Origin of the sequence: Sulfitobacter aquimarinus (genome assembly GCF_040149565.1) — a bacterium.
GTDB lineage: Bacteria > Pseudomonadota > Alphaproteobacteria > Rhodobacterales > Rhodobacteraceae > Sulfitobacter > Sulfitobacter aquimarinus.
Map to the genome: position 1 here is coordinate 1 of NZ_JBEFLO010000012.1, position 88,500 is coordinate 88,500.

At 59.5% G+C, this 88,500-nt stretch carries 62 protein-coding genes; 27 read left to right on the plus strand and 35 right to left on the minus strand.

The features are described from left to right. Positions 1-263: 263 nt before the first annotated feature. A complete protein-coding gene (locus tag ABMC88_RS18570) occupies positions 264-461 on the plus strand; it encodes a hypothetical protein (protein ID WP_439655616.1) in 198 nt (65 codons plus the stop codon). Between the two features lie 204 nt (positions 462-665). Here the strand turns inward: ABMC88_RS18570 and ABMC88_RS16575 are convergent, their stop codons facing one another. The 4 genes from ABMC88_RS16575 to ABMC88_RS16590 all read right to left on the minus strand — a co-directional run bounded on the left by ABMC88_RS16575 (position 666) and on the right by ABMC88_RS16590 (position 5,520). Further along, entirely contained in the window at positions 666-1,307 is a 642-nt protein-coding gene (locus tag ABMC88_RS16575) for a response regulator (protein WP_349578005.1), read from the minus strand. Between the two features lie 10 nt (positions 1,308-1,317). Beyond that, positions 1,318-3,414: a sensor histidine kinase gene (locus tag ABMC88_RS16580; protein WP_349578006.1), complete on the minus strand. Its 2,097-nt coding sequence runs from the start codon at positions 3,412-3,414 to the stop codon at positions 1,318-1,320. 112 nt (positions 3,415-3,526) lie between these two features. Beyond that, positions 3,527-4,762 (minus strand): surface lipoprotein assembly modifier, encoded by a 1,236-nt coding sequence (locus ABMC88_RS16585; RefSeq protein ID WP_349578007.1) that lies wholly within the window; start codon positions 4,760-4,762, stop codon positions 3,527-3,529. Next, on the minus strand, positions 4,741-5,520 hold the full coding sequence (locus tag ABMC88_RS16590; RefSeq protein ID WP_349578008.1) for a hypothetical protein: 780 nt from the start codon (positions 5,518-5,520) through the stop codon (positions 4,741-4,743). Before ABMC88_RS16590 ends, ABMC88_RS16585 begins: the two co-directional genes overlap by 22 nt. A gap of 361 nt (positions 5,521-5,881) precedes the next feature. Here ABMC88_RS16590 and ABMC88_RS16595 point away from each other — a divergent pair, with 361 nt between their 5' ends. Next, positions 5,882-8,296: a radical SAM protein gene (locus tag ABMC88_RS16595; RefSeq protein WP_349578009.1), complete on the plus strand. Its 2,415-nt coding sequence runs from the start codon at positions 5,882-5,884 to the stop codon at positions 8,294-8,296. A gap of 4 nt (positions 8,297-8,300) precedes the next feature. Here ABMC88_RS16595 and ABMC88_RS16600 read toward each other — a convergent pair whose 3' ends face one another. The 3 genes from ABMC88_RS16600 to ABMC88_RS16610 all read right to left on the minus strand — a co-directional run bounded on the left by ABMC88_RS16600 (position 8,301) and on the right by ABMC88_RS16610 (position 12,385). Then, complete coding sequence (locus ABMC88_RS16600; RefSeq protein WP_349578010.1) at positions 8,301-9,080, minus strand: phytanoyl-CoA dioxygenase family protein; 780 nt, start codon at positions 9,078-9,080, stop codon at positions 8,301-8,303. Beyond that, positions 9,077-9,895, minus strand: a complete 819-nt coding sequence (locus ABMC88_RS16605) for a sulfotransferase family 2 domain-containing protein (RefSeq protein ID WP_349578011.1) — start codon at positions 9,893-9,895, stop codon at positions 9,077-9,079. The genes ABMC88_RS16600 and ABMC88_RS16605 overlap by 4 nt, the downstream gene beginning before the upstream one ends. A gap of 189 nt (positions 9,896-10,084) precedes the next feature. Continuing rightward, positions 10,085-12,385, minus strand: coding sequence for an ATP-binding protein (locus ABMC88_RS16610; protein ID WP_349578012.1), 2,301 nt, complete (start codon positions 12,383-12,385; stop codon positions 10,085-10,087). 753 nt (positions 12,386-13,138) lie between these two features. Between ABMC88_RS16610 and ABMC88_RS16615 the strand changes: the two genes are divergently transcribed. From ABMC88_RS16615 to ABMC88_RS16675, 13 genes are all read left to right on the plus strand, one after another. Beyond that, complete coding sequence (locus ABMC88_RS16615; RefSeq protein ID WP_349578013.1) at positions 13,139-13,300, plus strand: hypothetical protein; 162 nt, start codon at positions 13,139-13,141, stop codon at positions 13,298-13,300. Further along, on the plus strand, positions 13,297-13,506 hold the full coding sequence (locus tag ABMC88_RS16620; RefSeq protein ID WP_349578014.1) for a hypothetical protein: 210 nt from the start codon (positions 13,297-13,299) through the stop codon (positions 13,504-13,506). Before ABMC88_RS16615 ends, ABMC88_RS16620 begins: the two co-directional genes overlap by 4 nt. Before the next feature lie 210 nt (positions 13,507-13,716). Next, positions 13,717-14,559, plus strand: a complete 843-nt coding sequence (locus tag ABMC88_RS16625; RefSeq protein ID WP_349578015.1) for an SDR family NAD(P)-dependent oxidoreductase — start codon at positions 13,717-13,719, stop codon at positions 14,557-14,559. Positions 14,560-14,888: 329 nt separating this feature from the next. Beyond that, positions 14,889-17,276 carry a methyl-accepting chemotaxis protein gene (locus tag ABMC88_RS16630; RefSeq protein ID WP_349578016.1) on the plus strand — a complete coding sequence of 796 codons (2,388 nt, stop codon included), beginning with the start codon at positions 14,889-14,891 and terminating at the stop codon, positions 17,274-17,276. Positions 17,277-17,325: 49 nt separating this feature from the next. Further along, positions 17,326-18,324 carry a CheB methylesterase domain-containing protein gene (locus tag ABMC88_RS16635; protein WP_349578017.1) on the plus strand — a complete coding sequence of 333 codons (999 nt, stop codon included), beginning with the start codon at positions 17,326-17,328 and terminating at the stop codon, positions 18,322-18,324. Next, a complete protein-coding gene (locus tag ABMC88_RS16640) occupies positions 18,321-18,842 on the plus strand; it encodes a chemotaxis protein CheD (RefSeq protein WP_349578018.1) in 522 nt (173 codons plus the stop codon). Before ABMC88_RS16635 ends, ABMC88_RS16640 begins: the two co-directional genes overlap by 4 nt. Positions 18,843-19,026: 184 nt before the next feature. Continuing rightward, positions 19,027-19,305, plus strand: coding sequence for an STAS domain-containing protein (locus tag ABMC88_RS16645; RefSeq protein WP_349578019.1), 279 nt, complete (start codon positions 19,027-19,029; stop codon positions 19,303-19,305). 1 nt (position 19,306) lies between these two features. Then, on the plus strand, positions 19,307-19,678 hold the full coding sequence (locus ABMC88_RS16650; protein WP_349578020.1) for a response regulator: 372 nt from the start codon (positions 19,307-19,309) through the stop codon (positions 19,676-19,678). Further along, positions 19,671-21,800, plus strand: coding sequence for a chemotaxis protein CheA (locus ABMC88_RS16655; RefSeq protein WP_349578021.1), 2,130 nt, complete (start codon positions 19,671-19,673; stop codon positions 21,798-21,800). The genes ABMC88_RS16650 and ABMC88_RS16655 overlap by 8 nt, the downstream gene beginning before the upstream one ends. Further along, entirely contained in the window at positions 21,793-22,257 is a 465-nt protein-coding gene (locus ABMC88_RS16660; protein WP_349578022.1) for a chemotaxis protein CheW, read from the plus strand. Before ABMC88_RS16655 ends, ABMC88_RS16660 begins: the two co-directional genes overlap by 8 nt. Further along, on the plus strand, positions 22,254-23,117 hold the full coding sequence (locus tag ABMC88_RS16665) for a CheR family methyltransferase (protein WP_349578023.1): 864 nt from the start codon (positions 22,254-22,256) through the stop codon (positions 23,115-23,117). Before ABMC88_RS16660 ends, ABMC88_RS16665 begins: the two co-directional genes overlap by 4 nt. Before the next feature lie 34 nt (positions 23,118-23,151). Further along, positions 23,152-23,538, plus strand: coding sequence for a response regulator (locus tag ABMC88_RS16670; RefSeq protein WP_349578024.1), 387 nt, complete (start codon positions 23,152-23,154; stop codon positions 23,536-23,538). Continuing rightward, positions 23,535-23,879: a DUF8776 family protein gene (locus ABMC88_RS16675; RefSeq protein ID WP_349578025.1), complete on the plus strand. Its 345-nt coding sequence runs from the start codon at positions 23,535-23,537 to the stop codon at positions 23,877-23,879. Before ABMC88_RS16670 ends, ABMC88_RS16675 begins: the two co-directional genes overlap by 4 nt. A 324-nt stretch (positions 23,880-24,203) precedes the next feature. Here the strand turns inward: ABMC88_RS16675 and katG are convergent, their stop codons facing one another. Beyond that, complete coding sequence (gene katG / locus ABMC88_RS16680) at positions 24,204-26,408, minus strand: catalase/peroxidase HPI (protein ID WP_349578026.1); 2,205 nt, start codon at positions 26,406-26,408, stop codon at positions 24,204-24,206. Positions 26,409-26,524: 116 nt separating this feature from the next. Here katG and ABMC88_RS16685 point away from each other — a divergent pair, with 116 nt between their 5' ends. Next, the gene (locus ABMC88_RS16685) at positions 26,525-27,430 is read left to right on the plus strand and encodes a LysR substrate-binding domain-containing protein (protein ID WP_349578027.1); all 906 of its coding nucleotides are present in this window, start codon (positions 26,525-26,527) and stop codon (positions 27,428-27,430) included. Here ABMC88_RS16685 and ABMC88_RS16690 read toward each other — a convergent pair whose 3' ends face one another. The 4 genes from ABMC88_RS16690 to ABMC88_RS16705 all read right to left on the minus strand — a co-directional run bounded on the left by ABMC88_RS16690 (position 27,431) and on the right by ABMC88_RS16705 (position 32,104). Then, the gene (locus ABMC88_RS16690; RefSeq protein ID WP_349578028.1) at positions 27,431-28,204 is read right to left on the minus strand and encodes a helix-turn-helix transcriptional regulator; all 774 of its coding nucleotides are present in this window, start codon (positions 28,202-28,204) and stop codon (positions 27,431-27,433) included. 93 nt (positions 28,205-28,297) lie between these two features. Next, the gene (locus ABMC88_RS16695; protein ID WP_349578029.1) at positions 28,298-29,914 is read right to left on the minus strand and encodes a long-chain fatty acid--CoA ligase; all 1,617 of its coding nucleotides are present in this window, start codon (positions 29,912-29,914) and stop codon (positions 28,298-28,300) included. A gap of 28 nt (positions 29,915-29,942) precedes the next feature. Continuing rightward, positions 29,943-31,565 carry a GMC family oxidoreductase gene (locus tag ABMC88_RS16700; RefSeq protein ID WP_349578030.1) on the minus strand — a complete coding sequence of 541 codons (1,623 nt, stop codon included), beginning with the start codon at positions 31,563-31,565 and terminating at the stop codon, positions 29,943-29,945. Between the two features lie 110 nt (positions 31,566-31,675). Next, on the minus strand, positions 31,676-32,104 hold the full coding sequence (locus ABMC88_RS16705) for a YqaA family protein (protein ID WP_349578031.1): 429 nt from the start codon (positions 32,102-32,104) through the stop codon (positions 31,676-31,678). Between the two features lie 267 nt (positions 32,105-32,371). Between ABMC88_RS16705 and ABMC88_RS16710 the strand changes: the two genes are divergently transcribed. Both ABMC88_RS16710 and ABMC88_RS16715 read left to right on the plus strand, forming a co-directional pair. Beyond that, a complete protein-coding gene (locus ABMC88_RS16710) occupies positions 32,372-34,933 on the plus strand; it encodes a calcium-binding protein (RefSeq protein WP_349578032.1) in 2,562 nt (853 codons plus the stop codon). Between the two features lie 39 nt (positions 34,934-34,972). Then, entirely contained in the window at positions 34,973-37,522 is a 2,550-nt protein-coding gene (locus tag ABMC88_RS16715; RefSeq protein WP_349578033.1) for a calcium-binding protein, read from the plus strand. A gap of 82 nt (positions 37,523-37,604) precedes the next feature. Here the strand turns inward: ABMC88_RS16715 and ABMC88_RS16720 are convergent, their stop codons facing one another. Beyond that, positions 37,605-39,794 carry an NADP-dependent isocitrate dehydrogenase gene (locus tag ABMC88_RS16720; protein ID WP_349578034.1) on the minus strand — a complete coding sequence of 730 codons (2,190 nt, stop codon included), beginning with the start codon at positions 39,792-39,794 and terminating at the stop codon, positions 37,605-37,607. A gap of 138 nt (positions 39,795-39,932) precedes the next feature. Then, positions 39,933-45,347, minus strand: coding sequence for a beta strand repeat-containing protein (locus ABMC88_RS16725; protein ID WP_349578035.1), 5,415 nt, complete (start codon positions 45,345-45,347; stop codon positions 39,933-39,935). Between the two features lie 273 nt (positions 45,348-45,620). On the opposite strand from ABMC88_RS16725, the gene ABMC88_RS16730 reads away from it, so the two are divergent. Beyond that, complete coding sequence (locus ABMC88_RS16730; protein WP_349578036.1) at positions 45,621-46,670, plus strand: TIGR03032 family protein; 1,050 nt, start codon at positions 45,621-45,623, stop codon at positions 46,668-46,670. Positions 46,671-46,684: 14 nt separating this feature from the next. Here ABMC88_RS16730 and ABMC88_RS16735 read toward each other — a convergent pair whose 3' ends face one another. Both ABMC88_RS16735 and ABMC88_RS16740 read right to left on the minus strand, forming a co-directional pair. Then, a complete protein-coding gene (locus ABMC88_RS16735) occupies positions 46,685-47,890 on the minus strand; it encodes an MFS transporter (protein WP_349578037.1) in 1,206 nt (401 codons plus the stop codon). Positions 47,891-48,238: 348 nt separating this feature from the next. After that, entirely contained in the window at positions 48,239-52,993 is a 4,755-nt protein-coding gene (locus ABMC88_RS16740; protein WP_349578038.1) for a choice-of-anchor L domain-containing protein, read from the minus strand. A 450-nt stretch (positions 52,994-53,443) separates the two neighbouring features. Here ABMC88_RS16740 and ABMC88_RS16745 point away from each other — a divergent pair, with 450 nt between their 5' ends. Continuing rightward, positions 53,444-54,430, plus strand: a complete 987-nt coding sequence (locus ABMC88_RS16745) for a Gfo/Idh/MocA family protein (RefSeq protein WP_349578039.1) — start codon at positions 53,444-53,446, stop codon at positions 54,428-54,430. Beyond that, entirely contained in the window at positions 54,427-55,365 is a 939-nt protein-coding gene (locus ABMC88_RS16750) for an acetamidase/formamidase family protein (RefSeq protein WP_349578040.1), read from the plus strand. Before ABMC88_RS16745 ends, ABMC88_RS16750 begins: the two co-directional genes overlap by 4 nt. 162 nt (positions 55,366-55,527) lie before the next feature. On the opposite strand, the gene ABMC88_RS16755 is transcribed toward ABMC88_RS16750, so the two are convergent. After that, the gene (locus ABMC88_RS16755; protein WP_349578041.1) at positions 55,528-58,617 is read right to left on the minus strand and encodes a calcium-binding protein; all 3,090 of its coding nucleotides are present in this window, start codon (positions 58,615-58,617) and stop codon (positions 55,528-55,530) included. 258 nt (positions 58,618-58,875) lie between these two features. Between ABMC88_RS16755 and ABMC88_RS16760 the strand changes: the two genes are divergently transcribed. Beyond that, the gene (locus tag ABMC88_RS16760) at positions 58,876-59,019 is read left to right on the plus strand and encodes a hypothetical protein (protein WP_349578042.1); all 144 of its coding nucleotides are present in this window, start codon (positions 58,876-58,878) and stop codon (positions 59,017-59,019) included. Between the two features lie 3 nt (positions 59,020-59,022). On the opposite strand, the gene ABMC88_RS16765 is transcribed toward ABMC88_RS16760, so the two are convergent. The 3 genes from ABMC88_RS16765 to ABMC88_RS16775 all read right to left on the minus strand — a co-directional run bounded on the left by ABMC88_RS16765 (position 59,023) and on the right by ABMC88_RS16775 (position 65,881). After that, entirely contained in the window at positions 59,023-62,697 is a 3,675-nt protein-coding gene (locus ABMC88_RS16765; RefSeq protein WP_349578043.1) for a calcium-binding protein, read from the minus strand. A 290-nt stretch (positions 62,698-62,987) separates the two neighbouring features. After that, complete coding sequence (locus ABMC88_RS16770; protein ID WP_349578044.1) at positions 62,988-64,832, minus strand: tetratricopeptide repeat-containing sulfotransferase family protein; 1,845 nt, start codon at positions 64,830-64,832, stop codon at positions 62,988-62,990. Positions 64,833-64,858: 26 nt separating this feature from the next. Then, positions 64,859-65,881, minus strand: a complete 1,023-nt coding sequence (locus tag ABMC88_RS16775; RefSeq protein WP_349578045.1) for a Hint domain-containing protein — start codon at positions 65,879-65,881, stop codon at positions 64,859-64,861. Between the two features lie 212 nt (positions 65,882-66,093). Between ABMC88_RS16775 and ABMC88_RS16780 the strand changes: the two genes are divergently transcribed. Then, positions 66,094-66,408, plus strand: a complete 315-nt coding sequence (locus ABMC88_RS16780; protein WP_349578046.1) for a DUF6916 family protein — start codon at positions 66,094-66,096, stop codon at positions 66,406-66,408. A 35-nt stretch (positions 66,409-66,443) separates the two neighbouring features. Here ABMC88_RS16780 and ABMC88_RS16785 read toward each other — a convergent pair whose 3' ends face one another. The 7 genes from ABMC88_RS16785 to ABMC88_RS16815 form a co-directional block, all read right to left on the minus strand. Next, positions 66,444-66,947, minus strand: coding sequence for a GNAT family N-acetyltransferase (locus ABMC88_RS16785; RefSeq protein WP_349578047.1), 504 nt, complete (start codon positions 66,945-66,947; stop codon positions 66,444-66,446). 79 nt (positions 66,948-67,026) lie between these two features. Then, positions 67,027-67,488, minus strand: a complete 462-nt coding sequence (locus ABMC88_RS16790) for a DUF6916 family protein (RefSeq protein WP_349578048.1) — start codon at positions 67,486-67,488, stop codon at positions 67,027-67,029. Positions 67,489-67,512: 24 nt separating this feature from the next. Further along, positions 67,513-68,046 carry a phage tail protein gene (locus ABMC88_RS16795; RefSeq protein ID WP_349578049.1) on the minus strand — a complete coding sequence of 178 codons (534 nt, stop codon included), beginning with the start codon at positions 68,044-68,046 and terminating at the stop codon, positions 67,513-67,515. Between the two features lie 278 nt (positions 68,047-68,324). Then, positions 68,325-71,087: a tetratricopeptide repeat protein gene (locus ABMC88_RS16800; protein ID WP_349578050.1), complete on the minus strand. Its 2,763-nt coding sequence runs from the start codon at positions 71,085-71,087 to the stop codon at positions 68,325-68,327. A 301-nt stretch (positions 71,088-71,388) separates the two neighbouring features. Then, complete coding sequence (locus ABMC88_RS16805) at positions 71,389-72,168, minus strand: SDR family NAD(P)-dependent oxidoreductase (RefSeq protein ID WP_349578051.1); 780 nt, start codon at positions 72,166-72,168, stop codon at positions 71,389-71,391. Positions 72,169-72,178: 10 nt separating this feature from the next. Continuing rightward, entirely contained in the window at positions 72,179-73,141 is a 963-nt protein-coding gene (locus ABMC88_RS16810) for an LLM class oxidoreductase (protein WP_349578052.1), read from the minus strand. A 65-nt stretch (positions 73,142-73,206) separates the two neighbouring features. Beyond that, positions 73,207-74,217 carry a zinc-binding alcohol dehydrogenase family protein gene (locus tag ABMC88_RS16815; RefSeq protein WP_349578053.1) on the minus strand — a complete coding sequence of 337 codons (1,011 nt, stop codon included), beginning with the start codon at positions 74,215-74,217 and terminating at the stop codon, positions 73,207-73,209. 110 nt (positions 74,218-74,327) lie between these two features. Here ABMC88_RS16815 and ABMC88_RS16820 point away from each other — a divergent pair, with 110 nt between their 5' ends. Then, positions 74,328-75,218: a LysR family transcriptional regulator gene (locus tag ABMC88_RS16820; RefSeq protein WP_349578054.1), complete on the plus strand. Its 891-nt coding sequence runs from the start codon at positions 74,328-74,330 to the stop codon at positions 75,216-75,218. Here the strand turns inward: ABMC88_RS16820 and ABMC88_RS16825 are convergent. Further along, positions 75,211-75,735: a TetR/AcrR family transcriptional regulator gene (locus ABMC88_RS16825; RefSeq protein ID WP_349578055.1), complete on the minus strand. Its 525-nt coding sequence runs from the start codon at positions 75,733-75,735 to the stop codon at positions 75,211-75,213. The genes ABMC88_RS16820 and ABMC88_RS16825 overlap by 8 nt on opposite strands. A gap of 74 nt (positions 75,736-75,809) precedes the next feature. Between ABMC88_RS16825 and ABMC88_RS16830 the strand changes: the two genes are divergently transcribed. Continuing rightward, on the plus strand, positions 75,810-76,856 hold the full coding sequence (locus ABMC88_RS16830; protein ID WP_349578056.1) for an alcohol dehydrogenase family protein: 1,047 nt from the start codon (positions 75,810-75,812) through the stop codon (positions 76,854-76,856). 227 nt (positions 76,857-77,083) lie between these two features. Here ABMC88_RS16830 and ABMC88_RS16835 read toward each other — a convergent pair whose 3' ends face one another. The 5 genes from ABMC88_RS16835 to ABMC88_RS16855 form a co-directional block, all read right to left on the minus strand. Then, positions 77,084-77,632: a TetR/AcrR family transcriptional regulator gene (locus ABMC88_RS16835; protein WP_349578057.1), complete on the minus strand. Its 549-nt coding sequence runs from the start codon at positions 77,630-77,632 to the stop codon at positions 77,084-77,086. Between the two features lie 1,891 nt (positions 77,633-79,523). Continuing rightward, positions 79,524-80,285, minus strand: coding sequence for an SDR family oxidoreductase (locus ABMC88_RS16840; protein ID WP_349578058.1), 762 nt, complete (start codon positions 80,283-80,285; stop codon positions 79,524-79,526). A 418-nt stretch (positions 80,286-80,703) separates the two neighbouring features. Next, complete coding sequence (locus tag ABMC88_RS16845; protein WP_349578059.1) at positions 80,704-81,762, minus strand: phosphotransferase family protein; 1,059 nt, start codon at positions 81,760-81,762, stop codon at positions 80,704-80,706. Between the two features lie 10 nt (positions 81,763-81,772). Beyond that, on the minus strand, positions 81,773-82,576 hold the full coding sequence (locus ABMC88_RS16850) for an SDR family NAD(P)-dependent oxidoreductase (RefSeq protein ID WP_349578060.1): 804 nt from the start codon (positions 82,574-82,576) through the stop codon (positions 81,773-81,775). After that, positions 82,573-83,805, minus strand: coding sequence for an acyl-CoA dehydrogenase family protein (locus tag ABMC88_RS16855; protein WP_349578062.1), 1,233 nt, complete (start codon positions 83,803-83,805; stop codon positions 82,573-82,575). The genes ABMC88_RS16850 and ABMC88_RS16855 overlap by 4 nt, the downstream gene beginning before the upstream one ends. 156 nt (positions 83,806-83,961) lie before the next feature. On the opposite strand from ABMC88_RS16855, the gene ABMC88_RS16860 reads away from it, so the two are divergent. Then, on the plus strand, positions 83,962-84,960 hold the full coding sequence (locus ABMC88_RS16860; RefSeq protein WP_349578063.1) for a 2-dehydropantoate 2-reductase: 999 nt from the start codon (positions 83,962-83,964) through the stop codon (positions 84,958-84,960). Then, positions 84,957-85,595, plus strand: a complete 639-nt coding sequence (locus tag ABMC88_RS16865; RefSeq protein WP_349578064.1) for a TetR/AcrR family transcriptional regulator — start codon at positions 84,957-84,959, stop codon at positions 85,593-85,595. Before ABMC88_RS16860 ends, ABMC88_RS16865 begins: the two co-directional genes overlap by 4 nt. Before the next feature lie 4 nt (positions 85,596-85,599). On the opposite strand, the gene ABMC88_RS16870 is transcribed toward ABMC88_RS16865, so the two are convergent. Both ABMC88_RS16870 and ABMC88_RS16875 read right to left on the minus strand, forming a co-directional pair. Next, positions 85,600-87,255 carry an FAD-binding dehydrogenase gene (locus ABMC88_RS16870; RefSeq protein ID WP_349578065.1) on the minus strand — a complete coding sequence of 552 codons (1,656 nt, stop codon included), beginning with the start codon at positions 87,253-87,255 and terminating at the stop codon, positions 85,600-85,602. A gap of 10 nt (positions 87,256-87,265) precedes the next feature. Beyond that, positions 87,266-88,108 carry a bile acid:sodium symporter family protein gene (locus ABMC88_RS16875; RefSeq protein WP_349578066.1) on the minus strand — a complete coding sequence of 281 codons (843 nt, stop codon included), beginning with the start codon at positions 88,106-88,108 and terminating at the stop codon, positions 87,266-87,268. Positions 88,109-88,500: the final 392 nt, after the last annotated feature.

An 88,500-nucleotide genomic window follows, 5' to 3' on the forward strand; every position in this document is an offset into this window, starting at 1 on the left:
GTTCGCCCGATGCTGTTTTTCAACATCCAGCACCGCCCCCCTATTTGGGGGTACGATAGAATCGGGGAAAAATGCGTACCCCCACAATGCCTTAAAGTGACATCAAGGTTTGAAACCTCAAAGCCGCGGAAACCAGTACAAGATCAGCGATTTTGCAGGTCTGCTTATCCTGATTAAAACCAGTGGATCTAAGGCGTGGCGCTTTAAGAAATGGATGAGCGGCAAATTAATTTCTCGTCATTTGCGCTTCCCCTGCCCACGACTTGGCGCAAGCGCGTGAAACTCGTGACGCGGCAGAGGCCTTGGTAGCGCAGGGGATTGATCCCAACGAATCCAAGCAGGAAAAAAAACGAACAAAGGAAGCCGCCAAAGGCGAGACATTTGCGAAATCAGGGCAAGCGTTTTTAGCCAAGCAACGCCAAGAGGGAAAGACTAAAGCCACCTTGGACAAGACTGAATAGCATCTCAAGCCTGCCAACCAAGATCTCGGACACACCCGCATTGGCTGCGTCTTTCGCTACGCAGTGGTGAGCGGCGGTGCGCAGATCAATCCGACATATGCGCTACGAGACGCCCTTATCCGCCCCACCCGTGTCCACCGCAAAGCCATTACCGATCGGCCAGTTAGCGGCGGCAGGTAATCGTAGGAAGGAAGATTACGCCAGCTAATCCGAGAGATACCCCAGCCGTGCGGCTTGATACGCGGCTTCTGCGCGGCTCGAGATGTTGAGCTTGCGGTAGATGGATTTGATGTGGCTCGACACGGTGCTTGGCGCGAGGCTCAGCGCTTGGGCGACCTCCGCCACCCGCAAGCCGTGGCCGATGTTGGTCAAAACCTCTTTCTCACGCGGGGTGAGCGCGACCTCCTCGTCTATGTTTGGCCCTGTTGCGCGAAAATGGCTCAGCACGCGCCGTGCGATTGCAGGAGACAGCGGGATGATGCCGTCGGGTATCTTGCTGATCTGGCTTGCGATCAAATCGGGGGGATCGCTTTTCAGGACATAGCCGTTTGCCCCCGCAGAGAGCGCCGCGACAATGGCGCTGTCGCTGCCCATTGCGGTTGTGACAATAGAAATCACATTGCGCTGGGTCTGGCCCAGTTTGCGCAGCACGCCGTAGCCGTCCCCGTCGGGCAATTGCAGATCAACCAGCGCCAGATCGAATTGCTTTCTTTGGCAAAAATCCAGTGCGGCCCGCAGGTTGACCGCTTCGCTCACCTCGATGCCGTCAAACACCCCATGCAGGATGCCGATCAGAAAAGCGCGGGCTTCTGCAATGTCTTCGACGACGAGGACTTCTTTTATCATGCGCCCCGCCTCATGCCGGCTCCAGCGCGGGGGCCGCCATCTGAACGGTGAAGCGCAGGGTTTTTGTCGCGGGGTCGAAATGGGCCTGCCCGCCCATCGCTTCGACCCGCGCCGAAATATTATCAAGACCGGAGCCGCGTCTGACCGTTGCGGGATCAAAGGCCGTGCCGTCCTCGCCGATGGCGAGTTCAAGCGTCCCGTCCCGATATCCGAGCGAGACATCGACCGCCGTCGCACGGGCGTGTTTGATGACGTTGCTGGTAATCTCACGCAGGATCGAGCGCAGGTTGTTGGCCACAATATACGGCACCATGACGGGTTTTGCGCGGTGCGTGTCAATATCCGCGACCCACGTCAGGGCAATGCCATGCACGTCCAGCCTGTCTGCCATTTCACCGCGCAAGTCCGCGATTACCTCGGCCAGATTGAAGTCGGTCGAAAACCCGTCGCTGATGATCTGGCGCAGGTCTGTCAGCGACTCGCGCAGCAGCAGGTCTTTGGCCGATGGCTCGGCTGCGTGCAGCGCCGTAAGAAGTTGTGCGCCAATGTTGTCATGCACATCGCGGCTGATGCGATCACGCTCTTCGGTAATGCCGCGCTCGTAGGCCAGATGGCTGTCCCGGGCGACACCGTACATCTGGCACAAGACGTCAGCCGCGTTCATGTCCCTCGTCGTGAACAGCCGCCTGCCGCCATCGGGGTAGAGCAATTCGCGCCCTTGCAGTCCTGCCACTGCAGGCAGCCGCAACGCCAGCCCGTTTTGCGCAATCTGCGTCTGGTCTGGCGCATCCGCGATGTGCTTTACCTCACCTGCCAGCGCAAAGGTCTCTTTTAACAATCCGTCCCAACGGCTGTCCTGTAACCGCTTGGTCGGCGCAAAGGCAACTTCGAACACGCCTGTAATCTTCTCGGAGGGGCGCGGCGCCTTTGACACAAACAGACGCGACAACAAAAATTGCCGCAGCGGGAAATACAAGAAACTGGCAATAAGGAACGAGAACGTCAGCGAAGTCAGCGGTTGCGCACGCATCCACAGCAGCAACACCAGATCGGTCGCGAAAATTAGCGCAACACCGGCAAGCCATAGCCAGATGTAATAGGCATAACGGTCCAGATCAAAGACGCGCCAGCGCATCACCCCCAAGGCCAGACCGATGTGCATCAGGTTGAAAAACCCGAAGGCATAGGCCTGCGAGATAAACCCATGCTCGGACAGGCCAAGGATCGGAGGCAAGGCGGACAGGCCAATGAACAGGCTGCACCCGATCAGCGAGAACAGCAAAAACCAGCGCAGGCCGGCACGCTCGACCGGATGGCCGCGCGTCTTGCGCCACTGCACAACGCCCAGCACGATCGCGACCAACAGCTGTGTGGTGATGATCGGCACAATCCACAGCGTTTCGCCGACATACCCCAGCTCAAGCAGCAGGCCGATCCCGAAGAAAACCGCAGGCACCAGCATCCACACGGGCCTGACCAATTGGCGCGGGTACATCATGAACAGCCCCACCAGCGCGATGCCAAACATAGCAGAGCCGGTATGGTTCAACCCCGACAATATGCGAAACTGATCCCCCGGCAGGGCAATCTGGCGCGTGGAATAGATCGAGGCGGCCATGGCCGAGACAGCAAGGAAAAGCCCCGTCAGCGCGAACATCCGCGCCCCCCAATCCCCACGCCGCAACGAAATGACCCAGCCAGAGACGATAATGGCAAGAATACCAACCGCTTGCTGGAACCAGAAGGGGGCGGGCAAGTCCACGATACCGCGTGGCCGCGGGCTGATCGTGCGGGTTAGGGTCGCCCCTGCCACAGTAGCATAGCCGACCTCGACCCTCTCCGCCTGCAACTGCGCGGCAAGCATGGATTGGCGCTCGAAAAACGCACGCAGGGCTGAATAGCTGCCTAACTTGTCAGGCTCGGGCATTGTATCGGTCGGCACCAGCGCGACCCCGTTCAGCGACACAGGCACCGCCCCTTGCGGAAGGTCAATAAAGGGGCGGTCAATCGCCGCAAACACAGAGAGAACAAACAACGCGGCGGCCAAGCCGATGGACAATAATGCGACGGTCAGCGGCGATTGGCGCGATGAAATTACATTCAGCATAGGTTCGTCTTTCGGATAAAAAGCTTCCGACGGGTTGAAAACAAAAATAGCAAAACACAAAAAAATACCTCAAAAGCCTACGCTGAGCGGCATATAAAGCAAGGTTTTTATCTCAGAACTTCTTTGTGAGGGAGAAAGACACGCTCCGGTTGGTAAAGTCAGCGAGCGGGATGTTAGAGCGGTTACGCTCGATCCCGAATTGGATTTGCGGCGCAAAAGAGCCGATGCGGAAGTCGCGGTGATGCACGGTCAGTTCTGCGGCAAGTTTGCGATCCTGACGGGCGACGCCAAAGACCTGATTGACCCCTGTGCGGTTGTCCATCTCGCCGCGCAGGGTCAGGCTGGTCGACAGCCCTCCTTTGAACACATAGGTCCCTGACAGGGAAATCCCCCTGCGCTGCCCGTCAAGATGGCGCCGCATGGAGGCGTTATCCTCATAAAAACCGCCCGCCGTCACAGAGGCATTCCCGCCAATCGCATAGGTATAGCTGGCATGTACAAAGCTGCGGTCGATGTCTGCCGCCCCGTTGCGCCCCCACGCCCGCGTCACTTGCGCCCCAAAGCGCAACGTGCCCGCAGCGCCGATGCGGCGTGCGTGATTTCCGTAAAACCCGAAGGTATCCGAATAATGTGCGCCCCCTGCGTGCCGCGTCGCCACCGAAATGCCTCCGTCCCAATAGCGCAGGGGATCGGGCACAAAAGACAGTCCCGCACGCGCCGTAAGCTGGTAGTCGCGCAAGCGTTCCTCGCTTGCGTGTTTCAGGTAGGCGCCCAGCGTCAGCTGCGCTTTGACGCGGTCGGTGATTTTCGGCGCGTAGGTGACGCCTGTCGTGACAATCGCGCTGGTCGTGGCTTTGCCAATCGCTTCGTCATCCAGCGTCAACGCATAGCCCCCCAACACCAGCTCGGACCCTTGGGTTTGTTTCGTGCCATTCGTCTCGGGCTTTAGGTTGAAGCTGAAATAGACAGACCACAGCCGACGCGCATCAATCGTGGCGATAACGCGCAGCACCATGCCCCGTTCTGCCGCCGTCAGCTTGGCCCCCAGTAGCCGCTCCAGATGAAACCGTGCGCGGATGTCCTTTTCCAACCGGAACAACGCCAACGCCAGCTCGAACCGGAAATAGTTGTTCCCTGGCTCCTGCGAGACAAGCTTTTCCAGCAGGGGCAATGCTTGGGCATTTGCGCCCGATTGCGACAGCTCAAGCGCGGTGCGCCATGTGGTGGCCTGTTGCTCCTGTGCATATAGCGGGGTCGAAAGAAGCGTCAGGCAGAGGCTCAGGAGGGCCCCCGCCTGCCGCATCAGCCCCTTCGCGTGGCCCATGCCTAGTCGCGGTCCGCGTACCATGTGCCGCCCGTGATGATGGACGCACCGCCGCCCGTAGGCTCGATCGAGACGCCGTTGGCCCCCGCGACGGCTGCGCCGTTTGTGCCGCGCATATCACCTTGCAGCGTCATGATGACAGCACCGCTCAGGTTATCTGTCGGTTCTGACAATGTGCCGCGCAATTCGGTCGAAAGGCCCGTGAATGTCGTGGCCCCCGCCCCGGGGATGTTGAGGTTTGTCGTGCTGACCGCGTTCACGCCATTGGGCGCGTTCGCAGTCGAGAGCGTTCCTGTCGCGGTCACTGCGGTGCCGTCGATTTCGCCTGCGAAATTGGTCGCGCTGGCTGTGATGGGCCGTGTGGCCCCCGCGTTGAAGTTCACGTTCATATCCAGATCGCCGATCAGAGCCTCGTCTGCATCCGCCGCGTTTGCGTTGGTGCGCACGCTGATCTCGCCCGTGTAATCCGCACTGCCGGACAGGGCCGTTTGCGTGGGAGGCTGCAAATTCGCGGCGTCAAAGCTGGACTGGAAGGTGCTGCCACCGCCCGCACTGCCGCCGCTGCCTGCGCCACCGCTGCCACTGCCTGAACCGCCACTGCCGCCGCCTGAACCGCCGCTGCCCGAGCCGCCTGAACCACTGCCGCCACTGCCGGCACCACCCGTGCCAGCCCCACCGCTTGCGCCGCCTGTGCCGCTACCGGACGAGCTGCCGAAACACGCTGAAAGGCTTAGGCAGGCGAGAAGTACAAAAGAGAATTTTGCTGTTTTTGGGTAGTCCATGAATTTTTTCCTAAAATGCCGAAAGCCGCAGGCTTCCAAAGTGTAAAATCGCCCCGAAAATGGTGCCGCATTACTGTCGGTCAGCTTTTTACAAAAGACCCTCCCCTAAAGAGGGGAGAAACGACCATGCGCAAAAGCGCTTTGAAGCATCGCGGATGCAGCGCACCGCATGGCGCCCCATTCCACAGCTAAGATCGGCTTTTGCCCGCGCCCTCCGCCCTGCTGAAAACAACAGGCGCGGCTACATCTTTTGGGTGCTGGACCGCTCTGCATGTAAGCGGTAGCGTATTTGCAGCACCTTCTCCTTTTTAAATTTTATAAGCCATTGCAACGGCACCACCCGATTTAAGGACACTATGTTTTGACACTTTTTACTTCGCGTGCAGATTTGACACCGAATACAGCTGTAGCTCCGCTAGATATGGCGGCCCGTTTCACAAGTCTGTCGCTGGTGTATCTACGCCATGACCCCGCCCAGATGGCCCGCTATGAACGCGTGCAGCTCTTTGCGGATTGGGCCGAGCAAACAGGCTGCAATCTGCCCATTCACGATGTCCAACTGGTCGCGACGCTTCGCGGGAATGACGGCTTTGTCGCGATCCAGTGTCGCCTACACGCGCCTGCACACTGCGTTACCCACACAGACCTAGGCGGCTTTTTGACTGCGCCCCACATCTACCCGTTCAAGTCGCTTTTGATCCTCGCGCTGACGGATGTGCCGTGGGACGATGATGCCACAGACGCAGTGTCAGCCGCGCCCGTGCCGGTTGAGTGTCTCGGCCGCCACGATCTGGAGGATAGCGCGGTCAACTGGCCCTATTTTGCAAGATCGGGCGAGGTCGTGTTGGTCGAAAACGACCCGTCGCAAACTGCCGCAATCAGCGCGATGCAGACAACATATGTCGAGACTCTGGCAGCGTGTCCGATCATAAAACGCGGGATGCGGGGCCTTGTCTCGAAAACGCGATTTGGCAAGTATCTGCCAGACGATCAGGCCAATCCCGCGCGCCCGCAAATATCCACGCCCAACGTGGAACGCGGCCCTTTTACGGTGTCTGCAAAAAAGGTCTATGCCGATCTGGAGATCTTGCTGAGCCTCACTTGGGCGCAAAGCCAAAGCTATGCCTATAGCAAGCTCTATTACCGGATGGCGGATCAAGAGTTCAGCGAAGACAGGACAGTTTGCTTCAAGCCCAAGCGGCGTAACCACACCGAAACACTGCGGCTTGCGTTGCCTGAATTTCCCATTGGCGCAACTGTGTTTTTCCGCATCGACGCCTCTGCCCACGGTATCGGGACGCTTGTTGTAGACGGGTTCGACGTGGCACCGCACAGCGCCGACAGCGGGCAAACCGTGCTGGCCGATTACAACGCCGCAAAAGAGCAGACCCGCGCGATGGTGATACAAAGCGAGGCGGGGCAAAAGGCCACCTTGGCCCACTATCCCGAATCCCTGTCGATCGAGCTTACGGCGGGCTGCAATCTGACCTGCAGCCATTGCAGCTCTCATGGTACAGGTGAGGTGCACGACTTCCACAACCGTCTTCAGCGGTTTACCCCCGAAGGTTTCACCGCAATGGCGGATGAGGTTTTCCCATATCTCACCTCCATCTGCCTTGTCGGACGCGGAGAGCCCACATTCGTCTCCCATCAGCTTTGGGAATGCGTTTTCGAGAAAGCCAAACAATACAACGTCCTCGTGTCGATCGTCACAAACGGTCTGTTGCTGACAAAACGGTTGCGCCCCGAACATATGCCGTGGGTCGACACGATGATGTTTTCGATTGACGGGTATCTGTCAGAAACGATGGCCGCAAACCGCGGGAATGTCTCACTAACCACCGTGGTCGAGGCCTTGCGCCATTACGACAAATTGCGCCGCTCGACCGAGCTGGCGCGCCGCCCCAAGCTGTCGGTTTCTTTCACGCTCAAACGCAACAACATTGCGGAGTTTGCAGCTTTCATCGAAGCGGTTGCGCAGTTCCAGCCCGATCTGGTCTACTCCCGCCATTTGCTGATCTTTTTTGAGAAACAGGCAAATGAGACGCTGTTGACCAACCCTGAAATCGCCAACCACTATCTGGCGCAGGCCTATGCCGCGATGGCCCGCCACAACATCCCCGGCGACTGTCCACCGATTGTGGCCGAAACGGCAGACACCGCCCCTGCCCCTGATGTCATCGACGCGATGGACCGCGCCTTTACCTCGCGGCGGGCGCAAAGCGCCCCGATCTGGAAAGAGCAGCCAAACGCATCGGTCCCGTGCCTGTCGGACGGGGTAGTAGACCCCATTGGCGACGCATTACTGAAATCGAAACAGATAGAACGTGCGCCCCTGAACCTGAGCCAGCTTGCCGCAACCATCGAGGCAAAACCCGACCTGTCGCAGATGGACACGCTGCCGCCAGACCGCTGTATCTATTTTCACAGAACGGGCGTGTTGATGGCCGATCAAAGCGTTGTCACCTGCGCACGCCCCTATGCGGCCGCCGTGGGGAGCGTCGGCGAGGGTAAAAGCTTTGCGCAGGCTTGGAACTCTCGGGATATGGTCCAGTGCCGTGGTGATTTTGGCACCGACAAAGAATGGTCGCAGTGCAAGGAATGCTGGTACCGCGAGTCGCGCTATGCCGGCCAACGCGACAAACGAAGCGAGCAGCAGGCATACGACATGGACAAATCTGAATCGTCGTATGACCTGAAGTCGTGGGATTTTCGCGCCGAACTTGATAATGAAGTCAGGGATACTGCGTCTGTGCGCAAACCCGGCGCACGCTGACGGTCTAGCCCTCGCCTTGCATTCCCTGCCAGTTCTTCCACGGCGTATCCAACGCGTCACGGCCACCGCGATGCATGGCGGATTTATGCGCCAGACGGAAATAAAGCTTGTCCGCAAAGCGGGCGCTGTTGTTACGAGCGACCCCGTGCGGGATAAGGGAGTGTGCCAAAATCACGTCCCCCGGCCCGGCGAGTAGCTGCTGCGGCGTGCCCCACGGCACCCGTGATGCGATGCCCTGGCTGATCGCTTCGAGGGGTGCGCGCAGGGTGGGCGATTGCCGGAACGTCTCGCAAATCTTGCTGTGTTGGCCGGGCGAGACAAACAAATTGCCACGGTCTTCTTGTTGGGTGGCCGTTAAGGGAAAGCCCACCAGCAACTGGAAACCGGGAAACTGGTCTTCGGTCTCGAACTTGAGATGCTTGTTGACCCAGTCGATGTGCCAGCTGGGCTGCCATGCAGGGCCAGACGGAGCCCAACCGATCAGCTGCGCGTCAACCTCATGCACGTTATCTGCGCCCAAAACAGCAGCCCCCAAAGAGTGGGCCAGTTGGCGCAATGGCCTGATCTCTTCTCCCTCGGTCACATCCATCGCGTGACGTGCCCGCGCAATATCACCGCGGGTTTTGTCATCAGCACCCTGCGTGATCACCGTGTTCCGCCAGATGTTATATTGCCGCAAAACCGAGATGACGGCGCGCTTTGGCGCATAGTCTTTGAGCAGCAAAACGCCGTCTTTGCGAAACATTTCGCGCTGCTGTGCGTCCAGATCGACCGCTTTGTTCATGACATCGACTTTCTTTTTGCACAGACCGCATCCCAGATTTTGCGGTCGTGTTCGGCATAGGAATACAGCAGATCAATCACCGCTTGGGACGCACCGCGTGCGCGCAATTTGTCCAGCCGGTCGGCAGGCACGCTCAGGCCGTTTTTGTTGACGTGATAGGCGCCTTTCAGCGGCGTCTCCGAGGTCTTTGCGATATATTGCTGGATCAGCGGCAATTCGTCCAACGTATAGACGCCGTCCAAAGCATCAATATTGGACAGCGCCGCATCGACCACACGGTCAATGTCATGCAGGCCACGCTGCATCAGGTTATTGAGCCTGCGGCGGCCATCCATACGTCTGGTGCCAAAGTAGTAGGCGTAAAAGTTATCGTAATTATCGGCGATGAAGGCCCGCAAATGGGGCGGCCCCTCAAAGAAGTACTCATCGGGGCTCATTGAGTGAACGGCGTTCAGCCCTTGGTGATGCGGCAGGGCCAGCTCTTGGGCGCTCATCTTTTCGGCCTTGTCGGCCACATAAAAATAATACGACAGGATGCGGTCCAATGGGTCACGCAGGACGGTAAACACCTTCTTGGGCCCGGACACCGCGTCCAATGTCGACCAATCGCCATGCGGCGCATGCACGCGGTATTCGCTCAATTGCGCCATTGAATAGGTGCACAGCTCCTCGGTTGAGCGTGCAGGGCAAATCGCCGCTTCACCGTAAGCATCGTGCAACATCTGGCGCACGGATTGCCCGCCTGTTTTCGGCACATGGAGAAACACCAGTTTCTCGTCGGTGGGTGTGCTGCCATTTTTGACGTAGCTTTCCATATGCTTGGCCTTAACTTCAGAGCGCAGCATCCGTCCAAAGCCCTGCAGCGTGCCCCGCCACAGACCTTGGACATCATTTCTACGCTTGTTTCATATCACTATTGCGGCAGGTCGCCGCGACGATACCCAGAGCTTATCAGACACGATGACGAGCGCCACGCTTCGCGCCTGTTTTTTTCCATGGTCGGCCTAAGCGTGCAGGGCTTCGTCGATGGCTTTTGACAGGTCCAGACGGCTGAAGGGTTTCGCCAGAAAAGTAAACTGGAAGGATTGGGCGGTGTCGCGTGCAAACTCGTCTTGCGGATAGCCTGACATCACGATGAGCTTGGCCTCGGGTCTGAATTTCACAAGTTCCGAGGCGAAGTCGATACCACTTTGACCGCCGGGCAGTATCACATCAATCATGAACACATCGATCGACGGGTCTTGCCGCGCCGCAACCAGCGCGTCTTTGACGGTGGCAGAGGACGTGACGAGGTAATTGAGCGACGCGCTCATCCGCGCTACCGTGGCCGCCACGTCGGCATTGTCTTCGAGAATGTGAACACGCTCTCCCCTGCCGATCTTTGGGGCGCTGGCGAGCGCGTGATCTTTTGCCGCGCAGTCCTCTTGCGCGCGGGGCAGGTAAACAGAGATGGTTGTGCCCGCCTGTGCTGCGCTTTCGATCTGCACCCCGCCGCCGGACTGGCGCGAAAAGCCCATAACCATGGACAAGCCCAAGCCGCTGCCTTCGCCAATACCTTTGGTGGTAAAGAACGGCTCGAACGCTTTTTCGATCACCTCGGCTGTCATGCCTTTTCCGGTGTCCGTGACAGAGATCCTGACGTAGTCGCCGGGCTTCAGGTCCGCGTGCAAAGGCACGGCGGCGGGGCCGACTGTGAAATTTCGCGCCGTGATCCGGAGTGCCCCCCCTTTCGTCATGGCATCGCGTGCGTTCAACGCGAGGTTCAGCAGGGCGGCTTCGGTCTGGGCCTGATCCGCAAAAGCGGCCCACAGATCGTCGCTGGTCGTGATCGAAGTCGCGATCGTCTCGGAGAGAACCCGCAACAAGGTGCTGCGCATATCGCCCAAAAGCCGTGCCACATCCAGCGGCCTCGGCTCAAGGCTTTGTTTGCCTGCAAAAGCCAGCATATGACGGGTCAGGTCTGCGCCGCGCTGCACCGCGTTCACGATCTCTGATGTCAGTTCTTCTTCGGCCTGCCCCAGCTCTTGCAGCAATTGCGCGTTGCCCTGAATAACGGTCAGCAGGTTGTTGAAGTCATGGGCAATTCCGCCCGTCAGCTTCCCGATCGCCTCAAGCTTTTGTGCCGCCCTCAGCTTCTTTTCCAGCTCTTTTCGGTGGGTGATGTTGGTCAGCAAACCCGCTGTGCGCACTGGAATACCCTGCGCGTCGCAATAGCATTTGCCCTCAATCTGAATCCAAAGGTTTTTACCCGACTTCGTGACAAAGCGCAGATCAAAGGAAACAGGGCTCTCGGGGTCTGCAAGGCTCGCCTCCAAAGCCGCGGGATAGCTGGCATAGTCATCAGGATTGATGAGCGATTTGAACCCTTCGGTGCGCATCTTTTTGTAAAGTTCTGCTTTTTCGTATTCGAGCAGGGCAATGAAGTTGGCCGAAAAGTACAGCCTGTTCTTGGCAATATCCCAATCCCATGTCGCGGCCAGTTCCAGCCCGCGTTTCATCCGCTCTTGGGTCACGCGCAAACGGTCGGTCCTGTCCTCGACAATGTGTTCCAACTCTGCCGCGCGTTTGATTTGCTGGGCGTAGAGCCCCGAAATATCCGAGATGTCTTCCTCGGTTATTGCGATTGTCGGATCGCCCGTCACAGGGTCGCGCCCCCGTTTTATCCAGATATAATGCACTCTGGCGCCCGTGCGGGTCTGAACTTCGGTTTCGAACCGCAAGATCTTGTTCTCATGTGCGCCGGATAAAATCCGCGTCGAAAGCTCCGAATTCGGGTAGCGGAAGTTGATGTCGAGGGTGTCGCCATCGCTGGGCAACGCAGGCCCATAGCATTTGAGAGCGGCGGCGTTTTGCACCAGTACACGCCCCTCAAGGCCCATCACCGTTATCAAAGACGGCGTGGTCTGGAACACATCCGCCATCCGTGCGGCATCCCCCATTCTGTCCGTGAAGGTCTCTGCGACCTCCACCAACAGGCCGCCCCGCCCCTGCTCCAACAGCACATGCCGGAACGTCAGGACCACCATCTGCGGCACGCCCGCCGGATAGAGCGTCCATGTCTCTTGCACGGTTCCGTCGGATGCGGTGGTTTCCAGTATGGTCGTCAGACGGTCCATGACGCTGGCGCTGTCTGATGAGAACTCGCGCTGGGTCAATTCGGTAGCAGACCCTGCGCACCAGAATGCCAGACCTTCGGCATTCGCATACCGGATGCGTTGGTTTTCCACGTCAAACACCCACGCAGGCGCGGTCAGATGATCCAGTAGACCCTCTGCGTCCTGCTGTTCAAAGCTTTGGTGTTCCATTTGCGTCTTCTTCTCTGGGCCAGGACGGGCGCGTCGTTGGCAAATAATAAAATCAACGCGCCGTGCGGAGTATCGGGCGCGGGAGAATTATGCCGAACCCGTGTCGGGCCAACATATCCCGCAATCCACCATTACACCCTACCGTTCGTAGGTCTTTCGGACAAGCAATCCCCAGTAGATGGGGTAATTTCACCATCCTGCCCGAAAGGGTCAATCAAAATCTTCCCAAACACACAAGAAGGTCGGAACGGCCACCTGTACCATTTGCCATTTTAAAAAATCGCCTGAGTTTGCACAGACCGGACCGGAAGGCATCGCCGCGGCACAAAGCGCCCACGGCCCCCTCGCCCACCGTCAATGCACGCATAGGCCTTGTCCTCATAGGGTCGCCACATGTTTCGCGCAGCGCAAAAATGCGGCAAGCCCCAGTATCGGGGTCGAATGCCCATATTATTCGCGGCTTTTCCACCGTCAGCCACGGTGACAGCCACAAAGCGCGCCATGATACTCAAGTTGGTCTAAGCGGCACCGCATATACCAACCTGCGGCACCCGTGCCATCCACAGACGGCTATTTCTTCCGACAGAACTCTACAGCCTTCGCAGTGCATCGCACCCTATGCAAAACGAATTTCAAAGCGACCGATTTCATCAAAAATCTCACCGATGGCCATTTTCAACCACGTAAACACTGACGCCTGCTTTGGCAATTTCGGCAATATCTTCCGTTTTCTCGGTGCCGAAACAGTCGAGAATGGTGTCACGTTCTCTTACCTCAACCACAACGGTTTTCGAGCTTTCGGACTTTGGCCTTGGGTTTTCCGGCGGGACCAACCGCTACACCCGCATCATTACAAACAAGCAGATTGCATTGGAAAATACCGATGAGACAAACCCGAATGTTGTCATTTCGTGACTGTTACTGAATGCGACATCGTCACCGACTGGGACGGCACCGAAGACACCGTTAGCTTCTTTCGGTCATCCGCCATCGAAAGCCATGCTGACTGGACAGCCAATACCGCCCAAATCGGCGCAGATAAAGCGCTGAGCACTAGCGCCAATACGATCACGTTCTGCAAAAACTGTGCTGGCTTCGCCGTGACTGACTTCGTCGTCTAGTCCCTTTGTGAATGGTGTTCGGGCCGCATCATGGGGCCCAAGCATCCAAGCAGGGCTTTAAGCGGGGTGCTGCTGCCCCCGTCATTGACAGCCGTGGCCCGAAGCGCGGCCTGCGCCGCATGCCGCAATCACACCTTGTTTGGAAATGGCTATGCGCACAGAATATTCGTGATTGCAGGACAACCTGCCTTTGGCGATGGGAGAGAGACGATGATGTACAATGATGCGCTCAGACACGGTGGCCTTGCGGTTGTGACAGGTGCCGCCAGCGGTGTCGGACTGGTTGCGGCCCTGCGGTTTGCAAAAGCGGGCTTTGGCGTGGTGCTGGCCGATCTTAGATCGGACGCGCTGGAGAGTGCCGCAGCGCAGGTTCGCGCAGTTGCAGGTGCGGATGCGACTGTCCTTGCCGTGCCCACGGATGTCAGCAACGCAGATGACGTAAACGCATTGGCAGATCAGGCATTCGCTGCGGGCGAGGTTGCGGTTTTGATGAACAACGCGGGCATCGGTCTGTCCACGGGCAGTTGGGAGAACGCCGACAACTGGCGCAAAAACATCGAGGTCAACCTGTTTGGCGTGATGAACGGCATCCACGCGTTTTTGCCACGTATGGTGGCCGCGGCGCGACCTGCTGTGGTGATCAGCACCGGCTCAAAACAAGGCATCACCACACCGCCGGGCAATCCGGGCTATAACGTCAGCAAGGCGGGCGTGAAGGTGATGATGGAAATGCTGGCGCATGACCTGCGACAGGCGGGCGCGCCGATTTCTGCGCATCTGTTTGTTCCGGGCTTCACCTATACCGGCATGATCCAGCGTTTCATGCCGGAAAAGCCGGATTCGGCATGGACCAGCGAAGAAGCCATCGACCATTTTATCGCGCGTATGGCGGCGGGTGATTTCTATATTCTATGCCCCGACAATGATGTCACCCCCCAGATAGACCGCAAACGCGTTGCTTGGGCTGTGGGGGACATCGTCGAGAACCGCCCCGCCCTGTCGCGCTGGCATCCCGACTTTGCGCAGGCTTTTGCAGCTTTTGAAAAAGGGTAAAACCGCCGCATAGCTCCAACGCGCAACCGCCTTTTGCACCGCGCAAATGCGGCCCGTCGCCGTGTTCTGCGGCCCCATGAACGCGCCATATCCCTAATGCGTAAAATTAGCGACAGTTTGCGCAGCGCGTGCCGATACACGCGTCCCTAGCCCCCTTTTTCATACGTAGAAGGCGTTTGCCCTTTTGGGGTCCGGCGCCTGATTTGGTGTATCCCTTCCGTCCAATGATTTCTGACGCAACCCGCAAGGAGCAAGGAAGGAAATATTAATCTCTGACACCGAGTTTCAGGCCAAGAGAATCCACACTGAAGCTCCACAAAGGGTTGATAATGTCACTTTCAAAACTGAACCAGCTGTCTTTCAAGCTGCCTGCCTTTGTCGCCATTGTGATTGCGATCGTGGCCAGCGTCCTGTCGACCTTCACGTATCTCTCCGGTCAGGCCGCCACAGCAAAAGGCGCGGAGAACCGGCTGTCCCTTATTCTGGAGAATAGGGAAAACGCGTTGACCGAGTGGTATACCCAGTTAACGATCCTTTCCCAGTCCCTTGCGCGCAATCCTTCTACCATCGAAGCGGCCACCAACCTCAATGCGTTGTGGTCCATTCTGGAACCTGCTGATCGCGCCGCCGTGCGCGCCGACTTTACCGAAAACAACCCTTTTGAGCACGCAAAACGGGCCGAACTGCTCAGCGCGAATGACATGCGCGGCTATGACCGCCTGCACGCAAAATACCACGAGTTTTTCAAATACTACAACAACAGCAACAACTTCTACGATCTTTTCCTGATCAACCCGGAAGGCGAAATCATCTATTCTGTCGCGAAAGAAGCGGATTTTGCGCAAAACGTTGTGACAGGTGATCTGGCGCAAACAGGCATCGGCGAAAGCTATCGTCAGGCGGTCGACAACCCGTCTGAAGCAACCCACTTGTCCCATTTCAGACCCTATGCCGTCAGTGCTGGCGCGATCGCGGCATTCGCTTCGACCCGTATTGAAAACGAGGCGGGCGAATTGAAAGGCGTGTTGGTTTTGCAGACCAACCAGGCGGAATTCACCGCGCTGATCAACAAGGCAAACGGGATGGGCGAAACAGGTGAAACATTTCTGGTCGGCCCCGATGGACGCCTGATTGTCTCCAGCCGGTTCGAAAGCGGTCCTCAGGCGATGGACATCGTTGAGATGACCCCAAAAGTAAGCGCAGGCATAGACGGCGATACCTTTTCCTCGCTTGATACCATCGGGCTGAACAACGCCTCTGTCCTTGCCCAAACGGTGCCGATCACATTTGATGACCAACGCTATGCGTTGATCGCCGAGATTTCGCGCGACGAGGTTTTTCACAACCTTAACGAGCAACTCAATACCCTGCTCTTGATTTCGTTCATTGCCGCCGCAGTGATGAGCCTGCTTGCCTGGCTTTATATCAACCGCGTGACAAGCGCGCTGAAGACGCTCGGCGGGGAGATGGGCGAAATCGCCAATGGCGACTTCGAGGTCGAGGTATCGGCCACAAAACGTGGGGACGAGATCGGCAAGATCGGCCAGACACTGGTAGATTTCCGCGAAAAGCTGGAAATCGCATCACAGGAACGCGCCCAGCAGGAGACCGCTCAACAAGAGCAGAAAAGAACGCTGGACGTCTTGAGCTCGGGTCTGGTGCAACTGGCCGATGGCGATCTGTCGTCCACCATAGACCAGCAGTTTGCCCCCCAATACGAAAGCTTGCGTTCAGACTTCAACGCCGCATTGCGCGTCCTGAGCGAGGCCATTTCAAGCGTGACAGAGGCGTCGGGCAGTATCCAGCATGGCGCACAAGAAATCAGTCAGGCCTCTGATGATCTGTCCAACCGCACCGAAAATCAGGCAGCTACGCTGGAACAAACGGCCGCTGCATTGGACGAGCTGACAGCCAGCGTCAAATCCGCCGCCGACGGGGCCAAATCGGTCGAGACCATCGTGGTCGAGGCGCAGTCAGAGGCAGAAGCCAGCGGCAAGATCGTCTCGGACGCGATTTCGGCCATGAACCAGATCGAGGAATCCTCAAAACACATCTCGCAGATTATCAGCGTGATCGACGACATTGCGTTCCAGACCAATCTGCTGGCCCTGAACGCGGGCGTCGAAGCGGCCCGTGCGGGGGATGCGGGTAAGGGCTTTGCTGTGGTCGCCTCCGAAGTGCGCGCCCTTGCGCAGCGCTCTTCCGAGGCCGCCAAAGAGATCAAGACCCTGATCAGCGGCAGCGCGACCGAAGTCGAGCGGGGTGTCGAACTGGTTGGCGGCGCGGGCGAAGCCCTGAGCAGCATCGTGCAGCGGGTCTCGCATATTTCTGATCTGGTGCGCACGATGGCCACAGGCACCTCTGAACAGGCCGTTGGTCTGGGCGAGATCAACATCGGTGTGAACCAGCTTGATCAGGTGACCCAGCAGAATGCCGCCATGGTCGAAGAGGCCACCGCAGCCAGCCATGTCCTCAAAGGCGATGCGGTTCGGCTGGAGGAATTGGTGCGCCGTTTCAAAACCGCAAATGGCGGCGGCGGTGCTGTGGGGCAAGCCGCTGCAACCTTCCACCGCTCCTCGGCGAATGTGGAACACGTCCAGTTCCAACCCGCGACCGAGGTCGAGTTCACGCCCACCCAAGGCGACATGCCGATCGAGCATAAGGCGACAGGCACCACCGACAAAGCGCCGGCTGACAACGACTGGATTGATTTCTAGCCTCCCGTTCTTCGCACCGCATGAAACCAGCACCGTCAGGAACGCTTGAATGAGCCATAAAACGATCATCGTCGCGACCCCCTATTCCAGCGATCTCGACCGCTGGCAGCAGGTCTTGTCCGACACAGGCGATTTGCGGATCGTTGCCCATGCTCCGGGGTTGATGGAGTTGTTCAACAAGGTCGAACACGGCCCGCCGAATATCGTGTTGGTCGCAGCCGAATTGTGCACAGCGGATGAATTTGAACTGATCGTGACCTTGTTTGACGCGCTTGACGTGCGCTGGATCAAGTTCACCAGTCTTGAGGGCAGTGCTTCGGGGTTAAACGCCCCCGCCAACAGATCAAACACATCGGGATTGTTTCATGCCAGCCTGAGCGACAACCCCAGCGCGCTTGTTGGGCAAGTGCGATCCTTGGCCAATGCGCAGCAACGCGCCGAACGCCCTGCCCCGCAAAAGATGGGGCGAACGGGACGACGGTTCAAACGGATGGTGTTGATCGGAGCCTCGACAGGCGGGGTTGATGCATTGAAAACGGTCCTGTCGCAGTTCGGACCCGATTGCCCTCCTACCGTCGTGCTACAGCATACCTCGCCGGGGTTTGGTGCTGGCTTGTGCCGTGTGCTGGACCGCGCCAGTGGCGCGCATGTGCGCCTGTACGAACCCGATGTCGCCCTGCAAAGCGGTACCATTTTTGTCGTCGCAGGCCTGCCAGAGCATGTCGTGTTGACTGCGGACAAACGCCCCCACCTGCAATCCAGCCCCGCAGGGCTGATCTCGGGCCACCGCCCCTCCATAGACAAGCTCTTTTCCTCCAGCCTGCCTTTTGCCAGCCGCATCGTCGCTTGTGTCCTGACGGGAATGGGGGCGGACGGGGCAAAGGGGCTGCTGGACCTGCGCGAAGCGGGCGCACGCACCCTGTCGCAAGACCGCGAAACATCTGTGGTCTACGGCATGCCGGGCGCGGCCTGGTCAAACGGCGGATCCATGCGGCAGGTCCCGCTACATGAAATGGGCGACAGCCTTTTGAAGGAGGCGACACTATGAACCAAGCAACACGCCCCCCAAAGAATATTACCGTCATTCAGGGTGAAGTTGAGATTTCGAATGATCCCAATGTAATTCTGTCTACCATTCTGGGATCCTGCGTCGCCGTGTGCCTTTGGGATGCGCGCACGGGCATCGGCGGGATGAACCACTTTTTGCTGGCGCAAGGGGCTGGTCAGGCGGATGTGAAATACGGTGCCTTCGCAATGGAGAGCCTGATCAACAAACTGCTGCGTGCAGGCGCACAGCGCAGCGCCTTTCAATGCAAACTGTTCGGCGGCGCATCCCTGTCGGGTTTCGGCAGCGACATCGGTCGCAAGAACGCGGCATTTGCCCGCAAATTCGTCGCGGATGAAGGGATTGTCTGCATCGCAGAAAGCCTGGAGGGCGACCAGCCGCGGCGCGTCCGGTTCAGCCCGACCACGGGCAAGGTGCAAATGCTGTTTGTCAAACCAACCGAAGTCGCACCTGAAAAAGCGGCCCCTGCCGCCGCCGCCCCCGAGATCGAGCTGTTCTGATGCACGACCCTCGCCCCCTGCCACGCCCCGTGCGCCAAGACTGCCGGACCGGCACCGTTGCTGTGCACAAATTTAGCAATCCAACGGCCACCGCTAAAGCCATTCTTAACGAAGCACTTGTTACGCTGTGCGCAAATAAATTGCGCGGGCCTGTACCCTTCGCAACCGGAAAGCACCTGATTTTATGACACAAGCCACCGCCTTTACGTTGGAGCCCGCTGCGGGAAAAGACGTGCCTGCCGATTTGCTGGCATTTCTGAACGACAACAAAACCAACAATGTCGAAATTGACCTGAGTGCGGTCAAATCCGTATCGGGCCGCCATATTGAGCTGCTGCTGTCTGCCCACCTGCAATGGCAGGCAGCGGGCCAGTCTTTGATGCTCTCTCAGGTCGATGGTGCATTGGCCGAACGGCTTCTCGGCTTCGGTTTGCCTGCTCAACTCTTCTCGGAAGGAACTTAAATTGACAACCAGTGTGCTCGCAATTGACGATTCTCGGACAATCCGAACCCTGCTGCGACAAGCGTTAGAGCAGGTCGGTTTTGACGTTCATGTGGCCGAAGACGGGGTTGAGGGGGTCGCCAAGTTCAACGAAGTGAAGCCCGATGTGGTGATTACCGACATCAACATGCCCAATCTGGACGGTTTCGGGGTCATCTCGCAGCTGCGCGGCACGCCAGTGCATACGGCGGTGCCGATCCTCGTGCTCACCACCGAAAGCTCGGCCGAGTTGAAGACACGGGCCCGCGATCTGGGGGCCACGGGCTGGATCGTGAAGCCATTTGATGACGCTGCACTGGTCAGTGTCCTGCGTAGGGTGACGGGCCATGTCTAACAATGATGACATCCGTGCGATGTTCTTTGACGAGTGCAGCGATCTTATGGAATCGCTGTTCGAGGGGCTGGCACTGCTTGAGGAAGACGCTGCCGAGGATGATACCGTCAACGCGGTCTTCCGTGCAGTGCATTCCATCAAGGGCGGTGCCGGCGCGTTCAAGCTCGATGATCTTGTGTCCTTTGCGCATAAATTCGAAACCGTTCTGGACGAATTGCGCGCCGGCCGGTTGGAGCAGGACGAAAAGCTGGTGCAAACCATGCTGCGGGCTGCCGACCATCTGACGCATCTGGTCGAGATGGCCCAAACCGAGGGCGAGACAAACCACGCGCGCGGCGAGACGCTGCTGGCCGAGCTTGACGCCTATGTCGCGGCTGATGACGGGCCGGAGACGGAGTTTGCGCCGATGGCGCTTGATTTCGACTCCATGTTCATGCCCGCCATCCCTGACGATGTGCTGGACATCGTCTTTCGTCCCCACGCCAAGCTGTATCACAACGGCCACGACCCGCTGTTGCTGATAGATGCCCTGCGCCCGCAGGGCGATTTGACGGTCGAGATTGACCTCGACGCGATTGCGGCATTCGACAGCTATGATCCCGATACGCCGACACTGACATTCCGAATGCGCTTTTCCGCCTCCGAAGCAGCGCGGATCGTAGAGGAGACTTTCGAGTTTGTGGACGGCATCTGTGATCTGACGGTGACCGAAATCACGCCAGAGCCAGACCCCGCTGATCCATTGCCAATAGAGACGACCGAAACCGCGGCCGAGCCAACAGAACCCGCGCAGAGCGCCCCTATGCCCGCCGCGCCGCCGCCGTCGCCCGCCGTACCAAAAGCGGAAAAAAAGGCTGCCAAATCAACAACGCGTGCCGACACCGCCAACACCACCTTGCGTGTGGACTTGGACAAGGTCGACCGGCTGATCAACACGGTGGGCGAATTGATCATCAATCAGGCGATGGTCAACCAGCGGATTGAGCAGTTGGAACTGCCCAACGACAGCGACCTGCGCTCGGATATGGCGGACTACAAAGTGCTGGCGCGTGACCTGCAAGAGGGGGTCATGTCGATCCGTGCGCAGCCTGTGAAACCTTTGTTCCAGCGTATGGCCCGCATCACGCGCGAGGCAGGCGATGCCAGCAAAAAATCCGTGCGTCTGGTGCAGGTGGGTGAAAACACCGAAGTCGACAAAACGGTAATTGAACGGCTGGCCGATCCGCTGACCCACATGATCCGCAACGCCGTTGATCACGGATTGGAAAGCGCCGAGGACCGCGCCGCCGCAGGCAAGCCCGAGGTCGGGACCATCACCCTGTCAGCGCGGCATATGTCGGGCAATCTGATGATCGAAGTGGGCGACGATGGCGGCGGTCTGAACCGCGACCGCATCCTCGAGATCGCGATGAGCAAAGACCTGGTCCCCCGCAATGCCGAACTCTCTGACGGAGAGATTGACAAGCTGCTGTTCTTGCCCGGTTTTTCCACCAACAAAGAAGTATCCGAACTCTCTGGCCGTGGCGTCGGGATGGACGTTGTCAAAACCGCAGTGCAAGCATTGGGCGGTCGCATCACCATCAACTCCACCCCCAAGAAGGGCACAACATTCGCCATCTACCTGCCGCTGACATTGGCTGTGGTTGAAGGGATCGTTATCTCGGTCGCACAAGAGACGATGATCATCCCGATCACCGCCGTGGTCGAGACATTCCGCCCGCAGAAAACCGATATTTTCCAGATCGCCTCGGGAGGGCGCGTGCTGTCGATCAGGGGCGAATATGTCCCCATTATTCCCGTCGCCGAATGTCTGGGCTTCCAAAGTGAAAAGGCCAGCAGCGGCAACGCCGTTCTGGTGCTGATCGAGAACATGGAAAACAGCCGCTTTGCGCTGGAGGTCGACGCGATCCATGACCAGCGACAAGTCGTGATTAAATCCGTCAGCGGGGATTACGGCGCCATTCCGGGCGTGTCTGCCGCAACCATCATGGGCAACGGTCAAATCGCGCTGATCCTCGATGTGGATTTCCTGTCCACCCAGAAAGACGTGATGGCCACGACGCCAATGCCAATACCAGCGCCCGAGCCACATCAACAAAGTGAAAGTATAGCAAATGAATGATCTCAGCCCAATCCTTCAAGACGCCTATCTTGAGTGTGTGGCCTTCTCCGTTTCGGGGCAGCTGTATTGTCTGGACATCATGAACGTGCGTGAAATCCGCCGCTGGGCCAAGGTGACAACCCTGCCCCATGCAGACAGCCATGTTTTGGGCGTGATGAACCTGCGCGGCAACGTTGTGCCCGTCTACGATCTGTCGGCGCATTTCGGTCTGGGCAAGACCGGCACCAGCCAGCGTAATGTCGTGATTATCGCGGACATCAACGACCAAACCTTTGGCCTGCTGGTTGAATCCGTTTCCGAAATCATGGCTGTCTCCCGCTCGGACGTGCAGGACACGCCTGCGGGCGCCAAAGGGACCCAAGGCAACCTGATCGAAGGGTTGATTTCGGTCGGGGATGATATGGCGCAACTGGTTGATCTAAAGCACCTTCTACGATCCACGGATATTGACCTATGAACATGCAAACAGGCGTTGCAAGCCCTGGCACGCTGCCAGAGATGGATGCGAGCGACTTTGACGCAATCGCTGCATTTGCGTTGCGCGAATTCGGCCTCAGCCTCCCCAGCTCCAAAACGCAATTGGTCAAATCGCGCCTTGCCCGCCGGCTGCGTGCCCTTGATCTGCCCAGTTTCGCCGCCTACCGCTCGTTGCTGGAAGGGGCGAACGGCGGCGCCGAGCGGATCGAGCTGTTGTCATCGCTGACCACCAATGTCACCAAATTCTTCCGTGAAATACACCACTTTGATGATCTGCAAAACGATGTGATGCCAAAGCTGGTTGAACGCGCCCGCACCGGAGAGCGTATTCGCATCTGGAGCGCGGGATGCTCGTCCGGACAAGAGCCGTTTTCGATTGCGATGACGGCGTTGAAATGCGAACCCAACATCGCACGCTACAACTTCAAAATCCTCGCCACAGATATTGACCCCACCATCGTTGCCAAAGCCCGTGAGGCCATCTACCGCAAAGATGAAATCGACGCGGTCGACCAGAAATACTATCGCGCTGCGGACATTGTGGCGCCCGTCCCTGCAAAAGAGGGGCATTTTTCGGTCTCCGACGATGTGCGCAATCTGGTCACCTTTGGCGTCATCAACCTGATCGAAGAGCTGCCGTTCAGCGGCGCATTCGATGTCATTTTTTGCCGCAACGTGGCGATCTACTTTAACCGCGAGACGCAGCAAGCGGTCTGGAAACGCTTTTCAAACCTGTTGCCGTCGGGGGGCAAGCTGTTCATCGGGCATTCGGAACGGATTTCGCGTGCCGACCAACCACAGTTAGAGCCCTGCGGCGTTACCGTTTACCAAAAATCCTGAATACCCAACCAAAACATCCGAGGAAGAGCAAAACATGGGCCTTAAACAATCACTACAAGTCATGGTTGTCGATGATATGTCGGTGAGCCGCGCGTTGATCACCAATGCATTGGACGAAATCGGCATTGCCAACTACCGCGTTGAAAACGATGGGCAAAGTGCGCTGGCAAAGCTGGTGGCGCAGCCCTGTCATCTGGTGATCTCGGACTATAACATGCCGAATTTGGATGGGCTGGGCCTGCTCAAAGGGTTGCGGGAAAACCGCATTACCCAGCGCATCGGCTTTATCCTGATTACAGGCAATGCGACCAATGAAATTGTCACCGTTGGTCAGAAACTGGGCATGAACAACCTCATCAAAAAACCCTTTAGCTCGGTCCAGATGAAGGATGCGATCCAGCGGGTTGTGGGCGTTCTATGATCTTTCTCGGCCCACAAGAGACCGAAGACGCAGAGCCGCTCGCTCAACTGCTTGAGTTGAGCGAGGTTCTTGTGCGCTCGGCCACCGAGATGGAGACCATACGCGACGCGGTGGCCGATCTGGAGTGGATGATCGTTTCGAACCCGACGTTGATGCAGGACCCTGAGTTGCGCACGGTCCTGCAATCCATTGATCCTATACAACAATCCCTGCAAGCCATGGCAGGATTCACGGGGGCAATCGCACAAGAAACAGATCATGGGGCGATCACGGTTGAGACCGCCTTGCAGGCCGTGCATCTGGAATCCCTGCGCAACAGGCTTGGCCGCATCGCAGATTAAACGGCCGGCTTCATTTCACGATACGCCCCCAAGGCGCCTCTCCCGAAGGGGTATCAGAGAACACACAGTCCTTTGTGCGGCTTCATCAAGCGCTGGGTCGGCAATGACAAAGGCCATAGACCGCACGCCAGAGCTCTGCTTTCAATTAAACCGCACGGTTGCGGGGGCAGCTGAGCCTCGATCCTCAGCGCCCCCCACCTAAACGGACATCACGGCCCTGTTGGACGCTATTCTGCTCGCCCAACATACGCTGCCGTATGGCACGGGGCATAAAAAACGCGGCCCATTTGACAGGGCCGCGTTTGGTGTTTCTATCAGGCGGCCTTAGGCCAGATCGAAGCGGTCCAGCTCCATCACTTTGACCCACGCGTCAACGAATTGCTGCACAAACAGCGCTTCGCCATCGTCCGCGGCATAGACCTCGGCCAGTGCGCGCAACTGACTGTTGGAGCCAAAGACCAGATCAACGCGGGTGCCTGTGCGCTTGACCTCACCTGTGGTGGTATCACGACCTTCAAAGACATCGCCTGTCTCGGTCGCGGCTTTCCATGTGACGCCCATTTCCATCAGTGCGCGGAAGAAATCGGTGCTGAGCGTGCCGACATTGTCGGTCCAGACACCGTGCGACAGGCCACCATAGGTCGCGCCCAGAACCCGCAGGCCGCCGACCAGAACGGTCATCTCGGGTGCGGTCAGGGTCAGCAGTTGGGCACGGTCCACCAGCAGCTCTTCGGCAGAGACGTTGAATTCACGCTCTTGATAGTTGCGGAACCCGTCAACGGCAGGCTTCAGCACGTCAACGCTTTCTACATCCGTCATCTCTTGGGTCGCGTCGCCACGGCCCGGCGTGAAGGGCACAGTCACGTCGTAACCGCCCGCTTTGGCCGCGGCCTCAACGGCGGCAGAGCCTGCCAGCACGATTATATCCGCCATGGAAACTGGCTTGCCGAAACCGCTGCGGATGGTTTCGAGCTTGTCCAGAACCTTGGCCAATTGCGCAGGTTGGTTGACCTCCCAATCCTTCATTGGCGCCAGACGGATGCGGGCACCGTTGGCGCCGCCGCGTTTATCCGACCCGCGGAACGTCGAGGCCGAGGCCCAAGCCGTTTCCACCAACTCGGACGTTGTCAGGCCAGAGCCGAGGATCTGTTTCTTCAGCTCGGCCACATCCGCGTCCCCGATCAGCTCGTGATCCGGAAGCGGCACAGGGTCCTGCCAGATCAGCACTTCGGAGGGGACTTCCTTGCCGAGGTAGCGGATGGACGGGCCCATGTCGCGGTGGCACAGTTTGAACCACGCGCGGGCAAAGGCATCTGCGAATTCGGCAGGGTTCGCGTGGAACCGCTCGGAGATGGCGCGGTAGGCAGGATCGACCTTCAGGGCCAGATCCGCTGTTGTCATCATTGGCGCGTGACGCTCGTCATCATGCGCGTCCGGCACGGCGTCGGACAGGGCACCGTTTGCAGGGCGCCACTGGTTGGCACCCGCGGGGGATTTCGTCAGCTCCCACTCGTTGTCCATCAGCATGTCGAAATAGGACATGTCCCATGTGATCGGCGTTGGCGTCCACGCTCCCTCGATTCCGCTCGTGATCGTGTGCTTGCCCTTGCCGCTCTCGAAGGTCGAGAGCCAGCCAAAGCCTTGCGCCTCGATCGGGGCACCTTCGGGTTCGGCCCCGACAAGACCCGCGTCCCCCGCACCGTGGGATTTGCCAAAGGTGTGGCCACCGGCGACCAAGGCCACAGTTTCTTCGTCGTTCATCGCCATACGGCCGAATGTTTCGCGAATATCATGCGCCGAGGCTTGCGGATCGGGGTTACCGTCCGGCCCTTCGGGGTTCACATAGATCAGGCCCATCTGCACAGCGGCCAACGGGTTCTCCAGATCCCGTTCGCCGGTGTAACGGCTGCCTGTGCCGCCACTTTCGGCCAGCCACTCGTTCTCGGACCCCCAATAGATATCTTCCTCGGGCTCCCAGATGTCGACACGACCGCCGGCAAAGCCGAATGTCTGAAACCCCATGTCCTCAAGCGCGCAGTTGCCCGCGAGGATCATCAGATCGGCCCATGAAATCTTGTTGCCGTATTTTTGTTTTACGGGCCACAACAGGCGGCGCGCCTTGTCCAGGTTGCCGTTGTCAGGCCATGAGTTCAGCGGCGCAAAGCGCTGTGTGCCGGAGGTAGAACCGCCGCGCCCGTCCGCCGTGCGGTATGTCCCCGCCGAGTGCCACGCCATGCGGATAAAGAACGGGCCATAGTGGCCGTAATCTGCGGGCCACCAGTCCTGGCTGTCTTTCATCAGGGCAAAGATGTCGGACTTCACCGCATCCAGATCAAGCTGCTTGAACGCTTCGGCATAGTCGAAATCCCTGCCCATCGGATCGGTCGCGGGCATATTCTGGTGCAGCATCTTGAGGTTCAGCTGGTTTGGCCACCAGTCGCGGTTGCTGCGCGCGCTGTTTTTCGCCGCGCCACCTGCGCCGAAACCCATGGGGCAGCCGCCCTGTGTACCGTTATCTGATCCGTCCATGTGCTCTCTCCATTGGTTTGATGATACGGGGATTCGCGGCCCCTCTGGAATCGTTCTAACAAAGCGCCGTCATATCTTTAAGTTTTATTTTCTGATTACTGTGATAGGCTTAGGTTATGATAAACTACACACTGAAACAGCTGCGCTATTTCGAGGCCGTCGCCCGCCAAGGGCACTTCGGCCGCGCTGCCGAAGTTTGCGCCATCTCGCAGCCCGCCCTGTCGGCGCAGATCGCCGCGTTAGAGACGGCACTGGGCCACCAACTGTTTGAACGCAGTGCGCGGCAGGTGCGTCTGACGGCCTTTGGTGAACAGCTCAAACCCCGTGCAGCGCAGATTTTGCGCGATGCCGAAGCCTTGTCGGATATGGCGCGCAGTACGGGCGGCGTGGCGCTGACGCGGTTGCGCATCGGGGTGATCCCGACAATTGCGCCCTATCTGCTGCCTTCGGTGATCGGGCAGATCACCGCCGCCCACCCCGACATCGACCTGCTGGTGCGCGAAACGATGACCCACAAATTGATCGAGGAACTGGGCGCGGGCAAGCTCGACTGTGCCATCGTCGCCCTGCCCGTGTCCGAGCCGTCTTTGACCGAGGTCGCCCTGTTCGACGAGGCGATGATGCTGGTGCGCCCTGCACATGACGCGGACCGCCCCGTGCCCGATATGGACACGCTCAGCCAGATGAAGTTGCTGCTGCTGGAGGAAGGCCATTGCTTTCGGGATCAGGCGCTGTCGTTCTGTGCCACGCGCAACGCTTTGCCGCGTGAGGGGCTGGATGGCTCGTCGCTTAGCACTTTGGTGCAGATGGTGGGGGCGGGTATTGGCGTGACGCTGATCCCCGAAATGGCCATTCCGGTCGAGACACGTTCGGCCAATGTGCATGTGGCGGCAATGGGTGCGCCGCACCCGAAACGAACCGTTGGCATGATCTGGCGCAACACCTCTGCTTTGGCGGCGCAACTGGAAGGCATTGCAGGGCTGGTCCGCGCGGCAGCCGCGGCGCATCCCGCGTTTGCTTAGCTAGGTTTGCGTTTCCACCAACAGGTTCAGCGATGTCGCCTTTTGCACCGCATGGGCAGTGGTTTGCGTGTCCAGCGCTTCGCGGGCAAGGCGCAGGTGTTTTTCCACCGTCGCCACGCTAAGCTGCATGATGGTCGCCACGTCTTGCATCGTCTTGCCCTGCGCACACCACGTCAGCGCCTCGCGTTGGCGACTGGTCAGCGGGCGGCGCTGCGAGATTTGCGGCAAAGAGGCAAAGCGCAGGTGCATCAGATTGCACAGCATCTGGATGTCCGGCCCGACCTTTTCCCAAAGCGCATCGGTTTGCGCCGGTGTCAGGTTACGCCCGGGGCTGATCCCCACAACGCCGCGCATCCCCGGCACCAGTTGGTTTAATCCGCCCACATACCCCGCAAGGCAGCCATACTCGACGTTCAGCTGCATAATCCGCATCTGTTCCTTTGTCGGCACGATTTTGCTTTGTTCGACGGCTTCGGCCCAGCTGGCATAGCCTGAATTGGTTTCGGCCCATTCATAGGTCGGCGAGTGGCGGTATAGCTCTTCGCCCAGATAAATGTCGGCGTAGGCTTGCGGCCCGCGGTACAGGACCAGCGCGTCCTTGCCATCGCCGATGATGCCCCAGGTCGGCACCCGCGTGGCGCCATAGACAATGTTCACCATTCCGCGTTGCTGCAACGCGTCGGCACAGATGTTCCACGCGCCAAGAACGTCCTTTGCCGCAATCAATGCATTTACAGTGCCGCGCAAGGATTGCGCAGTTTGGCCGTCACTCATCGTATCTCCCCAGATGCTGCGTTAGTTTGGCACAGCCCGCGCCAAACGCAACATCAATCGGGAGAGCGCGGCCCAAGGGCCGCGCAACCTGCCTTATTCAGCGTCAAGAAGGACGTTGCCGTAGGCTTCGCGCAGTTTGTTTTTCTGCACCTTCCCTGTCGAGCCGATGGGCAATTCATCGACAAAGATCACGCGGTCGGGCACCTGCCAGCTTTCGACCTTGCCCTTGTAATACGCCAGCAGATCGGCCTCTGACACCTCGTCGGCCTTGATGACCACCAGCACGGGACGCTCGTCCCATTTGGTATGCAGCGCGGCGATGGCGGCGGCATTGGTGACGGCAGGGTGCGAAATGGCAATGTTCTCCAGCGTCACGGTCGAAATCCATTCCCCCCCCGATTTGATGATGTCCTTGGAGCGGTCGCGGATCACCATGAACCCCTCCTCGTTGATGGTCGCCACATCGCCCGTGTCAAACCAGCCGTCGTCGGTGAGTGCGGGCGCGTCCTTGCCGAAATACGTATCCACAATCCACGGGCCGCGCACTTGCAGATCGCCCTGCGCTTCGCCGTCATGGGGCAGCACGGTGCCTGCATCGTCTATCACGCGCAGATCAACGCCGTAGGGTGGGCGCCCCTGCCCCAGACGAATTTCAGCCTGTTCTTCCACGCTCAGCTTGGTGTGGCGTTGCAGCAGCTGGTTCACCGAGCCCAAAGGCGAGGTTTCGGTCATCCCCCACGCGTGGATCAGATCAACGCCGTAAGCCGCGAATTTCGGGATCATCGACGGCGGCAGCGCAGAGCCGCCCACAACCGTGCGCGTCAGGCTCGGCATCTTGCTGCCCGTCGTCTCCAGCGCGCCCAGCAGGCCCATCCAGATCGTAGGCACGCCCAGCGCCAGCGTGGTTTCAGACTGGTCAATCAGGTTCACAAGGCTGACCCCGTCCAGATTTGGCCCCGGCAGCACCAGCTTGCAGCCCGTCATCGCGGCAATGTAGGGCACGCCCCACGCGTTGACGTGGAACATCGGCACCACAGGCAGCACCGTATCACGGGCCGAGATATTGAGCGCGTCAGGCTGGTTGCCCACAATTGTGTGCAGCACGGTTGAGCGGTGGGAATACAGCACGCCCTTGGGGTCGCCCGTGGTGCCGGAGGTATAGCACAGGCTCGAGGCGGCATTCTCGTCCAGTTCGGGCCACGGCTCTGACGCGTCACCTGTCTCCAACAGCTCGTCAAAGAACATAAGCCCCGGCACGGCTTCGGCGGCAGCTTCATCCCGTGGACCCATCAAGACGATGTGTTTGCAGTGTTTGAGCGCGGGGGCCAGTTGGCCCGCTGCGGCAACGAAGGTTGCGTCGATGAACAACACCTCGTCGCGGGCATGGTTGATGACATAGACCATCTGTTCAGGCCCCATGCGCGGGTTGATCGTGTGGCAGACAAACCCGCCGCCCGCGACGCCAAAGTAGATCTCGAGGTGGCGGCGGTTGTTCCACGCAATCGTGCCACAGCGTGCGCCCTCTTCCAGCCCCAGCTTGCGCAGCGCGCTGGCCAGACGGTGGGCATTGGCACCGACCTCACCCCATGTTGAATGCTCCATCCCGCCTGTCGTCTCGACCGAGACGATCTCACCTGCGGTGTGGAAACGGGCGGCGTGGTCGATCAGGCTGCCGATGGTCAACGGCATGTGCATCATTTGTCCGAACATGGGGTCTTTCTCCTGTTTTTCTGGTTACTTAGGCGGCGGCTGTTGCGTCCGCTTTTATCAAATCTGCCACCCTCTCGGCGATCATGATCGTGGGGGCGTTGGTGTTCCCGCTGGGAACGGTGGGCATAATAGAGGCATCGACAACGCGCAGCCCCTGCATCCCGTGGACGCGGCAGGCAAGGTCCACCACGGCCATGTCATCCACACCCATTTTGCAGGTGCCTACGGGGTGGTAAATCGTATCGGCGCGGGCGCGGATCTGCGCGGCCCACTCCGCATCGTCCATCCCGTCGCGGATGCCGAACAGCTCCTTATGCTCAAAGGCGGCAAGGGGCGGCGTTTTCATAATGTCACGCGCCATTTTGGTCCCCTTGATCAGGGTGCGCAAGTCCGCGTCTTCGGCCAGATAGTTGGGGTCGATGGCGGGTGCTGCCATCGGGTCCGCACTGGCCAGTGTCACAGTCCCCCGAGATGCAGGGCGCAACACGCAGATATGGCAGCTATAGCCATAGCCCGCGTGCAGTTTGCGCGCATGGTCATCCACCACCGAGATCACAAAATGCAGCTGGATGTCGGGCCGCGGCAGCGCCGTATCGGTTTTCAAAAAGGCCGCCCCTTCGGCAAACGGCGTGGCAATCATGCCCTTGCCCGTGCGGCGCCACTCAAGGATGTGCTTCACCAGATTGACCGTGCCGCGCAGGCCGATGCCGAAATTATCCGTGTCTTTGGATTTATAGGCCAGCGTCATGTCCAGATGATCCGACAGGTTTTGCCCGACACCTGCCAGTTCATGCACAACCTCGATCCCGTGGGGGGCGATGTCGTCGGGGCGCCCGATGCCCGACAATTGCAGCAACTGCGGCGAGTTAAACGCCCCGCCGCACAAGATCACCTCACGCGCCGCGCCCACGTGTTTATCGGCCTTGCCAACGCGGTAATGCACGCCTGTGGCGCGAGTGCCTTCCAGCGACAGGCGCGTGGCGTGGGCGCGGGTGATGACGGTCAGGTTGGGCCTGTCCATCACTGGGTGCAGATAGGCCGCCGCAGCCGAGCACCGCTCGCCATTGCGGGCAGCATCATGGAATTGCGTCACCTGATAGAGGCCCACGCCGTCGTTATCGCCGGTGTTAAAGTCTGTGACCTCGCGGTGCTGGTGCTGTTTGGCCGCCTCGATGAACGCGCGGGTGATCGGGCGCGGAGATTTCTGGTGGCTGACCTGAAGCGGCCCTGTGCCGCCGTGCATTGCGCTGTCGCCGTCCTCGTGGCCCTCGGACTTGCGGAAATAGGGCAGCACATCGTCCCAGCCCCAGCCCGTGCAGCCCATGTCTGCCCAGCCATCGTAATCCTCGCGCTGGCCGCGCACATAAAGCATCGCGTTGATCGCACTTGATCCGCCCAGCGCCTTGCCGCGTGGCTGATAGCCCTTGCGCCCGCCAAGCCCCGCTTGCGCCACCGTCTGATAAGCCCAGTTCGAGATTTTGCCATAGCCCGGCAGCATGGACACCACCGCAGCAGGGGCGCGGATGGCCCAATGCGTGCCCGTCCCGCCTGCCTCAAGCAAACAAACGCTTGTTTCGGGGTCCTCGGACAGGCGAGCAGCCAGCGTCGATCCCGCCGATCCCCCTCCAACAATCACGTAGTCAAAGCGCATCTCCGCCCTCCCCGCGTTACACACTGGAAAATAAGCCAGTCTTGGCCCGCGGTGTCTATGGGATTATGCGTGCAGGCGCGCCCGCTCACGCAGCGTCACACGCCGCCGGGCTACATCAACGCGAAGGTGGCCCATGCCAGCACGCCATAGCGCGTGGCCTTGGCCAGCGTCACCAGCACCAGAAACGTCACCAACGGCGTGCGCAGCGCCCCTGCGACCACCGTGATCGGGTCGCCGATGATGGGCACCCAAGACAGCAGCAACGAGAATTTACCATAGCGCAGATACCATGCCTGAGCCTGCGCAATCTGCGCGGGGCTGGCTGGAAACCACCGCCTGCCCTCGTACTTGCGCGCAAACCGCCCCAACACCCAATTGAGCGCAGAACCGGCGACATTGCCAACGGTTGCCACCACCAGAAGCAAGACCAGCGGGTGATCCCCTTGCAGCAATAACCCCACCAGCACGGCCTCGGACCCCATAGGCAATAGCGTGGCAGCAAGGAACGCCGATGCAAAAAGGCCCGCGTATCCAATCATCCCAAAGCCCCTGTTTTGCGTCTGATGCCTTTGTGCGGTGTCTGGCAGCGAATGCAAGCCCGCAAGGACCACTGCGCCCGACCCGCCCTGCGGGAAACGCCGCCATCAACGCATCTATGGTATATCGCGTGCAGAATTAACGTATTTTTCACGCACACCGCATTGACCAAGGCTGCGCCGAGAGGACACCCTCGCGAGGGGGCGCTACGTCCCTTGGTCTGTACCGTCTTTTTAAGCAAATTCACTTGGACACGTAAGGGGGGCATCATGGCCCAGTTCGACTTTAGCAATATTGATGAGCGCAACTTTAACGCAAACAGTGATTTTCGTTTCGCGGCGGCCGATCTTGTCCAGAATGGCGGGGATTTCGCCTATCTGAATACGGCAAACCCGACCGCCGATCACATCGAGATTACGGGCACGGGCCTTGCCTTTGTAGGGGGCAACGATCCCTACAAAGGGACGATCACCGATATCAAAATTAGCATCAATGGCACCGACCCGACCAACCCGGATATCGTGATCTCTGGGGTATCCGTCGACGCCAGCTTGCTGGCTGGACCTTCGGGCCTAACCTATGACGCTTTCTATGCGGCGCTAGCGGTTTCCAATGACACGTTTTTATTGGCCCCTGCCCCGGATTTTGTTGATGTTGCAGGAGATTTCCGAAACGTTTTGAGCGGCACAAACGCGATCGCTGGAAGCGATATGTTCCTAGGCGGCGGCAGAGATGTCGTGGTGGCTGGCGACGCTTACGGTATTCGAAGCAATGCTACACTGACCGGTGGGAATGATACCTTTGACGGCGTTTTTGCGATTGTTCATGGTGACGCAGAGCTGCTGGTCGGCAACGGCGTGCTGCACGGGGGCAATGATACCTTCATAGAAGGCCCTTCGGTCGGGCAGCAACCGGTTGTCTATTTTACCGGTGACGTAGGAAACATCACCCAAGGGGGGCCGTCCAGCGGTGGCGATGACACGTTCACTGGTGCAGTCGGCTCGACACGTCAGTATTTCATCCGAGGCGATGCAAACGAAATTGCCAATGTCGACTTCACATCGGGCGACGATACGATAACACTGACTGCCGGTGCGGGCACCTCCTTGGTCTTCGGTGATGTGGCACTGATGGAAAATGCTGCGGTAATGACGGCGGGCGATGACCTGATTACGGTGCGTGCAGACAGCACGGGTGCCGCTGCGATCTATGGTGATGCACAAGACGTTGATAATTCCACGGTGATGTTCGGCAACGATACGATCTCGGTAGGCGGCTCGGGCAGCCGCGTCATCTATGGCGACGCACAAGACCTCAACACAAACACCGCACCGATGATCGGGGGAGAGGATGTCATCACCATAAGTGCCGGGGAAACCGCAAGCGTAAGCGTGTATGGCGACTTCACACGTTTCATAGGCGCATCGACCAACGGCACATATACGGGCGGCAACGATATTATCCGGAACTTCGGCAACCTGAATTCAGCTGTCTTTTTCGGCGATGCAACCCAAGTGAGCATTGGAACAACCCTTTACGGCGGCAACGACCGGATCGAGACGATCAGCCAGACTGCCCTCGACACCACCTACTTCGGCGACGCCGTTGCGGTGCTGGTAAGCGCAAGTTTTGGCGGCGGGAGCGATTCAATCCGCGCAGGCCGTGGCGACGACACAATTTACGGTGATGCGCGTCAAATCGCCGCATCGGGCACGATTATCGCGGGTAACGACACCGCGTTCGGCGAAGTGGGCGATGACCTGATCATCGGCGACTTCAACTCGACCACCGTAGATGTGACAGGTGGGATGGACGTGCTGAACGGTGGCGCGGACAATGATGTGATTGCAGGCGACGTAGGCTCGGTTCTGGGTGCTACTGCGCTAACCGGCGGCGTCGACAGCATTCGCGGCGGCGGCGGCAACGACACGGTTTACGGCGATGCGACAATGGCAGACACAGCCAACGCCACTGTGGCAGGCGGCGACGATGTCCTGCACGGTGACGCGGGCGCGGACCTGATTGTGGGCGACGCGGGGGACGGGTTTATCATCGCGGGGGGCGATGATTTCATCTTTGGCGGCTCGGGCAACGACACCGTCTACGGCGAGAGCGCAGCAGGCGGCACGCTAATCGGTGGTAATGACGTTATCGCGGGCGGCAACTTCAGCGACAGCCTGATGGGGCAAAGCGGCAATGATACCCTCGACGGACAAAGCGGGACTGAGACGCTGTTTGGCGGGGCGGATAACGACGTGCTGCGGGGTGGTCAAGCTGTGGATTTGCTTGACGGAGGCACAGGCGATGACAGCCTTTACGGTGGCAATGGCGACGATACGCTTGCGGGCGCAGACGGCGCTGATCTGATCGCGGGCAACGCGGGGTCTGACATCATCAGCGGCGGCGCCTGCGTGGACCGGCTCGAGGGTGGCGCGGGTTTCGACAGCCTCAGCGGGGATGCAAGCGACGACCTGCTGCTGGGCGGTGCGGGTCTTGATACGCTGGAGGGTGGCACGGGCAGCGACCAGTTGTTCGGCAGCACCGGCAGCGATCACCTTCAAGGTGGCAGCGGCAATAACACGCTGTCTGGCGGGACTGGCGCGGATGTATTCATCTTTGCAGACGGGCACGGGCTTGACCGCGTGAACGACTGGAACGGCGCTGCAGACCGTGTCGACGTCAGCGCACTAACTCTGGTGAACAGCTTTGCCGACTGGACCGCAAACGCGGCACAGGCAGGCGGCACTGTTGTGCTGGGCAGCGGTGCAAACACTATAACTTTCGCCGCCAGCACACTGGCAGATTTCGACGCAACCGACTTTATTTTCTAGACCTTCACCCTGTTACTTTCAGAAAAGAGTATCTCTCCCATGGCCATTTTCGATCTCATCAACGCCGATGCGGTGTTCAACAATTTCACCAATGCCTTCCGCTTTAACGCAACCGAAACTGTCGAGAACGGCGGCGACTTTTCCTACACCAACTTTAACCTGTCGGTGAATGACGATATCGAAATCTCGGGCGTTGGCCTGTCGTTTGTGGGCGGGGCAAACCCCTATACTGGCACCATCAACTCGATCGAGATTGCCGTGGACAACGCGGATGCGACAAATCCCGATGTGATCATCACCGGCCTGTCTATCGACGCCGGCATGATTTCGATGACGTCTACCGCCGCAGCACAAGACGCGCTTTATGCCGCGATGGCGCAGGGCAATGACATCTTCCGCCTTGGCACACCCGTGGGCTTTACCGCCATCGGGGGAGACGCGATCCATGTTGCGACAGGCACAACTCTCAATGGCGGCGGCGACCAGTTTCAGGGTGGCATCGGGCAGCTACAACTTTATGGCGATGCGATATCAATGGCGGCAGGGGCCACATTGAACGGCGGCGACGACTTCTTCACCGGCACCTATTCAAACGTCTATGGCGATTTGGGGGGCAGCACGACGGGCGCGGCGCTGACGGGCGGCAATGACACGATGGTCGAGCTGACCTCGACCGGCGGTCTGCCAAGCGTGTCCTTCTATGGCGATGCGGACGATCTCACGTCTCTCAGCAGTGCCTCTTCTGGCGGGGACGACGTCTTTGTGGGTGCGACCGGCTCCACCCGGAATTACGCGCTGTATGGCGATATAGACAATCTGGACACCGGTACATTCGTGGCGGGCCAGGACACGATCGAGGTGACCTCGGGATTGAATGCGAACATCTTTGGCGACGGCAACGCGATCTCCAACAGCATATTCACCGCTGCCGATGACACGATTACCGTGCGTGATGACAGCACCGCAGGCTCTTTCGTCGGGGGCGATGTCGGGAATGTCACCAACAGCAACGTCGTTTTCGGGTCTGACACGATCGACGTGGCGGGGACGGGCTTTATTTTTGTGAACGGCGATGCCAACAGCATTACCGCCCCCACCACATCGCAAACGGGCGGCAATGACGTCATCACCCTGACAGATGGCACTGTCACATTTGCTCAGCTTATCGGTGAAGGCGGCTCATTTGACGGGTCTGGCGGCGGCAATATTACGGGCGGCAATGACATTATCCGCAACCTTGCCGATGTTACCGATGCCTACCTTGTGGGCGATTTCTTTAACGTGAACGGCACTGCCACACTGACAGGTGGCAATGACATGATCCAAACCTTGTCGAGCTCGACTTCGGCGGGCTTTTACTATGGCGATGTCGACCGCGTGGACAACAGCGTGGATTTCACAGGCGGCAATGACACCGTCCGCGCGGGTCGCGGTGATGATATGGTGCACGGCGATGCGCGGGTGACCGCTTCGACGGGCACCAATCTGGGCGGCAGTGACGTGCTGTACGGCTTGTTGGGGGATGACAGCATCGCCGGTGATTTCACCACCACCAGCCAGAATGCGGCAGGCGGCGCCGATACCGTCTACGGAGGCGCAGGCAACGACGTGATCGGCGGAGACGTACAAACCGCATCAGCAGGCACCGTAACCGGAGCACGCGACGCGATCTATGGCGGGGGCGGTGACGACATGATCGGCGGGGATGCCATCACGGCCACCAATGCCACCGTCATCGGGGCCACTGACACGATCTATGGCGGTGCGGGCAATGACACGATCTATGGCGACAGCGCCACCACGAATACCGTCGTTGGCGCCGATGACAGCCTTTATGGAGGCGCAGGCGCCGACCGCATCTTTGGCGACAGTGAAACATCAACCACCAGCAGCGGCGGCAATGACGTCATTCAGGGCGGTACGGGGGCCGACACGGTCTTTGGCGGCAAGGGCGACGATACGCTGGACGGCCAGACCGGCGCGGATGTGCTGACGGGCGGCGCGGGCGCGGATCTGGTGCGCGGTGGCCTATCCTCTGACAACCTGTCGGGCGGTGCGGGTTCTGACACGCTCTTTGGTGGTTCGGGCAATGACACGATGACGGGGGGCGCCGATGCAGACCGGATCGTCGGCAACGCGGGTTCTGACCAGATGTCGGGCGGCGCGGGCGACGACAAACTGGAAGGCGGCGCGGGCTTTGATCTGATGAGCGGCGACGCAGGCAATGACGACCTCTTTGCGGGTGGTGGCAATGACACGCTTTCTGGCGGCGCGGGTCAGGATTGGCTTGTGGGCAGCGCAGGCGGAGACAAGCTTGTCGGTGGCACTGGCGATGACACGCTGCAAGGCGGGACCGGCGCGGATGCCTTTGTCTTTGAAGACGGGCACGGCATGGACCAGGTGACCGATTGGAACGGCGCGGTGGACCTTATTGATGTGGGTGCCCTGTCGCTGGTCAACAGCTTTGCCGACTGGACCGCCAACGCAACCCAGATCGGCACTGCCGTGGTGCTGGGTAGCGGCGCAAATACCGTGACCTTCGCCAACGCTGCACTGGCCGACTTTGACGCGGGCGACTTCATCTTTTAACCCCTGCCCCCTGCACAAACGGAAAAGGGCCACGCATCATTCACCGATGCGTGGCCCTTTGTTTTTCGTGTGGTCAGCGGCCTTAGCCGATGATTGCGTTCAGCGTGGCCGACGGGCGCATCACGGCGGCTGTCTTGGCCGCGTCTGTGCGGAAATAGCCGCCCAGATCAGCCGCGGCACCTTGCACAGCGGCCAGTTCGCTCAGGATCGCCTCTTCGCCATCGGCCAGTGCTTTGGCAACGGGTGCGAAATGCGCGGAGAGTTCCGCATCGCTGTTCTGCATCGCCAGCGCCTCGGCCCAGTAGCGGGCAAACCAGTAGTGGCTGGCGCGGTTGTCAGGCTCACCTACCTTGCGCGAGGGCGAGCGTCCGTGGTCAAGGATCCCTTGGGTCGCGGCATCAACGGCGGCCCCCAGAACGCGGGCCTTGTCGTTGCCCTTGCTATCGGCAAGGAACGTCAGGCTTTCGCCCAGCGCACAGAATTCGCCAAGGCTGTCCCAGCGCAGGTGGTTTTCCTCGTTCAACTGCTGGACGTGCTTGGGGGCAGAACCGCCCGCGCCTGTCTCGAACAAACCGCCACCCTGCATCAACTTCACGATCGACAGCATCTTGGCCGATGTCGCCAGCTCGAGGATCGGGAACAGATCGGTGAGGTAGTCGCGCAGCACGTTGCCGGTGATCGCGATCGTGTTCTCACCCTTTGTGATCGTCTCGAACGAGGCGCGGGTCGCTTCACGCGGGGCCATGATCTCGAACTTATCGGCTACGCCTTTTGCTTCGAGGATGGGTTTGACATAGGCGATCAGCTCGGCGTCGTGGGCGCGGTCCGCGTCCAGCCAGAAGATCGCGCGGCAACCTTCGGCACGCTGGCGGTCGATGGCGAGGTTCACCCAGTCTTCGATGGGAGCCTTGCGTGCAGAGGCAGAGCGCCAGATGTCGCCCGCGTCACAGGTATGCTCATGCAGCACGGTGCCATCGTCGAGAATCATCTTGACGGTACCCGCGGCAGGCAACTCGAACGTGGTGGGGTGAGAGCCGTATTCCTCGGCCTTTTGCGCCATCAGGCCGATGTTTTGCACGGTGCCTGCGGTGGCAGGGTTCATCTTGCCGTTCTCTTTGAAGAACTTGATCGTCTCGTCGTAGACGGGCGCATAGGAGTTGTCGGGGATGACGCAGTTGGCGTCCGCCTCTTTCCCGTCGGGGCCCCAGCCTTTGCCGCCTGCGCGGATCAGGGCCGGCATGGAGGCGTCGATGATGACGTCCGAGGAGACATGCAGGTTGGTGATGCCCTTGTCTGAATCGACCATATACATCGGCGGGCGCGCTTCCATGCAGGCCTCGATATCTTTCATGATGTCGGCGTTGCCCTCGACACGGGCCAGCAAATCGCCAAGGCCCGAGTTGGGGTTCACGCCCAGATCGGCCATCGCGTCGCCGTGCTTCTCGAACACGGGCGCGAGGAAGGCTTTGACCGCGTGGCCAAAGATGATCGGGTCAGAGACCTTCATCATCGTCGCCTTCATGTGCAGCGAAAACAGCGTGCCGTCTTTCTTGGTCTGGGCGATCTGCTCGGCCAGGAACGCTTGCAGGGCCGCAGCACTCATATAGGTTGCGTCGACCACGGTGCCTGCGGGGTATGTGATGCCCTCTTTCAGGACCGTCTCACCGGCGTCGTTGACCAGAACGATCTTGGCTGTGGCCTCATTCGCCAGCGTGGTGGAAACTTCGTTCGAGAAGAAATCACCGCCCGACATCGACGACACAACGGTCCGGCTATCGGCAGTCCATTCGCCCATGCGGTGCGGGTTGCTTTGGGCAAAGCTTTTCACAGCCTTTGCCGCGCGGCGGTCCGAGTTGCCTTCGCGCAGAACAGGGTTCACAGCCGAGCCCTTGATGCCGTCGTATTTGGCGCGCACGGCTTTTTCCGCGTCTGTGCTTGGGGCTTCGGGGTAGTCGGGCAGTGCAAACCCTTGGGATTGAAGCTCTTTGATCGCGGCGACAAGCTGCGGCACAGAGGCCGAGATGTTGGGCAGTTTGATCACGTTGGCCTCGGGCGTCTTTACCAGACGGCCCAGCTCTGCCAGATCATCGCTTTGCTGTTGATCGGCAGTCAGATGCTCGGGGAAGGTCGCGAGGATGCGGCCCGCAAGGCTGATGTCTTTGGTGCCGACCGACACGCCCGCTGCGGCGGCGAATTTCTGGATGATCGGCAGGAAAGAGGCAGAGGCCAGCTCGGGCGCTTCATCAACTTTGGTGTAGATAATATCGGACATGAGAGATTCCCTCTGGCTATGGATTTGCCCCTCTCTTAGACCAGTCGGATACAGATATCTACAGTATACCTTTGTATACATCTCATGTTTCGGTTGAATTTGTGCGGTTTGGCAGGGCCATGCGCCCCACCTGCCCGCTTAGAACACGAAATCACCCGCATCCAGCTGCGCCAGCGTGGCGTTCTGGATCAGCACGGTATCCCCGCCGGCAAACGATAGCAGCACGTCCGCCGCCGACTGCGTCGCCGCAGCCGTGACATCGGCGAAGCTGGAGGCCCCTGCAAACCCGCTCAGATCGAAGTCATCGATGTTGTTGAGCCAGTCCGTCACCACATCCGCACCAAAGCCGTCGGTAAAGGCGAAATCATCCGCGCCTGTGCCGCCCGTCAACGTGTCGGCACCCGCGCCGCCCGTCAGCGTATCATTCCCCACGCCGCCCATCAGCGTATCGTCACCTGCGCCGCCGTCCATATTGTCGTTGCCGCCCTCGCCGAACAGCTGGTCGTCACCGTCATCCCCGTTTATGAAGTCCGAACCGGAATTGCCGTGAATATCATCTGCGCCATCGCCGCCATAGAGCAGATCATTCGTCAGGCCGCCATCAATCGTGTCATTCCCCGCATTACCGTAGATATGATCAAGGCCCGCGCCGCCATTCAGAACGTCATCCCCGCCATCGCCAAAGATCGTGTCAGATCCGACTTGCCCCTCGATGGTGTCATTTTCGTCCCCGCCGTAAATGAGGTCATTCCCGCTGCCGCCGTTCAGGTGATCGTTCCCCGCATCGCCGCGCAGCACGTCACTGCCGCCGCCTGCGCTCAGGCTGTCTGCGCCCTCGCCGCCCTCAAGGCTGTCAACGCCTGACTGCCCCTGCAACGTGTCGTCGCCCGTGCCGCCCAGCAAAGTGTCATTGCCAAAGAACCCGATAAGCATATCGTCATTGGCACCGCCATCCAGCAGATCAGCGCCGTTGCCACCATCCAGCAAATCATTGCCGTTGTTACCGTTCAGCACATCCGCACCCACGCCGCCTTCCAGCGTATCTGCGAAATTGCCGCCGCTCAGCGTATCGCCAAGGGACGTGCCGACCAACAGATCGCGGTTGTCAGCGCCAAGGATGCCGATAATCGCCAAAGCCCCCGATATGCCGCCCGCATCGCCGCCAAGCTCGTAGGTGAAGGTATCATAGCCGATCGTCCCCGACGCAAGATGTTCGAACATGCCGTTCGGATCATAGTCAAACGTACCATCCGCCCGCAAAAGCAGCAGCGCCCCCGAGGGCAGCGCGAACTGTGTGCTCACCCCCGCCTCAAGGCCGTTCACGGCCAGTATCTCAAGGTTATCACCCAGATCGGCGCCGCCCCCGTTGTCGGCCAGAACCGAGCCTGACAGCACCATGGTTTCGCTGGCCAGCAGGACATCGGCACGCGCCTGTGTCAGCTCGCTCACGCCTGTGACAACCACGTCGAAGGTTTGGGTGCCGATGCCCCCGTTACCGTCGTTGATGGCCACCTGATAGCCCAGCGTGACGGTTTCGCCAGCGGCAAGGTAATCGAACGCGCCGCTGCTGGCCGTAAAGGCCAGCGAAGCCAACCCCGCGCCGCCGTCCACGAACAGGCTGTCGGTGCTAATCAGCCCCGCCAGATCCGCTGCGTCCAGCGCCAGCCCGTTGGTCACGCCGGATGTGCCTGTGCTGGTCACGGCCAGCGTGTGATCGGTGTCCGTCAGGTCGAGATCATTGAAGCTGGCGAAAAGTGTCGTGGTGACGTCTTGGATATCTTGGGTATCGGTCACATCCGCTTGGGCGATCGCGCCCAGCACGGGTGCGTCATTCGCACCCTCTACGGTCAACGTCACTGTTGCTGTATCGACCACTGGCGTAAAGGTTGCCCGCCCGTAGACCACATAGGCTTCGCCGCTGTCCGCGCCGTTCGGATCGCCAAAGAACGCCCCAACCATCAGATCGTCAATGCCATCGCCATTGACATCACCCGCAGCCGACACACTGCGGCCGCTTAAATCGGTTTGGTCGATCCCGCCCAGTGCAAAGCCGTTGGTCCCGTCCAAAGTGCCCAGATCAAGCGTTGCACCAAACCCTGCGGTGTTGCCGAACACGACATAGCTTGCGCCCGCCTGCACCACGCCATCCGACGTCGCGATCAAGTCACTGAGTATGATATCATCCAGCCCGTCGCCGTTGATGTCGCCCGCCAGGTCAATCGACCCTCCCGCATAGCCGGCCCCGCCCGCGCGGTTGATCGTAAAGCCGTTTGTGCCGTTAAGGGCTGCCAGATCAACGCTGGGTGTGAAGCCCGTGTTGGTGCCAAAGACGACATAGACCTCGCCGCCAGTGCCGGCCGAAGGGGCACCGATCATGATGTCGTCAAACCCGTCCCCGTTGATATCCCCCGCCGATGAAACAACGCGGCCCGCATAGTCATAGGCGTTCAGCCCGTCCATGACAAAACCATTGGTGCCGTCCAACGTGGACAGGTCCAGATCACCGCTCAGGCCCGTATCAGTGCCAAAGACCACAAAGCTGCGCCCGGCATAGCCAAAGCTGCCGCCGCTGTAGTCATAACCCGTGCGTGCGCCGATAATGACATCGTCGAACCCGTCACCGTTCACATCGCCCGCCGCACCCACGGCGTAGCCGCTTTGGTCGCCGTTGATCGCGCCGTTCAGCGCAATCCCGTTTGTCCCGTCCAACGTGGCCAAATCAAAGCTGCTGCCAAACCCAGCGTCAGACCCGAAAACAAGATATGACGTACCCGAATTCACATTGCCGCTGTCTACGCCCGACGCCCCAAGGATGATGTCGTCAAATCCGTCGCCGTTAAAATCACCAGCCGCGCTGACCCCATTGCCCAAAAAGTCGCCCGCGCTGATCCCGACGACTGTGAAACCGTTGGTGCCGTTCAGCGTGTCCAAATCCGTGCTTGCAGCGAAACCTGTGTCGCTGCCAAAGACGACATGGGCCTGCCCTGTTGCGTTCAAACCGCCTATATCCGCCTGTGATGCGCCGATCACGATGTCATCGATACCGTCCCCGTTCACATCCCCCGCTGCGGATACGCTGTTGCCGCTTCCCTCATCGTTGGCAGAGCCGTTCAGGACAAAGCCGTTGGTCCCGTCGAGGGTGGAAAGCTCGAAGCTGCTGCCGAACCCTGAGGCAGCGCCAAAGACCACATATTGCGTGCCTGCGTTGGTGTTGCCGTTTGGATCGGCCAAGGGGGCGCTGATGATCAGATCGTCGATGCCGTCCGCATTCACGTCGCCAGCCGAAGACACGGCCTGCCCCGCCCTGTCCCCCAAGGCCACGCCGTTAATCACAAACCCCGTGGTCCCATCAAGCGTGCCAAGCGCCAGGCTGGCCGCAAAGACGCCTGCGGATTGAGTGAAAGAGCCATCGGTGACCGCATAGGTAAAACTATCAGACGCGCTCTCGCCCGTGGCAAGCGCATCGAATACGCCGTTGGTGTCATAGACAAACGTCCCGTCGGCCCCCACCGTCACCAGCGCACCAGAGGCAAGGGTGATCTGGCTGCCGACGTTGGCTGCGTCCCCGTTTACGGCGTGTACGTTGAGCGTGTCGCCTGCATCCACATCGCTGTCGGCCCCTGCGCCGTTGTCAGCCAGCACCTGACCGCTGGTGATGCCGTCTTCGGCAACCGCTACCGTATCGTCATTGGCAACGGCGGCGTCGTTCGCCCCCGCCACGTCCACAAACACAGCCGAGACCGAGGTATCAAAGGACGCGCTGCCGAACACGACATAGCTTTGGCCTGCATTGGCCGTCCCGTTCGGATCCGCATAATGCGCCCCGATCAGCAGGTCATCCAACCCGTCACCGTTGATGTCGCCTGCAGCACTCACCGATGAGCCGCTGAGGTCCTGCTCATTGATCCCGTTGATGACAAACCCGTTTGTGCCGTCAATATCCGCGAGGTTCAGATTGGTCCCGAACCCTGCATTATTGCCGAACACCACATAACTTTGGCCAAAATTGATAGATCCAACTACGGACGAGAACGGCGCACCGACGATTACATCATCGACCCCGTCCCCGTTCACATCGCCTGCCCCCGAGACCGACGCGCCCGTGTTGCCGGTAACGCCGTTGATGACAAACCCGTCGTTTGCATCCAGCGCAAACAGGTTCAGGTTTGCGGCATAGCCGGCGGTGCTGCCATAGACGATATAAACCTCGCCTGCGCTCGGGTTTCCGAAGGGGTCAGCAGCGGGTGCGCCAATGGCCAGATCGTCGATCCCGTCGCCATTGATATCCCCCGCAGAAGATACGGATGTCCCCGTGCTGTCAAAGTCGGTAATCCCGTTGACGACAAAGCCGTTGCTGCCGTCCAGCGTGGCCAGATCAAGGTTCGCCGAAAACCCGCCTGTGTCGCCAAAGACCACATAGGCAGCACCCGCACTATTCGTCCCGTTCGCATTCACACCGCGCGCACCGATGACAAGATCGTCGATGCCGTCCCCGTTAACATCCCCCGCCGACGCGACCGACGAGCCAACGTTGTCACCTGCGGCGATACCGTCGATTGCAAAACCGTTGGTCCCATCCAGCGCAGAGACATTCTGCGTCGCGGCAAAGCCGCCAGACGCGCCGAAAAGCACATAAGCTTGGCCCGCGGCATCAACCCCGCCGGGGTCCGCCAACTCCGCGCCGATGATCAGGTCATCAATGCCGTCACCGTTGATGTCCCCCGCATTCGACACCGCTGTGCCTGCAAGATCGTTGAGCGTGGTGCCGAAGACCGAGAACCCGTTGCTTCCGTCCAGCGTGACCAGATCAAAATCAGCCGCAAATCCCGCAGTGGTGCCAAGGACCACATGCGCACCACCTGCATTGGGGGCGCCAAAGCCGAGGCCAGGTGCCCCGATCACAATATCATCGATCCCGTCGCCGTTGATGTCCCCCGCTGCCGAGACATCCTGCCCGCTGACGTTGCCCTGTAACGCCCCGTTCAGGCGAAACCCGTTGGTGCCATCCAGCGACGCGAGGTCCAGATCGGCGGCAAACCCCGCAGCCGAGCCGAACACGACATAACTTTGGCCTGACGCGTCTTCACCACCCGGGTCTGCCAGCCGCGCCCCGATGATAATATCGTCGAAGCCGTCGCCATTCACATCCCCTGCGTTCGACACATGCTGGCCACTAACATCACTGCCTGCGATGCCGTTGATACGAAACCCGTTCGACCCGTCAAGATCGGCCAGATCAATGCCATTGCCAAACGCATCCGTATTCGGAGAGGCCACTTCGTAGAAAAAGCTGTCGGGCTGGCTGTCGCCTGCGCCCAGCGCCTCGAAGGCGCCGTTGGGATCATAGTCGAAACTGCCATCCGCATTCACCGTCAGCAACGCCCCCGATGCCAGCGTTATCTGCTGGCCGACCGATGCTGCGATGCCGTTGACCGAGCCGACCTGCAGGTTCGTCCCGACATCCGCGCCATTGCCGTTATCTGCAAAAACCGATCCGCTGATCGGGGTGTCTTCGTCCGTGGACAAAAGGTCGAAAAAGGCTGTTGCCGGCATTTGCATGCTCCCCAAGTGCTTGGTGACCCGATGTCATGGCGAAGGCAAAATAACCTTGCCGGTTATGACGGGGTAAAATTCAAATAATAAATAAACGTGAAAGGTACAGGGAAAGACCATAGGCAGAGCGGGCAATTTAGCAAGGCTTATCACCCCCCGCCCCCGCCCGAGGCATCATCCCCGCAACGCCCTTCCGCGACATTCGCGTTTGACATCGCGCAGGCTTGCACCGTCTAGTGCGCCCAAAGCCACACCGCACAGGATGCCTGCCCGATGACCACCCCACCGCCACCCGCCTTTGATCTGACCCACTCGCGGGGGTTCATCAACTGGCTTGCGGGCAGTGGCGGATCGCTGGCCTTCACGACATACCAAGCGGGCAAAGTCTTTTTCCTTGGCATCAAACCCGACGGCAGGCTTTCGGTGTTCGAGCGTAGCTTTCCGCGGTGCATGGGGTTGGGGGTCAGCGACGATGGCCGCACGATGCTGCTGGCCACGCAGGCGCAGCTTTACCGCTTTGACAACATCCTGCCAGAAGGCGCGCGCCAAGACGGATATGACGCGGTCTATGCCCCCAAACAGACGTGGATCACCGGCGACATTGATATTCACGATGTGGATATCGGCGCGGATGGCCCTGTCTTTGTGAACACGCTGTTCAACTGCCTTGGGACTGTCTCCGACGGGCACAGTTTTCGCGCGATCTGGAAGCCCGCGTTCATTGACCGCCTTGCCGCCGAAGACCGCTGCCACCTGAACGGTATGGCTGTGGCCGACGGGCAGCCGCGCTATGTCACGGCGGTGTCGCGCTCGAACGTGGTGGACGGCTGGCGCGACCGCCGCGACAGCAGCGGCATCGTGATGGATGTGACCACAGGGCAGATCGTGGCCGATGGGCTGTCCATGCCCCACTCCCCGCGCCTGCATGAGGGGAAGCTGTGGATCCTGAATTCGGGCAAGGGCGAATTTGGCTGGATCGATCCCGCGACGGGCGTGTTCACGGCCATAGCGTTTTGTCCGGGATATGCACGGGGGCTGACGCTTCTGGGCGGCTACGCCGTTATGGGGCTAAGCCTGCCACGGGACAACAAGACCTTTCAGGACCTACCGCTGGACGCCGCACTGGCCACGCGGGACGCAGCCCCGCGCTGCGGTCTGCTGGTCATTGATCTGACCACCGGTGACACGGTAGAATGGGTCCGTATTGACGGTATCATAACCGAGCTGTTCGACGTGGCCTACCTGCCCCGCACCACCTGCCCCTCGGCCATTGGACTGAAAGGCAGTGATATCTTGCGCACGATCAACATCGACGAAAGCTGACAGGCACGGGGCGCTCAGTCGGGCGGCCTGCGCCCCAACCGCAGAACCAGAGGCATGACCAGCACCACCAGCACCGCCGCGATCAAGAAGGGCGCACCGGGGAAATAGAGGCCGCTGCCGTCCACAAACCGCTCGAACGTGGCGGTCAGGACCAAAGGTGCCGCCACCGCCGCAACCGAGGCAAGCGCCGCGATCACACCTTGCACCAGCCCTTGGGCGTCCTCGCCCACACGGTTGGCAGCGAAGGCGGTCAGCAACGGGGGCGCCATATCGGCCAGCGTGGCCAGCGGCAGGACCATGGCCACAGCCCAAGCCGCCGTTGAAAACCCGAACCCCGCCAACCCCAGCACCGCGCATCCGCACGCCAGCAGCAGCGTCCTGAAATCACCAAACCGCCGCGTGAGATACGGCAGCAGCCCCGCCTGCACCCCAGCGATCAAAAGGCCGTAGGCCGACAGCGTCAGCCCGATCACAAACCCGTCCCAGCCAAAGACTTCGCGGCCCCAGAACGCCCAGAGCGTCGGATAGACCATATTGGCGAACTCGAACACAAAGATGCACACCAACGGCACCGCCAGCCCCGGAACCAAAAACGCCCGCAAGATGCTGGCAAAGGGGTTCAGATCGCGGCGCCCGAAGGGGCGGCGGTTTTCGGGCTTCAGCGACTCCGGCAGTACAAACAGCCCGAAGACCACGTTCAGCGCCGACAGGCCCGCCGCAATCCAGAACGGCGCGGTGATATGCCAGCCTGAAGCGATGCCACCCACGGCTGGCCCAAAGACAAACCCGATCCCGAAGGCCGCCCCGATCAGGCCAAAAGCCGCGCCGCGCTCCTCGGGGCGTGCGATGTCCGATATATAGGCGGTGGCGGTGATATAGGTCGCCCCCGCCATCCCCGCGATCACCCGACCGACCAGCAATACCCAGAATGTCTGCGCCATGGCCATGATGACGTAATCCAGCGCAAGCGTCGCCAATGCCGCAATCAGCACGGGCCTGCGGCCAAAGGCATCGGACAAGCTGCCCACGATGGGGCCGAACAGAAACATCGCCGCCGCATAGGCCGACATCATCACACCGCCCCAAAACGCGCCTTGGGCGGTGTTGGCCGCCCCGACACGGTCCATCAGATCGGGCATGATCGGGAAGACAATGCCAATGCCGATGGCATCGATCATCAAGGTAGCGAGGATAAAGAGGTACGGGCCGTTCAGCTTCATCCCTCCACCTGAATACCTGTGCGGGCGCTGTTGCAAGGTCTAATCACGGGGCACAGGGGGAGAGATCGCCCTCGACCACGCGGCACGCGCCGGGGCGTTGCTGCTCCAGCCGCAACAGTTGGTTCAAGCGACCAATCGCAGCACGTGTCTTTTGCGGTTTCGAGACGCTTGTCTACTTCACCACAAACCCAATATGGCCGATCTTTTCGGGGCCGGATTTTCAGCGCGCAAGGTCATCGGCACCAAATACGGGCGGCGCCAAGGCGCCACCTGCGTCCTTGGCCAAGCCTGAGGGCTTGGGCTGAGGGCTTCGGGTCCGCCAAAACAGCGGCCCCCGCCAGAGACAGGTCAGCCGTAGGCGGCCAGCACCTTTGCTTCGCGGGCTTTCAGGGCCAAGCGGGCCGTATCGCCGTAACCGCCCAAGTTGCTGCGCAGCTCGGGGAAAAGGGCAAACAGTTCTTCGCGGGTCTGGTCGGCCAGACCGCCCACCCCGAAGGAAGACGGGTGGTAGCTTTCGGTCGCAATGCCGTTGGCAAAGATGATCTCGTGCTGCTCGAACATGATGTGGATGTAGGTCACGCTCTCTTGTTCCTGGATCACCACGTCTTTGCCGTCGACCATATGCAGCGCGGGAACCAGCACTTCGGAGTGACCAAACAGCAATTCTGCCTGATACCCTTTGACCAGCATCCGATGCTGGGGCGAGACGACCAGATCGTCTGTCGCGCCCTGCCAGACGGATTTGTTGAACTTGACCGGGGCGAATTTGCCCTTGCCTTTGACCGTTGTCTTGCCGATCCACGCGATGCGCTTCATGCCGTTGTCTTGCGTCATCACACGCTCGCCGACCTTCAGGTCCTCGATCTTGCGCAGGCCTGCGTGGGTTGCGATCAGGGTGCCGGGGACGAAACAGATGATGTTTTCGATGTTTGCAAAGTTGACCACGCTACCGTCGAGCAATTCAACCGTGCCGGACAGGCCGCCCGCATTCACGTCACCGTTGGTGAAGGTCAGCGTGGTGCGATCTGCCTGGCCATTGAGGTCCAGCGTGTCGCCACCCGTCTCGCCGCCTTCGCCGCCGTCGATGGTCAGGTTTGCGGCCCCTGCCTCGCCCAGATCGGCAAGGGTGAAAGTATCGTCGCCAGTGCCGCCTGACAGCGTGTCACCTTGGGCGGCCTCAAAAAGGTCATCGCCGTCGCCGCCGCTGATGTCGTCCGCGCCCGTGCCACCGATAAGGGTGTCATTGCCGGTACCGCCGTCGATTTCGTCGTTGCCTGCGCCGCCCATGACCGAGTCATTGCCGGTGCCGGCATCGACCGTATCTGCGCCTGCGCCGCCCGTGACGCTGTCGTCGCCATCGCGGGTGCGGATGTTGATGCCGGTGGTTGTCGCCGTGGCATCCACGTTGTCATTGCCCTCGTCCAGCCAGATCTGCTCGATCTCGGAGAAAGTCAGGCTGTTGATGCCCGAGGTCATCGTACCGGCCTCGTTCGCGGTATAGGTGACGGTGATCGGGTCCGAGGTCGCGGACATGTTCGTGCGGATAAGGTCGTTGTCGGTGCCCGTGGTGGTCCCTTCACCGCCGACAATGGTATCGGTGCCAAAGGATGTTTCCGTCACGAAGGTGTCGTTATCCGCGCCGCCCTGCAACAGGTCATTGCCTGTCATGCCGTTGATGATGTCAGCCCCGTCGCCCCCCGCGACCGTGTCATTACCGTCAAAGCCAAAGACCAGATCGTTGCCCGCGCCACCGTCAACGACGTCGTCGCCCGCGCCCGCAAGAACGGTGTCGTTGCCCGTGCCCCCATCGACCGTGTCATCGCCTCCGCCCGAGCTGACGTTGTCGTTGCCCGCCCCCGCAACAACGCTATCGTCGTTCGAGCCATCGGCCGCGTCATTGGCGTCGATCATGTCGCCTTCGGGATCGCCGGTGTAGCCCGCGTTGATCACGTCGTCGCCGCTGGTGCCTTCGACAATATAGTTGGGCAAAGGCGCTGGCAGCAGCAGGTTTTCGATCTCGGAGAAAGTGACCGTGATCCAGTTGCCTGCCGCATCCTGCACCTCGACGGTGCCCGAGGTGCTGTCGGTATCCGCGTCCTGCGTCTCGGTCAGGTTGCGGTAGTACGTCCACGCGCCAAGGTCGAGCGTGTCATTGTCCACGCCGCCCGTGCCCCCATCGACAGTGACCGCCGCGCCATCCACATATCCGCCCGCAAGCAGGTCGATATTGTCAGCATCATCGCCGCCAAGGACGGTGTCATTGCCCGACGTGAGCTGGATATAATCGGTGCCTGCGCCTGCATCGACGCTGTCGTTGCCGCTGCCCGCGTAGATCGCGTCATTACCCGTGCCTGCGGACAGGGTGTCATCACCGCCCTCGCCGTACAGCGAGTCATTGCCAATGCCACCCGTCAGGCTGTCATTGCCTGCGCCGCCGTCGAGATTGTCGTCGCCCGTGCCGCCGTCGATGGTGTCGTTGCCTGCGCCACCGTCAAGGTCATCGCCGCCAGCACCGCCCGAAAGGGAATCGTTATCCGCGCCGCCGCTGAGGTAGTCACCGCCGTCGCCGCCATCAATCGTGTCGGCCCCGTCGCCGCCATAGATCAGGTCATCATCGGCATCGCCAAACAGGCTGTCGTCGCCCGCGTTGCCATAAAGGGTATCGGCCCCTGTGCCGCCGCTGACCGTGTCGTCGCCTGCGCCTGCGTTGACGACATCGTTGCCTGCGCCCGCTGTGATACTGTCGTCATTGGTGCCTGTCTGGTTATCGCTGGCGTCCACCATGTCGCCTTGGGGATCGCCCAGATAGCCCGCGTTGATGGTATCGGCGCCGCTTGTGCCCTCAACGATGTAGTTGGGCATCGGAATGCCGATCGCGGCAAGCGCTTCGGGGTCGTCGAACGTGGCGGCCGGCACACCGTTCAGAACGATGCTCTCGCCGCCCGGGAATGTCAGGATCGCGTCGCCCGACCCGTCCCCATTGGTGTCCGTGACGGTTACGTCATCGGTGTTCGCGACTGCCCCGTTCAGGTCGGTCATGCCGCTTACATCAAGCTGGTCCACGCCCGTCCAGTTCCCGCCGGCGTCCTGCGTGGGGCCCGCAAACCCGTCAACACCAGCCGCCCCCGAGCCATCGGCCAGCACGATCGTGTCGATGCCACCGCCCAGCGTGAGTGTTTCGATATTGGCAAAAGTGGCCGTGCTGGTGCCGTCCGTAACCGTGCCGTTTTCAGGGTTGCTGCCAGTCAGATCAATCGTCAGATCACTCGTGACATTACCCAGATCAAGCGTATCTCCGCCTGTCTCGGTAGCCTCGCCGCCGTCAATGAGGTCATTGCCGAAGTTGTCCTCGAGGATGTGCAGGTCGTCGCCGCCTTCCCCCGAAAGGGTGTCGTCGCCTGTGCCGCCTGACAGCGTGTCATCGCCATCGCCCGCGCTAAGGCTGTCGTTGCCGGTGCCGCCGAGGATTGTATCGTTGCCCGCGCCGCCAGACAGCGTGTCGTCATCCGCGCCGCCATCGATGCTGTCATCGCCGCCGCCGCCCCCGATGGTGTCCATCCCGGTGCCGCCAAGGATTGTGTCGGCCAAAGCGCCGCCAAAGATCAGGTCGTTGTCCGCCCCGCCGTCAATCTGGTTGTTGCCAGTCGAGGCGTAGATCTCGTCGTTGCCCGCCCCACCAACGAGCGTGTCATTGCCGTCGTCACCAATGATCGTGTCATTGCCGGTGCCGCCGTCAATGCTGTCGCTGCCGGAATCGCCATCGAGATAATCGGCACCTTCACCGCCAAGGATCGTATCGTCGCCGCCCTGACCAAAGACTGTGTCATTGCCGTCGCCCGCGATGACGCTGTCGTTGCCAAGGCCCGCTTCGACGCTGTCGTTGCCCGTGCCTGCGTCGATCGTGTCGTTCCCGGTTTCGGCCAATATGGTGTCGTTGCCCGCCCCCGCCTGAATGCTGTCGTTGTTTGACCCGTCAAGCGCATCGGCGGCGTCGATCCTGTCGCCTTGCGGGTCCAGCGCATAGTTCAGGTCGATCAGGTCATCGCCGCCCGTGCCTTCAACGATGTAGTTCAGCGGAATATCCGCCTGCGTGTTGATGGTGACATAGCCGACGTCGGTGTTGCCCGCGGAATCCTGCACCATATAGGTGAAGGGCTCGGCGCCGACATCACCGTCGGACAGGACCGTCAGCGTCATGTCGGGGTTCAGGGTGATCTGCTCTCCTGTGGGGAGGGTAACCGTCTGGCCGATGACCACATCGGTGCCGTTAATCTGGGTGATGACCAGCCCGCCGCTGGTAAGGTCGATGTCATTGGCCAGCACGTCCACGGTGGTTGCGGTGTTCGGCTCGACGGTAACGGTATCGGCAAAGGCCAGCGCCACGGTCTGCACACTATCCGCGGCGATCAGAACATTACTGTCATAGACCCCGTCACCGCCATCGCCCAATGCGATGCGGATCGTGTTGGTTCCGGTCGAGTTTACAGGTGCCTTGATCGACAGCACTTGCGTGGTGCCGTCCATTTCCGTGTTGTAGGTATCGCTGGCGATCGGGTTGTCGACATAAAGGTTCGATGAAACCGTATTGTTGATCGTGTCGATCGAGATCAGATCGCTGGTGCCAGGCGTAAAGGGCACGTAAGAGCCGTTGACCCACACGCCAAACGCATCATTCACACCGCCGTTCACATACTCCAGATACTCCTCCGAGGAGAAGGTAAACAGCATGGTGATATAGTCGTTTGTGGTGGTAAAGGTCGTCTCCAGCACCACCGCATCAAAGGTCGTCTGCCCCGTCACCGCATTCAGGTCCGCATCACCTGCGGCGTTGTTGTTGGTGCTGGCCCCGTTCTCTGCGGTGTTGGTGTCTGCCGTCCCGGAGGAGTTGGTAAAGTCGGCCGCCTGCCCCGTGGACAGGATAATGCCTGCATCCCCCGGTGCGATACCGCCCAAAGTAGCGTCCGCACCCGAATACGTCGCCGTGGCCCCCGCCGCGCCCGTCAGGGTCGCGCCAGTCACCGTGGCACTGCTGCCGAAAATTGTTTGCGCCAGATCAAGCGCGCTTGCGCTGGTGTTGATCGCCAGTTCCGTTGCGGTGGGCATAACGTCTCGTCTCACTTTTTAGATCATGCCGGAAAATGGCAAAAACCGTTTACTTGACCGAGGCGCACCAAACACATGGCGCACCAGTTCAGTGCCGTAAGTGACAGCTAAATGAGGAGCCAATGCGCCTAAAGGTTGCTAATAAGTGGACATTTTTCGTGAAATACAGGGCAATTTTCCCGCCAAACGTGTCCGGCAAAGAACCAATGATTATCTCAGGTAGTGGATTTGTCGCAATGTGGACACAATCGTCCAATTCGTGCCTGAACCTGCCTTATTCGGGTTAACCGGCCTCCCACGCTACCGCGGCGCCGTTCTGGCCAAAGACCACCCCGATACCGCCAAACACCGATGGCAAAGCCATTGCACAAAGTGGCACCGCCCCTAAACTGGCGGCACACCCACCGCGCAGCGATGCTGGCGGGGCATGACACACGGAAAGGCACATCTATGGCAACGCGCACGGCAATCATCGGTCTGGGCATCATGGGCCAACGCATGTTGGAGCATATGATGCTGCATCCCGAATTCGAGGTCACTGCCGTTTGGGACCCCGACAAGGCCGCCTGCGCTGCTGCGACCACTGCTGCGCCGCAGGTACAGGTTGCGGCAGATGCCGCTGCCGCGATTGCCGCCGCCGATCTGGTCTATCTGGCCTGCCCGCCTGTGCCGCGCAAAGCCTACGCGCTGGATGCCGCCGCACAGGGCAAAGCGGTGTTTCTGGAAAAGCCTTTGGGCATTGATATAGACGAAAGCCGCGATCTGGTGGCACAGCTTGACCAATCCGGCGTGCCCGCAGCCGTGAACTTTACCCAAGCAGCGGGCGACGCACTTACCGATGTCAGTGCTGCGGCACGCGATGGCACGTTGGGCACGCTGATGGGCGTCGACATCATTGTGACCTATCCTGCGTGGCCCCGCGCATGGCAACAGTCCGCAGACTGGCTGAGGTTTCGGCACGAAGGCGGCATGACCCGCGAAGTAATCTCGCATTTTCTGTTCTTCTCGGAGCGTATCCTCGGCCCGCTACAGATCGAATGGGCACAGCCCACCTACCCCGCCGATCCGACCTTGTGTGAAACCCATGTCGCAGCGCGTCTGGTCAACCAAGACGGCCTCCCCGTGAGCCTTATGGGCAGTGTCGGCGGTGCCCAGCCTGACCGACAGGAAGTGACGGTCAAAGGCAGCAAAACCAGCCGCAGGATTTCCGAGTTCTCCCGTGATGCGGCCTCGGACGGGGGCGCGTTCACCCCTGTGGCGCCCGAGCCCGCCGATCCGCGTGCCGCCAGCCTGAAGGCACAGCTGGATGACCTGGCATTGCTGATAGAGGGCAAGCCGAACCGTCTGGCCACCCCCGCCGAGGCCTTGCGCGTGCAGATACTTGTCGAAGGCATCCTTGGAAGCGATCAACGCGCCAAATCAGAGCCCCCGCGATGAGCGCGCAACTACACGCCGCGCCGCAGACCTGCCACTGGGGCTATTTCGATGCGGCGCTGCCCCCTGCCCTGACCATCAACAGCGGCGAAGAGGTGACGATCGAGACCGTCTCGGGCAGCCCGCAGAATTTACCACCCGACGGGTTCCACGTCCCGCCCGAACTGTTGGCGCTGCACGCCGAAGGGCCACCCGCCATGCCCGGCCACATCCTGACAGGTCCTGTTGCGGTGCGCGGTGCGCAGGTGGGCGATGTGTTGCGGGTCGACATCCTTGATGTCGCGTTGCGGCAGGATTGGGGGTTCAACTACATCGGACCGCTCAAGGGGACGTTGCCACAAGACTTTCCCGACCTGCACCATACCATCATCCCGCTGGACGCTGAACGCGGCGTGGCGCGGATGCCTTGGGGGCTGGAGCTGCCACTGGCGCCGTTCTTTGGCGTCATGGGCGTGGCCCCGCCCGCAGCATGGGGCCGTATTTCAACAATCGAGCCTCGGGTCCATGGGGGCAACATCGACAACAAGGAGTTGGTCGCGGGTAGCACGCTGTACCTGCCCGTTTTGACGGATGGTGCGTTGTTTTCATGCGGCGACGGCCACGGCGCACAGGGCGACGGTGAGGTCTGCGTGACCGCAATCGAAACCGCGCTGCGCGGGCGGTTTCGCCTGACCGTCCTCAAAGACCGTGACCTGACATATCCGCAGGCCGAGACACCCGACCACTATATCACCATGGGGATGCACCCCGATCTGGATCGCTGTGTCGAAATGGCCTTGCGCGATATGATCACGCTGGTGTCCCAGCGGGCGGGCATCAGCCGCGCGGACGCCTATATGCTGTGCAGCCTTGCGGGGGATTTGCGGATAACGCAGACCGTGAACCGCGAAAAGGGCGTGCATATGATGATGGCAAAGCATCTGGTGGATAGGGCGTAGTCCTGCCTTTGAATTTTGTACCGATCGGCAATGCCGCTGATCGCCCCCCGTAGTCAGGGGGACGCATAGCGCAGATTGATTTTGGCACAGGCAGATGCGCACAAGAACGCCGCGCCAGATTGCTCCGGCGCGGCGGTTGCTTGTTCTGCGCAATGGGGCAGATCAGAAGATCATATCGTTCACGTCCATCTGCGCTTCTTGTACGCCCAGCAGGGTCAGTTGGTTGCCCCCCCCAAGGTCCACAACCAGATCCGCACCGACGTTTGTCGCCGCCGTCTGGAACTGCGCGAAGTTATTGATCGTGGACAGGGCGTCAAAGTCCAGATCATCGACGTTCACAAGGAAGTCCGTAATCACATCAGCGCCTTGACCGTCGGCGAAGACAAAGTCATCCGCGCCAATGCCGCCTGTCATGGTGTCGTTGTTGTTGCCGCCCGTGATCGTGTCGTTGTTCACACCGCCGTTAAGCACATCCGAGCCGTCACCCCCGTCGATCACATCGTTACCGCCTTGGCCCTCGATGGTGTCATTGCCGCCATCGCCGTTGAGCGTATCCGAGCCTGCGTTGCCCGCGATGCTGTCATTGCCACCGCCGCCCATGGCCACGTCGTTGCCAAGGCCCGCGTCGATCGTATCAAGGCCCGTGCCGCCGTCGATGGTGTCGAACCCGTTACCGCCAAGGATGCTGTCGTTGCCGCCACCGCCCTCGATGGTGTCGGAACCTGCGACGCCGCGCACCTCATCGTGGCCGTTGCCGCCGCGCACCGTGTCATTACCCGACCCACCGTCGACGGTATCGTTACCGTCGCCGCCATCGACCAGATCAAAGCCGGCACCGCCCATGACCACGTCGACACCTTGGCCGCCGAACATCTGGTCGGCGTTGGCCTGACCCGACATCGTGTCATCGCCAAGGTTGCCGCGCATCGTGTCGTTGCCTGTGCCGCCGCTCATGCTGTCGGTGCCGTCACCGCCGGCCAGATCGTCCGTGCCGGTCCCGCCCAATAGCGTGTCATCGCCCATGCTGCCGATCAGGCTATCGTCGCCCCCCGCCCCATTGAGCATGGACCCTGCGTCGACAGCCGTAACCGTCTCATCGCCGCCAATGCCGTTACCGATAAAGTTCTCGAAGTTGACCAACGCCCCTGCCACGCCATCGACAAAACCGGTTTGCAGGTTAATGGTGTAGCCACCTGTGGAGGTATTCTGAAACGTGTCGTTCCCTACTCCGCCGTCGAAGACATCAACGCCAGCGCTTGCAGTGCCTTCCATGCGGTCATCGCCCGCCCCAAGATCAACGAAATTGAGATTGCTGGAAATGCCGGTGCCCTCGGACACGGTATCATTGCCGGACCCCGTGGTGAGTGTTCCTGCGTAGCCGATGCTTGTGTTCAGGTTGGCGGTCGCAAGGCTCCCGTCTGACAGCACGGTCACGTCGTTGACCGTTTCAATCCTGACCTGATCATCCGCGCTGATTCCCGTCATGGTCACAGTGCGAAGAGCCGAGTTATCGCCTAGAATGACCAAATCTGCCCCCCCATCCGACGCGACAATACTGTCATCGCCGCCGGTCGAGACCATCATATCATCGCCTGCACCGCCATCCAGCGTATCGGCAAAGTTATCCGCGCCGCCGCCCATCAGGTAGTCATAGAGCACGTCGTCATCGTCGCCGCCCAGAATGCTATCAGCCCCAAGGCCGCCCTGAAGCGTGTCACGACCCGCCCCACCGTCAATGGTATCGGCGTTATTTTCCGCATGCACCAGATCATCGCCCGTCCCTGCGGAAATGCTGTCTGCGCCGCCACCGGTATTGATAGTGTCATCCCCGCCGCCCGAATTTACGGTCGCGTGGCCTGTGCCTGTCTCGATCAGTTCACCAAAGTCGGTGGTCGTCAAATTGCTTGCCGAGCCATCGCCGTTCACAAAGGCGATCGTGTCCGTGCCCTCAACAAAGCTGCTCACGTTCCATCCCGAGACATCGAAGGTCTCGGAAGCCTCCATATCAAGTATTAACCGGTCTGTGCCTGCAGACCCCAGGATCGTCGCATTGGCCGCCAGTTCGTCCAGTTCATCAATCTCCCCCGCGGTAAGGTTGAATGTCGTCCCGCCCGAATCCGAGAACCGGATCTGCTCGATCGAGACCAGTTGCAGCCCTTCGTTCAGCAGGTAGGTGCCGGCATCAAGCAGGTAAAGCTCGTCCATGCCGTCGCCACCGTTCAGCGTGTCATCGCCAAGGTGGGCGTTGACCCTGAACAGATCAAAGTCATCGTTGCCCCCGTTTCCGATCAGGTTATCCGTCATGATAGAGCCGGTAATAAAGTTGCCGCCCGTGTTCCCGTTGACGGTAATGGCACCATCATCGCCGCTGGCGCTGTTGTTGAAGTCGGCAAAGGTCCAGTTGAGCATGGAGAAATTGCCGCTTGAGCTGGAAATATCAATAATCAGCGACTCCGACGTGCCCGCCGCCGCGTTGCCTTCAATCTCGACCACTGTGCCAAAGCCAAAGCCAAGCTGGTCATTGGTCATCCGCAATGTTGCCGAGCTTGCAGAGGCATCGTCATGGAAGTTGATGATTTCCATATCGTTGAACGACCAGCCTGTCAGATCAAATGTGCCGCCCTGACGCACAACCAATTCGTCAATGCCGTTGCCGCCGTCGATGGTGCTGTTCGATCCGTCCAGATCTTGATTATACACATGCACGATATCAAAGTCGTCACCGGCCAAAATACTGTCGGCCCCAGCGCCTGCAAAGATAACATCGTCCCCATCCTGACCTAGGATCGTGTCGTCACCCGCCTCGCCTATAAGGGTATCGTCGCCAGTGCCGCCCTCGACCAGATCATTGCCACCGCCGGCATAGATGACGTCATTGCCCGCGCCGCCTTTGAGCGTGTCACTAAAAGCACCAGAGTCGATTGTGTCGTTGCCGCCCATGATGAGGCTCATCAATCCGGGCCCGTCCGCGTTTACCAGATCAACAGCAGGGGCGCTGAAGCTGTTGACAAAATACTCATAGCTTTGGCCGGTTACGTCATAAAGCAGTGTATCTATCGTGCCGCCGGTGATCATACCGCCCGAGGTCGTAATCCCGCTGCCGGCGTAAATGTTAGACTCACCATTGTCGGAGGAAAAAGAAAACCAAGTCGAAGAGCTTTCCGACAAAGTCGCAAAAGTGAACAGGTCCGCGTTGGACATGTCCAATGCGATGGTTTCGGAGTTCGCTGCTTGTGTACCAATATTAGCCATGACGTACCTTTCAGGTTAGGTGATGTGCCGACAAGATCGGCAAAATTCAAATGAGTGCGCGGGCCAAACACGCGCTTGGCAAGGTGAAACAGTAGCGGTCCCAATTAATACGAAGTTCGCGCTCAGGTTTGTTGCCGTTTTGTTAACGAACTGTTTACCAATCGTCTGTGAGATAGATTACATTAACCATCTATTTCTCCAAGCCCTGTGGGTTTTTTGTACCGCCCTTCCCCGCAGCGCAACCCAGAGGGGATACCGATGCGGGAACTTCCCGCCATTGGTGCGCAGCGCTCTGCGCTGAGGGTCGTATCAGCACGAACCCTTCCCGACCGTACGCAAACGGGCCGCCGTGCACGCCGCCCTGCGTCGGCAGGCGTGCGCACCGCGCATCAGCTGCGCTGAAATCTAGAAACTGTCGATATAGGGCGCAAGCTGGTCCGGGGTCACGATCCCTTCGAGCGTGAGCGTGTTGCCTTGGCCGAAGTCAAAGACGGTATTCCCCGCCTCGACCTGCGCAAACCCAAGGATCTGTGCCGCGGATTGCGGCTGCCCGCCCCACAGCGCGCTGTCGAATTGCACGATGTCCAGTGCCCAGTCCTCGATCACGTCATGGCCGTCATCGAACACAAATGTATCGCGCGAAGCGCCACCGCGCAGCGTGTCGTTGTCCAGCCCGCCGCGCAACGTGTCCTGCCCGCCGCCGCCGTTGATATAGTCGTCCCCCGCACGGCCCGTCAGTTGGTCCGCATCCTCGCGGCCAAACAGCTGGTTTGCATTCGCGTCGCCGCGCAGATCGTCCGCAAAGCGGCTACCGGCAAGCCCTTCGATATCCGTATAAACATCGCCCGCCGCCTCTCCGGTATTGAGGGACGCATCGGCAAGATCCGCACGAATTGCCGTCAGGCTTTCGGAATATTGGGCGCGGTCGAAATTCTCGCCCCCGCTGAGCATGTCTGCCCCGACACCGCCGAACAAGACATCGTTCCCGATGCCGCCATAAATCTCGTCATCTCCGGCGCGGCCAAAGATATAATCCACGTTACGCTCGCCGCTCAGGACGTTGTTGCCTTGGGTGCCGCGCAGATTGTCGGCGCCCTGACTGCCCGTCAGGTTCTCGATGCTGATGAAGGTATCGCCTGCCGCTGCAAATGTGTTTTGGCTTGGGAACCAAAGATCAACCCGAAGAGAGCCGAACGACCCTGCGTAGCTGACCGTATCGCTGCCCGCGCCGCCGTTGAATACATCCGCCCCGTCCGCATTGGACAGCATGGACGGGCTGCCGCCGTTCAGCACATCATCGCCGTCACCGCCATTCAGCGTATCGTCGCCGCCCAGCCCGAACAGGACGTCATCCAGAACCGTGCCCTCGACCACGTCCGCCACAGCAGTGCCGTTCCGCGTGGCCGTGCCGATGTCAAAGGTCAGCGTATAGCTGCCCGCCCCTGTGCCGCCCACAACCAGATAATAGGTCCCGCTTTGCGCAACGGACGAGGTCAGCGTGACGGCACCTTGGGACAGGTAATCGCCGTCCACCTCGGTGATAAAGCTGCCGTCGGCGGCAAAGAGGCCAAAATTGGCCCGCGACAGGTTGACCGACGTAAGGGTCGAGACAAAAGTCACGCCTGCGGTCAGGTCAACGGCAATCCAGTCACCGTTGATTGCGTCACTTGTCTGCTGGTCGTTGTCCTCCCGTTCCAATCGGCCTGCAAAGCTCTCTCCACTGTCCAAGTGATAAGGCGTGAGACTGCTTTCGCCCGCGTCAATCAGCTCGGTATAGGTCGTGGGCAGCGACACTTCTTCATAGGTGAACTGGTAGTCTTCGTAGTAAGCGGAGTGCAGATCGACAAAGAACTGCCCCGAACTCAGCGCGGTGCCTTCAAGGATCGCCACGCCCGGGCTGGACAGCCGGTCATTTTCGACGGCAACGATGTCGCCCGCACTATTGCGCAGGTCCATGTCGATACCACCGACATCAACAGAGGCTGTGAACCGATAGCTGCGCCCCTCCACCAAGGTGACTGCCATCCAGTCGCCTTCGCCCTCTTGACCGCCATCATCGCTTTGAGGAGAGAAGCTATCCATCGTACCGCGAAAGACTTCGCCCACGTTCAGATCATACACCGTGCGCGTGGAAGCGGCGGCGTCCTGAAGCTCGGACACGCCCACTGCATTGACAACTTCGTTCAGGGTGAGGGTATATTCTGCTGTCCAGCTGTTCGTCACCCCAACAAAATAGGTGCCGCCAATAACGGCTGTGCCTTCGATGATCGTCCCGTTAACGGTCCGGTCAAATCCGACAAGCGCACCGCCAAACTGGTTAAAAAGCACCATTTGCGGAAAGAAGCCGCCGCCGGTGAGTTCCATGGAATAAGTTGTGCCCTGCTCCAGCTCAACGCGGATCCAGTCATATTGCGCGTAGTCTCGGTTCATATACCCTGTAAATGTCTCACCCACGCCAAGCGTTGTCGGGGTGGTGGTAAGATCGGTGCTGGCGATCAGTTCGGTCACGTCTGATGGCAGGGTCGTCTCGGCCACGCGGATGGCATAGTCATCCGCCGACCCGCTTGTATCGACGGAAATAAAGTATGTGCCCGTCTCGAACACCGTGCCTTGTGCAACGGCCTGTGTGCTGCTGCGCAGTTCGGGATTGTCCTGCGCGATTTCGCGGCCCTCGCGGTCGTACAGGATAAATTCAGCATTCTGGCTCGTCGTCGTCGTGAGCGAGATTTCATAGTCCTGCCCTGCCTCCAGCACGACCTCGAACCAGTCCTGATCGGTCGTGAAGCGTGGGATGTTCCCGTAATAGGTCCCGCCAACGGCCAGCAAACCGCCCTGTTCAAACGCACTGTCGCCGTCATAGTCAAAGCGGCGCGACAGGATCGCGATGGCGGCTGGTGCCCGTTCGGGGATGGTAGAGGTCAATGACGCGCCCCACGTGCCCTCATAAGCCTCGTCCGCGACCTCAAGCGCGTTTCCAAGCAGGTCCTGATAGCGCGTCACATAGGTGGTCAGGGGGGCGTATTCCTCAAACACCTGATTGGTTTGCAGCCACGGGGTTTTATACGCGATGGCAAAGGCATCGCCGAAGGTGCGCACCACCTCCAGCGTTGCAGTGGCGGCCAAGGCAAACTGCCCGCCGATGTTCAACATATCGACAAACTGGCTGACGGCATCGGCAAAGAAATCAACGAACTCGGTGTTGTTGATGAAAACCGCATCCTCAAGAAAGCTGCGGGACAGGCCTGACAGGTCTTCGTTCTCCAGCGCCGTGTGCAGCACGTCGCGCTGCTCTAGCGTGGTGACAAGCCGCAGAACGGTGTTCAGCGCGCCCAAGGCGTCCTCCCACGAGCTGGGCAAAGAGACGCTGTTGATCACCGTTGTCGCGTCATTTGCATTTTGCGCAATCGAGGTGATCAGCTGGCGGACCCGCAATTCGCCCAACATCTCTGACGGAGAGTTCCCCGCCTGCAAGCTGGCCGAGAGCGCGTCCCCCAGTTGCGTAACCCCCTCCCACAGGCTTTTGTAATAGCCCGCCAGTTCGGTGACCTGCGCGACCCGCAACACCGCACGCCCGTCCTGAAACCCGTCGATGAAATTCTCGATCATCCCGACAGAGACATCGCTGACCTGCGAGACGGCAGATTCCGCCAGATCCCCCAGACCGCCAGCGCCTGCAATCACCCCCGCGTAGACGGCTGTGGCGGTGCCTGAAATGAACTCCCACGTGCCTGCAAAGTCATTCGAGAAACTGGTGGTCAGCCCGTCTGCACGGTCAAAAACCGCATCAATCGAGGATTGCAGGTTTGCCTCTTGGGACAAGAAGCTGGCGTGGTAGTCTGGGTTGGCAAATTCGAGGTAGTCCACCAAGGTCTGGCTATCGGGGCCGATCTCGAAACTGCTGTCGCTGATCTGGGCGACGATTTCGATGTTCTGGACCAGATTTTGCACATTCAGCGACGCGTCGAAGATGTTGTTTGACGCAAGCTCGACACCGCCAAGGTAGGTGATCGTTTCCTCAATTGCGGTGGGAAGACGGGTGAGATCGAGGGCGATAAAAGCATCTAGGTGGGCGCGCAGCATAGGGTCACAATCTGGTAAATTTTAATTCAATCTATGGTGATCAACATCCGCAAAAATTTTGCCAATCGCAAGCCAAAGATCGATGCGGCCCGGCGCGATGTGCCGCAAAGATCACGTTAGGGTAATATATGGGTGAAAAGGGCCAGCGGCGGCGCGGGTGTGTCGTGCGAAACCCACAATGGGCAAACAAAACACAAACTTGTCCTGCATGGCGGCAGACTGGCCCCGAAAGACCGCGTTTGGCGCACCTGTGCCCCTCTTGGGAAACGGTCGAGGGCACCTTGTACTGACTAGTCGATCCCGCAGGCGCGCTGCTCGTCCTCGGTCAGGTGGTCTTGAACGGCGATGGCAAGCTCTTTGAGATGCGGACCATAGTGGTGCCAGCGTTTGACAGAGCTGCTGTAGATCGGTTGGCGCACTTGGGCCACCGAGGCCGTGTTCACCCCGCGTGTCGCACCTGTGTGGTCAAGAACGTCGTCCGTCCACGGCAGCCCCACGAACGCCAACAACCCGCGCATCTGTGTAGGCGCATCGGCGACGATGTCCTCGTAATTCACAACGCGCACCTGATCGGGCAGCAACCGTTCCCAATGTGTGGCAAGATCATCGAACAGGTTATAGGTCAGGCCCAGCCCGTGAAACGTGGTGCTGAACGTCTGGTTGCTGCCAAAGTTCTGGGTGTAGTTGGACAGCAAGCAATCAAGCGGATGCCGCCGCATCAACACAAACCGCGCCCGTGGAAAGGCCATGGCAAGCACACCGATGTAGTAATAATTCGCGGGCATTTTGTCGGTCACCACATCGGACTTCAGGCCCTCTTTGTGCAAAAACTCGACGTAGTCTTCGGCGAATTGGTCGATGGTATCATCGGTCAGGTCGGAGGCGGGGCGCTCCTTTTCCAGCACCGCACGCAGCAAGGCGTTCTTTTGGAACGCGGTGTGGGTCGCCAACATTTCGCCGCCCGCCTGCACATCGGGATGGCGCGAGAACATCTGCTCCATCAAGGTGGTGCCAGAGCGGGGAAGCCCGCAGATAAACACAGGCGCATTTGTGCGCAGCCCTGCCTGCGCGTGCTGCGCCATCAGTTGCGGCGTGACCAGGTCGCGCACGCGGGTATTTTGATCCAGCGCCTTTTTGCGGTCAAACGGATACAGCTGCGCCGTGGCCGCATTGGCGCGGGCAAAATGCCCCGCCGCCGCGTCATAATCGCCCAAATCCTGCGAAGCCTTGCCATGGGCAAAATGATAGGCCGATACGGTTTCAAGTGGCGCGTCGGGATGTGCCGCCAGCGTAGCGCCTGCGTCGTTTAGCAAGGCAATCTCGGGGCTGTCGGCAGTGGTTTTCCGAAGCGAGACCAGACGGACAAGAGCGGCAATGCCGAACGCCCCCTTCCCCGCGATGCGCAACAGCGCCTCTGCGGCCTCTTCCATCCGCCCGGCGGCCCCCAGAATTGCGCCCAGATGCAGCCATGGTTCTTGCGCCTCCGGCACCAGTTCAATCGCACGGCGGGCGTGATGTTCGGCGGCATCGTGACGCTCGCGGCGAAACAGCGTCAGCGCAAGGTTCGTATGCGCGGCAGGTGACTGCGGATCCTGCGCCAACACGCGGAACAACACATCAACCGCAGGCTGGAATGCCGAGGTGCGGATATAGGCCTGCGCAAGGTTCAACCGACTGTCGTTCAGGGTATCATCCAGATCCAGCGCGGTGCGCAGGGCCGAAATTGCACGCGGATAGTCTTTGGTAATTACCAAGGCCGCGCCAAGATTGGCATAGGCCAGCGCGTGCTGCGGGTTGGTATCCACCCCCGCCTGAAAGATGTCGATAGCCTCGTCTATGCGGTTCTGTTTGGCCAGAAGCGTACCGTAATCAACAATGATACCGACATCATTCAGGTCCAGCCCCATGGCCCCCTTCAGCTCGGCCAGACCTGCGTCAATGTCGCCCTGCATCGCGGCATTCAGCCCGCGCATATGCACAAGGCGCGCGACCTCGCCGTGTGTCCCGATCAGCTGGGTCAGCATCGCCTCCGCCTTGCTGTAGCGGCCCGCGTTTTGGTGACGGCGGACACGCTCCAGATCGGCGCTGATCGCCTCTAACGGGTCGTGTTTCGAAAGAGGCGCATCAACAGGCATAGGACTTCCTTACAACGTGGCAGCGATCAGGCCGCACGCGCTCCACGCGTGGGATAGCCCAGCGCATCGGCGCGCGCGGCGAGCTTTTGTGTGACCGAGGTCGGGACCATGCGTTTGGCCGACACCCGTGGTAGCGCCATTTCGGGGATCATGGGGGCATCCACCCGCTCGGCCCCGTTTTCGAAATTTACGCGGTCTGCAAAATCGACAAAGGTTTCGGCGGGGGCGTTTTCGGCAAGCAGCAGCTCGTGCGTGCCCGTTTCAATGTGGTAGTAGGTGAACGCCGCACCGGGGTTTGCCACCTGAGTGATCGAGCGTCCGTTCAGCAGCGTGTGCGCGTCAAACAGGCGCCCGTCGACCTCTACCGCGTGGTTGGGCGACAGGTACAAATCCCGCGAGGGCACGTTTTCGCCCAGCGATCCCGCCGCAAAGCGGATCGGGTTTACCTTGGCGGGCACCGTCGTAGCGGCCTCAACGTGCTGGATGCCCAGCCACTGAACCTCTGTCTCGCCGTCTACGGTCAGAAGGGTATCGCCGGCTTTGATGTCCTCGACGTTGATCACGCCGTCTTTTGTCGCGATTTGGGTCCCTGTCAGGAAGCAGGTCAACGCGGGCGCAGCGGTCGTCAGGCTGCTGACGCCGTAAAAGCCACCGTTGAAAATAATCGAGGTGAAGTTACCAGCGGTGGCACCCGTAGAAACCGTGCCCACACCCATCGCAACCACGACGTTGTCGGCAGGGTTTGTCGCGACGAATGTGACGTTTCCTCCTGAGATGACAGACGAGAATACAACCGACATCTGACCCGCGAATTCGGAGTTACCGGCCCCGTCGTTGAATGTAAGTGTCACGCCACCAGAAGCTACACTTGTGTCAGAAACAGAAAGCACGCCGCCAAGGAAACCAGGAGTATGTGAAATAAATTCGGTCCCCGCGTTGGCTGCATTCGAGCTGAGCGTGAAATTCACGCCGTCGTCGGAAAAACTTAATGATGCATCAGCGGCACCATTACTGGATGCTGCGCCGTCGTCGAATTCAAATGTTGGCATATCGGTTCCTTAAGGTTTCTATGTCAAATTGCATTATCGTACCTGTTCGGCAGGATTTTCTCTACTTTAAACTGCATATTTTTTACTGCCACAATCACTGATTGCAGGCTGGATGAGCATCGGGGATGTCCCGATATTTGCAAGATCGTCCATTTCGCCAAAGCCCGCATTCCAGCTTGAGCTTTGATCACGGCCTTTGCATAGTCTGCGCCATGAATGAACTTACCCCAGATGTATTTGACGCGCTGATCGGTCAGGACTTTGTCGTGACCAACGATGACGGGGCGAAGATCACGATGTCCCTGACTGCTGTAAGCCGCTTTGAGACAGGCGCGCCTGCGACGGACATCGACGGCAACCCGCTGCGCGCTGTGGGGTTTCAGCTGACCCTGCGCGGACCTGCGCAGCCGCTGCTCGCGACCCAAGCCTACCCTGTCGATATACCGGGCATTGGCGTGCATCATCTGTTGATGTCTGCGTTTGAGGCGGGGCGCACGGCGGTCAATTACGACATCGTCTTCGCCTGACTTACCCTGCGGCGCGTGAAGCGGGTGCATCTGCATCACATCTCACGCGGGCCCGTGTCGGGCCTCCATTCCATCCCCGCATAAGCGCCTTTGTCGGCTGTGACCGCAAATCCGTGGCGCAGGTAAAGGCGAACCGCGGGGCTGTCTTTCAGCACGCTGAGCCTGACAGGCACTTTGCCGCCGTGGGCCTCGTTCATCAAAGCGCGCAGGATGTCGGTGCCGATGCCCCTGCCCCGCCACTCGGGCGCGATTGTGAAGTCGATGATCTGCAAACAGCGGTCTTGGCGGTCGACATATAGCCGCCCGACATCCACACCGTCCAACTGGATAATCACAAAGGACGCGGCGGGGAATGACGCGGCATAGGCGTCTGATTGCAGCTTGAATTGCCGCGCAAGGAAGTCGTTGATGTTGGGCCGCGACCAATCGGTATGGGCAAATTCATGCACCCGCGTGCTGGTATACAGCCGCAGCAGATAGGGTTTATCCGCGTCACCAACCGGACGGAAAGAAACCGTCGGCGCCAGTAAAGTTGTCATTTGTCTCTCCACGCTTTGGATCACACCCAAAGGTGATCCCGCCCCCGACATCAAAACGCCGTGCGCGGGAACCTGTGATTTAGTTCAACACCACCTCGATGTACGATCCGCCGTTCTGCCGCGGCGCTGCCGCCATATACAGATCGGCCGAGCCGATGCGCGGATGGTGCACACGGTGGACCCCTTCGCCATCGGCCACCAACGGTGCGATGTCGGGGCTGTCGAAGATTGCAACAACCCCTTCGCGGCGACGGATCGCGGCGGGGCGGTCGTCGCCCGACGCACTGGCCGTGACTGCCACCAGCTTGAGCACGAGTGTGCCGTGCGCTTGGGTCTTTACGCGGAAACGCTCGCCCACAAAGGGTGCCAATTCCTCTGCGGTGGCCGTGTCCCAGCGCGGCGCAAGTGTGGTCGCAGGGGCAAGCCCCGCGCCTGTGCTTGCGACACGCGCTGATGCGATCGAGGGAAGGGCCGCCAATCCGGCAAGTGCCGCCTGACCTGCCATAACCGTGCGCCGCGATACCTTGTTCAGAAAGCTCATGATAGGTCCTCCTTCAAAGGTTGATCAGCTGCGCGGCGGGAACATCCCGAACATCGCGATGACAAAGTTCACCACCTGAAACGGGGCCATGTTGTCATGCGGCTGGTTACCGCCCGCGCTCGACACCTGAACCGAGTTCGGGTCCATCACCTGGTCTTCGGCGGGTGAATTTGCGCGAAAAATATTCGACCCCGCGGCAATAATATTGCCCGCAGGTGTGGCCGAGTTGCCGGGGCGGCTTTCGGCGAGCATTGTCGCATCATGCGCGTGCGACGCAATCTGGTTTTCGGTGAGCGTGACCGTTTCCTGCCCCCCGCTTTGTCCCATTGAGCGTGCGCTCCGCCCCGCGACCGCGGGGCCTTGGTGAACCGGCGTGCGGCCGCGTAAATCCGGCAGGCCGAACGTGCTGGTACCATCACCGCCATAGCTTGTGCCCAGCAGCGAAAACAGCGCCTGGTTTTGTGGGATCGCAATCAGTTGTCCGCTGCACGAGGCCCAGCCTCGTGGTGCAAAGTTAAAGCCTACCATACGGATTTCGCCAATGAATGGTTCTGACATAAAATGTCCTTCTCTAATATATTCAGTTCAAAAATGATCGTCTGTCGTAGGGTCGTCTAAAGTGGGGTCGTCTTAAAAATAGGTCGTCTAAAATATAATAGAGAAAGGCTAGAAGTAGGGGTTTCATTTTGCAACATAAAAATATCAGGCCGCTCTGATCTCTTTGAAAAACCAAAAATACCATCGCATCACAAGACGTGTGATTATGATGGAATAGCAGTAATTTAAACCACGCAACGCCCTCTGCACCGCCCCACGACCATAGCCCCGTTGCGGGGTCAGGTCATCGCGGACAATGCCGCAATAATCTGTTCGGGGACCCGCGTATCGGAGGCGTTCCAGTACTTTGCCGTCGATTTGTACGCCAGGCGCACATGCGGCTGGATGTGGCGGCGCACGACCTCTTCGGGGATGATTGTAAGGTCGCCCCGCGCCTCCTCGTTGAGTGTGTCATGCAGATACAACGCAACGGCGCGGGTCATCAAACCGGGGCCTGTTTTTGACCACGTGTTGTCGTTCTCGCGGTTCAGCAGCGATCGCCCGGCAAGCGAAATTGCCGTCTTCAGAACCGGATGGCGGGGCCGTGCGCAGATCATGTTATTGGCAATCGCCCCCAGCATCTCGCGCGAGACAATCATACCCGTTCCATGGTCCAGCAGCGCCTGAAGATCGCTGTTGAGCCGATCATCGGCGTCCGCGTAGATGCCGCCGAATTGATACAGAAGGCACAGGCGCAGAAAGTCACACTCCTCCGCAACAGAATTGGCGAGTGAGAAAGCGCGCACATGGTTCGCCCCAAAATGCTTGCGCAGAAAGGCAAGGGCAGACAGCCGGTCATAGACGGTATGTTCGAACCCTGTCACCTGCCAGCTTTGCATGACCGCTTGCACCTCTTGCGGGGGAACGGGCGTGTTCCAATACTGCATCACGCGGCGGGGAATGTCGCCCTGTCGCAGCGCGGCACGGGGTGCATCTGTCGGCGTTCGTGCCATCCAGTCGTCGATGATCGACTTGGCGGGGTAGAAGAATTTTTGCGTCAGCTGGCGCGTAATGGCGTCTTCCTTCATGCCTGTGCTGCGCAGATGTTCTACGTCATCGCGGTACAGACCCAGCTCTTTCAGGCGCGATCCGACCAGCGTGGCGCCAAAGTGGTTGGCCGTCTGCCGCCCCGCCGACAGCGCGCCGCGGACCTGCGGCTCTATCGCACGCGCATCATCATAGCGGCCCAGCGCCAGATACAGCTCAATTGCACGGACCGAAGCAATCGCGGTGAAGCCGCGTGCCTGCCTGTCCTCCAGAATATCCAGCGCCTTTTGGTGGTGCCCCCCCTGCACAAGCAGCTCGATCCGGTCACTGCCGACGTAGACTTCGGGGTTGGCCGCCTGCAACGCGTCCAGCATGGCGTGGCCTGCCGCAAGATCGCCAATGCTGATACAGCCCAGCAGGAAGGTGCGGCGCAGTTCGGCATCATTTGGCCAGCGCCGCAGCGCCCGCCGCATATAGCGTATGGCCAGACGGGGCCGCCCCACGCCCAGAACCTGCGCGGCGACAATCACAACCTCAGGCAGGGTTGCAGGCCCCGAAATCTCGGCCCGTGCCACGGCCAATGCGGCGTCAGGGCCAGATATCACCGCAGCCGTGAACACCCTGAATTCGGCCCGCTGCGCCACGGCCAGCTTACGCTCAAGCGCTGCGGCAAGGCGGTTTGTGCCGTCCGCGTCCATCACCAGATGCCCCCGCCGCAACAAAAACTGCGCCAGAAACGGGTTGATCCTATCGCGCATGGCGACTTCGCGGATCGCGGCCAGCGCCACCTCCATCTGCTCGGCCCGCTCGCCCAGTTTGACAAGGCGCGCCAGATTTCCGTCTTGCAGGGTGCCGATCACATCAATCATCCGGCCAAGCACCGCTGGCACGGCACGCACGTCCCCTGCTTGAAGCGCCAGTTCGCAGTATTTCAGCGCGAGGGGGGGCGGCACATCCGCAACTATCGGCCCCGCGCCCACGCCAATGCCATCGCCCAGAATGCGCAACGCCTCGCCTGTCCGGCCCTGCCCGTTTGCCGCATCCGCCTGCCGCAACAGATCAGCATCCGTTGCACGGTACCCCTCGGGCGCATGTGCCAGAACCGCGTTGGCCGCCTCGGGCGCGCCGTTCAGGAAATGGAAATGCGCCAACCGCGAGCGCAGCACGGCATCATCGGGCGATGCCTCCAACGCTTGGGTCAGGAGGACCACGCCGCTTTGCATTTTGCCCTGCATCTGAAACACCTGACACTGGCGTATGATGAATGCGCGGTTTTGCGGGTGCAAATCACGGGCCGCCGCGCAAAGGGCATCTGCACGGGCAATATCCTGTTGTCCCACGGCGCAGTCTATTCGGCCCAACCACGCCGCCGTATGCCGTGGGCGGGTTTTGAGGACGCTCTGATAGGCCCTGTCCGCCGCCGCAAACGCGCCTGTCTTGCGCAAACTGTCGCCAAGCGCCATAGCAACTTGCACGTTGCGGGGACGTGCTTTGGCTAGTTCCTCCAACGCCGCGGTCGCCGCGGTGTCCTCCCCCGACAACTGCAAGGCGGTTGCACGAAACAGCGCGATTTCCAGATGGTCGGGCTTGGTTTCCAGCGCGATCCGGGCCGCCTCCAAGGCGCGGGCGCCCTGCCGCAAGTCCAGCAAAGCGGCAATTTGCACGGTCCGCGCACGGATGTAGTGCGGGTCAGCGGCAACAAGCCGATCTACCAAAGCAAGCCCCGCCCCCGCGTCACCGTCCTGCCGCAACGCGGTTGCCAGCTCACAGGTGACAGCGCGATTGTCGGGGTGTTTCTCATGCAGGTCGCGTGCAAGGGCCAGCGCCTCGGCGCGGCGGCCCACTTTGCGCATGGCGACAGTTTTGCGCAGTTGCAACAGCACATCCTGCGGCCAGCGCGCCACCCCGCCTTCGGTCAGGTCAAGTGCCTTGCGGTGCTTGCCTGCGGCGACAACCTCGGCGATTTGCGCATAGAGGGCTGATTTCTCAACTGGTGTTGGCGGGGTTTCAACCACGGCGTGACCCTAACCGATCGGCCCCTGCCCGACATGCCACAGATGCACCAACGCCCGCGTCTATCCCCAAGGTGCCCCAAAGCGGCGGCAGGCGAAATGCTTCTATCTGAAGATGGCTATTCTTGATCGGGTCCATCCCCACAGACGACTGCACCGCCCCGCCAAGGTCAACCCCGCATTCGTGCGCTTTTGCTGAGATGCCTTTGATGCCGCCTTTTGCCGTGGGCCTATCAGGAGCCGAGGCCGAACCGTCATATCTGGACGGTCGAGCGCTCGAATGTAGCCTGCGGTGGCTACACGCTCAACTGAAGGCTGCTTCGACAACAGCCACAACACCCGCAACTTTTGCGGGGTCGGCAGCGTCTGAATGGGGTGCTGCAAACTGTCCGCTATCGTTGTCGAAATAACGCCCCGACGCCTTGGCGAATTCCTCAGACAGGGCCGCACGCAGCAAAATATCAACGCCGATGTTGAGGTCGTTGCCCGATGTTCCGAACCCCTCCCGCACCATTTTGGTCGCCAGAAGAGAGCCTGGGTTAACGGCCACGGATACTGGCCCGTCGGGGTGACGGGCGGCAAAATCCTGGCTCCACATGGTCAGTGCAAGCTTGCTCTGGGCGTAGGCCTCCATGTCTTGCAGGGGGTGGTTGCCTTTCATCGCGTCCAGATCAACGGGGGCTTGCGCGGCGGAGGAGAGATGCACAAGACGCCCCTCATTCGGCACGACACCGAGCAGGCGATTGGATAAAAGCGCGGGCGCAAATGTGTTCACGACGAACCGCACATCCAACCCGTCTGCCGTGCGCGGCCGGGATGTTTTCAAAACACCCGCATTGTTTATCACAACGTCGATCCGGTCCTGCGCCTGAATGAGCGTGTCTGCCATCGCCGCGACCTGCGACAGGTCCGCCATATCGGCAATCACCGTGGAGGTGTCTGCGCCGATCACCGCCTTCAGCGCCTCCAGCTTTTCCGCGCTGCGCCCGTGCGCGATGACCTTGTGCCCTTCGGCGGCCAATGCCAGCGCAGTTGCCCGCCCAAGACCATCTGTTGCACCGGTGATGAGGATCGTTTTTGTCATGATATTCTCCTTATGTGAATGAGGGCAGCACATGCTTGGCCAAAGTCTCAAGCGTTAATTGCACAGGGCTCGATGAAAAGCGCAGGTTCAGCGCGACGTGGTTTACACCGATGTTTTCGAGCTGCTGAAGATAGCGCGTCAGCGTGCGATGACCGCACCTGAAGCCAAGGTGGATCGGGCTGGGCAGCGCATCGGGATCGTCCGACAGGTCGATGTAGAGGGGCTGTAAAACGGGTTTCGCAGGCTGTCCTAAATCCGCTAGCCGCGCGCGCCAGTCCTGCAAAACAACGTCTTGTGCCACGCCTGCACGCGGATAGGTCATCCAGCCGTCGCCGTGCTCGGCGATCCAGTCGGGGGTTTGGCGGCTGGAACCCGTGACCAGCAGCGGCAGTCTGGCACCTGTCGGTTTGGGTAGCATGTCGATGCTTTGGTCCACTGTGCCGAACCTGTTCTCCACGGTTGTCGAGGACGCCCCCACCGCGCGGATGTAGTCAAAGCTCTCCCGGAACGCCGTGCCGCGCCCCGCAAAGTCTTTGTTCATCGCGGGGTATTCTTCGGGCCGGTCGCCCGACGCCACACCAAGGATCAGCCGCCCCCTGGACAGCACATCCGCCGTTGCGGCAGCCTTGGCCACGTGGGCAGGATGGCGCAAAGGCAAGACGATACTGGCAACGCCCAAAGCAATGTCAGATGTTTGTGCGGCCAGATAACCCAAATAGACAAACGGATCAAAAAGCTGCCCCGCGTCCCCGAAGCTGGGCACATTGAAGGGCACATCGCGCAGCCAGACGGCTTTGAAACCGCAGTGTTCGGCCAGTTGAACGCGCTCCAGATGTTGCGCCATATCGGGCACAGGGCTTTGCCCGTATTGCGCGATGGGCACAACAAGGCCGATGCTTAGACGGCCGTTCTGAAACGTGGTGTCATATCCGCGGTTGATCTGCGGGAACGGGGTATGGATTTCATCGCGCATGGTGGCTCTCCTCACGGATGCGCCGCCCCGTGTCCGGGGCGGCGCAGATGTAGCAGGCTGACAGGTTACGCCGACAGTCCGGGGAGGACTTGTTTGCCGATGACACGACCGCTTTCCTGACGCTTGTGTGCCTGTGTCAACGTATCCACGGTCATCGCATCAGCGCGTTCGGTGACCATAGATTGCAACGTGCCCGCGTCGATCATCTGGGACACGCGGTTCAGAAGGTCACGCTGTGCTGTGATGTCTTCGGTGTTGAACATCGAGCGAGTGAACATGAACTCCCACGAAATGGTCAGCGCCTTGGGCTTTGCGACCGAGATGTCGAGGTTCTGCGGATCGTCGATCAAGGCCACGTGCCCACGCGGCGCGATCAGCTGGTTGATCGCAGGCCAGTGTTGATCCGTGGCGGTCAGCGCGGCAACATAAGTGGGTGTCAGGCCCAGCGTGTCCACTTGCGCCGCGAGGTCTTCGCGGTGGTTTACCACGTGGTCTGCCCCCATCTTGCGCACCCAGTCTTCGGTCTCGGGGCGGGACGCGGTTGCGATGACGGTGAGGTTGGTCAGCGTTTTGGCAAGCTGGATCAAGACTGACCCCACGCCCCCCGCGCCGCCGATGACCAACAGGCTTTGCCCGTTGTGGCCCCCTTCGACAAGTTTGAAGCTGTCAAACAACATCTCCCACGCGGTGATGGCCGTCAGCGGCAAGCCTGCGCTGTCTACGAAATCAAGCGTTGCAGGCTTCTTTCCTACGATCCGCTCGTCAACCGCGTGAAATTCGGCGTTGGTGCCGTGGCGGGTGACATCGCCTGCATAGAACACATCGTCGCCGACCGCATAGGCGGTGACGTCAGATCCGACCTCAGCGACCGTGCCTGCCGCATCAAAGCCAAGGATGCCGACATCGCCCTCGGGGGCGCGCTTTTCGCGCAGTTTGGCGTCGACAGGGTTGACCGAAATGCCTTTGACGGCGACCAGAATATCGCGCGCGCCGAGTGTCGGTTTGTCGATCTCGATCATGTTGAGTGCGCCAGCACCGTCGATGGGTCCGTTTTGGGTGTACCCGATTGCTTTCATGGTCTTCGCTCCTGAATTTTGCGTTGTAAATGAACTTATCACCGCTGCTGTGGATAAAAACCGCGCATTACTGGTTTCAGAATTCCGATTATTTATATAATCATCACTGGATGGATACAGATGCACTTCGCCTTTTTGTCGCCGCTGCCGAGCGGTTGAATATCACCGCCGCAGGGCGCGATCTGGGGCTTGCGCCTGCTATGGCCAGCAACCGTTTGGCAAAGCTGGAGCGGGATCTGGGCACCGAGCTGTTGCACCGCACAACGCGCAAAATCTCGGTCAGTCAGGAGGGCGAGGCGTTTCTGCCCTATGCACGCGAAATTCTTGCGCAAGTGAATGCAGGGCGTGCGGCACTGGGCGAAGGCACCATGACACCTGGCGGGACGTTGCGGTTTGCAGCGCCCAGCAGCTTTGCCCAGCTGCATATCATTCCGCTTCTGCCCGAGTTTCAGGTGCTGTACCCCGACATCACCCTCGACCTGCGGCTGTCGGATACGCGCATGGACATTATCGAGGGCAGCTTTGATCTGGCGCTGCGCAGTGCGCCGCTTGAGGACAGCAGCCTTCTGGGGCGCAAACTGGCCGAGGATAAGCGCGTCTTTTGCGCGGCGCCCGACTATGTCGCAGATCACGGCACCCCGATGACGCCAGCGGACCTTGCCTCGCATCGGTTCCTGTCATGGGCAAACCTTGCCCCCCGCGAGATCGTCAATGGTGATGGCACCACCACGATGTTCGAACCCAAAGCGATGACCTGCCGGACAATTCTGGATGATGGCACATCGCAACGGTTGGCAACGCTGGCCGGAATGGGGGTTTCGATCAATTCGCTTTGGAGCGTGCGCCACGACATCAAAGCGGGCCGTCTGGTGCATGTGCTGCCCGACTGGCGGCTGCACGATCAATCGGTTCTTTGGTTGATCTATCCAAAATCGAACGTGCTGACCCCGAAGGTCAGATGTTTCATGGATTTTCTGGTCGCGCGTCTGGACGCTATTTAACCTGTGCGCCCTCTGCCCCTGCCAGCGTTGCAAGCCGTTTGGCGCTGGCCAGTGCCGCCTCGCCGGATAGCGACCACGCTTGCGTGAGACCCTCTATGATGACCATCACATCGCTGGGGGCTATATCGGCTCCTGCCCGTGTCACGGCCAGTTGAGAGACCTCCAATTTATGCGTCTCAAGACGTTGGCGCAGCGCCCGATCATCCGGTGCGCAGGCGACAGCCGCGTGAAACAAGCAGCCGTGGCTGGCTTGGGTCCGCATCCAGTCCGCCACGCGGTCCAGGGTTTCGTGCAGGCTCTGTCTGCTCGAAGCGGAGGTCGCGCCAAAGACATGCGCCAGATACCGCTGGTGCCGATGCTCTAACGCCATGCGGATCATCGCATCACGCGAGGGCGCGTATTTGTAGAGCGTGCGCAGGCTGACCCCTGCGGCGTCACGCAGATCTTCAACGCTGGGGGCGGCAAAGCCCTGCGTTGCAAAGGCATGTTCCAGACCGCCTGCAATCTTTGTCGTCATTTCATTCATGATTGACGAAGTAGAGTGTTTATTCTACCTCAGCAAGTAGAGCGAACATTCTACAGGAGATCCTAATGACCCTACCCGAAACAATGCGCGGCGTTGTCCTGACGGGCCATGGTGGTCCAGAGATGCTCGGGATGCGGGTTGATTTGCCGGTGCCTGCGCCGGGACCAAACGATGTGATCGTCCGCGTGCGCGCCGCAGGGGTGAACAATACCGACATCAACACCCGCACCGCCTGGTATTCCAAAGGCGACGGCGAAGATGCGGATGCCACGTGGTCGGGCAAGCCTTTGACGTTTCCGCGCATCCAAGGGGCGGATGTGTGCGGGGAAATCGTGGCTGTCGGATCGGACGTCGCGACCAGCCGCATCGGCACGCGTGTCTTGATTGAGCCGTGCATCCGTTTTGCGGACGGGGCCACCCAGTCCCCGCCTTGGTATTTCGGCTCTGAATGTAACGGCGGGTTTGCCCAGTTTACACGGGTTGATAGCCGCCATGCCTACACCATCAACAGTGACCTTACGGATACCGAGTTGGCGTCCTTCCCCTGCTCCTATTCCACGGCGGAAAACATGCTGACACGGGCCAACCTGCAAGCGGGCGAAACCGTTTTGGTGACCGGCGCGTCGGGTGGCGTTGGGTCGGCCACGGTGCAGCTGGCCCGCGCACGCGGCGCAAAGGTGATCGCGGTCACCAGCCCTGCCAAGATGGATACATTAAAAGACCTAGGTGCGGAACTGACCCTACCGCGGGATGCTGATCTGGTTGCCGCGTTGGGTGCAAACAGCATCGACGTTGTGGTGGACCTTGTGGCGGGGCCAGCGTGGCCAAGCCTGTTGGATGTTCTGCGCCGCGGCGGCCGCTATGCCGTTGCCGGGGCCATCGGCGGCCCGTTGGTCGAACTGGATGTCCGCACGCTCTACCTCAAGGATCTGAGCTTTTTTGGTTGCACCGTTCTGGAGCCTGAGGTGTTCGGCAACCTGATCGGACGGATCGAGCGATCCGAGATCAAACCGTTGGTGGCCGAGGTCTTTTCGTTGGATGAGATCACCGCCGCTCAGGACGCGTTTGCGGCCAAAGGCTACACGGGTAAGATTGTTCTGAAGGTAGATTGACCCGCAGACAGGCCGCCTGCCAACGGGCGGCTTGCCCTGCTTCGCTGCGTCAAAGGCCCGGTGCAACGGCTGCAATTCTGGGCCTATGTCTGTCAGGGTATTTTGAGAACTACGAAGAAAAGGCGGAAAGAACACCAAAACGACCAGACAGGACCGTGTGCCGGCTCTAATGGCTGCCGTTTTCACTGATGATGATGTCGAGGCAGCAACGCGCCAACACGCCGCGATTACGCTTCGGTATGTCGGGCAAGGAAAGCTTCGACGTCCCTTTGCGCTGGCACGCTACCCGAGAAAATCTCGACGTAACGTGGCACCCGCGCTAGCCTGTCCGAGCGCGTCTTGTCGGCTTGCATCGAGATATACCCGATCTGTGTGTATATCACCGTCAGGCTGCGCACCTGTGCTTGGTCAGGGGCAAAGCCATGGCGTTGGAACATCTGTGCGACGGTATCAATGCGAATACGATCTGCATCGTTCACCCTGATCTGAAGCTCGTCGTCCACACGGGCCCAGTTGCGGATGGCGAGGTCCAGTCGCGCATCGAACAAGGACGGGTCGAGCCAGCAATCCATCAGATTGAACAGCGCCTCACAGATATTCGACGCAGGCCTGTTGCACCGCTGGACCAAGGTGCCCGTGTTCTGGTTTTCCCACCGCTCGATCATCGCGATGTGCAGCTCCTTGAGGTCCGCGAAGAACCAGTAAAACCCCGTGCGCGATAGGTTTAGCCGTTTGGCCAGCCCCATGATTTTGACCGCATCAATGCCATCAGACACCAGTATTTCATAAGCGGCATCTAGCCAAAGGTCTTTGGAGCCGCGTTGGCGAGAGGAAGCATGGGACATGGCGCGAAAATAGATCTCTTGACAGATATGTCAATTCCCGCACAAGGCGGACATGACACCCATGTCTAGGCCCCCTTCCCTGACATCTTGGCAAAAACGTTCCACTAACCAAAGGCCCGCTGCTTCGGCCTTGGCAGCTGAAACAGCTCACGTTGAAAACCGCAATATGACAGCCAGTCACCCGCCGCCTACTTCGAAGGCGTTATCGCACCTATTATGAGGAGCGTGCCGGTAAAGCGCACACTCCAAAGAACAAGGCTAAGGTCATCTCATTATCAACGGCGTCAGACTACCTGTGGGCGGATTGTATTTAGACCTGAAACCGCAAGGTTCGAAAGGTGGTGCTGGACACCATGATGCGTTCATCCAAAGCGCGTCAAAGACATTTGGGGCAACGCGGACGGAGCCTTCCGACTTTTCGGATCGGCGACATTGGCCGTGCCCGCAAGGCGTAGACCATGATTTGTTAGGCGCGGCCGTTAGCGAAGCAATTGCAAGTACAATCCAGCCTGATCGGCCATGCGAAAATGGTCCGGCTTTGACCAGAATAAAGCCCCGACAGCCGTGTGGAGGAACAAGATAGTTCCTGCAATTCCCCCGCCTGAATGCCCGCTGTTTCCCTGAGCGATGGAAAGCGTCGCAACTGCGGCAAACGTCCGCCTCCCGCCGACTACGCGGAAAAACAACCTGTTGCTGGCGCAGAACGTGAAGATCTAACCAAGGCGCGAACGCCTCTCCTGTCAGACTTTGCACGGTTGCTGCGGTGCGGGAAAGGTCTCTTTTTTGGATTGGCTACGCCGTGACCCCGACAGGGGCCGCCTAGTCGCAATCGTCCTATTCCCAGATTGCGTTTGAGTTGCGGAAAGAGCATTTCGCACCCTCTTTAGCTACCGCATCGAGTTTGCAAATTGCTTGGTCTTGGCCCTTCTCGTGTATTTAGACATGCACTGCTGGGCAGTGAATGTCACGGGCAACCTCTGGGCACATGGTCGTCAATCGAGAACGCATAAAACAGCGCAACTTGCGCTTCGTGCCTTGCGCTTCGTGCCTTGCCCCCATCGAAATCCCCCCCGATGCCGAGAAACATTACATCAGCAAATGGGCGCCCGACCTAGCGAGTTTTCGATAGAATTAACCAGAAATAAGATCGGAAACATCAAAGGATCCGAAAGACTTCCTGCCCGATCCAAATCCACCAGGGCGGATCAAGCCGGCGGCTCAACACACGCTGGCCACGGATTACTCAATGAAAATAGCAATACAAATGGCGGAGGCTCAGCCCCTTAAATTGAAGCATAGCGTCACAAATAAGTATTAACTAACAGTATGTTATGCGCATTCTACATTTTTTCAGCCGTGGAGCAAATCGTGCAGCAGATGTCTGCATCTTCTAAGCATACTTACACCCTGCTAACGCAGCAACATACCGATAATCTGGGACAATTTCGAGAGGAACTTTCACCAACGACTTCGAGGTGGATACTAACGGCCCACACCGGACATTGACCCAACCTTGCGTCGCTGGGCCGCAGCCTCTCCGAAGCGGACTATGGAGCAGTTGGGCAGCATTTTGATCCGTCGATGGTGGGAAAGCGGACGAAGCGGACTTCTGCAGGTGCGGCTATTGCTGACACAGCACTGCTTGGTTTGTGCAATGGGCGTTTCGCTGTAATGCAGTCAACGTCGCCAGAGCGGCCATTCCCAAGATCAACTTGGGCGCGGCTACATGAGCGTGCCTTCCACAGGTAAGAACGCGCCCGAAATCGCAAAGTTGATGTCTCGGCCTTACCTGATATTCACCAAAGCGAAAAAGCGGTTTGCTTCAATTCATCCTACGCAGCAACCATAGCGGCGACATTCGCATGATGCCCCTGACCACGGTCCATGGCCATCTCGGTATCGTTGCCTCAGCACGACCGGACTCGACGGCGTCTGCCAAGAGCCGCGCGCCCTTTACGCCATCGATGATGAATGGTGTTTTTGCAGCGTCTTGCCCTGCGGTCATTTCGGATTTGATATAGCCTGGCATCAGGGTCGTTACAGTGATGGGTTTGTGTAATGTCTCAAGCCGCAGCCCTTCGGCTAGATGTGCAAGCCCCGCTTTGCTTGCCGCATAGCTGGTCATCTGACCGCGCATACCGCGGATTGCGCTCAGAGAGGACATGAAGACCAAATGGCCCTTGTTTTGATCACGGAATATCTCCATCGCCGCCTCAGCCTGCGCCAGAGCAGCGATCAGGTTGACGTCAAGCGTGGCGCGGTTTTGCTCAAAACCGCCTTTCCCGATGGGGGCCCCCGCGCCGATGCCTGCATTGACGATGATCTTGTCCAACTCGCCAAATTGCTGGCGGAAATGCCGGAATGTTTCAAAGACCGCCGCATGGTCTGTAACATCAAGCGCTGCGACTTCGACGCGTGTGCCCGTCAACTCGGCTTTTAGCTCATTCAACGCGTCTAGCCTACGGGCACAAAGCGCCAGATCATAACCGCGTTTTGAAAACTCGCGCGCCATACCCATGCCCAAGCCCGAACTCGCGCCGGTGATCAGGATAACGCCCTTAGCGGAAGATGATGAGGTTTGCATTGAGTACTCCGAGATGTTGGTGTTCGTTTCAGCTGATGAGTTGGATTAAGCTGCGGCGCAGGGGAATAATCGGTGCACCGCAAGTCACAAGGCTCTTTTCAATCCAGCGTGTCGCATCTTCGCTCAAGGCCAGCGTATCCTGAACAAGTGCCGCTATGGGTCCGCCAGAGGTAGCCACACTTGCCGTAAGTGCTTTGTCACGATTTGCGCCCCCTTCAGCCAAAGCACTTCGAACACGGGTGCAAAAGGAGCTGCGGCTTTCGGCATGGCGACCCATCCTACCCAAGATCAGGAAGTCAGCACGAGGCCGGTTTTGCGCCAGATGGAGCGCTTGTTCATGGCCTTTTGGATGGAGCGCATGATAGGTGTCAGCCCCGATACTGACCTGACCGTGTCGGATAAGGCGCAGACGTACCATCTAGCCAGCCCTGCGGATCAGCTTGCGGCAGCGATGGTGCAAGTAATGGACGAATATCCAGAACCGTTTGTATTCGGGGTTCTTTGTCTGGCCCTTGTGGTAGCGCGCATAGATTTGTTGCACGATAACCGATAACCGGAACAGGCCGTAAACCTCGTAGAAGGTAAAACTCTCTGGTTTGCCCCCCATCGCATTACAGTAATAGGCGATGACCTCTTGGCGGGTCATCATGCCAGGCAAGGTTGTGGGTTGGCGGCGGGTGGCGCGGGCAAGGCGGTCATCCCCGGCCTCGACCCAATACGCCAGCGTATTGCCCAGATCCATCAGCGGATCGCCAATCGTCGCGAGCTCCCAATCGAGCACACCAATGACGCGGGTGGGGTCGATTGGATCAAGCACCACATTGTCAAAACGGAAATCGTTATGAGTCAGACACAACCGTTCTTTGTCCGGCAGGTTGGCCGCGAGCCAGCGCATGATTCCCTCACCGCGCGGCACATTCCAGGTGCGCGCATCGCGGTAGCGCTTTGACCACCCCGCAATCTGGCGTTTGGTGTAACCGGCACCGGCTGCCAGAGTGTCGAGGCCTGCAGCCCTATGATCGACCTTATGAAGTGCAATCAACGTGTCGAGGACATTGGTACACAATCTGCGCACCTCCTCAGGGGACAGCGCCACATCCCGTGGCAGGTTCTTGCGTGGGATGACGCCATTCAGGCGCTCCATGACATAGAATTCGTCCCCGATAATCGCAGGGTCATCGCAAAAGGCATGCATCTTGGGGACAAGGGGAAAGACCGGACGCAGTGCTTTTTGCAATCGGTATTCACGCCCCATATCGTGGGCACCCTTGGCTTTGGTGCCTGTCGGAGGGCGCCTCAGGATTAGATCGTCGTTGCCATAGTGCAGACGATAGGTCCAGTTTGAGGCACCACCACTATATTGCGTCACCACGGGGTGCCCTTGCAGATGAGGCAGAGCTGTCTGCAACCAGGGGTGCAATTGCGCCATGTTCAGGTCTTCGCCGTCGCGGATTGCCCCCGCTTGATCAATTGTCATGCCATTACCCTTATGATGCGCGCGTCATCCGCGCCTCCAGCTTGGCGACTTCTTTACGTAGGCCGTTCAGGTAACGCGGAAATGGCAGCCAGTTTTTCATCTGCAATGCCCGACGCGTGCGTTTATCGAGCAAGATGCGCGCCTCTCCCCGGTCCATGCCGTCCAGAATGCGTGTCGCTACATCGTTCGCCCCGCTGCGTGATCGCTCTACCAGACGCGCGGTCATGGCCCGCGCTTTATCATCACCCGCCCGCATGTTTTGCGCCAGATCGGTGCGGAAAAAGCCGGGACAGGCCACGTGGGTCTTTATGCCTTGGGGTTCCAGTTCCAGCATCAGCGTTTCTGACAGGGCCAGCACGGCAGATTTGGTTGCGTTGTACGATCCGGCATTCGGCAGATGCAGGAAAGACGCCATCGAGGCGATATTCAGGATGCGGCCCTTGGTCTGCGCAAGGTGAGGTGCGAAGGCTTTGCACCCGTTCACCGTGCCAAGAAGATTGATGTCGATGATCCAACGCCAGTCCTCCAGCGAGGTATCAGCAAGCGCCCCCATCTGGGCGACGCCGGCATTGTTGATTAAAAGATCAACACCGCCCCACTCGGCCTGCATCCATGCGGCAGCAGCCATCAGGTCGTCCTCGATCCGTACATCGCATTTAACAAAATGACCGCCACACTCATCGGCTGTCTTTTGTCCGGCGACTGCGTCAATATCGCCGATGCACAGCTTCGCACCTTTCGCGGCCAATTGCTGTGCAAATGCGCGGCCCAGCCCTGATCCTGCACCAGTGATAAACGCACGGATTGCGGTCATTTGCGGTCCCTCCTGTATTTGCCCAGTTCCTGACGGGCCACCATGGCACGATGTACTTCATCTGGCCCGTCAGCATAGCGCAGCGCGCGCGCCATCAGCCAAAGTTCGGACAATGGCGTATCGTGGGTCAGACCCAGACCACCATGGATTTGCATCGCCTTATCGACCACGTCTTGTAGCACATTCGGGGCCACCACTTTGATCGCCGAGATTTCGGCCATCGCCGATTTCGCGCCAACCGTATCGATCTTCCAAGCCGCATACAACGTCAACAGACGGGCCTGATCAATGGCCATCCTGGCATCCGCCACATCACCGCGATTGCCATCAAGTGCAATAATCGGTTTACCAAATGCCTGTCTGGTGCCCCCGCGCGTGATCATCAGCTCCAACGCGCGTTCCGCCGCACCGATGGCGCGCATACAGTGATGGATGCGGCCTGGCCCCAGACGTCCTTGTGCGATGGTAAATCCCTTGCCCAATCCCAGTATCAGGTTCTCGCGGGGGACGCGGACATTATCGAAATTTACCTCGCCATGCCCGGCGGGCGGATCATACTCCCCCATCGTTGGCAGCATCCGCTCGATGGTAACACCAGGTGTGTCTAGCGGGACCAGCACCATGGAGTGACGGGCGTGAGGCTCACCATCGTCGTCGGAAATGCCCATAAATATCGCGAGCTTTGCATTCGGGTGCCCGATCCCGGTGGACCACCATTTGCGCCCGTTCAACACCAGCTCGTCCCCGTCTTCTTTAATCGAAGCCGCAATGTTACGCGCATCTGATGAGGCGACGGCAGGCTCGGTCATGCAAAAGACGGACCGGATTTCGCCTGCAAGCAGAGGGGTCAGCCACTTCTCTTTCTGCGCGTCAGAGCCGAAATGCCAAAGCACTTCCATATTGCCTGTATCCGGCGCGCTGCAATTGAAGATTTCGGCGCTGAAAGGGTGGCGGCCCATGATCTCGGCCAAAGGGGCATATTCCTGCGTTGTCAGACCGGCAGCGAGAGTCTCATCGGGCAGGAACAGGTTCCATAGCCCTGCGTCGCGGGCCTTGGATTTCCACGCCTCCATCATCGGGGGCACCTGCCATGTGGTCCAGTCTGCCCCGGCATTCAACGACCGCACCTGCGCACGATAAGCATCCTCATGCGGGATCACTTCGACCTGCATAAAATCGAGCAGCCGTGTCTCGAATTTCTGACATTTCGCGCTTGGCTCAAAATCCATCCTTCCCCTCCCCTATCGCCCCTCATCACCAAAGGACAAAACCTGACTTTTCCCGGAGTGTGGGGCGAAATGGCTTCCATCGCAACAAAAACAGAATATATTTCTGTTTTAACGTTGCGACGTTTTCCATGGCAATGCATGCAAAGGAGAAGTGACATGCATATTGTAATCTTTGGGGCGGGTGCGATTGGCTGCTATGCGGGCGGATCATGGTGTGGGGCCGTGGCAAAGGCGGGAGGACGCATCACGCTTGTGGGGCGTAAGTCGACGCTAGATCCGATTGCCGATAATGGACTGCACCTGTCGGGGTCCGGCAGCACCGCGATTGCACCCGACGCGCTGGCCGTTACCGATGATCCGCAGGTGCTGCGCGACGCTGATCTGATCGTTCTGGCGATGAAAGCGCATGCGTTACCCAAAGCCATCAAAGACATCCGCGCAATTGCCAAAACCCAAGCGCCGATCCTGTCCCTTTTAAACGGGTTGGCCCCGATCCGCACTTTGCGCGACGCCTTCCCAGATCGTGACTGCATCGCGGGCATGGTGCCGTTCAACGTGGTGTGGCAAGATCAGGCCCGTCTTCACCGGACCGGTCCAGGCGAGATTGCTGTGCAGAGCCATGCAGCCACTGAATGGCTTGCCAAGTCGGGTACTGCTGTCGCGTTGCATGATGACCTGACACCAACCCAATACGGCAAGCTGCTCTTGAACCTTGCCAATCCGGTCAATGCGCTCGCGGGTATCCCGCTTTATGACATGCTTCTTGATCCGGGGTATCGTCAGGTGATGGGTCAGGCGTTGAAAGAGGCATTGCATGTATACGACCGTGCGGGGATCGAGTGGGCGCAAGTCGGCCCCAATAATCCGCGTCTCGCCTTTCACATGCTGCGGGCACCAACTTGGCTTTTCAAAGCGATTGTCCTGCGCAAGCAGGCGCTTGACCGGAAATCCATGACTTCGATGGCGGAAGATTTACGCGCCGGACGCCTGAGCGAGATTGACATTCTCTCGGGCGAGATCGCACGCCTTGGACGCACGCACGCTATTGCAACGCCCGTCAATGACAGCCTTGTGCGCCTTGTGAAATCGGTCGAAACTGGCGACCGTAAATCTGGACTGTCTGCGCGGCAACTACGGGATGAAATCAAACGATGAAGACACTTTCATTCGGCCCCCTGCGCAGCCGTAAGCCCCCCCAACAGCAGCGCGCCGTGCAACGGGTCAATGTCATTTTGCAGGCGACCGCCGAATGTCTGGCCGATGGCGCGTTGCTGGATCTGTCTACCACAATCATCGCCAATCGCGCGGGCATTCCGGTAAGTTCGATCTATCGCTATTTTCCTACGCTGGATGCGCTGCTGCTAGAGCTTTACCTGCAAACAGCCAGTGAATTGCGTGAAGCTTTGTTTGAAATCTTTGCCGACCAAGACCGTTTTCCAGGCTGGCGCGACAGGCTGGGTGCTGTTCTGTCAATGCAACGGGACTATCTTGCGCGCCACCCATATTACCGTCCGCTTTTAATGCGCTTTATCACCAACCGTGGTCCTGTCGCAGTTGAGGACGAGGATCACGAAGAGCTGTACAGCTTTCTGCGCAGCCGATGGGCCGCAGGCGGCGACGGTTTTCATGGGGGCGATCCGACGGTCGTTGCCAATACCACCGTCCAGATCGCACTGGCCATGGAAGACCTGATCGCCGCACAGACGGATCGTGATGCCTCAAGGCCCTATTCGGCGGAATTGTCGGTGATCCTCGAAGGTTACCTGGCGAACTATTTGCGCGACGATTGACAGGTCACGCGATGGTATCCGCGCGCCCGGCCTGCCGTCCTGAAAAGATGCAGCCGCCCAGAAATGTGCCTTCCAGCGCGTTATAACCGTGGTATCCACCACCACCAAAGCCCGCGACTTCGCCGGCCGCAAACAACCCGGGAATGGCAGCACCTGACGCATCCAACATTTGGCTGTTCAGATCTGTCTGCAAGCCACCCAGCGTTTTACGCGTGATGATGTTCAGCTTCACACCGACCAACGGCCCGTTGGCCCGATCAAGAATCTTGTGCGGTTTGGCTGTGCGCTGGTATTTGTCGCCCTTGTAGTTGCGCGCAGCATGGATCGCCATCATCTGGATGTCTTTTGTGAACGGATTGTCGACTTGGGCATCACGCGCGCGGATCTCGGCCTCGATCTTGCCCAAAGGCAGCAGGTCTTCATCCGTCAGGCCGTTCATCTTTGCAATCAGCTCGGGCAACGTGTCGGCGACCACAAAGTTCTCGCCATGCTTCTTGAACGCTTCGACTGCCGGAGTGGCGGCTTTGTTGAAGATCCGCTGTTTCAGCACTTCTTTCCATGACTTGTCCGCAAAATCCGGGTTCTGTTCGGACCCAGACAGCGCGAATTCTTTCTTGAGAATCTTCTGGGTGGTGATGAACCACGAATAATCAAATCCGGTATCCTGAATCATCTTCAATGTGCCCAGACTGTCAAACCCGGGCAGCGCTGGTGGCGGGAAACGGTTCCCGCGCGCGTCAAACCACATTGACGATGGCCCCGGTAGGATGCGGATGCCGTGAGAAGGCCAGATCGGATTCCAGTTCTTGACGCCTTCGGTATAGTGCCACATGCGGTCAGCATTAATCACGTTGCCGCCAGCCTCTTGGCTGATCGCCACCATACGGCCATCCACATGGGCCGGCACACCTGCGATCATCTCTTTGGGCGGCTGACCCAGCCGGTCCACTGGCCAGCTTTTGCGGACAAGGTCAAAATCCCCGCCTATCCCGCCAGAGGTGACAAGAACGGATGCGGCGCGCAATTCGAAATCTCCCACGATATCGCGGTTTGTCTTCTCGCCGCGCGCGGCAGTGTCATGCGCCAGAATCTCGCCCGAGACGCCTTTGGCCGCACCGTTTTCCATAATGATATGAGAACATCTGTGGCGGAATTTCAGCGTGATCCGGCCTGCTTTTGCATGTTCGCGAACGCGGCGCTCAAACGGTTCCTGCGTGCCGGGGCCAACGCCCCAAGTCAGATGGAAGCGCGGCACCGAATTGCCGTGTCCGGACCCATAGCTGCCGCCACGTTCCGCCCAGCCTACGATGGGAAACCAGCGCATCCCCTGATCATAGAGCCATTGACGCATCTCACCGGCTGCAAAATCAACATAGGCTTCGGCCCACTTACGGGGCCACATGTCCTCTGGCCGGTCAAACTGGGCACTGCCCATCCAATCCTGCAACGCCAATTCGCGGGAATCGCGGATGCCCATGCGACGTTGTTCGGGTGTGTCGATCAGACACAGACCACCCAGAGACCAAAAAGCCTGCCCCCCCAGAAACGCCTCAGTTTCCTGATCAATGATAGTAACCGCCTTGCCGCGATCTGCCAGTTCGGCTGCGGCGACCAGCCCCGCCAGCCCGCCGCCCACGATGATAACGTCCGAAGTTTCCATGATTGATCCCCTAATCCAAGCGTCGATAGATGAATAAAACAGGCACCAGTATCACATACATGACAATCCCATAGACCGCCGAAGGCAACGAATAGGGTCCAAATCCTTCGGAGGCGCCGGCGATGATCGCCGCAATGGCGATGCCCAATGTGCCATTCTGGATGCCGGTTTCAACCGACACGGTTTTGCATTCCTTCAAGCTAAGCCCAAAGAGACGCGGAATGACGAACCCGATCGCTGTCAATATCGCAACCAATGCCAGCAAAGCAGGACCAAGCACCGGCAGGTTTGCCGTAAAAGTCCCCCAGTTTCCGGCCAGCGCCGCCGCAATGATCACAACAAACAGAACGGTCGCGATCCGCGTCAACACGGGCTCTGCTCTGGTCATCGCGTCAGGTGCCAGACGGCGCACAACCAGCGCCAACATGATCGGCACAACCGTCAGCAAGAACATCGTGAATGCGGTTGACGCGATATTTAGTTCCGGCGCGCTGGCCCCCATAAAGGCATTCAACGCAAAGCTCAGAATAATTGGCACGGTGAACATGCTGGTCAGGCTGATGACGGCTGTCAGAGAGACCGAGAGCGCCACATCGCCTTTGGCCAGACGCGAGATGATATTGCTGGTCACGCCGCCCGGACATGCCGCCAGGATCATCATTCCAACAGCAAAGGCCCCTGTGATACCAAACGAAATGATCACTGCGTAGGTGACAAGTGGCAACAGAACAAGCTGGTGCAGCGCTCCGATCATGAATGCAACAGGGCGTTTACCGACGCGCAAAAAGTCTGCAGCCGTTAGCCCGACGCCCAATGAAAACATAATGAATGCCAACGCAAGCGGCAGTACCACTGAAATAAGTATGTCCAACGTCGCACCTCCCCATACGAGTTATCCCAAAACGGAATTTTATTCTGTTTTATGTCCTCCCTGCAGATGCGTAAACTGTTTTGTTGTCAAAAACGCTGTGACGCCGCGTCGGGTGAAGTTGTAGGTTGATGGTGAATTGAAGAAAGACCTACGTGAAGCGCGACATGATTTAAGCCGTCAGTCTCTGCATTTTTTGGCGAACCGAGCAATTTGATCATCTTCCGTCGCCGAGGTGAACGGATAGCGGCTTTTACAACTGCGCAGCGGCGTAGAGGTTTACGATGTTGCAGCAGTTTTCACACTGCATGCGCGCGCAGCGCGAAATGCCAATGACGGTTTGGGGCTATTTGCCGGCATTCGCCGCGATCGCACTT

Coding starts and splice junctions, on each gene's coding strand:
- ABMC88_RS16585 (WP_349578007.1), bottom strand. CDS start 4,762: ATGGTACGCGGACCGCGACTAGGCATGGGCCACGCGAAGGGGCTGATG.
- ABMC88_RS16665 (WP_349578023.1), top strand. CDS start 22,254: ATGAACATGCAAACAGGCGTTGCAAGCCCTGGCACGCTGCCAGAGATG.
- ABMC88_RS16825 (WP_349578055.1), bottom strand. CDS start 75,735: ATGACGACAAAGATTGCAGGCGGTCTGGAACATGCCTTTGCAACGCAG.
- ABMC88_RS16725 (WP_349578035.1), bottom strand. CDS start 45,347: ATGCCGGCAACAGCCTTTTTCGACCTTTTGTCCACGGACGAAGACACC.
- ABMC88_RS16855 (WP_349578062.1), bottom strand. CDS start 83,805: ATGGATTTTGAGCCAAGCGCGAAATGTCAGAAATTCGAGACACGGCTG.
- ABMC88_RS16745 (WP_349578039.1), top strand. CDS start 53,444: ATGGCAACGCGCACGGCAATCATCGGTCTGGGCATCATGGGCCAACGC.
- ABMC88_RS16575 (WP_349578005.1), bottom strand. CDS start 1,307: ATGATAAAAGAAGTCCTCGTCGTCGAAGACATTGCAGAAGCCCGCGCT.
- ABMC88_RS16635 (WP_349578017.1), top strand. CDS start 17,326: ATGAGCCATAAAACGATCATCGTCGCGACCCCCTATTCCAGCGATCTC.
- ABMC88_RS16740 (WP_349578038.1), bottom strand. CDS start 52,993: ATGCCCACCGCAACGGAACTGGCGATCAACACCAGCGCAAGCGCGCTT.
- ABMC88_RS16760 (WP_349578042.1), top strand. CDS start 58,876: ATGCGGGAACTTCCCGCCATTGGTGCGCAGCGCTCTGCGCTGAGGGTC.
- ABMC88_RS16580 (WP_349578006.1), bottom strand. CDS start 3,414: ATGCTGAATGTAATTTCATCGCGCCAATCGCCGCTGACCGTCGCATTA.
- ABMC88_RS16655 (WP_349578021.1), top strand. CDS start 19,671: ATGTCTAACAATGATGACATCCGTGCGATGTTCTTTGACGAGTGCAGC.
- ABMC88_RS16780 (WP_349578046.1), top strand. CDS start 66,094: ATGAATGAACTTACCCCAGATGTATTTGACGCGCTGATCGGTCAGGAC.
- ABMC88_RS16730 (WP_349578036.1), top strand. CDS start 45,621: ATGACCACCCCACCGCCACCCGCCTTTGATCTGACCCACTCGCGGGGG.
- ABMC88_RS16845 (WP_349578059.1), bottom strand. CDS start 81,762: ATGACAATTGATCAAGCGGGGGCAATCCGCGACGGCGAAGACCTGAAC.
- ABMC88_RS16690 (WP_349578028.1), bottom strand. CDS start 28,204: ATGAGTGACGGCCAAACTGCGCAATCCTTGCGCGGCACTGTAAATGCA.
- ABMC88_RS16790 (WP_349578048.1), bottom strand. CDS start 67,488: ATGAGCTTTCTGAACAAGGTATCGCGGCGCACGGTTATGGCAGGTCAG.
- ABMC88_RS16630 (WP_349578016.1), top strand. CDS start 14,889: ATGTCACTTTCAAAACTGAACCAGCTGTCTTTCAAGCTGCCTGCCTTT.
- ABMC88_RS16600 (WP_349578010.1), bottom strand. CDS start 9,080: ATGAACAAAGCGGTCGATCTGGACGCACAGCAGCGCGAAATGTTTCGC.
- ABMC88_RS16685 (WP_349578027.1), top strand. CDS start 26,525: ATGATAAACTACACACTGAAACAGCTGCGCTATTTCGAGGCCGTCGCC.
- ABMC88_RS16590 (WP_349578008.1), bottom strand. CDS start 5,520: ATGGACTACCCAAAAACAGCAAAATTCTCTTTTGTACTTCTCGCCTGC.
- ABMC88_RS16775 (WP_349578045.1), bottom strand. CDS start 65,881: ATGCCAACATTTGAATTCGACGACGGCGCAGCATCCAGTAATGGTGCC.
- ABMC88_RS16865 (WP_349578064.1), top strand. CDS start 84,957: ATGAAGACACTTTCATTCGGCCCCCTGCGCAGCCGTAAGCCCCCCCAA.
- ABMC88_RS16850 (WP_349578060.1), bottom strand. CDS start 82,576: ATGACCGCAATCCGTGCGTTTATCACTGGTGCAGGATCAGGGCTGGGC.
- ABMC88_RS16720 (WP_349578034.1), bottom strand. CDS start 39,794: ATGTCCGATATTATCTACACCAAAGTTGATGAAGCGCCCGAGCTGGCC.
- ABMC88_RS16830 (WP_349578056.1), top strand. CDS start 75,810: ATGACCCTACCCGAAACAATGCGCGGCGTTGTCCTGACGGGCCATGGT.
- ABMC88_RS16755 (WP_349578041.1), bottom strand. CDS start 58,617: ATGGCTAATATTGGTACACAAGCAGCGAACTCCGAAACCATCGCATTG.
- ABMC88_RS16715 (WP_349578033.1), top strand. CDS start 34,973: ATGGCCATTTTCGATCTCATCAACGCCGATGCGGTGTTCAACAATTTC.
- ABMC88_RS16795 (WP_349578049.1), bottom strand. CDS start 68,046: ATGTCAGAACCATTCATTGGCGAAATCCGTATGGTAGGCTTTAACTTT.
- ABMC88_RS16805 (WP_349578051.1), bottom strand. CDS start 72,168: ATGACAAAAACGATCCTCATCACCGGTGCAACAGATGGTCTTGGGCGG.
- ABMC88_RS16735 (WP_349578037.1), bottom strand. CDS start 47,890: ATGAAGCTGAACGGCCCGTACCTCTTTATCCTCGCTACCTTGATGATC.
- ABMC88_RS16820 (WP_349578054.1), top strand. CDS start 74,328: ATGGATACAGATGCACTTCGCCTTTTTGTCGCCGCTGCCGAGCGGTTG.
- ABMC88_RS16645 (WP_349578019.1), top strand. CDS start 19,027: ATGACACAAGCCACCGCCTTTACGTTGGAGCCCGCTGCGGGAAAAGAC.
- ABMC88_RS16765 (WP_349578043.1), bottom strand. CDS start 62,697: ATGCTGCGCGCCCACCTAGATGCTTTTATCGCCCTCGATCTCACCCGT.
- ABMC88_RS16610 (WP_349578012.1), bottom strand. CDS start 12,385: ATGGAACACCAAAGCTTTGAACAGCAGGACGCAGAGGGTCTACTGGAT.
- katG (WP_349578026.1), bottom strand. CDS start 26,408: ATGGACGGATCAGATAACGGTACACAGGGCGGCTGCCCCATGGGTTTC.
- ABMC88_RS16700 (WP_349578030.1), bottom strand. CDS start 31,565: ATGCGCTTTGACTACGTGATTGTTGGAGGGGGATCGGCGGGATCGACG.
- ABMC88_RS16860 (WP_349578063.1), top strand. CDS start 83,962: ATGCATATTGTAATCTTTGGGGCGGGTGCGATTGGCTGCTATGCGGGC.
- ABMC88_RS16695 (WP_349578029.1), bottom strand. CDS start 29,914: ATGTTCGGACAAATGATGCACATGCCGTTGACCATCGGCAGCCTGATC.
- ABMC88_RS16840 (WP_349578058.1), bottom strand. CDS start 80,285: ATGCAAACCTCATCATCTTCCGCTAAGGGCGTTATCCTGATCACCGGC.
- ABMC88_RS16810 (WP_349578052.1), bottom strand. CDS start 73,141: ATGCGCGATGAAATCCATACCCCGTTCCCGCAGATCAACCGCGGATAT.
- ABMC88_RS16670 (WP_349578024.1), top strand. CDS start 23,152: ATGGGCCTTAAACAATCACTACAAGTCATGGTTGTCGATGATATGTCG.
- ABMC88_RS16640 (WP_349578018.1), top strand. CDS start 18,321: ATGAACCAAGCAACACGCCCCCCAAAGAATATTACCGTCATTCAGGGT.
- ABMC88_RS16625 (WP_349578015.1), top strand. CDS start 13,717: ATGATGTACAATGATGCGCTCAGACACGGTGGCCTTGCGGTTGTGACA.
- ABMC88_RS16815 (WP_349578053.1), bottom strand. CDS start 74,217: ATGAAAGCAATCGGGTACACCCAAAACGGACCCATCGACGGTGCTGGC.
- ABMC88_RS16615 (WP_349578013.1), top strand. CDS start 13,139: ATGGTGTCACGTTCTCTTACCTCAACCACAACGGTTTTCGAGCTTTCG.
- ABMC88_RS16750 (WP_349578040.1), top strand. CDS start 54,427: ATGAGCGCGCAACTACACGCCGCGCCGCAGACCTGCCACTGGGGCTAT.
- ABMC88_RS16605 (WP_349578011.1), bottom strand. CDS start 9,895: ATGGAAAGCTACGTCAAAAATGGCAGCACACCCACCGACGAGAAACTG.
- ABMC88_RS16710 (WP_349578032.1), top strand. CDS start 32,372: ATGGCCCAGTTCGACTTTAGCAATATTGATGAGCGCAACTTTAACGCA.
- ABMC88_RS16675 (WP_349578025.1), top strand. CDS start 23,535: ATGATCTTTCTCGGCCCACAAGAGACCGAAGACGCAGAGCCGCTCGCT.
- ABMC88_RS16870 (WP_349578065.1), bottom strand. CDS start 87,255: ATGGAAACTTCGGACGTTATCATCGTGGGCGGCGGGCTGGCGGGGCTG.
- ABMC88_RS16660 (WP_349578022.1), top strand. CDS start 21,793: ATGAATGATCTCAGCCCAATCCTTCAAGACGCCTATCTTGAGTGTGTG.
- ABMC88_RS16770 (WP_349578044.1), bottom strand. CDS start 64,832: ATGCCTGTTGATGCGCCTCTTTCGAAACACGACCCGTTAGAGGCGATC.
- ABMC88_RS16705 (WP_349578031.1), bottom strand. CDS start 32,104: ATGATTGGATACGCGGGCCTTTTTGCATCGGCGTTCCTTGCTGCCACG.
- ABMC88_RS16785 (WP_349578047.1), bottom strand. CDS start 66,947: ATGACAACTTTACTGGCGCCGACGGTTTCTTTCCGTCCGGTTGGTGAC.